This is a genomic window from Pseudomonas batumici (assembly GCF_000820515.1).
Lineage (GTDB): Bacteria > Pseudomonadota > Gammaproteobacteria > Pseudomonadales > Pseudomonadaceae > Aquipseudomonas > Aquipseudomonas batumici.
This window is the reverse complement of record NZ_JXDG01000068.1, coordinates 1-111,475: the sequence shown is the minus strand read 5'-3', so window position 1 is coordinate 111,475 and position 111,475 is coordinate 1. Positions and strand designations below refer to the sequence as shown.

The window sequence follows — 111,475 nt, the reverse complement described above, 5'->3', positions numbered from 1 at the left end:
CTTCTTCTTCCTTGCCGGCGATCACCCGGGCACTGAGGGTGGCTTCCTGCTTGAGGTAGTTGCGCAGCTTGTCCAGCAGGCCGGCGTCTTCGGCGAAGCGCTCCATCAGGATGTACTTGGCGCCTTCCAGCGCCGCCTTCACGTCCGCCACGCCTTTTTCGCCGTCGACGAAGCGTGCCGCTTCGCTTTCCGGGGTCAGCGACGGATCGTTGAACAGGCCGTCCGCCAGTTCGCCGAGGCCGGCTTCGAGGGCGATCTGGCCCTTGGTGCGGCGCTTCTGCTTGTACGGCAGGTAAAGGTCTTCGAGACGGGTCTTGGTGTCGGCCAGCTTGATCTCACGGGCCAGTTCCGGGGTCAGCTTGCCTTGCTCCTCGATGCTGGCGAGGATGCTGATACGCCGTTCGTCGAGTTCCCGCAGGTAACGCAGGCGTTCTTCCAGATGACGCAGCTGGGTGTCATCCAGGCTGCCGGTGACTTCCTTGCGGTAGCGCGCGATGAAGGGCACGGTGGAGCCTTCATCGAGTAGAGCGACGGCCGCTTCGACCTGTTGTGGGCGGACGCCGAGTTCTTCGGCGATGCGGCTGTTGATGCTGTCCATAAAACCACCTGACAAAGTGTGAAAGCAGATGCGTCGGGGCTCTCAAGCCATGGGGACGCATCTGGTTTGGGATCAAAAGGCAGCCTTGAGACCCATGAAATCAGCACATTGCTGTGTGCCTTGGAAAATAAAGAGCGGCACCGCACAGCAATGATCAGACGTTGCCTGAGACAAGAGGCGGCGCATTATAACCGGCGTTCCGGGCTTGCGGGGATTGTGCGCCCGCGCGGGTCTTTAGAGCGTTTACTGGTAGTTGAGGAAAAATCTGCTAACAATGCACCGGATACGGATAAGGGCCGCAGACCCCATAATGCGTGCCGAGATCAAAGGAGCATCCAATGAGCAGCACTGCAAACACTGCTGAAGGCGAAAAAATTCTCATCGTTGATGACGATCCGGGGCTGAGCAGCCTGCTGGAACGGTTTTTCACCAGCAAGGGCTATCGGGCCCGCGCAGTGGCCAATACAGAACAGATGGACCGCCTGCTGTCACGCGAAGTGTTCAACCTGGTGGTCCTGGACCTGATGCTGCCCGGCGAAGACGGCCTGACCGCCTGTCGCCGCCTGCGCGCGGCGAACAACCAGGTGCCGATCATCATGCTCACCGCCAAGGGCGACGAGCTGAGCCGGATCAAGGGTCTGGAGCTGGGGGCCGACGACTACCTGGCCAAACCCTTCAACCCCGATGAACTGATGGCCCGGGTCAAGGCCGTGTTGCGCCGCCAGTCGGCACCGGTGCCGGGCGCACCGGGCAGCGAAGACGAAAGCGTGACCTTCGGTGACTACGAACTGTCCCTCGCCACCCGCGAACTCAAGCGCGGCGAGGAAGTGCACATGCTCACCACCGGTGAGTTCGCCGTGCTCAAGGCGCTGGTCATGCATGCCCGCGAGCCGCTGACCCGCGACAAACTGATGAACCTGGCCCGTGGTCGTGAATGGGATGCTCTGGAGCGTTCCATCGACGTGCAGATTTCCCGTCTGCGTCGCATGATCGAACCGGACCCGTCCAAGCCGCGCTACATCCAGACCGTCTGGGGCGTGGGTTATGTGTTCGTGCCGGACGGCACCGCGACCAAGTGACGATGCCGGGTGCCTCTTGGCTGGCACCGGTTGATTGGTAGGAACGATTCGCCCGGGTGTGCGCAAGCCCCCGGGCGAGTCGCAATCCGCAATATGCGAGCCCGCCCGCTCGCTTCTGCAAAGTGTCCAGCGGCTGCCCATGAAAACCCCTCTCTGGTTCCCCCAAAGTTTCTTCGCCCGCACCCTCTGGCTGGTGCTGATCGTCGTGCTGTTCTCCAAGGCGCTGACCCTGGTGTACCTGCTGATGAACGAAGACGTGCTGGTGGACCGTCAGTACAGTCACGGCGTGGCCCTGACCTTGCGCGCCTATTGGGCGGCGGACGAGGATGATCGCGACAAGATCGCCGATGCAGCCGGCCTGATCCGGGTGGTCAGTGGCGGGGTGCCGGAAGGCGAGCAGCACTGGCCCTACAGTGAGATCTACCAACGCCAGATGCAGGCCGAGCTGGGAGCCGACACCGAGGTGCGGCTGCGCATGCATTCGCCACCGGCCCTGTGGGTGCGGGCGCCGAGCCTGGGCGCGGGTTGGTTGAAAGTGCCGCTGTACCCGCATCCGTTGCGCGGGCAGAAGATCTGGAGCGTGCTGGGCTGGTTCCTGGCGATCGGGCTGCTCTCCACCGCATCGGCCTGGATCTTCGTCAGCCAGCTCAACCAGCCGTTGAAGCGCCTGGTGGACGCGGCGCGGCAGCTGGGCCAGGGACGTAGCGTACGGCTGCCGATCAGTGATACCCCGAGCGAAATGACCGAGGTGTACCGGGCCTTCAACCAGATGGCCGAGGACGTCGAACAGGCGGGGCGAGAGCGGGAACTGATGCTGGCGGGGGTGTCCCATGACTTGCGCACGCCGTTGACGCGGTTGCGCCTGTCGCTGGAGCTGATGGGCCGCCACGATGATCTCAGCGATGAAATGGTGCGGGATATCGAGGACATGGACGCCATTCTCGACCAGTTCCTCGCCTTTATCCGCGACGGTCGTGACGAATCGGTGGAAGAGGTCGACCTGAGCGAACTGGTGCGCGAGGTGGTGGTGCCCTACAACCAGACCGAAGAGCGGGTGCGCACACGGCTGCAACCGATCCAGCCGTTTCCGTTGCGCCGGGTGTCGATGAAGCGGCTGTTGAACAACCTGATCGGCAACGCCTTGCACCATGCCGGCGAAGGCGTGGAAGTGGCGGCCTATGTCTCGGGCGACAGCAGCGCACCTTATGTGGTGCTGAGCGTCATGGACCGGGGCACGGGGATCGATCCGGCGGAACTGGAAGGCATCTTCAACCCCTTCACCCGGGGCGACAAGGCCCGTGGCGGCAAGGGCACGGGCTTGGGGCTGGCGATCGTCAAGCGGATCGCCGCGATGCATGGCGGCAATGTCGAACTGCGCAACCGCACCGGTGGTGGTCTGGAAGCGCGGGTTCGCCTGCCGTTGGGGCTGATGCTGCCCCGCGACGCCGTCTAGGGCTCAGCCTCAGCCTTTGCCCTTGGTCCGGGTCATGTTCGGGCCGCCATTCTTCTCGATGTGCTCGATGATGATCCCGGCCACATCCTTGCCGGTGGTCACCTCGATCCCTTCCAGGCCCGGCGAGGAGTTCACCTCCATCACCAGCGGCCCGTGATTGGAGCGCAGGATATCCACCCCGGCCACGCTCAGGCCCATCACCTTGGCGGCGCGAATGGCGGTCATGCGTTCTTCCGGGGTGATCTTGATCAGGCTGGCGCTGCCGCCGCGATGCAGGTTGGAGCGGAACTCCCCGGGCTTGGCCTGGCGCTTCATCGCCGCGATCACCTTGTCGCCCACCACGAAGCAGCGGATATCGGCGCCACCGGCTTCCTTGATGTATTCCTGGACCATGATGTCCTGCTTCAGGCCCATGAACGCCTCGATCACCGACTCCGCCGCCGTCGCCGTTTCGCACAGCACCACGCCGATGCCCTGGGTGCCTTCGAGCACCTTGATCACCAGCGGCGCGCCGTTGACCATCGCGATCAGGTCGGGGATATCGTCCGGCGAGTGGGCAAAACCGGTCACCGGCAAGCCGATCCCGCGCCGCGACAGCAATTGCAGCGAGCGCAGCTTGTCCCGTGAACGGGCGATGGCCACCGACTCGTTGAGGGGAAACACCCCCATCATTTCGAACTGGCGCAGTACCGCGCAGCCATAAAAGGTCACCGACGCGCCGATCCGCGGGATCACCGCATCGAAACCCTCCAGGGGTTTGCCGCGATAGTGGATCTGCGGCTTGTGGCTGGCGATGTTCATATAGGCGCGCAAGGTGTCGACCACCACCATCTCATGGCCGCGGGCGACGCCGGCCTCTACCAGGCGACGAGTGGAATACAGACGCGGGTTACGCGACAGCACAGCGATCTTCATGCAACACCTGTGGCAGAGGTAGTAGTGACCGGGAAAACCGGTTTGTCTTGAACGTATTTGTGCTCTGGATTGACCACCAGTTGGCCATCGATCAGGGCTTTGGAACCGAGCAACAGGCGATAGCGCATGGCCTTGCGGCAGGCGAGGGTGAATTGCACCGGCCAGACCCGGTCGCCCAGGGCCAGGGTGGTGGCGATCACGTAACGCACCTGGGCCTGGCCGTTGGAGCTCTTGATGGTCTTCATCGTCAGCAGCGGCGCTTCGCAGCGCCGGTGACGCAGTTGCACCACGCTGCCCAGATGGGCGGTAAAACGTACCCACGGCTTCCCGTCGCGCTCGAACGGCTCGATATCGGTGGCGTGCAGGCTGGAGGTGCTGGCGCCGGTGTCGATCTTTGCCCGCAGGCCGGCGACTCCCAGATCCGGAAGCGCCACCCACTCGCGCAGACCCACTACAGTCAAATGGTCAAATGTCTTCAAAATGCTCAACCGATGAGAAAGGCGCTCTGGCTGCCCGGCAGCCGTAATCGCGGTATTCACGCAGAATATCGGGTAAATGGCGACAGTTATCTCTGCGACCTGTTTCAGGTCGTGAAATTACCCCTTGGATCAGCTGGCATTCTAGACTGACCAGGGCCGTTCAGCTTCGACGGCAACGGTAGTACAGTTCGACAATATTTCAGTTTGAGGAAGGGCAGTGGCGCAAAAGGCGGAAGAGGACGACAAGGTTCGGCTGGACAAATGGTTGTGGGCGGCGCGCTTCTATAAAACCCGTGCCCTGGCCAAGGCGGCGATTGAAAGCGGCAAGGTGCATTGTCGCGGCGAGCGCTGCAAGCCGGGCAAGGAGCCGCGGGTGGGCGACGAAATACAGATTCGCACCGGTTTCGACGAACGGACGGTGGTGGTGCAGGCGCTGTCACTGGTCCGCCGCGGCGCTCCCGAAGCGCAGACGCTCTATGCTGAAACCGAGGAAAGCTTGGCCAGGCGCGAGGCCGCCGCGGCGCAACGCAAGGCCGGTGCTCTGGGCCTGACCACCGATGGCAAGCCGAGCAAGAAACAGCGACGAGATTTGTTCAAGTTCCGTGACAGTGGCGTGTAGGAGCCGGCTTGCTGGCGATTGCGATGCGGGATTCACCGCTGCCCTCACTGGCCGCGCACGGTTTAAAGGATCTTATGTCCTTGACTGGCCGACATTCGCCCCCATGTTGCTTGGTACAGATCCCGTTTGTTCATAAAATGCTCATCTTTCCTGGGCCGAACACCCCTATTCCTACTTTCAGAATCGATACCTATGTCAGATCTACCGGACACCGACTACACCCAGCGCTTCATCTTCGATGACAGCGACACCCGCGGCGAACTGGTGTCGCTGGAGCACAGCTACGCCGAAGTGCTGGCCAAGCACACTTACCCTGAGCCTGTCGCGCAACTGCTCGGCGAACTGATGGCCGCCGCGTCGTTGTTGGTTGGTACCCTGAAATTCGACGGCCTGCTGATTCTCCAGGCGCGTTCCGAAGGCCCGGTGCCGCTGTTGATGATCGAATGCTCCAGCGAGCGCGAAATCCGTGGCCTGGCCCGCTACGACGCGGAGCAGATCGGCGCCGACGCGACCCTGGCCGACCTGATGCCCAACGGTGTCCTCGCCCTGACCGTCGATCCGACCCAGGGCCAGCGCTACCAGGGCATCGTCGATCTCGATGGCGAAACCCTGTCGGACTGTTTCACCAACTACTTCGTCATGTCCCAGCAGGTCGGCACACGCTTCTGGCTCCATGCCGACGGCCGTCGTGCCCGTGGCATGCTGCTGCAGCAACTGCCTGCCGACCGCCTGCGCGACCAGGACGAGCGCGACGCCAGCTGGCAGCACCTGACGGCCTTGGGCAGCACCCTGACCGCCGACGAACTGCTGGGCCTGGACAACGAAACCGTCCTGCACCGTCTCTACCACGAAGAGGCCGTGCGCCTGTTCGACCTCCAGCCGCTGCGTTTCCACTGCAGCTGTTCGCGGGAGCGTTCGGGCAATGCCTTGGTCAGCCTGGGGCAGGAAGATGCCCAGCAGCTGGCGGTCGAGCACGGTGGCAACATCGAGGTCGATTGCCAGTTCTGCAACCAGCGTTACCTGTTCGACGCCGCCGATATTGCGCAATTGTTCGCGGGCGCCGGCGTCGACACCCCGTCAGATACTCGTCACTAAAACGGTTCAGCGCAGGTAAATCTCCTGTCAAATGACAGAAAACGGGCGTTCTGACAGGAGGACCCTACTCTTTTTGGGCTTTTCTGGCATAATCCGGCCCACTTTTTTCGCGGTAGTAGTGCACGACTTTCTACTACAAAACGTTTGGAGCACTCGGCCAGTGGCCGACGGGGAATCTCATGACGCAAGCAATCAATGCCGTGTACACCGATCTGAGTGTCGACGATCTGGTAAAAGAAGCCCTGGCTCGTGGTGAAGGCGAACTCGCCGACACCGGCGCGCTGGTCGTTCGCACCGGTCACCGTACCGGTCGTTCGCCGGTCGACCGTTTCATCGTCGAAGAGCCTTCCACCCAGGCCGCCATTGCCTGGGGCCCGATCAACCGCAAGTTCCCGGCCGACAAGTTCGATGCCCTGTGGAACCGCGTCGAAGCCTTCGTCGGCGAGCGCGAGCGTTTTGTTTCCCACGTGCATGTCGGTTCCGACCCGGCGCACTACCTGCCGGTCAAGATGACCACCGGTACTGCCTGGCACAACCTGTTCGGCCGTTGCCTGTTCATCAACCCGGAAGCCGGCCAGTACAACGCCGGTGGCAAGGACGAGTGGCAGGTCCTCAACGTGCCGGAGTTCGAGTGCGTGCCAGAGCGTGACGGCACCAACTCCGACGGCACCGTGATCATCAACTTCGCGGCCAAGAAAGTCCTGCTCGCCGGCATGCGTTACGCCGGTGAAATGAAGAAGGCCATGTTCTCGGTACAGAACTTCCTGCTGCCTGCGGCTGACGTGCTGCCGATGCACTGTGCCGCCAACATGGGCGAAGCCGGTGACGTGACCCTGTTCTTCGGCCTGTCGGGCACTGGCAAGACCACCCTGTCCGCCGACGAAAGCCGCTACCTGATCGGCGACGACGAGCACGGTTGGGGCGAAGGCGTGGTGTTCAACATCGAAGGCGGTTGCTATGCCAAGTGCATCGACCTGTCCGAGAAGAACGAGCCGGTGATCTGGAAAGCCATCCAGCACGGCGCCGTGCTGGAAAACGTCGTGCTCGACGCCAACAAAAAGGCCGACTACGCCGACAGCAGCCTGACCCAGAACAGCCGTGCGGCCTACCCGCGCGAACTGATCGAAAAACGCGCACCGAAAAACCTCGGTGGCGAGCCAAACGCCGTGATCTTCCTGACCTGCGACCTGACCGGCGTACTGCCACCAGTGTCGATCCTCAGCGAAGAACAGGCCGCTTACCACTTCCTGTCCGGCTACACCGCACTGGTGGGCTCGACCGAAATGGGTTCGGGTTCCGGCATCAAGTCGACCTTCTCCACCTGCTTCGGCGCGCCATTCTTCCCGCGTCCGGCTGGCGAATACGCTGAACTGCTGATCAAGCGTATCCGTGGTTTCGGCTCGAAGGTCTACCTGGTCAACACCGGCTGGACCGGCGGCGGCTACGGCGTAGGCAAGCGCTTCAACATCCCGACCACCCGTGGCGTGATTGCAGCGATCCAGAGCGGCGCGTTAGTTGGCGCTGAGACCGAGCACCTGGACACCATCAACCTGGACGTGCCATTGGCCGTACCGGGCGTCGAGACTGGCCTGTTGAACCCACGCAACACCTGGGCTGACAAGGCTGCCTACGACGAAGCGGCGAAAGCGCTGGCGGGTCTGTTCATCGAGAACTTCAAGAAGTTCGACGTGAGCGACGCGATCAAGGCAGCTGGGCCGAAGTTGTAATCAGGTCTGGTTATCCGCTTCAAGAAAACCGCCCTTAGGGGCGGTTTTTTATTGTCTGGCGGTCATGCCGTCGATAACCAAAAAGCGGCTACAGGAGTGAGTCCGTGTCGCTGGTGTTCTGGTGGGGCGTCCCGCACACAGCCGCCATAGCAATACGCGGCAATGGCTGAGATGCCCGCAGTGCGTGAAATTGTTTGTAGGGTGACCAAACCCTATCGCTGAGTTGGCAGCGACGGCGTGCTATTTACCCCGCCGCACTATACGTCTTCGTCGCCGTGCAATAGCGCTCCCGCATTCCTTTGCTTTTCTCATCCTGATCGCGGTCCCAGCGCTTGCCCCATTCGCCGCATTGCTCCTTGAAAAACACCTCCGCCGATTTGCGGCATTCGCGGTGCTCGGTGCTGCTGGCCAGGAAGTTGCTGCAGACGCTGGCGTTGTCGATGACGTTGTTGAAGATCCGCCATTTCGCCTGATAACGGTCGCGCCCGTCCCATTCGCGAATGCTGACCGTGGCGATTTCGAACGGGCGCGTCTGCCGGGCTTCAGGCGCATTCAATTCGGCGTGGTAGCCGGCCAGGTAGCTGGCCGACACCAGGCCCTGGGCCTTCGGAGTGGGAGCGGGTACAGCCGCCGGGGCCTGGGTCTGCACCACGACAACCACCTGCTGCGGAGTAGGCGCGATCTTGGCGCTGGGTGCGGCAGGCGGTTGCACCGGCTCCACGTGCTCTACCGGCGCTTCGGGCTGCACGGTTGCTTCTATCGGCACCGGCTCGGCCGCCGGCGGTGGTGCGATGGGAATTGGGTGGCTGTTGTTACGGTTGACTGTCATGTAACCGAGCATGCCCACCAGTATCAGTACCAGTATCCACAGGCCGTAGGACCTCGGTTGTACAGGGCGCGGCACTTTCTGTTTCGTCGGATGCGATCCCAGCACTACGTCGAAATGTTCGGGGTGCAGGCGCTTGAAACGGATGACGCCATCGTCATCTTCTTGCTCGGGGTGGTGCATGTCGCCGCTACCTTCCTTGGTGAGCTGCCAATAGTGGCGCGTTCTCACGGGCTTTGGGGGCGGAGATCAAACCGTGAAACGGCTGTGCGCCAGTAACGACGGGTTCACAGAAATGCCATTTTCCCGAAAAGCCGGGTTGTACGGTCAAAGTCTGCAAGCCCTGCGGTCGACTCCGTAGGGCTTGTATCGGCGTGCGGGACTTGAACTTGAAGTCAGCCGGCGGTCTGTTTTCTCGCGCGTTCGGTGGCCAGTCGCGCCGCGGCCTCCAGATCCATCAGGCCGCGCCCATAAGCCTCGCCCTTGGCAAAAAGCCCGCTGTTGTTGGCGCTATCGAGCAATACATCGCGCAGTTGCTGAGGGGTGAGTTCGGGAAAGCGGCTGTGCAGGGCGGCGAGCGCACCACTGACCAGCGCCACGGCGGGCGAGGTGCCGGCGGTTTCCTTGTAGCCGCCCTTGGCACTGGTGGTGAGCAGACCTTTGCCGAGGCCGCCATCTCCGCCCGGGACCGCGATGCACCAGCGTTCGGCCACGCCGCAGTAGTTGGATTTCCGGTTGATGGCCGTACCGTCATTCTTCAGCGCGACCACTGCGATCCAGCCTTTTTCCAGCTCCGGCAACGCCATGGGCAGGCCAGGTTCGGCCAGGGGTTCGCGGCGTAGCTCATTGCCGGTGGGAAAAATAAACACGGTACCGTCGGCCACCAACTGGCGAGCGACTGGCAAGGAGTCGCCCATCACTTGTTTGTAACGCGCTTCAGTGATTTCGGTGGCGGGAATGTCATTGGCCCAGGAGTTACTCAGGATTCGGGCCCCGGCCGCGAAGCTGTCTCGCCAGGCGCGGGCGATCTGGTCGTCGAAAAAGAACGGCTCGTTGTCGTCGCCGATGCGCATGGCAATCAGTTTGGCGTCAAAGGCGATGCCGTGCATGCCTTCGCCGTCGCGGTTGGCGGCGATAATACCGGCCATCTGGGTGCCATGGCCGTGGGGGTCGATCAGTTCGGGCACATTACGCACATAGTCGTGGCCGGGCGTGGTGAGGCGATCCTTGAATTCGGGCAGGTCGGTATTGAGGCCCGAGTCGATGACGGCCACGTTGATGCCTTTGCCGGTGCCACCCTGTGCATAAAGTGCCGACGCCTTGACCACGGCCAGCGCGCGTTGAGCGTTGTATTCCGGGGTTTCGAAGACGCTGGAGAGCGGTTCGATCCCGGTCTTGCCCGGCTGGCTGAGTTGGCTGAAGTCCAGGTCGTACAGGCAGCCCCCCAGCAGGAGTGGGGTCAGCAGCAGGCCGCGAGGCAGCGATAAGAGGCGATGAAGTACAGCGTCCATGTGAAGCTCCTGTGCAAACGACAACCCTTGAACTGTCCGTTTCAAGGGCGGGGTGATCGGGTACTGAATGTCAGTCACCCAAGTCGCTTCGATGTAATCGACATTTCCACCGTGGCGCACCTGGGGATTTGTATCCGGGTATTGGTCGCCATCGCGCAACCGCGGCCTGCTTTGCGCTAGTCTGGCGTGCCGTAGCAGTTTGTAATGCTTGCCTCGGACCTTTTCTCGCCCGACCGCCTAGGGTTTGTTTATCCACAGCGGTCAACGGAGTGACAGCTTATGCACGACACCCTCCAGCGGGTTTTTGGTTATCCACAGTTTCGCGACGGCCAGGAAGCCGCGATCGGCGCGGTATTGGCCGGGCGTTCGGCGGCGGCGATCTTTCCCACCGGGTCCGGCAAGTCCCTGTGTTATCAACTGCCGGCGCTGCTGCTGCCGCACCTGACGCTGGTGGTGTCACCACTGCTGGCGCTGATGCAGGACCAGCTGGCCTTTCTGCAGCGCCACGGCATCGCGGCGGCAAGCATCGATTCGGCCCAGAGCCGCGACGAGGTCAATGCGGTGATGGCCCGTGCCCGCGCCGGTGAGCTGAAGATCCTGATGATTTCCGTGGAGCGCCTGAAGAACGAGCGCTTCCGCAACTTTCTCCAGCAGGTGCGGATTTCCCTGCTGGTGGTGGACGAGGCGCACTGTATCTCCGAATGGGGCCACAATTTCCGTCCCGATTACCTGAAGCTGCCGGAGTATCAGCGCCAGTTCCGCATTCCCCAGGCCTTGCTGTTGACCGCCACCGCCACGCCGAAGGTGATCGCCGACATGCAGGCCAAGTTCGCCATCGCGCCGGGCGATGTGGTCACCACCGGTTTCTATCGTCCGAACCTGAACCTGTTGGTGGAACCCGTCGGCAGCCAGGATAAGCAGCGCCGGCTGGTGGAGTGGCTGGGCGGGCGTGTCGGACAGCCGAGCATCGTCTACGTGACCCTGCAGAAGACCGCCGAGCAGATCGCCCAGCACCTGAGCCGCAACGCGATCCCGGCCACGGCCTATCACGCCGGCTTGCCCAATGAGCAGCGCGAGGCGATCCAGAAGCAGTTCATGGCCGGGCAGTTGAACTGCATCGTCGCCACCATCGCTTTCGGCATGGGCATCGACAAGGCCGATATCCGCAACGTGGTGCATTTCGACCTGCCCAAGTCCATCGAGAACTACAGCCAGGAAATCGGTCGCGCCGGACGCGACGGCCAGCCTTCCGATTGCCTGGTGCTGGCCAATCGCGACAGTCTCAACGTGCTGGAGAACTTCGTCTACGGCGATACGCCGGAGCTGGAGGGGATTCGGCGCGTGCTGGATGAACTCAAGGGCGCGCTCCCGGACGGACAGTGGGAGTTCCTGCTCGGCCCCTTGGCGGATCAGAGCAATATTCGCCAGTTGCCGCTCAAGACACTCCTGGTCCAGTTGGAGTTGCGTGGCTTGATCGCGCCGCGTTATGCGTACTTTGCCGAATACCGGTTCAAGTTCCTGGTGGAGCCCGAGGTGTTGCTGGCGAAGTTCGAGGGCGAGCGGCGCGACTTTGTCTCGGCGATCATCCAGACCTCCAGCCGCGCCCGGACCTGGGCCACGGTGAATTTCGACGCGCTGTATCAGCAGCATCGGGCCGAGCGCGGCCGGGTGGTGAAGGCCCTGGACTTTTTCCAGGAGCGGCGTTGGATCGAGCTGGAAAGCAAGCAGATGACCGAGGTCTACAGCCTGTTGGTCAGCGACTTCGATCCCCATGCCCTGAGCCTGGAGCTGTATGCCTGTTTCGCCCAGCATGAGGTCAGCGAGATTGCGCGGATTCACGCGATGCTGGCGCTGTTTGCGAGCGAGCAATGCCTGGGCCATCGGCTGGCCCGCTATTTCGGCGATGAGCAGGCGCCCGAGCGCTGCGGGCATTGTTCGGTGTGTCACGGGCAGGTGGCGTGCCTGCCGGAGCCGCCGGCCTTGCCTGCGCTCGAGCAGCGGGACTTCCCGGGGCTGTGCAGTGGCTTTATCCACAGGCACCAGGAGCACAACGGGCATTCACCGAGTGCGGAGTGCCTGACGCGCTTCCTCTGCGGTATCAGCGTACCGTTGTTTACGAAGTTGAAGGCGAGGGCGTTGCCGGGTTTTTCTGCGTTGGAGGCGTATCCCTACGCCGATGTGCGGGAGTGGGTTGCGGCGTGGTCCCTTGAGGGGCAGGCACAGACCGCATAGGTACTGGCGAGGAGGTTTGTTGCTCAGCTCCCGGGCTGCGGCGCCGGCGCCAGGTTCTGGCCCACCGCCAGCCCCGCGCGGATCGCTGCCAGCGCGGCCTGATAGTAGGCCTTGCCCTCCGGCGATTCGGCAAAGGTGGTGAACTCTTCCAGCTCCGGGTCGGACAGGCCGCGGTAGACGTAGAGCAAGGTGTTATCCAGGTCTTTGCCGATCTGTTGCATCAAGCGCTCGCGCTGGCCGTTCAGCATGCCTTGTGTCGCGCCGCTGCCCAGCAGCCCGGGGAGCATCGAGCTCAGGCTGTCGGCGGCCACGCCGGCGATGGCCAGGGTGACTTCGGCCCCGGCCTCGCGCGCCGGCAGGGCCCGGCCCAGGTGGTTGATCAGCAGGCGCCGGGTGGCACTGGCTTCGATATGCGGCAGACCCTGGGCGTTCTTGGCCAATTGGTCGCGGCGGGTGGCGAGCAGTTCGGCGGAGACGATCTTGCGCCCCAGCGGCGACTGGAAGAACGTCAGTGCCGGTTTCGGGTTGTCGAGGTGCTGGCGCAACTGGGCCTCCGCCCGCTGGTCCATGGCCTGGGGCGCGAAACGCTGGTTGCTGTTGCTCACCAGCGCGTCATAGACCGCCGGCGGCAGGCTGTTGCGATACTTCTGCTGGGCAGCGCTCAGGGCATCGTTGAAATGCGCGCGCTGTTCCGGCCAACCGGCGACCCGGTACAACTGGTCGTGGCTGTCTGCCCAGGCGGGCAAGGTGCAGAACAACAACAGCGAAAAAAGCAAACGGCGCATAGGGACTCCTGTCTACAGCCGGCTATTGTCCCGGCGAGCGCCGTACTTGTCGAGAATTCCTGTAAGTCGTTCAGGCGGCTCTGTCGGATTTTCGGGCATCTGGATACTATGCGCGGCATGCACATACCCTCTGATCATCCGCTGCTGTTACGTATCGTCGACGACCTGGCCGAGCGCGGCTGGTCGCAGCAGAACATCTTCCTGCCGCAGGTGCTGACCGTGGCCCTGGCCGCCGAGTGCCGCCGACGCGCCGCCGAAGGCGAGCTGGCGCCTGCCGGGGTGGGGCGCGGGCCGGCCCAGGAAGTGCGCGAGGGGATTCGCGGCGACCATATCCAGTGGCTGGAACCGGGCCAGGCCGAGGCCTGCGATGAATACCTGGGGCTGATGGACAGCCTGCGCGAGGCCCTCAACCGTGGGTTGTTCCTGGGGCTCGAGGATTTCGAAAGCCATTTCGCGCTCTACCCGCCAGGGGCCTTCTACAAAACGCATCTGGATCGCTTTCACGACGATGACCGACGAATGGTCTCGGCGGTGATCTATCTGAACGACGCCTGGTTGCCGGAGCATGGCGGCCAGCTACGGATGTATCTGGACGACGGCGTGGAACATGACGTGGTTCCGACCGGCGGTTGCCTGGTGGTGTTCCTCTCGGGCGATGTACCCCATGAAGTGTTGCCGGCGACCCGCGAGCGCCTGTCCTTGACCGGCTGGTTTCGTCGGCGCGGCAATGGGCCGTTTCCATGAAGCAGAAGATTCTGGTCAGTCGCTGCCTGCTGGGGCATCTCGTCCGTTATGACGGCGGGGCCAGCGGGCCTTATGAGCAACTGTCCCGTTGGCAGGCTGAGGGGCGGGTGGTGCCTTTGTGCCCGGAAGTGGCCGGCGGCTTGCCGACGCCCCGTGCGGCAGCGGAAATTCCCGGCGGGCAGGGCGCGCAGGTGCTGGAGGGGCTGGCCCGAGTCATTACCACCGAGGGCGAGGACGTCAGCGAGGCCTTTCTCTCTGGCGCGCGCCAGGCGCTGGCGTTGGTGCAGCAGCATGGCATTCGTCTCGCGGTGCTCAAGGCCAACAGCCCGTCCTGTGGCAACCGGCTGACCTACGACGGGAGCTTCAGCGGGGTGAAGGTTCGCGGCGAAGGGGTGACGGCGGCGTTGTTGAAACAGGCCGGGGTGCAGGTGTTCAGTGAGTTGGAACTGGCTGAAGCGGTGGTCGCCCTGCGGAACCTGGAGCATCGCGCAAAACCCTAGAACACCTGCCCCCCCCTGTCGGCTCACTGCTGCGGCGGCTGGGTGGCATCCATCCCGAACCATTTCTGCGAGAGCGCCGCGAGGCGTCCGTCCGCCTTCAAGCGCTGCAGCGCCTTGTCGAGACTGGCCTGGAACGCCGGATTACCTTTCTGGAACGGAATCGCCAGGGTCACGGTTGGTGCCCCGGACGCGTCCTGTGTGACCGCCAGCGAGTTTTCCTGCATGGCGAACGGGATCTGTGTCGGCGGCGCTTCCTTGTGCGCGAGCCATTGCGCACTGGCGTAACCATAAGGTTCGCTGAAGTCATAACGTTTGCGCAGTTCCGCGGTCATAGCCATGTGGTTGAGGGCGACATCGTATTTGCCACTCTCGACGCCTTGCAGCAGATCGGCGGCGTCGGTGGGGACGAACGAGGCTTGAACGTCCAGTTCCCGGGCCAGTTGTTCGCCCAGTTCGACCTCGAAGCCGGTCAGACGACCGGACTCGGTGAAGCCGAAGGGGCGCATGTCCCCTTCCAGGGCAATGCGCAATTCGCCCCGGTCGTTGACGTCATCAATCAGTTCAGCCTGGACGAAAGGGCTGGCAAGGGGCAGTAGAAGTAATAGGCCAGGCAAAACGCGCATGGTCGCTCCCGAAATGAAATACAAATATGTACCGCGCCGTTTCGGCACGCTTTGCTATGTTGTTGAGTGCCTTGGACAACAAATCACTACGAAGTTGTCATCACCGTACTGAAATTGCGGAAAACTGGAGAAGTTAATGAAAACCTTAGTATCTCGTGTCGCGTTGGCTACTGTTTTGCTGGGTTCTTCGATGCTGGCGCTCGCCGCGGATGGCCTCCCACGTCCTGCGGCGCCGAAAGACGCCAAGGTGTTTATCGTTTCGCCGAAAAACGGCGCCACGGTCGACAAGACCTTCACGGTCAAGTTCGGCATGAAGGGCATGGACCTCAAGCCGGCCGGCGACCCTGCGCCGAACTCCGGTCACCATCACCTGCTGGTCGACCAGAAAGCCCTGCCGGATCCGACCCTGCCGATCCCGGCGAGCGACACCGTGATCCACTACGGCAAGGCCCAGACCGAAACCCAGCTGACCTTGTCCCCAGGCAAGCACACCTTGCAACTGGTGGCGGGTGACAAGGGGCACATGCAGTTCGATCCGACCGTCGCTTCGAAAGTCATCACCATCAATGTGAAGTAAGTTTGCACAAACAAAAAAGGGAGGCCCTCGCAGGCCTCCCTTTTTTCGTCCGGCGCTTGAAGCTTAGAACAATACGCGGGACCGGATGGTGCCCTTGATGTGTTGCAGCTTCTCTTGCGCCAGGTCCGAGTACTCGGCGTCGACGTCGATCACCACGTAACCGACTTTCTCGTTGGTCTGCAGGAACTGACCGGAGATGTTAATGCCGTTTTCCGCGAAGACCTTGTTGATTTCGCTCATCACACCCGGGATGTTGGCGTGGATGTGCAGCAGGCGATGCTTGCCAGGGTGAGCCGGCAGGGCCACTTCGGGGAAGTTCACCGACGATACCGAAGTACCGTTGTCGCTGTACTTGACCAGTTTTTCCGCCACTTCCAGGCCGATGTTGGCCTGGGCTTCGGCTGTCGAGCCACCGATGTGCGGGGTCAGGATCACGTTGTCCAGGCCACGCAGCGGGCTTTCGAAGACGTCGTCGTTGGAGCGTGGCTCCACCGGGAAGACGTCGATGGCCGCGCCGATCAGGTGCTGGTCCTTGATCGCGCTCGCCAGGGCGTCCAACTCGACCACGGTGCCGCGTGCGGCGTTGATCAGGATGCCGCCTGGCTTGATCGCGCGGATTTCCTTCTCGCCGATCATCCACTGGGTCTCAGCGGTTTCCGGAACGTGCAGGGTGACGATATCGGACATGCCCAGCAGGTCGGTCAGGTTCGCAACCTGGGTGGCGTTGCCCAGCGGCAGCTTGGTCAGGGTGTCGTAGAAGAACACCTGCATGCCCAGGCCTTCGGCCAGGACCGACAACTGCGTACCGATCGAGCCGTAACCGATGATCCCCAGCTTCTTGCCGCGGATTTCAAAGGAATTGGCCGCGCTCTTGATCCAGCCACCGCGATGGCAGGAAGCGTTCTTCTCGGGAATACCGCGCAGCAACAGGATCGCCTCGGCCAGCACCAGCTCGGCAACGGAGCGGGTGTTGGAGTACGGGGCGTTGAACACGGCGATGCCGCGCTGGCGAGCCGCGTCGAGGTCGACCTGGTTGGTGCCGATACAGAAACAGCCCACGGCGACGAGTTTCTTCGCGTGATCGAAGATTTCCTCGGTCAGTTGGGTGCGCGAGCGAATGCCGATGAAGTGGGCATCGGCGATCTTTTCCTTCAGTTCGGCGTCCGGCAGGGATTTGGTGTGGTACTCGATGTTGACGTACCCGGCGGCCTTGAGGACGTCGACTGCGGATTGGTGGACGCCTTCGAGAAGAAGGAACTTGATCTTGCTCTTATCGAGAGAAGTCTTGCTCATCTGCGTAAACCTGTGTCCCGGAGAAAAATGGCAGGGAAATGGACAGCTTGAGCTGACCGCGCGGCGTGATCGCCGGCACCGCAGATCGGCCTGATAGCACGCTTCTGCGGGGGGCGTATGCTAGCATATGCGACCCGCAAACACTCATTCTGCGACATGAAGTGTCCGCAGGATGACCATGAATTGTTTGAGAGTTCTGCCGATGACTCAGTCTGCCCTGATTGATGAGCTGAAGACCTTGGTCGAGCCCGGCAAGGTCTTGACCGATGCCGACTCCCTGAACGCTTACGGGAAGGATTGGACCAAGCATTTCGCGCCCGCGCCGACGGCCATCGTGTTCCCGAAAACCACCGAGCAGGTCCAGGCCATCGTGCGCTGGGCCAACCAGCACAAGGTCGCGCTGGTGCCCTCGGGCGGTCGTACCGGGCTGTCCGCCGCGGCTGTCGCGGCCAACGGTGAAGTGGTGGTCTCCTTCGACTACATGAACCAGGTGCTGGACATCAACCTCACCGACCGTACCGCGGTCTGCCAGCCGGGCGTGGTCACCGAGCAGTTGCAGAACCTGGCCGAAGAAAAGGGCCTGTACTACCCGGTGGACTTCGCGTCGGCCGGTTCCAGCCAGATTGGCGGCAATATCGGCACCAATGCCGGCGGGATCAAGGTGATTCGCTACGGCATGACCCGTAACTGGGTGGCTGGCATGAAGGTGGTGACCGGCAAGGGCGATGTGCTGGAACTGAACAAGGACCTGATCAAGAACGCCACCGGTTACGACCTGCGGCAGCTGTTCATCGGCGCCGAGGGCACCCTGGGCTTTGTGGTCGAGGCCACCATGCGCCTGGACCGGGCGCCGAAGAACTTGACCTGCATGGTCCTCGGCACCGCGGATTTCGACTCGATCATGCCGGTGCTGCATGCGTTCCAGGGCAAGCTGGACCTGACCGCCTTCGAATTTTTCTCCGACAAGGCCCTGGCCAAGGTCCTCGGCCGTGGCGACGTGCCGGCGCCGTTCGAAACCGACTGCCCGTTCTACGTGTTGCTGGAATTCGAGGCGACCACTATCGATGTGGCCAACCTCGCCCTGGAAACCTTCGAGCACTGTGTCGAGCAGGGCTGGGTGCTGGACGGCGTGATGAGCCAGAGCGAGACCCAGTTGCAGAACCTCTGGAAGCTGCGCGAGTACATCTCCGAAACCATTTCCCACTGGACGCCGTACAAGAACGACATCTCGGTCACCGTGTCGAAAGTGCCGGCTTTCCTTAGGGAAATTGACGCGATCGTCGGTGAATACTACCCGGACTTCGAAGTCGTCTGGTACGGCCACATCGGTGATGGCAACCTGCACCTGAACATCCTCAAGCCGGAAAACCTGAGCAAGGACGAGTTCTTCGCCAAATGCGCCACCGTCAACAAGCGGGTGTTCGAAACCGTCGAGAAGTACAACGGTTCGATCTCCGCCGAGCACGGCGTGGGCATGACCAAGCGCGATTACCTGACCTACAGCCGTTCCCCGGCGGAAATTGAATACATGAAGGCGATCAAGGCGGTGTTCGATCCGAACGGGATCATGAACCCGGGCAAGATCTTCGCGGTTTGAACCTGAAGTCACTGATGACAACGACCAGGAGTCGGTAATGAGCTATCAGCACCAGTATGTCGACGGTACCCGCATTCACTTTCCTATCGGCAAGGTGGTGTGCATCGGGCGCAATTACGCCGAGCACGCCCATGAGCTGAACAATCCGGTGCCGACCGAGCCGTTGCTGTTCATCAAGCCGGGCAGTTGCGTGGTGCCGGTCGAGGGTGGTTTCAGCATCCCGGCGGACCGGGGTTCGGTGCATTACGAGGCCGAGATTGCCGTGTTGATCGGCAAGCCGTTGTCCACCAAGCCCAGTGTCGAAGAGGTGCTGGATGCCATTTCCGGTTTTGCCCCGGCCCTGGACCTGACCTTGCGTGACAAGCAGTCGGAGTTGAAGAGCAAGGGCTTGCCCTGGGAAGTCGCCAAGTCGTTCGACGGTGCCTGCGTGCTGGCGCCGTTCGTGGTGGGCAGCACCTTCCCGGACCTGACCCGGATCGGCATTCGCCTGACCATCAACGGCCAGGTTCGCCAGGATGGCATCAGCAGCGACATGCTCAACCCTATCGTGCCGATGATCCAGTACATGGCGGCATGCTTCTCATTGCAGGCCGGCGATGTGATCCTGACTGGCACGCCGGTGGGTGTCGGTCCGTTGAATGCAGGGGATGAGTTGGTGCTGGAATTGCCGGGCGCCAGCAGCTTCGACAGCAGCGTCCGTTAATCAAGACCGCCTCCCCCGATAGGGGGAGGCGGCGTTTGCATCAGGCCTTCAGGGTTTTCACGCCTTCGCTGGTGCCCAGCAGCAGCAGGTCCGCCGGACGCGCCGCGAACAGGCCGTTGGTGACCACGCCGACAATCGCATTGATCTGGCTTTCCAGCTCCACCGGGTGGGTGATCTGCAGGTTGTGCACATCCAGAATGATGTTGCCGTTATCGGTCAACACGCCTTCGCGGTACACCGGATCGCCCCCCAGTTTCACCAGCTGCCGCGCCACATGGCTGCGGGCCATCGGGATCACTTCCACCGGCAGCGGGAAGGCGCCGAGCACCGGGACCAGCTTGCTGCCGTCGGCGATGCAGATAAAGGTCTTGGCCACGGCCGCGACGATCTTCTCGCGGGTCAGGGCCGCGCCGCCGCCCTTGATCAGGTTCAGCTGTGCGTCGCTTTCGTCGGCGCCGTCGATGTAGAACTCCAGGTCGCTGACGGTGTTCAGCTCATAGACCGGGATCCCGTGGCCCTTGAGGCGCGCGGCGGTGGCTTCGGAGCTGGCGACCGCGCCGTCGAAGGCGCCCTTGTGTTGGGCCAGGGCATCGATGAAGCAGTTGGCGGTGGAGCCGGTGCCCACGCCGATGATGCTTTTGTCATCGAGCTTGGGAAGGATGAAGTCGACAGCGGCTTGGGCCACGGCCTGTTTGAGTTGATCCTGGGTCATGCGGGCTCCGGAAGCGGGCAGGGGATGTACGGAAGGCCGGCATTATAAGCGCCAGGGCCGGGAAGGTCATTGCCCGTTTGGCCGCAGGCGGCGCCCCGTGGCAAACCGCTGGCACGGGCAACAAAACCTCAGGCACCCTGTGGTCGTTGCCGCAAGCGCTGGGTTAGACTCGTCGGTCCCTGTCCACACCCGCCAGCGATGCCTTCCGATGCTTGAACAGTACGTCAAGAAGATCCTCAACTCGCGCGTCTACGACGTTGCCGTGGAAACCCCGTTGCAGACCGCTCGCCAGCTCTCCGAGCGGCTGGGCAACCAGGTCTGGCTCAAGCGTGAAGACTTGCAGCCGGTGTTCTCCTTCAAGATTCGCGGTGCCTACAACAAGCTGAACCAGCTCAGCGACGCCGAGCGCGCGCGTGGCGTGGTCACGGCGTCGGCGGGCAACCATGCCCAGGGCCTGGCCCTGGCGGCCAAGGTGCTGGGGGTCAAGGCCACCATCGTGATGCCCAAGACCACCCCTGAAATCAAGGTCGAAGGCGTACGCTCCCGGGGCGGCAAAGTGGTGCTGCACGGTGACACTTTCCCCGAAGCCCTGGCGTATTCGCTGAAGCTGGTCGAGGAAAAAGGCTACGTCTACATCCACCCCTACGATGATCCGCACACCATTGCCGGGCAGGGCACCGTGGCGATGGAGATTCTGCGTCAGCATCCGGCCCCGCTGGATGCGATCTTCGTTCCGGTCGGCGGTGGCGGGTTGATTGCCGGTATCGCGGCCTATGTGAAGTACCTGCGGCCGGACATCAAGGTGATCGGTGTCGAGCCGGATGATTCCAACTGCCTGCAGCAGGCCATGGCCGCCGGTGAGCGGGTGGTATTGCCTTCCGTGGGCCTGTTCGCCGACGGCGTGGCCGTGGCCCAGATCGGCCAGCACACCTTCGATATCTGCAAGGACTATGTCGACGAGGTGATCACCGTCAGCACCGACGAGATCTGCGCCGCCATCAAGGATATCTACGACGATACCCGCTCGATCACCGAACCGGCCGGCGCCCTCGGTGTGGCGGGGATCAAGAAGTACGTCGAATCGCGCAAGATCAGCGGGCAGACCCTGGTGGCCATCGACTCCGGTGCCAACGTCAACTTCGACCGCCTGCGCCATGTGGCCGAGCGCGCCGAACTGGGCGAAGGGCGCGAAGCGATCATCGCCGTGACCATTCCGGAGCAGCCGGGCAGTTTCAAGGCGTTCTGCGAGGCCATCGGCAAGCGTCAGATCACCGAGTTCAACTACCGCTATCACACCGGTCATGAAGCGCATATTTTCGTCGGCGTTCAGACCCATCCCGACAGCGACCCGCGCAGTGTCCTGATCGACAGCCTGACCCGCCAGGGTTTCCCGGTGCTCGACCTGACCGACAACGAATTGGCCAAGTTGCATATCCGCCATATGGTCGGTGGCCACGCGGCCCGTGTCAGCGACGAGATGGTGCTGCGCTTCGAGTTTCCGGAGCGTCCGGGGGCGTTGTTCAACTTCCTCAACAAGCTGGGCGGGCGCTGGAATATCTCGATGTTCCATTACCGCAACCATGGCGCCGCGGATGGCCGGGTGGTCGCGGGCCTGCAGGTGCCGGAGGAAGAGCGTCACCAGGTACCGGCCGCCCTCGCGGAAATCGGCTACCCGTATTGGGATGAAAGCGATAACCCGGCGTATCAGCTGTTCCTCGGCTGAAACGAGGCGGATGGCTGCTAAGCTGATGGGCAGGGCGCTTGCCTGGCGGCGCCACGCAACCCTGTAGGAGCCGGCTTGCCGGCGATGAGGCCAGTAGGCCTTGTGTTGTCCTCGAGGACGCCATCGCCGGCAAGCCGGCTCCTACAGGGGGCTGTGTTCGGCTCTGCTGCCCAATTGCTGCTCTAAGTTGATCGTAAAACCAGGGAAACGATGAAATGGAAACCTTCACTGCCTTGAAACTGCTACATGCCGTGGCACCGGTACTTTTGCTGGGCAGCGCGCTGGCGGTGGCGATCAGGCTTTGGCGCGGCCGCCGTGCCGGCGATCTGACTGTTCAGAATCACACCCTGCAGCGCCCCTGGTTTTTCGTCTGGGCACTGATGGCGCTGTGCCTGGCCGTGCTACCGGTCAGCGGCTGGTGGCTGGTGCACCTGGCCGGCTGGCCATTGGGCCAGACCTGGCTGCTGGGTTCGAGTGTGCTCTATACCCTCTGTACCTTGAGCTGGCTGTGGCTGGTGGTCCGTCTCAATCGCCTGCGCCGTGGCGTGACGGCGCGGCATCCGGGGTTCACGCTGGCCCTGGCCATTTTTACGGTTGTCGGTTTTGTCGCCATTGCGGGCCTGATGGGCGCGAAGCCGGTTTAAACCGCCAGGCCGGGGAATTGCCATGAAGGTGCTTCTGGTGGGGGCCACGGGGTTCGTCGGTCGCCATTTGCTGGTTGCGTTGAACGCCGCGGGTCATGAAGTGATCGCCACCAGCCGTGGCCACCACGTCCGCTCGATGCCGGGTGTCGAATGGCAGATGCTCGATCTTGATCGGCTGGCCACTGACGCCAAGCATTTCATCCTGCCCCACGGTATCGACCTGCTGATCAATGCCGCCGGGTTGCTGAGTGTCGACGAGCAGGCGTTGCGCCTGACCCAGGACCTGGGCACCCGGGCGCTGTTCGACCTGGCGGCGCGCCAGGGCGTGCGGGTGCTGCACATTTCCGCGCTGGGCGCCGGCGAGCAGCCGGATGTGCCGTTCCTGGCGAGCAAGGCGGCGGCGGATGACTACCTGATGGCGCTCGGCGTGCCGGCCGTGGTGCTGCGGCCCTCGTTGCTGGTGGGGGCGGGCGGGGCCAGCAGTGCCTGGCTGGCGCGCCTGTCGCCATGGCCGCTGATTCCGCTGCTGGACCTGCATGCCCGCTTGCAGCCGCTGCATATCGACGATCTGTCCGCCGCCGTGCTGGCCTTGCTGCGTCATTGGCCGGCACAGTCCCAAATATTGCCTCTGGTGGGGCCGCAGGCGCTGACCTTGGCGCAGGTGCTCGATCAGCTGCGCGCTGCCCAGGGCTGGGCGCCGGCGCGCTATGTGAGCGTACCGGGAATCCTCTCGCGGGCCGCTGCCTGGCTGGGCGAGCGTCTGGGCTGGCGGGCCTTGAATCAGCAGAGCCTGCGCATGGCCCGGCGCGACAATGTCGCGGACCCCGAGGCGCTGGCCGCGGTCTGCGGTTACCGGGTCGCACCGCTGTCGACCCGCCTGGTGGACTGGCCGAACGCCGGCCAGAGCGCCCAATGGGCGCTGCGTCCGTTGCTGCTGGCGGTGATGCTGTTGATCTGGCTGGGCACGGCGGCGGTGTGCCTGGGGCCGGGTTATGACTGGAGCCTGCGGATCATGGCCGAGGCCGGTGTGAGCGGCACGCCTGCAGTGTTCGCGGTCTACGCCGGGGCGCTGTGCGACGGGTTGCTGGGCCTGGGGATGCTGTTCAAGCGCTGGCGCAGGCGGGCGTTCCAGGCCCAGTTGCTGCTGATGAGTGGCTACACCCTGATCATCAGCTTCGTGCTGCCGCACTACTGGCTTGACCCTTATGCCGCCGTCGCCAAGAACCTGGTGCTGATGGTGGCGACCCTCTGGCTGCTTTGGACTGAACCGCGTCGATGAGTGCTTATCTACTGCTCAAAACCCTGCATATCCTGTCTTCCACCATTCTCTTCGGCCTGGGCGCCGGTTCCGCGTACTACGCCTTGCGCGCCTGGCGCACGGGCCAGGTCGAGGTGATCGCGGTGACCTTCAAGCACCTGGTGTTCGCCGATTGGGCCTTTACCACGACCACGGCGGTGTTCCAGCCGCTGAGCGGGCTGGGGCTGATGTATCTGGCGGGGTGGCCGATCCAGCAAAACTGGCTGACGTGGAGCCTGGGGTTGTTCGTGTTGGCGGGGATCTGCTGGTTGCCAGTGGTATGGCTGCAGATCCGGGTGCACAAGATGGCCGGGCAGGCCCTGCGCGAGGGGACGCCGATGCCGATCCGGGCTGAGACCTATATGCGCTGGTGGTTTGCCCTGGGTTGGCCGGCGTTTCTGTCCTTCATGGCGATTTTCTACCTGATGGTCGCCAAACCGGCCTGAGTACCGGTTTGGTTGCGAAGGTGTGGTCAGTCGCGCAGGCTGATCACCGGCCAGCCACGCTTCTCGGCTTCGGCCCGCAGGTTCGGGTCCGGGTCCACCGCCACGGGATTGGCCACCTGCTCCAGCAACGGCAGGTCGTTCATCGAATCGCTGTAGAAATAGCTGTCTTCCAGGCCAAGGCCGGTCTCTTCCAGCCAACGGTTCAGGCGCGTCACCTTGCCTTCGCGAAAGCACGGTACATCGGTGCTGCGCCCGCTGTAGCGGCCGTCGATCATCTCGCACTCGGTGGCGATCAGGGTCTCGACCCCCAGCCGCGCGGCAATCGGTGCCGTCACGAAGCGGTTGGTGGCGGTGATGATCACCAGCTTGTCGCCGGCGTCCCGGTGCTGGGCCAGCAGCTCCAGGCCCTTGGGCAGCACGATGGGCTCGATGCAGTCGCGCATGTAGTCGCGATGCCACTCGTCCAGCTGGGCCATTTCGCTGCGACCGAGAATCTCCAGGCAGAAATTCAGGTACGCGGCGTTGTCCAGGCGGCCCGCCAGGTAGTCCTGGTAGAACTCGTCGTTACGGTTTTTGTAGGCCACCGGATCGAGAATGCCCCGTTCGCAGAGGTAATCGCCCCAGGCGTGATCGCTGTCGCCGCCCAAAAGTGTGTTGTCCAAGTCGAATATAGCCAGACGCATTGCGGTTACTCGCTGAAAAGCCTGTAAAAAGGCCACCAGAATACGGTCTTTTCACAAGAGTGCACATAAGGTAGGCAGGCTCGTTGCTGCTTTCACAACCTTTGTGGAACAATGCGGCGACATGCGTTTGCGAGGTGGTTGCCGTGATCGACCCCGATGGTTTCCGTCCTAATGTCGGGATAATTCTGACGAATGATGCCGGTCAGGTCCTATGGGCGCGCCGGATCAATCAAGATGCATGGCAGTTTCCGCAAGGCGGGATCAATCCTGACGAAACGCCTGAAGACGCTTTGTACCGCGAATTGAACGAAGAAGTCGGCCTGGAACGTGAAGATGTGCAAATTCTGGCCTGTACCCGGGGCTGGTTGCGCTATCGTTTGCCGCAACGTCTGGTGCGTACCCACAGCCAACCGCTGTGCATCGGCCAGAAACAGAAATGGTTTCTCCTGCGCCTGCTCTCCAACGAGCAGCGGGTGCGGATGGATTTGACCGGTAAACCGGAGTTCGATGGCTGGCGCTGGGTCAGCTATTGGTACCCGTTGGGCCAGGTGGTGACATTCAAGCGCGAGGTCTACCGTCGCGCGCTCAAAGAGCTTGCCCCGCGCCTGTTGGCGCGCGACTGACACGGAGTTCGACCCCGAGCCATGCTCAATACGCTGCGCAAGATCGTCCAGGAAGTTAACGCCGCCAAGGATCTCAAGGCGGCGTTGGGCATTATTGTATTGCGCGTCAAGGAGGCCATGGGCAGCCAGGTCTGCTCGGTCTACTTGCTGGACCCAGAGACCAACCGCTTTGTCCTGATGGCCACCGAGGGCTTGAACAAGCGCTCGATCGGCAAGGTCAGCATGGCGCCGAACGAAGGCCTGGTCGGTCTGGTGGGTACGCGCGAAGAACCGCTGAACCTGGAAAACGCCGCCGATCACCCGCGTTATCGCTACTTTGCCGAAACCGGCGAGGAGCGTTATGCCTCCTTCCTCGGTGCACCGATCATTCACCACCGCCGGGTGGTCGGCGTGTTGGTGATCCAGCAGAAGGAGCGTCGCCAGTTCGACGAAGGCGAAGAAGCCTTCCTGGTGACCATGAGCGCCCAGCTCGCCGGCGTTATCGCCCATGCCGAAGCCACCGGTTCGATCCGCGGGCTGGGGCGTGAAGGCAAGGGCATCCAGGAAGCCAAGTTCATCGGTGTGCCGGGCTCGCCGGGCGCGGCCGTGGGTACGGCGGTGGTCATGCTGCCGCCGGCGGACCTGGATGTGGTGCCGGACAAGGCGATCGCCGATATCGATGCCGAACTGGCCCTGTTCAAGACCGCTATCGAAGGCGTACGCGCCGACATGCGCACGCTCTCGGCCAAGCTCGCGACCCAGTTGCGTCCTGAAGAGCGGGCGCTGTTCGACGTCTACCTGATGATGCTCGACGATGCCTCCCTCGGCAGCGAAATCACCAATGTGATCAAGACCGGCCAATGGGCCCAGGGTGCCTTGCGCCAGGTGGTGACCGATCACGTCAACCGTTTTGAACTGATGGACGACGCCTACCTGCGCGAGCGCGCGTCGGACGTCAAGGACCTTGGGCGTCGGCTGCTGGCCTACCTGCAATCCGAGCGCCAGCAGGCCATGGTCTACCCGGACAACACCATCATGGTCAGCGAAGAGCTGACCGCGGCCATGCTGGGCGAGGTGCCGGAAGGCAAGCTCAAGGGCCTGGTGTCGGTACTGGGTTCGGGTAACTCCCACGTGGCGATCCTGGCGCGGGCCATGGGTATTCCGACGGTCATGGGCCTGGTGGACCTGCCGTATTCGAAGGTCGACGGCATCGAGATGATCGTCGACGGCGCGCGCGGCGAGGTGTTTACCAACCCTGGCGAAGTCTTGCGCCGGCAATATGTCAGTGTGGTGGAAGAAGAACGCCAGCTGTCCGAAGGCCTGGATGCCTTGCGCGAACTGCCCTGCGTGACCCCTGATGGTCACCGCATGCCGCTGTGGGTCAACACCGGCCTGCTGGCGGATGTGGCCCGGGCGCAGCAGCGCGGAGCCGAGGGTGTCGGCCTGTACCGCACCGAAGTGCCCTTCATGATCAACCAGCGTTTCCCGAGCGAGAAGGAACAGCTGGCGATCTACCGCGAGCAGTTGTCGGCGTTCCATCCGCAGCCGGTGACCATGCGCAGCCTGGACATCGGCGGCGACAAGTCGCTGCCGTATTTCCCGATCGAAGAAGACAACCCGTTCCTCGGCTGGCGCGGTATCCGCGTGACCCTCGACCACCCGGAAATCTTCCTGGTGCAGGCGCGGGCCATGCTCAAGGCCAGTGAAAGCCTGAACAACCTGCGGATCCTGCTGCCGATGATCTCGGGTATCCACGAGATGGAAGAGGCGCTGCACCTGATCCACCGCGCCTGGGGCGAAGTGCGCGACGAAGGCACCGACGTGCCGATGCCGCCGGTGGGGGTGATGATCGAGATTCCCGCGGCGGTGTACCAGACCCGCGAGCTGGCGCGGCAGGTGGACTTCCTTTCGGTGGGCTCCAACGACCTGACCCAGTACCTGCTGGCGGTGGACCGCAACAACCCTCGGGTGGCGGACCTTTACGACTACCTGCACCCGGCGGTGCTGCAAGCCCTGCAGAACGTGGTGCGCGATGCCCATGCCGAAGGCAAGCCGGTGAGTATCTGCGGCGAGATGGCCGGTGATCCGATGGCGGCGGTGCTGTTGATGGCGATGGGTTTTGACAGCCTGTCGATGAACGCCACCAACCTGCCGAAGGTGAAGTGGATGTTGCGCCAGGTCAGCCTGAGCAAGGCCCGGGAGCTGCTGGCCCAGGTGATGACCATCGACAACCCGCAGGTGATTCGCAGTACTTTGCAGTTGGCGCTGAAGAACCTCGGGTTGTCACGGATGGTGGCGCCGACGGTCACGCATTGAGGGGAGCTAGACCTTCAGCTCCACCTCCCCCAAATGCCCGCCATAAGGTCCGAAACTGCGTTCGAACAGATGGCGCCGGCCATCGGCGTGGACGATCAGCACCGTGCTGGCCCGTGTGCCGTAGCTGGGGCTGGCGATAAAGATGCTGGACAACAGACTCTCGGTTGCAACGCCCACCCCGGTGTCCGGCAGCTCGGCAAGCGGTGCGCTCGTCGGATCGCCGAGCAACGCCAGCAAGGCTTCCGGCTGGGGATCGCGCAATTCCCAGGACAGCGCCGCCCGGGCCTTGAGCAGTTTCGGCCAAGGCGTATCGAGCCCGGCATTCGACAGCCCGTACACACCTTCCATCAGTTGGCGCGGCTCACCCTCGTGAGAGTTGAAATGCCACAAGGTGTCTGCGGTGCCCAGCAGCAGGTTGAAACCGCCATATTCCATTGATCTTGCGCGAACTTCGGCTAAATAGTCCTCAGCCGGTTGATCCTCGGTAAGAAAGCGTGCCACCAGCTCCCCGCGCGAACGGCGGCCCACTGGCTGGTTCGGGTTGCGGATATTGGTCAAGGCCGCAAAGCGCCCCCCGGCGCCGATCCCGAGCCAGGTGCCGCCCGCCTCCAGATCCCGTCCGGCATAGACCTGCGGCGCTTCCGGCCACTGCGCCAGCGGCAGGCTCGGCCGGGCGTAGAACTCGTCGCGGTTGGCCGCGACGATCAGCGGCTGGGCGTGGCCCGGGCGCCAGGCAAAGACAATCAGACACATCAGGTTGTCCCTCGATGTTTTTTGCCCACTCTACGCAGGGTATCCATCGTCATCCAGTAGAGCCGTGTCCGTCCTTCCGTTACCATGCCGGACTTGTTTCGTGGGGGCGCACATGGAATTTCTGCTCTATCTGCTGTTGGGGGCCTGTGCCGGCGTACTGGCCGGGCTGTTCGGCGTGGGCGGGGGAATCATTATCGTCCCCGTGCTGGTGTTCAGTTTCACCCTGCAAGGCTTCGATCCGCTGATCCTCACGCACCTGGCGGTGGGCACCTCCCTGGCGACGATCATTTTCACCTCGTTCAACACCATTCGCGGGCACCACAAGCGCGGTGCGGTGCAGTGGTCGATCTTTGTCTGGATGGCCCTGGGCATCCTCGCGGGCTCGGGCCTCGGCGCGCTGACCGCCAAGGCCATCGCCGGCCCGAATCTGCAGAAGATCATCGGCGTGTTCGCCCTGGTGGTGGCGGCGCAGATGGCGCTGAACCTCAAGCCCAAGGCCAGCCACACCGTGCCCGGCAAGTTCGGCCTGGGTCTGGCGGGGGCGGTGATCGGCTGGGCTTCGGCGATTTTCGGGATCGGCGGCGGTTCCTTGACCGTGCCGTTCCTGACCTGGCGCAGCGTGTCGATGCAGCAGGCGGTGGGGACGTCCTCGGCCTGTGGCTTGCCGATTGCCCTGGCCAGCACCTTGAGTTTCATGATCCTGGGTTGGCACGATCCGTTGTTGCCGGCCTACAGCCTGGGTTTCATCTATTTGCCGGCCTTGCTCGGGATTGCCCTGACCAGTATGTTTTTTGCCCGTTTCGGCGTGCAATTGGCGCACAAGTTGTCGCCGTTGCTGCTCAAGCGGCTGTTTGCCGGCCTGTTGTTTATTGTCGGCATGAAGTTCCTGCTCTGAGCCACAGGCACGGTTCAGTCACGCTGACGCAATATTGGCTTAATGGCGGAGTTGCAACATGACCCGCCGGCCTCGCGATCCCTGACCCGCCGGGTCCTGAATTTTTACTCTATCGAGGAGTTGCAATGCTGCCTTACCCGCAGATCGACCCGGTGGCCGTGGCCATCGGTCCGCTGAAAATCCACTGGTACGGCCTGATGTACCTGGTCGGCATTGGCGGTGCGTGGCTGCTGGCCTCCCGGCGCCTGAACCGTTTCGACCCGACCTGGACCAAGGAAAAGCTCTCCGACCTGATCTTCTGGTTGGCCATGGGCGTGATCGTCGGCGGGCGCCTGGGTTATGTGCTGTTCTACGACCTGAGCGCCTACCTGGCCAACCCGACGCTGATCTTCGAGGTCTGGAAGGGCGGCATGGCGTTCCATGGCGGTTTCATCGGGGTGATGCTGGCGGCCTGGTGGTTCGGCCGGCGCAACGGCAAGTCGTTCTTCGAACTGATGGACTTTGTCGCGCCGATGGTACCGATCGGCCTGGGTGCCGGGCGGATCGGCAACTTCATCAACGCCGAGTTGTGGGGCAAACCGACCGATTTGCCGTGGGCGATGGTCTTCCCGCCGTTCAGCGATCCGGCCCAGTTGCCGCGTCACCCGTCGCAGCTGTACCAGTTCGCCCTGGAAGGCGTGGCGCTGTTCGTCATTCTCTGGTTGTTCTCGCGCAAGCCGCGGCCGACCATGGCGATCTCGGGCATGTTCGCGTTGTTCTACGGGATCTTCCGTTTTGTCGTCGAGTTCGTCCGGGTGCCGGATGCGCAGCTCGGCTATCTGGCGTTCGGCTGGGTGACCATGGGGCAGATTCTCAGTCTGCCGATGATCATCGGCGGCCTGGGCTTGCTGTGGTTCGCCTATCACCGCACGCCGACGGCGAAAGACGCCGCGCTTTAAATTCGAATCGGGGCCCGCGGGCCCCGTATTCAAGGATGCAGGTAACTCATGAAGCAATATCTCGAACTGGTCGCCCACGTCATCAAGAACGGCACCAAGCAGGCCAACCGTACCGGCGTGAACACCATCAGCTTTCCCGGGGCGATGCTGCGCTATGACCTCAAGGAAGGCTTTCCGGCGATCACCACCCGCAAGATGGCCTTCAAGTCCGCCATCGGCGAGATGTGCGGTTTTCTCCGTGGGGTGAACAACGCCGCCGAGTTCCGGGCGCTGGGCTGCAAGGTCTGGGACCAGAACGCCAACGAAAACGCGCAATGGCTGGCCAATCCGTTCCGCCAGGGCGATGACGACCTGGGCGAGATCTACGGGGTGCAATGGCGCAAATGGCCGGCGTACAAGCAGATTGCCAAGAGCAACGTGGCCGCCATCGAGCAGACCCTGGGCCAGGGCTACCGGCAGATTGCCGAGGGCGAGGAAAACGGCCAAGCCTATGTGGTGCTGTACAAGGCCATCGACCAGGTGCGCCAGTGCGTCGACACCATCACCAAGGACCCGGGCAGCCGGCGGATCCTGTTCCACGGCTGGAACTGCGCGCAGCTGGATGAAATGGCCCTGCCGCCCTGTCATTTGCTCTACCAGTTTCACCCGAATGTGGAGACGAAGGAGATTTCCCTGACCCTCTACATCCGTTCGAACGACCTGGGCCTGGGCACGCCGTTCAACCTGACCGAAGGGGCGGCGCTGCTGAGCCTGATCGGGCGGCTGACCGGTTACACGCCGCGCTGGTTCACCTATTTCATCGGCGATGCCCATGTGTATGAAAACCACCTGGACATGCTCAATGAACAACTGACGCGCGAGCCGTTCCCGATGCCGAAACTGGTGATTTCCGAGCGGGTGCCGGAGTTTGCCAAGACCGGGGTGTACCAGCCGGAGTGGCTGGAGTTGGTCGAGCCGGGCGATTTCTCGCTGGAAGGCTACCAGCACCATGCGCCGATGACGGCGCCGATGGCGGTCTGAGTCCGACTCCGGACCGCGTTATCGTTCTTCGCGGGCAAGCTCCGCTCCCACAGTAGGTTTGTGTCGTACACAGAAGGTGCGTACGACTCGGAATCTGTGGGAGCGGAGCTTGTCGGGTCGCCGCATCGCCGCGAAGAGGCCGTCAATGCCCGTGACTTCTCCCAACATGTGAATGCTCTTCCGTCGGCACCACGCTGCCGCTGACTTCCAGCCGCTGCAAGATCCCGCACTGATCCAGGTCCGGCCCGCCGCCACAGCGCTGGCGCAAGTCCAGCAACTGCACCTGCAACGCCAGCAACCCGTCGATCCGCGCCTTGACGTGGTGGATGTGCTCGTCGATCAGCGCATTCACGCTTTCGCACTGATCCTGCGGGCTGTCGCGCAGGTCCAGCAAACTGCGAATCTCCTCCAGCGTCATGTCCAGGCTGCGACAGTTGCGGATAAAGGTCAGGCGTTCCACGTGCGCCTGGGTGTACAGGCGATAGTTGCCCTCGCTGCGCGCCGGTTCCGGCAGCAGGTTTTCCTTTTCGTAATAGCGGATGGTTTCCACCTGGCAGTCGGTGAGTTTCGCCAGTTCGCCAATCTTCATCGTTCGATCTCCCAAAAGGGTGCTTGACCCTATAGTGGCTACAGGGTGTTCACTTGGCAACAAGCACCTTCAGGGACGCACCCATGAGCGACTCCATCCATACTTCGCACAAGCCCGGCAGCGATCATGCGCACGCTGATCACGATCACGATCACGATCACGATCACGATCACGATCACGATCACGGCCATGACCACAGCCATGCCGATAAACACGCTCTCCAGCCTTTTCGTGTCCTCCAGCCGGTGAAGGCTTCCCACTCCCATGGGAAGGCCGGTCATGCGCACAGCAGCTGCTGTTCGAGCGCCGAGGCCTCCGCGTTGGTCAAGCTCAGCGCCACCACCAGCGCCGACGCACGGTTGAGCCGCTTCCGCATCGAAGCCATGGACTGCCCCACCGAGCAGACGCTGATCCAGAACAAGCTCGGCAAGCTCTCGGGTGTGCAGCAGCTTGAGTTCAACCTGATCAACCGGATCCTCGGCGTGACCCACGACCTGTCGTCGACCGCGCCGATCGTCGACGCCATCAAGTCCCTGGGCATGCAGGCCGAGCCGCTGGAAGAGGGGGCGAACGCCGACACCCCGAGCCAGCCGCCAGTGAAGAAGCCCTGGTGGCCCCTGGCGCTGTCCGGCGTCGGGGCGTTGGCCGCCGAAGTGATTCACTTCACCGGCGTGGCGCCGACCTGGGTGGTGGCAATCGTCGCGCTGATCTCCATCCTCAGCGGCGGCCTGACCACCTATAAAAAGGGCTGGATCGCCCTGAAGAACCGCAACCTGAACATCAACGCGCTGATGAGCATCGCCGTGACCGGTGCCGTGCTGATCGGCCAGTGGCCGGAAGCGGCGATGGTGATGTTCCTCTTCACCATCGCCGAGCTGATCGAAGCCAGGTCGCTGGACCGGGCGCGCAACGCCATCAGCGGCCTGATGCAGATGACGCCGGAGAAGGCCACGGTGCGCCAGGATGACGGTGACTGGGTCGAACGCGAGGTCAAAAGCATCGAACTGGACGCGCTGGTACGGGTACGACCCGGTGAGCGCATTGCGCTTGATGGCGAAGTGGTCTATGGCAGTTCAAGCGTCGATCAGGCGCCGATCACCGGCGAAAGCCTGCCTATCGAGAAAAACCCTGGCGACAAGCTCTTCGCCGGTACCGTCAACCAGGCGGGCTCACTGGACTATCGGGTGACAGCGACCGCGGGACACTCGACCCTGGCGCGGATCATCCATGCCGTCGAGCAGGCCCAGGGTGCGCGGGCACCGACCCAGCGTTTCGTCGACACCTTCTCGAAAATCTACACCCCGGCGGTATTCGCCTTGGCCCTGGTGGTGGCGGTGTTGCCGCCGCTGTTGATGAACGGCCTGTGGTTCGACTGGATCTACCGGGCGCTGGTCCTGCTGGTGGTCGCCTGTCCGTGCGCGCTGGTGATCTCGACCCCGGTGACCATCGTCAGCGGCCTGGCCGCCGCCGCGCGCAAGGGCATCCTGATCAAGGGCGGGGTCTATCTGGAAAGCGGGCACAAGCTCGATTACCTGGCCCTGGACAAGACCGGCACCATCACCCATGGCAAGCCGGTGCTGACCGACTACCTGTCCCTCGAGCCGCTGGCCCTGGAAACCGCGCCGCTGATCGCCGCCAGCCTCGCGTCCCGTTCCGATCACCCGGTATCCCTGGCGATCGCCAAGGATGCGCAGGACAAACAGTGGGCTCTGCAGGACGTCGAGGCATTCGAAGCCTTGAGCGGACGCGGCGTGCGCGGCGAGATCGACGGCAAGGGTTATTACCTGGGCAATCATCGCCTGGTGGAAGACCTCGGACTCTGCTCGCCGGCCCTGGAAGAAAAACTCTTCGCCCTGGAAAAACAAGGCAAGACCGTGGTGCTGTTGCTCGATGCGTCCGGCCCGCTGGCGTTGTTCGCCGTGGCCGATACGGTCAAGGCCTCCAGCCGCGAGGCGATCCGCGAGTTGCACGCGTTGGGTATCCGGACCCAGATGCTCACCGGTGACAATGTCCACACCGCCTCCGCCATTGCGGCCCAGGTCGGGATCGACGAAGCACGTGGCGACCTGCTGCCCACCGACAAACTGCAGGCCATCGAAACGCTGTATGCCCAAGGCCATCAGGTCGGCATGGTCGGCGACGGCATCAACGACGCCCCCGCCCTGGCCCGTGCCGAGATCGGCTTCGCCATGGCCGCCGCCGGTACCGACACCGCCATCGAGACCGCCGATGTCGCCCTGATGGACGACGATCTGCGCAAGATTCCCGCGTTCATTCGCCTTTCGCGCCAGACCGCGAGTATCCTCAGGCAGAATATCGCCCTGGCGCTGGTGATCAAGGCGATCTTCCTGGCGGTGACCTTCCTCGGTTTCGCGACCATGTGGATGGCGGTGTTCGCCGACATGGGCGTCAGCCTGCTGGTGGTGTTCAATGGGTTGCGCCTGTTGCGCAAGTAAACGAATGAGAGGGTGATGTGCTGAGTGCCGAGCTGAAGGCGTTTTACATGGTCGCCCGCCTGGGCAGCATCACCCAGGCGGCGAAAAGGCTCGGGCTCAGCCAGCCCACGGTGACCACCCAGATCCGCCATCTGGAAAGCCAGTACTCGGTCGAGCTCTTCTATCGCGGCGGTCGGCGGCTGAGCCTCAGCGAGGAGGGCGCGCGCTTGCTGCCGATGGTCAAGGCGCTGTTGCAGCAGGAATCTGATATCGAGTTTTTCCTGCGCAACAGCGGGCAGGTGCAGGGCACCTTGCGCATTGCCGCGACGGCGCCGTATTACATCCTGGATCTGGTGAAGGCCTTTCGCGAGCGCTTGCCGCAGGTGGAGGTGTCGGTGGAAATCGGCAACTCCCAGCAGGTGCTGGAGGCGCTGGAGGAGTATCGGGTCGATGTCGCGGCCTCGTCGCAACTGCTGGAGGACCCGCGCTTGATCCGCCGGGTGCTGGGCAGCGATCCGCTGGTGTTGGCGGTGCATCGCAATCATCCACTGGCGATTCATGAGCATGTGCCGCTGTCGGCGCTGGCCGGGCATTGCCTGCTGATGCGCGAGGCGGGTTCGACCACCCGGCAGCTGACGGAAGCGTTATTGTGCAATGCGCAGGTCAGTTATGGCCCGCTGCTGGAAATCGGCAGCCGGGAGTCGATTCGTGAGGCGGTGCTGCGCAATATCGGCATCAGCATCATTGCCCGGCAGGAAGTGCCCCACGACCCGCAACTGCGGGTGTTGACCATCGAAAATGCTCCGCAGATTCCCGAGTACCTGTATTGCCTCAAGGAGCGCAAGTCGGCGCGCCTGCCGGCGGCATTTCTCGGGTTGGCCCAGGAGATGGCGCCGGCCTGACCCAAATCCACCAATACCACTATCGGCAGCTTTTGCCTTATTGCCACATAGCCTACGCATTCGCTCCCTAGCATGACCCTCATCCGCTTGATGAGGTCCGTCCATGAACAACTCGATCGCCAATGCCCTGGCCAACCCCGGCGCGCCGATGAAGGTGCGCGGTGTGCGCAAGCGCTTCGGCGCCTTCACCGCGCTGGACAACGTCTCCCTGGACGTGGCCGCCGGTGAGCTGGTCTGCCTGCTCGGCCCGTCCGGTTGCGGCAAGACCACCTTGCTGCGCTGCATCGCCGGCCTGGAACGTCAGGACGACGGCGAACTGTTCCTCGGCGAGCGCAATGTCTCCGAGCTGCCACCGCAGGCCCGTGACTACGGCATCCTGTTCCAGTCCTACGCGTTGTTCCCCAATCTGACGGTGGAGGCGAATATCGCCTACGGTCTCGCCGGCAGTGGCCGTGACGAAACCCGCAAGCGCGTCGCTCAGATGCTGGAACTGGTGGGCCTGCTCGGCAGCGAAAGGAAATACCCCGGCCAACTCTCCGGCGGCCAGCAGCAACGTGTTGCCCTGGCCCGCGCCCTGGCACCGGCGCCTTCACTGTTGCTGCTCGACGAACCCATGTCGGCCCTCGACGCCCGGGTCCGCGAGCATCTGTGCACCGAGCTGCGCCAGTTGCAGCGCAACCTCGGCGTGACCACCCTGATGGTCACCCACAACCAGGACGAGGCCATGCTGATGGCCGACCGCATTGCCGTGATGAACAACGGCAAGGTCGAGCAGTACGCCACGCCCCAGGAAATCTACGACAGGCCGGCCACGCCGTTCGTCGCCGAGTTCGTCGGCCAGGGCAACTGGCTGCCGTTCCAGCGCAGCAGCGACAGCCATGCGCGGGTCGGCGGCATGGATGTACGCCTGGCCGATGGCACGGCCCGCGCCGCCTCCGGCCGGTTGTTCTGCCGTCCCGAAGCGATCAGCGTCAACCCGCCGATCCACGAGGAAAACCTGTTCCCGGCGCGGGTGCGCGAAATCACCTTCCTCGGCAATCGCTGCCGCATGCGTTTCGAACTCAATCATTTGCCCGGGCACCCCCTGTTGGCCGAAGTCGGCCCGCAGGACATGCCGCGCCTGGGCGCGCCGGATATCTGGGTGGCGCTGCCGCCTCGCAGCCTCCAGGTGTTTGCCTGAGATGGCCGTTGAAATCAGCCTGCCCTTGTCCCGGCAGTCGACCCTGAAGCCCGTGCGGGTCGGCCTCGGCGACCGTCTGTTCGTCGTCGGTGGCAAGTTGCTCTGGCTTTGCCTGCTGGGCGTGGCGGTATTGCTACCGCTGCTGGCGATCTTCTGGCGGGGTTTCAGCAGTGAAGCCGGGCAGGGCGGTGGCTGGCTGGCTGCCCAGGAACTGGTGAGCAGCGACAACTTTCACTGGCTGCTGGGCAATAGCCTGAAAGTTTCCCTCAGCGTTGCGGCCATCGTCGTACCGCTGGCCTATCTGTTTGCCTACGCCCTGCAACGCACGCTGATCCCCGCCAAGCCGCTGTGGCGGGCGCTGTCCCTGTTGCCGCTGATGGCACCGTCGATGCTGCCGGGTATCGCGCTGGTCTACCTGTTCGGCAACCAGGGCCTGCTGCGTGGCCTGTTGTCGGAGAATATCTACGGTTTCTGGGGCATGGTCCTCGGCGAGGTCATCTACACCTTTCCCCATGCCCTGATGATCCTGATCTCGGCCTTGTCCCTGGCTGATGCGCGCTTGTTCGACGCCGCGTCGAGCATGGGCGCCGGGCCCTGGAAGGCGTTCCGCAGCATCACCTGGCCGGCCAGCCGCCAGGCGCTGTTCGCCGCCTTCTGCCTGGTGTTCACCCTGACCATCACCGACTTCGGCGTGCCGGTGGTGGTGGGCGGCGACTATCAGGTGCTGGCGCTCGAAGCCTACAAGGCGGTGGTCGGCCAGCAGCAGTTTGGCCGCGGTGCCCTGATCGGCATGATCCTGCTGCTGCCGGCGCTGTTCAGCTTTGCCGTCGATGCCTGGCTGCGCCGCCGTCACGGCGAGGCCATGAGCGGGCGCGCCCAGGTGTTCAAGCCGGTGCGGTCCTGGCGACGTGACGCCTGCTACCTGGCGTTTGTGCTGCTGGTCTGCGCGGGCCTGCTGCTGGTGTTCGGCATGGCGGTGTATTCGTCGCTGGTGAAGTTCTGGCCTTACAACCTGTCGCTGTCGTTCAGTCACTACGCCTTCAACGCGACCACCGGCAGCGGCTGGCTGGCCTACCGCAACAGCCTGACCCTGGCGCTGTGCACGGCGCTGATCGGCAGCGGGCTGATTTTCACCGGTGCCTACCTGATGGAGAAAACCCGTGGCCAGCGTGGCCTGAACCTGGCCCTGCGGATCCTCGGCTTTGTACCGATGGCGGTCCCGGGCCTGGTCCTGGGCCTGGGCTACGTGTTCTTCTTCAACCTCAACGGCAACCCGCTGCATGTGTTCTACGGGACCACGACCCTGCTGGTGGTCTGCACCATCGCCCATTACCTGACCACCGCGCAGATGACCGCCACCACGGCGCTGCGCCAGCTCGACAACGAGTTCGAGGCCGCCGCCCTGTCGCTCAAGGCGCCGCTCTATCGGCATTACCTGCGGGTCACGCTGCCGATCTGCCTGCCGGCGTTGCTGGACATCGTGCGCTACCTGTTCGTTTCGGCGATGACCACGGTGTCGGCGGCGATCTTTCTCTACAGCCCCGACACGATCCTGGCGGCGGTGGCGGTGCTGAACATGGACGACGCCGGCAACGTCGGCGGTGCTGCGGCCATGTCGACCCTGATCCTGTTTACCTCGATCGCCGTATCGCTGCTGCTGGCCTGGGCTTCGCGCGGGGTACTGCGCCGCTCCCAGGCCTGGCGGCAGACCGTGCCCGGCCATTGATCCGACGACAACGCTTTGCCCAACCCCAACCGCACTCAACAAGGAACCGCACCATGTTCAAGCCCCTGGCTCTTGCCGCTGCTGTCCTCACTGCTTTCAGCCTGAATGCCTATGCCGCGAAAACCGAACTGACCGTGTACACGGCCCTCGAGTCCGAGCAGTTGACCGCCTACAAGAAAGCCTTCGAGGCGACCTACCCGGACGTGGAAATCAAATGGGTACGGGACTCCACCGGCATCATCACCGCCAAGCTGCTGGCCGAGAAGGCGCGTCCGCAGGCCGATGCGGTCTGGGGCCTGGCGGCTTCCAGCCTGGCGATCCTCGACCAGCAGGGCATGCTGCAAAGCTACGCCCCCAAGGACCTGGGCAAGATCGGCGGCAACTATCGCGATGCGGCGAACCCGCCGGCCTGGGTCGGCATGGACGTCTGGGCGGCGACCATCTGCTTCAACACCGTCGAAGCCGAGAAGCAGCACCTGAGCAAGCCGGTGAGCTGGCAGGACCTGACCAAGCCTGAGTACAAGGGCAAGATCGTGATGCCGAACCCGGCTTCGTCCGGCACCGGCTTCCTGGATGTCAGCGCCTGGTTGCAGACCTTCGGCCAGCAGCAGGGCTGGACGTATATGGATGAGCTGCACCAGAACATCGGCCAGTACGTTCACTCCGGTTCCAAGCCGTGCAAGCTGGCGGCTTCGGGCGAGTTCCCGATCGGTATTTCGTTCGAATACCCGGCGGTGCAACTGAAGCGCCAGGGCGCGCCGCTGGACATCATCCTGCCGAAGGAAGGCCTGGGCTGGGAAATCGAGGCCACGGCGGTGATCAAGGGTACGCCCCATGAGGCGGCGGCGAAGAAGTTGGCGGATTTCTCGGCAAGTCCCGCGGCCATGGAGCTGTACAAGGAAAACTTCGCTGTATTGGCACAGCCGGGTATTGCCAAGCCGCAGACCGAATTGCCGGCGGACTACGAGCAGCGCCTGATCAAGAACGACTTCGCCTGGGCTTCGAAGAGCCGCGACGAGATTCTTACCGAATGGCGCAAGCGTTATGACGGCAAGTCGGAGAAGGTCGCTCAGTAGGGTCGTTGTTTGAGCACAGTCACTCAAGGCTGAACGCGATCCCTTGTAGGAGCCGGCTTGCCGGCGATGAGGCCGGCCAGTGCTGCATCGACCGTTCGGCCGCCATCGCCAGCAAGCCGGCTCCTACAGAATTGGCATCGTACGCAAATGATTTGCCCGCCGCAGAACTGTAGGAGCCGAGCTTGCTCGCGATCCGCGCAGCGGCCATTCCCCTAAGGACCCCCCTCCATGACCAATCACAGCGACATCCTCATTGTCGGCGCCGGCATCCTTGGCCTGTCCCATGCCTATGCTGCCGCCCGCCGCGGCCTCAAAGTCAGCGTCTTCGAGCGCAGCGCCACGCCCCTGGGCGCTTCGGTGCGCAACTTCGGCCAGGCCCTGGTCACCGGCCAACCGCCGGGAATCATGTCCGAGCTGGCCCGCGCCAGCCGTGAAATCTGGGCCAACTGGGCGCAGCAGGCGGGCTTCGCGCTCAAGCGCAACGGCTCGTACCTGTTCGCCCGTACCGAAGCCGAAGAACAGCTGCTGGACGCATTCTGTGCCGGACGCGCCCGGGAACAGGGCTACCGCGTCGAGCTGCTGCGCGGCGCCGCGTTGAACGATCTCTACAGCGGTCAATTCAGCCATCACCGCGCCGCCTTGCACGGTCTCGACGACCAGCAGCTCTACTCCCGCGAGGCAATCCCGACGCTGATCGAATACCTGCATCGCGAACTGGGCGTGACGTTCCACTTCTCGACCCTGGTGCGCGAGGTGGAACCCGGCCAACTGCACAGCACCGCCGGCACCTTCCACGCTGAACAGATCATCGTCTGTTCCGGCCACGACTATCAGACCCTGCTGGCCGAACCCATCAGCCAGCTGCAACCGTCCATCTGCCGCCTGCAAATGCTCCGCGCCCGGCCCCAGGTCGAGTTCAACCTGCAACACGCGCTGCTCACGGGCCTGAGCTGCGTGCACTACGGCGCTTTTTCCGACCTGCCGGAAGCGGCGGCGATCCAGGCGCAGATCCTGCGGGAAAGCCCGCACCTGCACGAACACGGCATCCACCTGCTGATCAGCCCAACCCCTTATGGCGAACTGATCATCGGCGACTCCCACCACTACGGCAGCGATGCGTCGCCGTTCAATGCCGAACAGGTGGATACCTGGATGCTGGAACTGGCCGAGCACACCCTGGGCTGCAAGGTGCAGGTGGTGGAGCGTTGGCAGGGCGTCTACGGCGCCAAGGGGCCGGGGCCGTTTTCGCTGCTCCAGGCCGCGCCGGGCGTGAGCGCCGCGCTGATGCACACGGGGGTGGGCATGAGCGTTGGCCCGGCCCTGGGCGAAGGTCATATCGCCCGTTTGCTGGGGGAGTCGGCATGAAGTCCGTCGAGCAGGTACTGGACGAAGTCTTCGGCCTGTACCTGCAGTTCGGTGACGCCGACTACATTGGGGAGCCGGTGTCACAGCTCGAGCATATGTCCCAGGCCGCGCAGCTGGCGCTGGCCGAGGGCTTCGACGATGAGGTGGTGCTGGCGGCGTTCTTCCACGACATCGGGCATATCTGCCCGCCTGGAGAGCAACCGGTGGGGGACATGGGCGGTTATGGCGTGGTCAGTCATGAGCGCCTCGGTGCCGACTACCTGCGTCGGGCCGGCTTCGGCGAGCGGCTGGCGCGGCTGGTGGAGTATCACGTCCAGGCCAAGCGTTTTCTGACATTGCGTGAACCCGGGTACTACGAACGATTGAGCGAAGCGAGTCGCCGTACCCTGGCGTACCAGGGCGGTGTCATGAGCGAAGAGGAGGCCCGGGCGTTCGAGCAGGACCCGCTATGCGCGGTGAGTCTGCGGATGCGTCATTGGGACGAACAGGCCAAGTGCGAGGAAGTCCCTGTGCTCGACCTGCGGCTGTTGCGCGACAAGGCGGCGCAGTTCCTACGTGAACAAGGGATGAGTGACCACGCATCCGTACGGCTTTAACACAGGACTCCAGAGACTATTCGGATATAAATAAATACGACCTTGGCCGAAGATGGCACTCGCAGTTCAAGCACGGCGCGTCGTTCAGGAGCTGTCTGAAAGTTCGATTCGACGGTGATCTCGCCGGACGATTCGATGCTGTCTTCATCCAATAATAATGCCGAGGTTTACACGTATGCTGGAAGCAACCCAACAAGAAAACACCCTTCAGGAAATGACCCTCGAAGAGACCCAGGACGTTCGTGGTTCCGGGTTTTTCACCGACTTCGGTCCGCTCCTCGACAAAGCCGTCGACTGGATCTCCGAAGGCCTGAAGAAAGCCAGCTGATCCCGCTGCCAGGGCGATAGCCATCGCCCATTGTAGGAGCCGGCTTGCCGGCGATGAGGCCCGCACGTCCTGCATCGACTGTCCGGCCGCCATCGCCGGCAAGCCGGCTCCTACAGGGTCCTCAAGACTGTATTCCTTCATCGGCGCGCGCCCTGTCGCGTCGGTTGTCATGCACGAGTTCACCTATGCTTGAGTTGGGCAAGGTCGCGCCGCGAGCGGCGTTGGCACCCGTGGTCTTCGCCTGGTTCGTCTGCCTGTTTTTCGCCGGTGGCCTGGTCTTGCTGTTCATCGGCAACTACGCGAAAAAAGAAGATGTTCAGGGCCGGATCCTTACCCGCGATGTGGTCCGCATCACCAGTGAACGCCCCGCCCATATTCGCGAAGTACTGGTCGAGGCCGGCGAGTCGGTGAGCAAGGACCAGCCCTTGGTGCGTATCCGCACCCTGGAACCGGAAAGCTTCAACGAAGGCAGCGACAAACCCCTTTCCGCCCAAAGCGCCGAGCGCCTGGGCAGCCTGCTCGACGATGCCACTGGCGATGAAACCCAGGCCCGCTCGGCCCACGAAACCCAGAAGAAACTCCTGCAATTGCAGATCGAGCAGTTGCACAAGGACCTGCAACTCACCGCGACCATCAAGCGCTCGATCCAGCGCCGAGCCGCGATTGCCCTGGAAAACCGCCAGCGTCACGAGCGCCTGGCCGCCGAAGGCGCGGTGTCCGTGGCGGCGCTGAACGAAGCGATCGTCAAGCACGAGGCGGTGCTCCAGGACCTGGCGAACAACGACCTCGCCCAGGCCAGCGCCCAGCAACGGATTCTCGAACTGGAGCAGCGCGGCAGCGAAGCCGATCACACCCTCACCAGCCGCCTCAGCGGCCTCGCCCGGCAACGGCATGACCTGCGCGAGCGCCTCGAAAACCTCAACAAGAGCCAGGAATATGTCCTGCTGTCACCCGTCGAGGGGGTGGTCGACGCCGTTTCGGTGTTTCCCGGGGCCCGGGCCCAGGGCGGCCAGCCGATGATGTTGTTGCGCATCAGCCGGGCCCTGCACGAAGCACCGGTGGTGGTCCTCGACGTCAGTCCGGCGGCCATCGGTTTCGCCAGCGCCGGTACCGAAGTCATCGTGCGGGTCGATGCGTTTCCCTATGAACGCTACGGCGTGATCAAGGGGCAGATCGTCCGCAGCACCGCCAGCACCTACCTCGAAGCCCCACCCGGTGCCAGGACCGATGGCGAGGAGCCGGGGCCGACCTATCGGGCCGAGGTGAAGCTCGATTTTTCCGACTCGCGGACCAAGATCCGCCAGGACTGGCTCAAGGATGGCATGACCCTCAGCGGTTCGTTGCGCCTGGAACGCCTGAACCTGATGGAATGGCTGTTCCTGCCGGTGCTCCGTGGGCTGGCGGGTAATCCGGACTATCTGCCGACGCTGGGCACCCCGGCGCGGCCTGTGGACAAGTCGGCATGAGCCGGCTCAAGCAATCGCTGCGCGAGGCCTTGGCCCGTTCGCGGCAGCTGTTCCAGCGCACGGTCCCGGTGATTCTCCAGGACGAGATGTCCGAATGCGGCATGGCCTCGATTGCCATGGTCGCCGGCTATCACGGCAAGGCCCTGAGCTTGCGCGAGATGCGCCAGCGCTACCGGGTAGCGCGGGACGGTATGTCGTTGTTCCAGGTGATCAAGGTCAGCGAGGAACTGGGCTTCAGCTGCCGCCCGCTGCGCTTGCAACTGCACGACTTGCGGCAACTGCGCACGCCGTCGATCCTGTTCTGGAACAACATGCACTTCGTCGTGCTGCAATCCACCAACCGTCGGGGGCTGCATATCGTCGACCCGGCGGTGGGACGGCGCTTCCATACCTGGGAAGAAGCGCTGTCGATGTTCAGCGGCGCGGCGCTGGAAATGCTCCCGGGGCTGGGTTTCACCACCCAGGTCCATCGGCGCGTTCCCGGCACCTTCGGCCCGCTCGGCGTCCTGCGCAAGAACACCTGGCTGTTGCGTTACCTGGTGCCCATGGGCCTGCTGTCGGTGGTCGGCTACTTCGGCGCCATCGCAGCGCCCAAGCTGTTTTCCCTGACCATCGATGAAGTCGTGGCGAAGAACGACGAGGATTTCCTCTTTCTGATCCTCTATGTCTTTGGCGGGATCTTCCTGTTCAAGAGTCTCGCCGCCTGGCTACGGGCGGTCCTCGATATGCGCCTGCGCATCGCCCTGAGCCAGGATCTGTCCACTGGCGTCATCGCCTGGCTGCTGCGGCTGCCGGTGAGTTACTTCGAACGCCGGGCCCCCGGCGATATCCTGCGGCGGACCCAGGCCACCGACAAAGCCTTCGTGCAGTTCACCGCCGGCTGGATGGACATCGCCATCGACCTGGCTTTCGGTGTGGCGTTCCTCGCCCTCATGGCCTTGATCAATGCCAAGCTGGCGGCCTTGTCGCTGCTGCTGTGCCTGTTGTTCTTTCTGTTTCGCGGCCTGACCTTGCCGGTGATGGAAAAGCATCACAAGGCCTCGATCGAAGCTGAGACGGCGCGCAACGTGACCTTGCTCGGCACCCTGGGCCATGTCGAGTCGATGAAGCTCTACAACTACGAAGCGGCCAAGCTGGCGAACTGGAGCAACCAGCACACCGACACCGAAATGGCCCGCGCCGGCGTCCAGCGTTTGCAGGCAATGAACCAGGTGGTGCACGAAGGGCTGTCCCACGGCCATTCGCTGCTGGTCAGCGCCCTCGGCGCGCTGGCCGTGCTCCATGGCGAGAACAGCGTCGGCGACCTGTTCGCCTTCGTCCTTTACAAGGACATGTTCATGGGCTGCGCGCTGAAGGTGGTCGACAGCTATATGAACCTGCGGCTGGTGAAGGTCGAGCTCAAGCGGGTCGAGGAAATCGTCGATGAGCCGGTCGAGCCGGTGGAGTCGAGCGTGTACAGCGCCGATCCCCTCGGCGAGCAGCAACCCTTGCGTTCGATCCAGATCGAAGGCGCGCGTTTTCGCTACAGCTCGTTCGACCGGCCGACCTTCGAGGATCTGAGTTTCAGCCTGGAAGGCCCGTGCCGACGCATCGCGATATTCGGCCCTTCGGGCTGCGGCAAGAGCACTTTCCTGAAAGTGCTCGCCGGCTTCTATGCCCTGGACACGGGGCGCTTCAGGATCAACGGCCTGGCGATGCGGCATTTCGGTTTGCGCCGCTACCGCCAGAGCGTGGCCTATGTCACGGCCCACGACGAGATCATTGCCGGTACGGTGATCGAGAACATCCTGATGGACAGCGACCCGCTGGACGGCATCCGTTTGCAGAGCTGTGTCGAGCAGGCCGGGCTGCTGGAAAGCATCCTGAAGCTGAGCAACGGCTTCAACACCTTGCTTGGGTCCATGGGCGTGCAATTGTCTTCGGGGCAGAAGCAGCGCTTGCTGATCGCCCGGGCGCTGTATCGGCGCCCGGAGTTGTTGTTGCTCGATGAACCGACTTCCCATCTGGACCCCAGTGCCCGCGACGTGATCATCGAGACCGTGCGCCAGTTGCCCATGCTGTGTGTGATCGTGACCCACGACAAGGCCGTGGCCCAGGCCTGCGACACCGTGCTGCTGATGCACCAGGGGCGTTTGCGGCCCCTGGCTGGCGCGGCACGATGACGCCGTTTCGACCGGGTTGGCCGATCCGCCGCTGGTTGCTGTGGATGCGCTTCAAGGCTGGGTTGCGCGGTCGTCTGGTGAAAGGGCTGGCGCTGATCTTTCGGTTGAAAATCGCCCATCGCGGTTTGCCGCTGTTGCCGGCCCTCCTGCTGCGACTACCGTCCGCATGGCGCGGTCCGGACTACAACGCCTGTCGGCAGAATCTCGAGCTGTTTGGACTGGCCCCCCGGAGCTGTCGCCTGCTGGCCTGCCGCTACAGTGCAATCCAGTTGCAGTGCGCGATCTACCAGGTGCTTTACCCGCGCAGTCATCCCGAGCGGTTACGCGCCTGGATTCGTGCGATTGCCTGGCACGACCCGGAGCGACACTGGCCGCGTACGCGGGTGCGCTCGACGATCATCGTACTGGCGCACACGGGGGAATACTGGATGGCAGTGGCCTGCATGATCGAGCGCTGCCCGGCGCCGAAGCGTTTCATCATTCCGATCTGGAACTTCAACGATGCCCTGACCCGACGCTCCCTGAAGAGCCTGGAGGCTTTCGGGCACCGCGTGGATATTCTCGACAGCAACGATCCGAAAACCGCGCTGGCGATTGCCCGGGCGCTCAAGCGCGGCGACCAGGTGATCATCTTTGCCGACCTGCCGGTGAGTTTCGGCGGGGTGCGTTCCGGCGAGCCGGTGGATGGCCGCCTGTTTGGCCGCGCCGCGCAATTCGTCAAAGGGCCGATGTTCCTGGCGGCGAAAATGAAGTGCGACGTGTTGCTGGCGGGGCATCGTGCCCGGCTCGGCGGCTGCGGTGAGCTGCATGTGATCCGGTGGATCACCCGCGCCGCTGTACCGGAGATGCAGGCGCAATGGGCCGTGGCGATGGAGTCGTTCATTGCCGAGGCGCCCGAGCACTGGTTCTACCTGTCACGATTGGAAGCCTTCTATCAGCGGCAAAAGACTTCGGACGAGAAAACCTCGGGATTGCCGGGTCTGCTGCAACGGCGGAGGGTCGGATGAGGGGGCGTTATCTGGGACTGGTTGCCTTGCTGTTGACGGGGTGTTCGTTTATTCCCGACTACCAGCGGCCGTCGCCGACAGTGGCCGAACATTGGCGTGAGCCGGGCTCGCAGGATGATGCCGCGCCGTTACCGGACTGGCGCGAGGTTTTTCTCGATCCCGAGCTGCAAGCACTGATCGAACTGGCGCGGATACATAACCATGATCTGCAGGTGGCTGTCCTGCGCATCGACGAGGCGCGGGCGCTGTATGGAATTTCCGCTGCCGAGCAATGGCCTGGCGGCGGGATCGACGGTTCGGTGCAACGGCAGAAGATTTCCGCCGCGGACTCGCCCATCGGCAAGGCGGTGATTCGTGAGCAGGGGCAGTTCAGGCTGGGGATCACCGCCTTTGAGCTGGATCTCTGGGGCCGGGTCCGGGCGCTGAAGGCTGAAGCCGGGCAACGCCTGGTGGCCCGTGAGGAAGACGCCCTGAGTGTGCAGATCGGTTTGGTCGGCGAGGTCGCGACGGCTTACTACGAGCATCGTGCCTATCTCGAGCTGCACCGGCAGAACCGCCAGTTGCTGGAGCGGGCCGGCGAATCGAAACGCCTGATCGGACGTCGTCAGGCGCTGGGGTTGGCGAGCGAGTTGGAGCTGCGCCAGGCCGATGCACTGGCGTTGACGCTGGAGGCCGAAGTGGCCGATGCGGACCGTCAGCAGCGCTTGGCCCTGAACCGGCTGGAGCTGTTGGTGGGGAGGACTCTGGAGCCTTCGCGGTTTTCCTCCGTCTCCTGGGGCGACGGGCCGCAACTGCCGGAGATCGCCCCGGGCCTGCCCTCCGAGTTGCTGGTGCGACGCCCGGATATCCGGGCCGCCGAGGCCCGGCTCAAGGCCTTCAATGCCAATATCGGCGCCGCCCGAGCGGCCTTTCTGCCGAGTATTTCCCTGACCGGGTTCTTCGGCGCCAGCAGCCCGCAGTTGAGCGAACTGTTTTCCGGGGAGGCCAAGGGTTGGTCATTTACTCCCGCCGTGACCTTGCCGCTGTTCGATATGGGCAGGCGCTTTACGCAGCTTGAGCTGTCGAAGGTGCAACGTGAGATTGCCGTGGTCGAGTACCAGCGTTCGATCCAGCAAGCCTTTCGTGAAGTGGCCGACGCATTGGGCTCGAACGAACCGCTCAATCGACAACTCGATACGCAGCAGCGGCTGGTGCTGAACGAGTCGCGCCGCGTCGAGTTGGCGCAACTGCTCTATCAGGATGGCTTGAACAGCTACCTCGAAGTGCTCGATGCCCAACGCGGCCTGAGCACGGCACAACAAGCGCTGATCAGGACCCGCTTGTTGCAGGTGAGCAACCGTATCGCCCTGTACAAGAGCCTGGGCGGTGGCTGATCGGCTCCGAGGTTGAAGGGTTCGCAGCTTTCAGAGCCGGGTGAGGTTTCGTACGCAAGGTCAGGAATCCCGGTCTGGTGACTGATCGTCGCGGCGAATTAAGGTGAGGGCTCACATGGAAAGGAGTCTTTTATGCGTTATTTGAGAATGACCGCCCAGGATCGCAGCGGCAATGGCCGGGCTGATACGGTATTGCTGCGCTTTTATGAGGAAGTGCCTGGCAAGCCCGACAAGCTGGTGCTCAAGGCCGCGGCGGTCGACATGACCGCCGATGGAGTGACGGACTTGCAGTTCGGTGGTGACGTCAACCGTGATGGCAAGGACAACGCCAAGGATGAAAAACTGATCCGGGCGTTTGCCAATGCGTTCCTGAAGTTCGGCTGGTTCAACCAGGGGAAAAGCTGGCAGCGCTATATCAAGGTGTTTGCCGAGAACTATCACAACGACAAGTCACCGAATGTGGTGAGGCTGCATCTTCATGAGGGGACGGGGACGCCCAGGAACCAGACCCTGCTCTATAAGGCCTCGGCCCATGACACCGACAATAATGGGACCTTGGATTCGGTGGTTTACTTCGACATCGACGGCGAGGACATTTTCAGTCGGGCCGAAGAGGAATGGATCAAGTATATGGGTCGGACCTTTCTGAAGTTCAGGTGGTATAGCTGACAGGTCCGTTTCAGGTCTCAGTCAGACGCTGCAGCAACAGGTCGATCTGTTCCTGGCGTTCTGGCTGGTTCAACCGGGCTGGAGCGTTGAGCGACGACCACTGCGGATATGCCCGGGCCTTGTGCAAGGCCTCGGGCAGTTTGCCCTCACGCCAGGTGGTGTCCGCCGGCAGGCTCATCTGAATACGCTCCATCGCTGCATGCCCACGCGCCTCCAGGGCTTGCAGCAGTTGCCGTTGGCGCAGCGCCAACAGGCGCAGCACGTTGTCGTCGACGGTCAGTTCCCGTTGCCCCTTGAGTTTGCCCAGCAGGCGGCTGCCATAGCCGCGGGCGGTTTGCAGGGCACCGCCGGCGATGGCGCCGACCAGGGCAGCCGCGCCGAGGGTCAGGCCACCCACCAGCAGGTCGATACCGGCACCCGCCGCCGCACCCGCGGCAATCCCGCCACCGACCTTCACCCCCAGTTGCTTGAGGGTTTCCGGGTTGAACAGATCGTCGCCCCAGCGCCCGTCCAACAGCGGCAGGTCGCTGGCCGCCGCATCGCCGGGGCGGAACGCATAGAGCTTGAGCAAGGCATCGACGCAACGCTGCTCCCGTTGACGTACGGCCTGGCGCAATTCGCCGATGGCCCGGGTCTGCGCGTCGGTGTCGCTGACCACGCTGCGCCGACAGGCCGCACAGTCGATCAGCAGTTCGGCGATCAGTCGGTTGGCGCTTTGCCGTCGAGCCCGTCGCTGTGCCTCCAGGTCGAGGACCAGGCGCTCCAGTTGCGGGCGCGCCCCTTCCAGCAACAGCGCCAGGCTTTCATACAGGCGCCGCTCACCGTCCTCCGGCGGGGCCACGCTGTCGAACCGCACCAGCGCGTGCAGTCCCAGGCGGGCCAAGGCTTCACGCCATTGCGGCTCGCGCTGTTCGGCACTGCTGACAAAATTGAGCACCGGCAACAGCGGCTTGCCACAACTGGCGAGCACGCTCAGTTCGTCGCGGTATTTAGCCAGCACCGGCTCGCGGGCATCGATCACATAGAGCCCGGCGTCCGAAGCCAGCAACTGGCGCAGCACCTTGGCTTCCTGTTCGAAACGCTGGCGGGCTTCGCTGCCGTCGAGAAAGCGCGCGACGCGGGCCGGACCGTCGAGACGTTCGCCGGGTCGATCCAGGCGTTCGAGGTAGTCGAGCAGGGCGATGGCGTCTTCCAGGCCCGGGGTGTCGTAGAGTTCGAGCAGGGCTTCACCCTCCACCGACAGCCGCGCGCCCTCCACATGCCGGGTGGTGCTGGGGCGGTGGGAGACTTCGCCGAAGCCGACATCCCGGGTGAGGGTGCGCAACAGTGAGGTCTTGCCGACATTGGTGTGGCCGACCACAGCCAGTTTCAGCGCTTTAGTCATGACCCGTCTCCAGCCAGTTCAGCGGGGCGCTGTCGGCGAAGGGCAGTTCCAGCCGTTGCAGGGCGCTGTGCCAGTCGCCGAGGCGGTCGGCATCCAGCGCCTGGCCGGGCGGCGCCTGCAGCAGCCAGACGCGGGTCGCGCCGGCGCTGCGGGCCAGTTCGGCGATCAGCCCGAGGCTGCCACGGTCCGGCGAGCGTCGCGGGTCGCAGGCGATCGCCAGGCGCGCCGGTGGGAAGCGGGTCAATTGTTCGAGGAGCTTGTGCCGCGACTCGCGGCTGTCGAGGATGCCGGCGTCGCGTACGGTGTTCGGCAAGGTCGGCGGCCAGGGGCGCTGGTTGTCCAGTTCGATGGCCACCAGCAAGGCGCCTTCGCTCTCCAGGGCGGTGGCACCGGCTTCGGCGCTGTGCAACGTGTCGGGCGCCAGGTCGCTGACCCCCAGGCGTTCGCTGCTGGGCATCAGACGTTCGCGCAGTTGCGCATAGCCGGGCAGGTTGAGGTCCAGGCTCAGGGCGCGGCTGCCGTGCCGCCAGCGCCACAGGCAAAACACCGCCAGCAGCAGGCGCGGCAACACGCCATAGACCACCAGCACCCCCACCAGCCAGGAGGCCCAGGCGTGCCGGGCATTCTCCAGGTTCAGCGCGGTATCGCCGCTGGCGCGGATCATTTCCGTGTCGGGCAGGCCGAAGCCCAGCAGGGCGGGCAAGGCGCCCAGGGCCTGGGTCACCGCGACAAAGGTGTCGCTGTGCAGCAGGGTGGTTTCCCAGACGAAGCCGTAGCGCCGGGTCGACATCAGCATCAACAACAGGGCCAGGGCGCTGAGCATGGCCAGCAGCCAGAGGCCGTGAATCACGGTGCCGATGGCCCAGCGATTGAGGCGCCGACGCTGCAGCATCAGCAGCAGGGCGGGTGCCAGTTGCGCGGCCTGGGCATCGCGGGCGAGCTTTTCGCTGAGCCACAGCCAGAGGCGCCCGAAGCTGGCCGCGTGTTCGCCGGCGAAGGCCAGGCCCAGGGCCCAGCTCAGCAGCAACAGCAGGTTCAGGCCGAGCAGGCTGCCCAGGGCCCAGAACACATTGACTGCTGCCTGGCCGTTGCCCAGGGCGGCGAAGGCCATGCCGGCACCACTGACGATCACCACCAGCGCCAGGACCAGCAGCGCCAACCGCGCGCCTTGCAGCCAATGACGCAAGGCGTTGAGCAGGCCATCGCGTTCGGCCAGCCAGAGTGCGCGGTGCTGGATGCGTGTCGGCAGGTCGCCCCCCGCGGCGCGGGCACGGCGATTGGCTTCGAGGTCTTCCAGCGGGCCTGCCTGTTCTTCGCGCAGGCGCACCGTCTCGGTCAGCCAGAGGCGGTGCAGGGGAGTCGGTTCAGTCACGCGGCGTCCTGGGCTCAAGTGAGTTGGAAGCATAACCGCTGTGGCGGGTACCTGCATCCCGGTGTCCGCCGTCGCCAGGGTGAGTTAATTTTGTCGGCGTATGTCCGAGTTGGCTTACGGGCTCTGGTATCCTCGCGGCATGAACAGAACTCTCCCTTTAAGCCTGATCGCGGCCCTCGGTGAAAACCGCGTGATCGGCGTCGACAACAGCATGCCCTGGCATTTGCCGGCGGACTTCAAGTACTTCAAGGCCACGACCCTCGGCAAGCCGATCATCATGGGGCGCAAGACCTGGGATTCGCTGGGACGGCCGTTGCCGGGCCGGTTGAATCTGGTGGTCAGTCGCCAGGTGGGGTTGCAGCTGGAAGGCGCAGAGGTTTTTCCGTCGCTGGAGGCGGCGCTGGTGCGCGCTGAACAGTGGGCGCTGGAGCAGGGCGCGAGTGAACTGATGCTGATCGGTGGGGCGCAGCTTTATACCCAGGGCCTGGAGCAGGCGGATCGGCTGTACCTGACCCGCGTGGCGTTGAGCCCGGAAGGCGATGCCTGGTTTCCGCAGGTCGATGAAGGTCAGTGGAAGTTGGTGTCGGATGAGCCGCACCCGGCAGCGGAGGGCAAGCCTGCGTTCAGTTTCGAAATCTGGGAAAAACGTTAAAAGCTTTGTAGGCAAGCTCGCCCCATGTAGGAGCGAGCTTGCTCGCGATAGCGGTCTATCAGCCGCCGCCGAACTCAGGCCTGTGCCAACTCCCCATGCTCTTCAGCCTCCAGCAACGCCTTGTCGGTCTGCTGCATCACCTGGCTGGCAATCGCCCCGGCGGTGATCGAACCGCTCACGTTCAACGCCGTGCGGCCCATGTCGATCAACGGCTCCACGGAAATCAGCAGCGCCACCAGTGACACCGGCAGACCCATTGCCGGCAGCACGATCAGCGCGGCAAACGTCGCCCCGCCACCGACCCCGGCCACCCCGGCTGAACTCAAGGTCACGATGGCCACCAACGTCGCGATCCACAGCGGATCCAGCGGGTTGATCCCCACCGTTGGTGCGACCATCACCGCCAGCATCGCCGGATACAGCCCGGCACAACCGTTCTGGCCGATGGTCGCGCCGAACGATGCGGCAAAGCTGGCAATCGATTGTGGAATCCCCAGCCGGCGGGTCTGGGCCTCGATGCTCAGCGGAATGCTCGCTGCGCTGGAGCGGCTGGTGAAGGCAAAGGTCAGCACCGGCCAGATCTTGCGGAAGAAGCGCAGCGGGTTGATCCCGGCCAGCGACACCAGCAGCCCGTGAACCACGAACATCAAGCCCAGGCCGATATACGAGACCACCACGAAACTGCCCAGCTTGATGATGTCCTGCAGGTTGGAACCGGCGACCACCTTGGTCATCAGCGCCAGCACGCCGTAGGGCGTGAGTTTCATCACCAGGCGCACCAGGCGCGTGACCCAGGCTTGCAGGGTGTCGATGGCATTGACCACCTTCTGACCCTTCTCGGCATCATCCTTGAGCAGTTGCAGCGCGGCCACGCCCATGAACGCGGCAAAGATCACCACGCTGATGATCGAGGTCGGCTTGGCCCGGGCCAGGTCGGCGAAGGGGTTCTGCGGGATGAACGAGAGCAGCAGTTGCGGCACATTCAGGTCGGCGACCTTGCCCGCGTAGTCGCTCTGGATCACTTGCAGGCGCGCCAGTTCCTGGGTGCCGGCCACCAGGCCTTCGGCGGTCAGGCCGAACAGGTTGGTCAGGCCGATACCGATCAGCGCGGCGATGGCCGTGGTGAACAGCAGCGTGCCGATGGTCAGGAAGCTGATCTTGCCCAGGGACGTGGCGTTGTGCAGGCGGGCCACGGCGCTGAGGATCGAGGCGAACACCAGCGGGATCACGATCATCTGCAGCAATTGCACGTAGCCGTTGCCGACCAGGTCGAACCAGCCGATGGAGGCCTTGAGGACCGGGTTGCCGGTACCGTAGATACCGTGCAGGGCAACACCGAAGATCACCCCCAGGACCAGGGCGAGCAGCACTTTTTTCGCCAGGCTGAAGGTAGTGTGGCGGGTTTGGGCCAGACCCAGCAGCAGGGTGAGGAACACCAGCAGGTTGAGAATCAGCGGCAGATTCATTGAAGCTCCGAAAACGATAGGTGCCAATTACCTTGGTCGGCAATTGTGAACCGGCAAGCCTAACAGCTTGATATATATGGATTTAATATCGATATGGAATGGCGACCGTCGTTTTTGGAATAAGTCGGTGGCGGTTGCGCATGCGATGGTGATGGAAGCGGAGCACAAAGGGGGGGAGCCGGTGGATGAGGACTGTTGCATGCCTGTAGCTTGAATCACCTTCATGGGCGAGCGTGTCATAGTTAAATGTGAAACTTTGATTTGCCGTGGGCGTTAATTTATAGAGGTGCATTTTATTGACTCATTATAATTCCGGTGATGTTTATACAGGGAGTTGTGATGAGCATTTTTGCAAGGTATGCGAAGTTCTTCGAAGGGATTTGTGGCAAGCTCAGGCAACGCGATTACGTCAATCGTTACAATCTCCAGAATAAACGGGGCGTCTGTCACGCGCTGTGTTTTATCTACCTTGAAACGCGCCGAAACAGTGAGAAGTTTCAAGTGGCCAAGGAGCACGAGCCCCTGTGGCACCGCGCTGACGCGCTGCAAAGCATGCTGGTGCACGGTAATGTACCTGGTGCCTTTCCAATGGTTTCTAGCGGAGTTGAATGGGTTGCCTTGAACACGGGCTGGAAAATAGCGGGATGGAGTTCCAGTGTCGCGCCTTATATAAACTTGGCGAGTCACATCATGAACGCTCCGGGGAAGGCATTTATTTTACATGTGGGTCATCACGCGTGCGCAGTTTTCAAAGAGAAAAATCAAAGCAGGATACGTTTTTTTGATCCGAATTATGGGCAGGCGGTGTTCAATTCCGCGGATAAGTTCTCTTCATTTATAAATGCTTTTCTTCAGGATTGCAGCATTCAGAAAAAATACGATATACCGTTTGGGGCGACGGTTCTGGCGATGCACTTGCGGTAGGAAGGCTTGGCGGTGGCGGCGGACACGTGCTGGTTGAGCGTTAGTTTATAGCGGGTGTGTAGAGGCTTTATTCATAATTATGTTTGAGTCTGGCGCCTTATTTGGCAAGGTGAGCGCTTGGTGGCGTGGTTTTTGAATTTCTATGGACAGTGAGCTTTATTTCATATGAATCCGGTTTTGAAATATGCAAAACGATTTGGCGGAAAGTGCGGAACGCTGAAGCAGGATGATTTTATAAGCAAATACGCTCTTGATAATCGGGAGGGGGTTTGTTATGCCCTCAGTCTCTTGTATATTTCATTACATGCAAAAGGGATCGATTTTGGCTCGATCAGAAAGGATGAATCGACCTGGAAGCTTGTTGACGGTCTGCATAGCGTATGCCGTAACTTTCATGACAAAGTGAGCTGGTCTTCGAGGTTTGTCCCCGAGTGGGTCAGGGCATCTGCTCCGCTAGTGGGCCTGCGTGTTCTGGTGGGGGACCTGTGCGTTAGTCCTTTCTATTTTGAGATCAGTAGCGCCCTTGAGACACATCGGGGTGGGGCGTTATTACACATCGGCGGGCATGCTTGCGCTGTGTTCAAGGAGAAGGACGGTCGGGTGCGTTTTTTTGAGCCCAATTATGGTCAGGCTACGTTCGTGCTGTGGGAAAACTTTGTTGCGTTCCTGTATTTCTATCTTCGTAACCGTAAGATCGAGAGGGAATATAATTTTGCAGTAAGTGGAATATACGTGTACCGCTTTGAGCTCGCCTGAGTGGCCGCTCTGGCGGATAAATGAAAAGCCCGACCATTCAGTCGGGCTTTTTGCTGTGCCGGGTAGTCAGGGTACCAGCTTGTCCAACATCGCCTTGTCGCGTACCGCACCTTTATCGGCACTGGTGGCGAGCAACGCGTAAGCCTTCAAGGCCGTGGTCACTTTACGTGGACGCACTTCCACCGGCTTCCAGCCTTTCTTGTCCTGCTCGACACGGCGTGCCGCCAGTTCCTCATCGCTGATCAACAGGTTGATCGAGCGATTTGGAATGTCGATCAGCACCTTGTCGCCGTCCTGGACCAGGCCAATCGCGCCGCCCGCGGCCGCTTCCGGAGAAGCATGGCCGATGGACAGGCCCGAGGTGCCGCCGGAGAAACGTCCGTCGGTCAGCAGGGCGCAGGCTTTGCCCAGGCCCTTGGACTTCAGGTAGGACGTCGGGTAGAGCATTTCCTGCATGCCCGGGCCGCCTTTCGGACCTTCGTAGCGGATGATCACGATGTCGCCGGCCTGCACTTCGTCGGCGAGGATGCCGCGCACGGCGCTGTCCTGGCTTTCGAAGATCTTCGCGTTGCCTTCGAACACGTGGATCGACTCGTCGACACCGGCGGTTTTCACCACGCAGCCGTCCAGGGCGATGTTGCCGTACAGCACGGCCAGGCCGCCTTCTTTCGAGTAGGCGTGCTCGACGCTGCGGATGCAGCCGTTTTCACGGTCGTCGTCGAGGGTTTCCCAACGGGTCGACTGGCTGAACGCGGTCTGGGTCGGGATACCGGCCGGGCCGGCCTTGAAGAAGGTGTGCACCGCTTCGTCGTCGGTCTGGGTGATGTCCCACTGGGCGATACCCTCGGCCAGGGTCCTGCTGTGCACGGTCGGCAGGTCGGTGTGCAGCAGGCCGCCACGGGCCAGTTCGCCGAGGATGCTGAAGATCCCGCCGGCGCGGTGCACGTCTTCCATGTGGTACTTCTGGATGTTCGGCGCGACCTTGCACAGCTGCGGTACGTGACGGGACAGGCGGTCGATGTCGCGCAGGTCGAAATCGATCTCGGCTTCCTGGGCGGCGGCCAGCAGGTGCAGGATGGTGTTGGTGGAACCGCCCATGGCGATGTCCAGGGTCATGGCGTTTTCGAACGCCTTGATGTTGGCGATGCTGCGCGGCAGAACCGAGTCATCGTTGTCGCCGTAGTAACGCTGGCACAGTTCGACGATGGTGCGGCCGGCCTGGAGGAACAGCTGTTCGCGGTCGGCGTGGGTCGCCAGGGTCGAACCGTTGCCCGGCAGGGCCAGGCCCAGGGCTTCGGTGAGGCAGTTCATCGAGTTGGCGGTGAACATGCCGGAGCACGAACCGCAGGTCGGGCAGGCGCTGCGCTCGTACTCGGCGACCTTCTCGTCAGAGGCGCTGGAGTCGGCGGCGATGACCATGGCGTCCACCAGGTCGAGGCCGTGGGAGGCCAGTTTGGTCTTGCCGGCTTCCATCGGGCCGCCGGAGACGAAGATCACCGGGATGTTCAGGCGCAGGGCGGCCATCAGCATGCCGGGGGTGATCTTGTCGCAGTTGGAGATGCAGACGATGGCGTCGGCGCAGTGGGCGTTGACCATGTATTCGACGGAGTCGGCGATGATCTCGCGGCTCGGCAGCGAATAGAGCATGCCGTCGTGGCCCATGGCGATGCCGTCATCCACGGCGATGGTGTTGAATTCCTTGGCCACGCCGCCGGCGCGTTCGATCTCGCGGGCGACCAGTTGGCCCATGTCCTTGAGGTGGACGTGGCCGGGGACGAACTGGGTGAAGGAGTTGGCGACGGCGATGATCGGTTTCTTGAAGTCGGCGTCTTTCATCCCCGTGGCGCGCCACAGGGCGCGAGCACCGGCCATGTTGCGGCCGTGGGTGGATGTTTTCGAGCGGTAATCAGGCATGGAGCACTCCGGGCGGCTAATCAGGTACACAAAGGGAAGTGAGCTTCTATGGGCCTCTGGCGCACACCGAAAATAGCCGGGTGCCCGAAAGCTGCCGTTGGCCTCGCGGGATCGCCGCGCGCCTGGGCCTGAGCTCATAAACCCGCCGGGGGATGACTGGCGATGAATAAGCTGATTCTACACGGGTCGTGGGCGGAAGGAATGGCGGCAAGCGTTGTGTCAGGGGGGACGAGACGTGTGGTGTGACGACTTGCACTTGTAGGAGCGAGCTTGCTCGCGATGGTCGCTCAGGTGCCGCGGGGTATCAGGCGCCCCGCGTTATCGTTGACGTCCATCGCGAGCAAGCTCGCTCCTACAGGGGCTGATGCCTTCGCCGTTTGTTCGCGGTGGTCGCCCTGACCTCGCAGGGTATCAGGTGCCCCGCGTTATTGTTGATGTCCGGGGGAGGGACGGGGCGGCTGGGAGTTTCACAGCCATATAGCATCCCAAAGCGGATAATCACCGATATGTTCGACCATCCCTGCTCGTAGCGGGTTGGCGACGATGTAGCGAGCCATGGTTTTCAAGTCTTCTTCACGGCGCAGGGCCCGGTCGAAATAGCCCTTTTGCCACAGCGGCGCCTGAATCCCCCTGATTTTGTTGACGGTTCGGGCGCTGCGGGATTTTGTGCCCTGCATCAGTCTGGGCAGGTCGCCGTTGTGCAGTTCAAGCAGCCAGTGAAAATGATCCGGCATCACGACCCAGGCCAGCGATTGCGCCGCACCGGTCTGCTCGGCCTGTCTGAACTCATTTACGACCAGACGGCCCAAGTGCCAGTCCTTAAAGGCCGGCTGGCGATTCAGGGTGACTGCGGTCAGAAGGTAGATGCGCCCCGGTTCCGAAAAGCGGCCGACGCGTAGTCGATGGGCGTGAGGGAAGCTGGACATTCCGTTGTCCTCTGCGCGAATGGAGGAACAACGTTAATGGAGGGAGGTTCGGATTGTCTTGTTGGCAGTGGGTCAGGATGTGTCCGTCGGGACGCATCGCGAGCAAGCTCGCTCCTACAGGGGAGCGAGCCCGGTTCGGGGGTTAGCTGTTCGGCAACAACCGGCAAATAATGCTCTTGATATAGCGCGTCTCCGGAATCGTTGGGTGTTCCGGATGATCCGGGCCCTGGCCACCGCGCTCCAGCAACCGGAAATGGGTGCAGCTGCTGAGGCTGGGATTATGGAGTGTGAAGGATAACGAGCGGGATTGTGTCACTCGAAAACCGGTCGTTGGTTACGTCGCTGGATTAGCGTGTTCAGACCAAGTCCGGTCGTGCTCAGTAGCAGAAAGGACAAGGCGAGTGTCGTTTCGAGTGCCACTGGGCTGAGATTGACTAGCGCACTGATCAGTCCGCCGCAAACGAAAATCAACGTGTTGCCAGCAGAGGCGCTGGCGCCCGCTTGGTCTGGGAAACACTCCATGGCTTTTGAGGTCGCAGCAGGACGAGTGATAGTGGTGCCCGCAGTACAAATGACCATCGGTATCAGCATCGTTATTGTCGACAAGCCGAAGTGATGTGACAGGTAAAATAGCATCACTCCAGCGCAGAAAATAAAGCATAGGCCCACAGTGATTTGGGTGTTGGTGGTTATTTTTGTGCTTAGAAGTCCAGCGGCTACACCACCGATGACATAAGCAGCGCCGTAGAGCAAAAGAGTTAGTGAGAACTCGTATTCGGAAAGTTGCAAGTGCTCCATGAATATCAATGGTGAAACGACGATGAACGAAAAGTGACAAGTAAAAACCAGTGCAGCGATCAGCCAATAGCCAAGGAACCTCATGTCAGTGCAAATATGGCGATAGGATTGGAAAATTGAGCGGTGAGAGGTTCGCTCCATTATGGAGTTCTCTAGGAGCAGGCAGGCTTTGATGAATACCACAGTGGCGACTATGGCAAATATATAGAAACTGCCTGGCCAATCAAGCCAATTCTGCAATGAGGCTCCGGCCAAGGGTGATAGCGATATGAAAATACCGCTGGCAGTAACAATGAGAATGCGTAACCGATCTCGCTCTTTGCCCTCGAATAGATCTTGGACGAGGGCTTGTGACAGCACAAAACAGCCGCACCCGAGTGCCTGGATCAGACGAAAAAGTAAAAACAGACTGTATTCGTTGGCTAGCGCACACCCCAGCGCCCCCAGCATGGATATCGCCATACCGGTCAGAAGGAGGCTTTTTCGGCCTATTTTGTCTGATAATGGACCAATGAATAATTGGGAGATGGATATGCCGATGGCGAACAAGCTGATGGATAGGGCAATGTCGGCTGGGGAGCGATTGAAGTGAGAGGACAGTGAAGGAACAGACGGGAGCAGCACATCGATTGGGAATACTCCTAGCAACACCATGGATAGTAAAAGCGCAATAGCCGAGATTTTTTTGTTTTTCTCTTTGGCATGATTTAACTCAATCATCGATCAGTCCCGCTTCCTTGAAAGAAAGCCTGTTATTTTTGTTGTCGAAAACACCAGCTTTTTTCATAGCAAGGAGAGTAGGTGTGGCACCGACTCGGATGCGTTGGATAGCGGTAGACTTATTCAAGAGTGGGTAGATGATAGTACGGATCTGAGAGGTGGGGAAACCTGTGCTGCGCAGACTTTCTGTCAGCCATGGCTCATCAAGTTCTGAAAAAATTAGAATGATGTTTTTCAGCAATTCTACTGTGAGTAACTGTTGGTTGGCTTCAAGGTGCTGCCAAAAATAGTAGAAAGCATCTGCGAAAAATCGACTATGTCGGGCTTCGTCTTCCAGATGCTGTCGTAGAATCTGGTATACGCTGGAAATTATGGTGTTACAGGTGATGTTGAGTAGCTCTTTGGCAATGATTGTCTCGGACACAAAGCCAATCAGGAACCATGCCAATGGTTTGTGTTCTGTCTCAATTTTGTCGATAAGGTCGAGCAAGAGAGTGATTCGTAGTGGCCTAGGGCTTTGGCTCTGAATACCATAGTATTCTGAAACCTGCTTGGCAATTTCATAAGAAAAATATGCGTGGTAGCCCTCATCGGTATAGAGTTGCAGGGCGGCGGATTTCATCGACTCAGGTATATAACTTTGCAGCTCCTCATGGATAATAGTTTCCACGGAACGGTTGACGATTTTGTGTTCTAGTACGGTAGTGTAGTTGAGAAAATGAATCAGGTGGTTGGCTGTTAGTCTTTGCTTGATTTTCTTATCTGTGTTAGCGGCTAATGGGTGTTGTAGATAGGGCATGAAGGTTGGAGGAAACCAGTATTTACTTTCTAGTTCAAGCTCCAGCTCTCGCTTGGAAGGAAAAAGAAAATTGCTTTTTTTTGTTCTTACACAGGCTTTGTTATCCCAGTCTCCCAAAGTAAAGAAGGGCGAGTGGGCCATGGAGCTGGAAAGTGTCATTGTTGAGCACTCCGTTCCTGGATCAGCGTGCGGAGTTCTTTGCACTGGGCTTCTGAGTCGCCCTTTCCGCATCCCACGAAAAACAGGACTTGTTCAGGACTGTTTTCCAAATTCAGTAAGTTTTCGATTCGTTCGTCAGCCATAGCGCCGGTCAGCCAGGTTTTTAGCCCGAGTGCAGTGGCGATCAGTTGGAGCGTTTGGGAGATGTGACCCGTTTCGACGTAGGCCATCCGATAGGCTCGTGAGTGCTCATATTTCCACCACAATTTGTCAAAGCGGCAGGTGAGAAATACACCGAAAGGCAACGCGTTGATGAAATGCTGACCAGCCAGTAATAGACCCAGAGGTTTGGCAGGCAACGGGCTTGTGAAGCTCAATGCATGGTGGTTTGGATGATAGCGATAAATTCCGGGATCTATCCCCTTGATCCTACGAGCATAGATAAAGCCATCGCAGGCGTTCAACCCACCCCCGGAAGGGCTGCTGCGTCGTGATCGTAACGTCTCGGGAATGGACTCATCGATATCCTGCTCGCGTTCCTTCAGATAACCGAGCGAGAGATAGAGCAAGGTGCTGGCGTGGCTGAGAGATATTTCATCCTCGCTGAACGATCGGCAGGTTTTTCTACTGATCAGGCTTTGGGTCAGCGACATCTTTAATGACTCTGCCGACAATGGGGGTGGCAGGGGGATTAGAGGGGATATGGGGTGTTTCTTTGAAAGGAAGTCAGGCGCCGGCTTTTTCAATACCTCATCACAATGTGCTAGATAGTGTACTGACCATTCTTGAACGTCTTGAGGCTCATGCTCGTAAGGAATATCCTTGGTGCCGATATGGAATATCTTCGACAGCTCGTCCCATTTCCAGTCAGGGGGAGTGTATTTTGTTGCGCTAATAATTCCGGATGCGAGAAATTCTGCGTCCATCGAAGCATGGGCGTCAAATGAGTTTGGATTATCTATGAGTTCGGTCAGACGCTTTGCATAATGAGCGTTTAGTTCGTATTGCGTGTGTGTTTTGTAGTTCCATACGATCTGGTGTGGTGGTCGCGCAATAATAAATAGGTTCGGATTTATATGCATGGTGTGCCACCTTGTTGGGAAATGCTAGCAAGAGGGAGTCGGGCCGCCGGCACTGCCCGATCCCTCATTGATATTAGCGCTGCTTGGTTGCTACCAGGCAGTGAAGGTTGGCGATCTTTTTGGCTTCCAGATTGATTTTTTTCATGAGTGTTACTCCATTGAGTTGAATAGCTGATGCTGCTGGTTTTAGTCATTTGTGAAATGACTAACTCAATAGTAGTTTGGTTGTGGTTGTTGGCAAGGGAAAAGTAAGTAGGAAACATCCAGTAATTTTGTAAGGGGGATCTTTGTCGCGTAGGACGCTTTATGTGTTTTTGTTGTTATGAGTGTAAGTTTGACGCATGTGTGTTGTAAGAGGTGTGGTTGAGTGGGGACGTGTTTGAATGAGGAGTGGGGGTGGGTATTTAATTATCCGCAAGGCGCGGAGCAGGGCTGCTCCGCGCCGCAGAAAGTTAGCTGTTAGGCAACAACCGGCAAATAATGCTCTTGATATAGCGTGTTTCCGGGATCGCCGGGTGTACCGGATGGTCCGGGCCCTGGCCGCCGCGTTCCAGCAATTGGATATTGCGGTCCAGGTGACGGGCGCTGGTGAGCAGGATGTTCTGCAGGTCATCTTCCGGCAGATGCATCGAGCACGAGGCGCTGACCAGGATGCCGTCCTTGCTCAACAGGCGCATGGCCTGCTCGTTCAGGCGGCGGTAGGCGCCTTCGCCGTTCTTCAGGTCTTTCTTGCGCTTGATGAAGGCGGGCGGGTCGGCCACGATCACGTCGAAACGCTCTTCGGAGGCCTTCAGTTCCTTCAAGGCTTCGAACACGTCACCTTCGATGCAGGTCATCTTCTCGGCAAAACCGTTCAACGCCGCGTTACGTTCCACACCGTCCAGGGCAAAGCCCGAGGCATCGACGCAGAACACTTCGCTGGCACCGAAAGCCGCCGCCTGCACGCCCCAGCCGCCGATATAACTGAACAGGTCCAGCACCCGCTTGCCCTTGGCATACGGCGCCAGGCGCGCACGGTTCATGCGGTGATCGTAGAACCAGCCGGTCTTCTGGCCTTCCATCACCGGCGCTTCGAACTTCACGCCGTTCTCTTCCAGGGCTACCCACTCCGGCACCAGGCCGAATACGGTCTCGACATAACGCTCAAGACCTTCGGCGTCGCGGGCCGCGGAGTCGTTCTTGAACAGGATGCCGCTCGGTTTCAGGACTTGGACCAGCGCCGCGATCACTTCGTCCTTGTGCTGTTCCATGGCCGCCGAGGCGAGCTGGACCACCAGAATATCGCCGAAACGATCCACCACCAGCCCCGGCAGCAGGTCGGAATCGCCATAGACCAGGCGATAGAACGGCTTGTCGAACAGCCGCTCGCGCAGCGACAGGGCCACGTTGAGGCGGTGCACCAGCAGGGACTTGTCCAGCGGCAACTTGCTGTCGCGTGACAGCAGGCGGGCGCAGATCAGGTTGTTCGGGCTCATGGCGACGATGCCCAGCGGCTTGCCGCCGGCGGCTTCCAGCACGGCCTGGTCGCCGGCCTTGAAGCCATGGAGCGGGGTGGCCGCCACGTCGATTTCGTTGCTGTAGACCCACAGGTGACCGGCGCGCAGGCGTCGGTCGGCGTTGGCTTTAAGGCGTAGGCTAGGCAGGGACATGACGTCGCTCCGGGAAAAAAGAGCGGAATTATAGCGGGAGTTCGGTGTTCCCGGCGTGGGATGTTTCATGTAAGCGTTTGTACACTCGGCCCATGCCGTACAGGTTTTCCGCTAGAATCGTCCGCTCGCCCGGAGTTTGTACTCATGTCCCAAGAACTTTCACCCGAACAGATCCAGCAGGCCCTGCAAGGCATCAGCGTGCCGCCTCAACCGCAAATCATGGTGGATTTGCAGATGGAGCAGTACATGCCGGACCCGGATCTGGAGGTGATCGCCCGGTTGATCAGTCAGGATCCCGGCCTCTCCGGTGCATTGCTGAAACTCGTCAACTCGCCCTATTACGGCCTGTCGAACAAGATCGCTTCGATCCAGCGCGCGGTGAATCTGCTGGGCAGCCGTTCGATCATCAACCTGATCAACGCGCAGTCGATCAAGGGCGAGATGGCCGACGAAACCATCGTGACTCTCAATCGTTTCTGGGACACCGCCCAGGATGTGGCCATGACCAGCCTGACCCTGGCCAAGCGTACCGGCGGCCAGGCGGTCGATGAGTCCTATGCCCTGGGGCTGTTCCACGATTGCGGCATTCCGCTGATGATCAAGCGCTTCCCCGACTATATGTCGGTGCTGGAGCGGGCCTACGCCAATGCCGGCCCGGAACAGCGCGTGGTGGACACGGAAAACGCCGAGTTGAATACCAACCACGCAGTGGTCGGCTACTACACCGCCAAGTCCTGGCGCCTGCCGGAGCATGTGACCAACGCCATCGCCAATCACCACAACGCCCTGGCGATCTTCAGCGACGAGTCGACCCGCAACAGCCAGTTGAAGAACCTGCTGGCAATCCTGAAAATGGCCGAACACATCTGCGCGTCCCATCGGGTGCTGGGCAACCAGACCGAAGACCACGAGTGGAACACCATCGGCCCTCTGGTGCTCGATTATGTCGGCCTGTCCGACTACGACTTCGAGAACCTCAGGGAAAACATCCGCGAGCTCGGCACTCACTAAGCGTTCGAGCACCGTCGCCGAGCCCGTTATCGCCTGACCTGGGGCCAGCATGCCTGAATTACCTGAAGTCGAAACCACCCGGCGCGGTATCGCGCCCCATCTGGAAGGCCAGCGGGTCAGTCGGGTGATCGTGCGCGACCGCCGGCTGCGCTGGCCGATCCCGGAGGACCTCGATGCGCGCCTGTCCGGGCAACGCATCGTGCAAGTGGAGCGGCGGGCCAAGTACCTGCTGATCAATGCCGAGGTGGGTACGTTGATCAGTCATCTGGGGATGTCGGGCAATCTGCGACTGGTGGAAGCCGGCCTGCCGGCGCTCAAGCATGAGCATGTGGATATCGAGCTGGAGTCCGGGCTGGCACTGCGCTACACCGATCCGCGGCGCTTCGGGGCGATGCTCTGGAGCCTCGATCCACTCCATCACGAGTTGCTGGTGCACCTGGGGCCGGAGCCGCTGACCGATCTGTTCGATGGCGAGCGGCTGTTCCAGCTGTCGCGCAAGCGTTCCATGGCGGTGAAGCCGTTCATCATGGATAACGCGGTGGTGGTGGGGGTCGGCAATATCTACGCGACCGAGGCCCTGTTCGCTGCCGGCATCGACCCGCGTCGCGAGGCCGGGAGCATCTCGCGGGGGCGTTACCTGGCGCTGGCGATCGAAATCAAGCGCATCCTGGCTGCGGCCATCGAGCGTGGCGGCACCACGTTGCGCGACTTTATCGGCGGCGACGGCCAGCCCGGCTACTTCCAGCAGGAACTGTTCGTCTACGGGCGTGGCGGCGAGCACTGCAAGGTCTGTGGCAGCGGTTTGCGCGAGATTCGCCTGGGGCAACGGGCCAGCGTGTATTGCCCGCGCTGCCAGAGCTGACCTGACAAGCGTGCGGACGCTGTTATAGTTAAGACTTTGCCATCCATTGCCTTGTTGAAGGATAGTGCCATGAACCCGTTTCGCATCCTGGCCCTGGTTGTGGCCCTGAGTTTCGGCCTGCAAGCGTTGCCGGTTCTGGCGGACGATGGCAGCAGCGGCGATCCGACCTACAAGATCCAGAATCCGCCGGCCTATGCGATGATCGGCGACCTGTTGGTGGCCCGCCCCTTGCTGGTGGGCGCGACCCTGATCGGCACGGCGGTGTTCGTGGTGTCGTTGCCGTTTACCGTGTTCGGCGGTGTCGATGGGGTAGGCAACGCGGGCAAGGCGCTGGTGCTCGCCCCCGGGAAGGCGGCCTTTGCCCGTTGCCTGGGCTGCACAGCCGAAGGCTTCGACGGCGACCACTGATCTGCGTTTGTAGGCGCTAACTCGCTCCTACAATGGTGGATCAGGCCTTACCGGTGATCCTGCGGTACTTGGCCATCAACTCGGCTTCGGTTTCCGGATGGGCTTCATCCAGTGGGATGCAGTCCACCGGACAGACCTGCTGGCATTGCGGCTCGTCGTAGTGGCCCACGCACTGGGTGCACAGGTTCGGGTCGATCACGTAGATCTCTTCGCCTTGGGAAATGGCCGCGTTCGGGCACTCGGGTTCGCAGACGTCGCAGTTGATGCAGTCGTCGGTGATGATCAGGGACATGGGCACTCCGGCCCGGACGACAGGCCCGGGCGACATGAAAACTAATGTACCAATTGTGCCGCATTGGCGCGCGCAGTGCACGCGCGCACGTCGGGGCGACCGTCATGGCCGCCGTCGACAAGGCTTGCGCGGGACGTTATTTCTTGAAGCGCAGGGTCAGCGCGTCGGCCACCGCCGGGTGGACGAACTTGGTGATATCGCCACCCAGGGCCGCGATTTCACGGACCAATGTCGACGAAATGAACGAATAACGCTCCGACGGCGTCAGGAACAGGCTTTCGACGTCCGGGGCCAGTTGGCGGTTCATGTTCGCCAGCTGGAACTCGTATTCGAAGTCCGACACGGCGCGCAGGCCGCGCAGGAAGACGTTGGCGTTCTGTTCCTTGGCGAAATGCGCCAGCAGGGTGGAAAAGCCCACCACTTCCACGTTGGGCAGGTGCTTGGTGACCTCGCGGGCCAGTTCCACACGTTGCTCCAGAGGAAACAGCGGGTTTTTCTTCGGGCTGGCGGCCACGGCGATGATCACGTGGTCGAACAGGCGCGCGGCGCGCTCGACCAAGTCGCCATGACCCTTGGTAATCGGGTCGAAGGTACCTGGGTACAACACTCGGTTCATCGCGTCGTCCTGGCGGGTGTCCGTTTGCGGGAGTCGGATGGTAGCGCAGCCTTTCCGGTCGGCCAAGTCAGGATTCCGGGAAGAAAGCACTATAGACGCAGCGAATAGTCCTCTTTTTCACGGGTTTTTCAAGCGCCGCGCGAGGGCGCTCGCCAACTGCGCCGTCAGTCCGTAGATCGAAAGCTGTGGGTTGGCGCCTATGCTGGTGGGGAACAGCGAGCCGTCGTGGATCGACAGGTTGCGCAGTTGATGATGACGGCCCAGGCTGTCGGCGACGGCGCTTTTCGGGTCTTCGCCCATGGCGCAACCGCCCATGACGTGGGCGCTGCCGAGGCGCGTGCGGTACAGCTCCAGGCTCAACCCATCGATCTGTTCCCGGGCCTTGGCCAGGGTGTTGGCGTAGTCGGCATCGGCGTGCAGCGGCAGCACCGACTTGGCGCCCGCCGCGAATTGGATCTCGGCCATGCTGTGGTACGCCCGGCGCAGGCCCTCCCAGGCATAGGTGGAAACCGGGTAGTCGAGCGCCGGCGTGCCGTCGCCGTGCAATTCCACGCTGCCGCCGGGGCTGTCCGGGTGGAAGCCGTCGCGCATCAGCGCCAGCATCATGTGGGTGTGGGGCAGTTGCTCCATGCGCAGGGCGCTTTGCGTGCCGAAGCCACCCAGCAGGGTGCTGGCCAGCGCCGGTTGCAGGGGCGGGACTTCGAGTTTGTAGGACATGGGCCCGGTGACACCGGCTTTCCACTGGAAGTGGTCGCAATAGATCGATTGGGGGGCGCCGTAAAACGGATTGATGACCTCGGAAAACTGCCCGGCGGAGAAACTCACCAGGTGCAGGAAGGTACGTTTGCCCAGTCGGCCACCGGGATCCGGTGCCCTGGAGCGCAACAGCAGTCCCGGGCTGTTGATCCCGCCCCCCGCCAGCACGTAGTGCCGGGCCTTGACCTTGATGGTCCGGCCATTGGGGGCCACACAGCGTTCGTCCATTCCTGTACAGAGCAGGCCGGTGACCTGGTCGCCTTCGATCTGCAGGCGCTCGGCCCGCGCCAGATAGAGGAGTTCGCCACCTTTCTCCAGGGTCGCGGGAATGCTGGTGACCAGCATCGACTGCTTGGCATTGGTCGGGCAGCCCATGCCGCAGTAACCCAGGTTCCAGCAGCCGCGGACGTTGCGCGGGATGACTTTCCAGCTGTAGCCGAGGGCTTCGCAGCCCTTGCGGATCACGTCGTTGTTGGCATTGGGCGGTATGATCCAGGGGGCGACGCCCAGGCGTTGCTCCATTTGCTCGAACCAGGGCGCCATCTCGGCGCTGCTGTGGCCTATGACGTTGTGCTCCCTGGCCCAGTGTTCGAGGGTCTGTTCCGGGGTGCGAAAGCTGGAGGTCCAGTTGATCAGCGTGCCGCCGCCGACTGCGCGGCCCTGGAGGATGGTGATGGCGCCGTCCTTGCTCATGCGCCCGATGCCTTCCTGGTAGAGGCTGGTGTAGGCCTCGTCCTCGAGCATCTTGAAGTCGCTGCTGGTTTTCAGCGGGCCTTCCTCGATCAGCAGGACCTTGTAGCCGGCGGCACTGAGGATTTCGGCGGTGGTGCCGCCGCCCGCGCCGCTGCCGATGATGGCGACATCGGCCTCCAGCGTCAGGTCCTGATCCAGGCGGGCACCGTTGTAGGTTTTCCAGCCTCGGGCCAGGCCTTCGCGAAACAGATCGGGTACAGGCATGCACAGCCTCTTTTCTTGTTGTTTTCGGGATGTTCGGGGCGCTGAATGGGGGGGCATCCAGCCGAGGGGTCAGATTTTCGGCGGTCCGGGATAACCGCAGTGCACCCAGGCTTCGGCGCGGTTGTACCAGGCCATCATCACCAACTGCAGCAGGGACGCGTGGCCCATGCGCAGCAGGCTCAGGTAACTGTTTTCCCAGCGTTCGAGAAAGGCGTGGATCTGGGTGTCGGTGGCATTTTCCCAGCGTCCCCAGATGCCGGTCAGCGGCCCACGGGTGATGCCCATGGCGAGTACGTCGAACAGTTGCCGGGTCAGCTTGAGCATTTCCGGCGACAGGTGATTGAGGCTGTGGTCCAGGCTCGCCAGGGTCTGTTCGCTGGCGGCGGGCATTTTCTCGGCGCTGACGGCACCTTCGAGCATTACCGGGATCAGGGCGCGCAAGAACGGCAGGTCATTGTCCTGCAGCACGGCAAAACCGCTGGCCGGGTGGCCTGCGGAGCAGCCGCTGAGGCTGGCGGCAAGCCCGGCGGTGCTGAGGAAGGCGCCGGCGCACAGGCCGATTTTCAGCAGGCCGCGGCGGCTCAGTTCGGGGGATTCGGACAGGCTTGGCATTCTTGTTATTCACCTGGGCAGTGGAAGATCAACGGACGAACAGCTTCTGGATCAGTTTCTGGATCGATTTGCCGTAAGGCGGATAGATCAGCCGTGTCGCGTTGAAGCGCTGCTTGGTCAGCACCCCCTTGGCCTTGCTGAAGGTCAGGAAACCTTCGTGGCCGTGGTAATGCCCCATGCCCGAGGGACCGATGCCGCCGAAGGGCAGGTCTTCCTGGGGGACATGGAGCAGGGTGTCGTTCAGGCAGACGCCGCCGGAATGGGTTTCATCGAGCACCCGTTGCTGTTCGGCCTTGTTGTAGCCGAAGTAGTAGAGCGCCAATGGACGAGGCCGGCGGTTGATGTAGGCAAAGGCTTCATCCAGGCCCTTGTAGGGCACGATGGGCAGCAGCGGGCCGAAGATCTCGTCCTGCATCAGCGTCATCTCATCGCTGACGTTCAGCAGCAGGCTGTGACCCATGCGCCGCTCCTGGCCCTGGTCGAACAGCGGAATCAGCAGCGCGCCCTTGCTGGTGGCGTCGCTGAGGTAGCCGTTGAGCCGGGCCAGTTGGCGGTCGTTGATAATGCTGGTGTAGTCCGGGTTGTCGATCAGTGTCGGATAGAACCCGCGCACGGCCTGGCGGTAGGCTTCGACGAAGGCGCCGACCCGATCTTCCGGTACCAGCACGTAGTCCGGTGCCACGCAGGTCTGGCCGGCGTTGAGGGTCTTGCCGAAGGCGATGCGTTCGGCGGCGTCCTTGAGGGGGACGTCCTGGGAGACGATGGCCGGCGACTTGCCGCCCAGTTCCAGGGTCACCGGGGTCAGGTTTTCCGCTGCCGCGCGCATCACGTGCCGGCCGATGCTGGTGGCGCCGGTGAACAGCAGGTGATCGAACGGCAGCCTGGAGAACGCCATGCCGATCTCGGCTTCGCCGAGCACCACGCACACCTGATCCTCCGGGAATACCCGGCCCAGCAGTTCCTTGAGCAGAAGGCCGGTGGCCGGGGTCGACTCGCTGAGCTTGAGCATCACCCGGTTGCCCGCCGCCAAGGCCCCCACCAGCGGGCCGATGCACAGGAACAGCGGGTAGTTCCAGGGCACGATCACCCCGACCACGCCCAGTGGCTGGTAGACGACCTTGGCCGAGGCCGGCTGGAAGGCCAGGCCGACGCGCCGACGTGACGGTTTCATCCAGCGCTTGAGGTGTTGGCGGGCGTGGTGGATGCCCTGCAGGCTGGGCATGAGTTCACCCAGCAGGGTTTCATCGGCACTGCGGTTGCCGAAGTCCTGGCTGATGGCGTCGATCAGGGCCTGCCGTTCGTCACTGAGCATCCGCTGCAGGCTGGCGAGCCATTGGCGGCGTTGCTCGACGGGAGGCATGGGGTGAGCGGCGTAGGCCTGGCGCTGCGCTTGAAACAGGCGCTGGAGCTGGTCCAGTTGCGGCTGCAATTCCTGCAGGTAGGCGATTTCAGCGGACATGGCGCGCTCCTGGTGTGTGATTGTATTTTTCAAACAAGTGTTTAGAGTTTTTACTCCAAAAAGTCAACAAGCCGATCCTGCACTTTCTTATAGCAGCTGAGAATCAGGGCGATTTATCCGCGGCCGGATAGGCCGTAAGATGCCCGGTACCGTCTTCTGGAAGTAAAGCTGAAGTCATGGCCTCTCGAATAAAAACCAGCGAGCGCATCGTCCAGAACAGCCTGGACCTGTTCAACCAGCAGGGCGAGCGCAGCGTCAGCACCAACCATATCGCGGCGCACATGGACATTTCGCCGGGTAATCTCTATTACCACTTCCCCAACAAGCAGGCGATCATCGCCGTGCTGTTCGCCGAGTACGAAGCCCTGGTCGACAGCTTCCTACGCCCGCCCCAGGATCGCGCCGCGACCATCGACGACAAGCGTTACTATCTCAAGGCGCTGCTGGCGGCGATGTGGCGTTATCGCTTCCTGCACCGCGATCTCGAACACCTGTTGGAGAGCGATGCCGAACTGGCCGCCCGTTACCGACGTTTTTCCCAGCGTTGCCTGATCCAGGCCCAGGCGATCTACGCCGGTTTTGTCGAGGCCGGCATCCTGGACATGGATGCGGTGCAGATCGAGTCGCTGACCCTGAATGCCTGGATCATCCTGACCTCCTGGGTGCGCTTCCTGAGCACCACCCGCGAGAATGCCCATCACCTGAGTGAAGAGTCGATCAAGCGTGGGGTCTATCAGGTGCTGGTGCTGGAATCGGGTTTCGTCACCGCGCAGTCGCGGGTGGCGGTGGACAAGTTGCTCAATGAATTTTACGTGCCGTTGGCACAGGCCCTGGATGAAGTGTAAGAGCGAGCTTGCTCGCGATGGGCGTCAACGATAACGCGGGGTATCTGAAACCATGCGGCGCCCTTGAGTTCATCGCGAGCAAGCTCGCTCCTACGGTTGTCGTTTATCCACTTTACTTAGGAGGAGTTCGTCATGTCCCTTGCGCAACTGATCAGCCCCCAGCAACTGGCCGAACGCCAGGCTCGGCCCGGGTTGGTGATCCTGGATTGCCGTTTTGCCCTCGAAGACCCGGATTACGGGCAGCGCAGCTATGCCCTGGGGCATATTGAAGGTGCGCACCACGCCGATCTGGAGCGTGACCTGAGCGGCCCGGTGACCAAGGGCGTGACTGGTCGTCATCCGCTGCCGGCGCCGGCGGCCTTGATCGAGCGCTTGCAGGCCTGGGGCATCAATGCCGACAGCGAGGTCGTGCTCTATGACGACGGCCCCGGCATGTACGCCGCCCGCGCCTGGTGGCTGCTGGCCTGGTTGGGCAAGCGTGACGGGGTGTTCGTGCTCGATGGCGGGCTGAAAGCCTGGCATGCGGCCGGGCAGCCGCTGAGCCTGGATCCGCCGGACACGGGGCGTGGAACCTTTGACGGGACGCCGGACGCTTCGTTGCAGATCAGCGCCGAAGAGTTGCTGCAGCGTCTCGGGCAGCCTTCCATGACGCTGCTGGACGCCCGGGCCTTGCCGCGTTTTCGCGGTGAGGTGGAGCCGATCGATCCGGTGGCCGGGCATATTCCTGGCGCGCAATGTGCGGCCTTCAGCGAAAACCTGGACGCCGATGGACGGTTTCTGCCGGCGGATCAACTCAAGCAGCGTTTCGCCGCCAAGCTCGGGGGGCGTTCTGCGCAGGAACTGGTGGCGTATTGCGGTTCTGGGGTAACGGCATGTCACAACCTGTTTGCCCTGTGCCTGGCGGGTTATCCGTTGGGAACCTTGTATGCCGGCTCGTGGAGCGAGTGGATTACCGATCCGCAGCGCGGGATTGCGACGGGCGATTGAGCCTGGTGAGGTCCTGAACTGTAGGAGCCGGCTTGCTGGCGATGGCGTCCGCATGGGCGATGCAAGACTCTAGGGCCCCATCGCTGGCAAGCCAGCTCCTACAGGGGGGGCGTTCGTAAGAATGTATGTGGTCAAGTCGAGGTGCGCGCAGCTGCCGGGGTGGTTCCGATATCGGCCAGCCATTGCGGAATCCGGCGCTCCAGGTAATAACCGGGCTTGCCCAGGGTGCCGTCGACGAACCCCACATGCCCGCCCTTTGCCTGCAACTCGAACTGGGTGTCCACCGCCAGCTCGCCCGGCTCCGGCAGGCTGTGGGGAAACACGAATGGGTCGTCCTTGGCCTGGATAATCAGCGTCGGAGTACGAATCGCGCCAAGGAAATAGCGGCTGGAGGCGCGGCGATAATAATCCTGTGCATCGGCAAAACCGTGCAGCGGTGCCGTTACCCGGCCATCGAAATCCCAGAAGGTGCGCAGGCCCGTCAGCGGCCCCAGGTCGCTCAGGGTCGCCAGGCCCTCGAGCCGTCCGTCGTACTGGAACTGGCGCTGCTTGTTCTTGATATAAGCCAGCATCTCGCGCATGAAGTGCGCCTGGTAGATCCGCGAAAAGCCCTGGCCGATGCGGTCGGCGCACTGGTCCAGGCGAAACGGCACCGACACCGCGACGGCGCCTTGCAGGCCGCTGTCCTGGCCACTTTCCCCCAGATGCTTGAGCAGCACGTTGCCGCCCAGGGAGTAGCCGACGGCATAGAGTGGCGCCAGCGGGCGCTGGGCCTTGAGGTGGGCGACAGTCGCCGCCAGGTCCTCGCTGGCACCGGAGTGATAACTGCGCGCCAGCAGATTGGGTTCCCCCGAACAGCCCCGCCAGTTCAGCGCCACGCTGGCCCAGCCCTGGTTACCCAGCGCCTGTTGCAGGCCGGCGACATAAGGCGAGTTCGATGAGCCGGTCAGCCCGTGCAGGACCAACACCAGCGGCGTCTCGGCGGCATGCGGGCCGTGCCAGTCGAGGTCGAGGAAATCGCCGTCGTCGAGCCACAGGCGTTCACGCTGGCGCTCGAGGTGGACGGTCTTGCGCCAAAGCGGTCCCCACAAGGTTTGCAGGTGTGGATTGCCCAAGCCCGGAGCGGGGGTGAAACGCGGGGGGAATGTCAGCACTGTCGTTCTCGTCGCTTCAGGTGCGTACGGCGGGTACGCACCTTTTTACAGGTCGCTTAACCATCGACCCCGGCACTGCGTTGCCATAATGCATAGTAGACCCGCCCGGACTTCTGCTCGCGATGCAGGCGCCAGTTGCCCGGCATGCCAAGGCCCGAGGGCGCGGCTTCGCTTTCGGTGTAGACCCAGGCGTCGTCGGCCAGCCACCGGCGCTCTTCCAGCAGGGCGCAGACCCCGGGCAGCAGGTTCTGGTTGAACGGTGGGTCGAGGAACACCAGGTCGAAGGCCGTGGCTGTCTGGGTCTCCAGGTAGCGCAGGGCGTCGGCGGTCTGCACCTGGCCAACGCTGCAGCGCAGGGTGCCGAGGTGCTCGCGCAGGCTGGACACGGCCACGTTGCTGGCATCCAGCGCCTGGCCCATGGCCGCGCCACGGGACAGGGCCTCGAGGAACAGGGCGCCGCTGCCGGCGAACGGATCGAGCACCTTGGCCCCGGCGACGTAGGGCGCCAGCCAGTTGAACAGGGTTTCGCGCACGCGGTCCGGCGTCGGGCGCAGCCCCGGGACATCGGGGAAGCTCAGGCGCCGGCTGCGCCATTCGCCGCCGATGATGCGCAGTTGATTCACGCCGTTATGCGGGTGAGCGGGTTTCTTGCTGGGACGCGATGGGCTGGCCATTAATGCTCCGGAACCCCGAGCGGCTGCTCGGTGGGTTTGTCAGTCGGCGGCGGCAGGGGCTTTTGCGGCACCGTGGGACCTGCGGTGACGACGATCATCCTGTCGACACTCAGGTGTTTGTTCATGGCGGACTTGACCTGGTCGACGGTCAAGGCCTGGGTCTGTTGCACGAAATTTTCCAGGTAATCGAGCGGCAGGTCGTAGAAACCCATGACGCCCAACTGGCCGACGATGCTGCTGTTGCTCGCATTGGAGAGCGGGAAGCTGCCGGTCATTTCGCGCTTGGCGTCGTCGAGCTCCTTCTGGGTCGGACCGTTTTTCAGGTAGTCGGCGACCACGTCGTCCACCAGCTTGAGGGTCCCTTCGCTCATTTCGGCGCGGGTTTGCAGGTTGATCTGGAACGGACCGCGGGCCTGCATCGGCGAGAATCCCGAATAGACACCATAGGTCAGTCCGCGTTTTTCGCGTACTTCGCTCATCAGGCGGGTACCGAAGCCGCCACCACCGAGGATCTGGTTACCCAGGGACAGGGCCGCGTAGTCCGGGTCGGTGCGGTCGATGCCTTGCTGGGCCATCAGGATGGTGGTCTGCTTGGACGGGAACTCGATATGCCCGAGGCTGGCTTTCGGCTCCTCCGGCTGGGCGATCTTCGGCAAGGCCGGGCCCTTGGGCAGGGCGGCGGAGACCTGGGCGGCGATGCCTTCGGCTTCATTGCGCGACAGGTCGCCGACCAGCGCGATCACCACGTTGCCGGCGGCGTAGGCCTTGGCATGGAAGGCGCGCAGCTGTTCGAGGGTGATCGGCGGGATGCTCTGCGCGGTGCCTTCGCTGGAGTGGGCATAAGGGTGATCGCCATACAGGCGCTTGGACAATTCCAGGCTCGCCAGCTTGCCGGGGTTCTGCTTCTGGTATTCGAAGCCGGCCAGCAACTGGTTCTTGATCCGCGCCAGGGAGTCGGCGGGGAAGGTCGGCCTGCCCACCACTTCGGCGAACAGCTTCAACGCCGGTCCACGCTTGTCCGGGGCGCTGAGGCTGCGCAGCGAAGCAATGGCCATGTCCTTGTAGGAACCGTTGCCGAAGTCGGCCCCCAGTCCTTCAAAGCCCTGGGCGATGGCGCCGACGTCCTTGCCGGCCACGCCCTCGTTGAGCATCGCGTTGGTCAGTGCGGCCAGGCCGGCCGCCTTGCCGTCCTGGCTGCTGCCGGCGGCGAAGGTCAGGTTCAGGTTGAACATCGGCAGTTCATGGGCTTCGACGAACAGCACCTTGGCGCCTTCGGCGGTTTTCCAGGTCTGCACGTTCAAGGTGCGGCGTGCCGGCGCCTTGCTGTCCAGCTCCGCCAGCGATTGCAGCTTGTTGCCGGCCTTGGCCGCGTCCAGGGCCTGGCTGGCCTGGGAGTTGCGCAAATCGAACAGATAGAAGCCGATACCGCCCGCCGCCACGGCGAGGGTCAGGGCGAGCAAGGCGAAACGTGGCCCCTTGGACTGACTCATTGGGCGTTCTCCTCGGGCAATACATGGGCGACGCTGAGACGCTCGCGGGTGAAATAGGTGCGGGCGGCTTTCTGGATATCCTGCGGCGTGACGCTTTGCAGGTCGGACAGCTCGGTGTCCATCATTTTCCAGGACAGGCCGACGGTTTCCAGCATGCCGATGGCGCTGGCCTGGCTGGTGATGGAGTCGCGTTCGTAGACCAGGCCGGCAATCACCTGGGCGCGTACGCGCTCAAGCTCTTCGGCACTCGGGGCCTGGGTCTTCAACTGCTCCAGCAGGCGCCAGAGGCCGGCCTCGGTGTCGGCCAGGGTCTTTTTCTTCTGGCTGTTGGGGGTGGCCGAGAGCTGGAACAGGGTGTCGCCACGGGTGTAGGCGTCGTAGCTCGACGAGCCGCCGGAGATCAGCTCTTCGCCGCGCTCCAGTTGCGACGGCAGGCGGGCGCTGTAGCCGCCGTCGAGCAGGGCGGCGATCAGCCGCAGGGCGTTGACCGAGCGCTTGTCTTCGGCGGTGGCGAAGCTTGGCACGTTGAAGGCGAGCATCAGGCTCGGCAACTGGGTCTTCACCCGCAGGGTGATCTGGCGTTCACCCGGCTCGTCGAGTTCCCGGGGGATCTTCGCCGGCGGCGTGTCACGCCGGGGGATGGCGCCGAAATAGCGCTGGGCCAGGGTTTTGACTTCGTCCGGGGTGACGTCGCCCACCACCACCAGGGTGGCGTTGTTCGGCACATACCAGGACTGGTACCAGTGGCGCAGTTCCTCGATCTTCATTCGATCCAGGTCCGCCATCCAACCGATCGTCGGCGTGTGGTAGCCACTGGCCGGGTAGGCCATCGCCTTGAAGCGCTCGAAGGCCTTGCCCATGGGCTTGTCGTCGGTGCGCAGGCGGCGCTCTTCCTTGATCACTTCGATTTCACGGCTGAACTCGTCGGCCGGCAGGCGCAGGCTGGCCATGCGGTCGGCCTCCAGTTCCAGGGCCACGCCCAGGCGGTCGCGGGCCAGGACCTGGTAATACGCGGTGTAGTCGTCGCTGGTGAAGGCGTTTTCCTCGGCGCCCAGGTCGCGCAGGATCAGCGAAGCCTCGCCCGGGCCGACCTTGGCGCTGCCCTTGAACATCATGTGCTCCAGGGCGTGGGACAAGCCGGTCTGGCCCGGGGTCTCGTAGCTCGAACCGACCTTGTACCAGATCTGCGAGACCACCACGGGAGCGCGGTGATCCTCGCGGACCACGACCTTCAGGCCGTTGTCGAGGGTGAATTCGTGGGTCGGTTGCGGGTCGGCGGCCAAGGCGGCCAGGGGCAGACACAGCGTGCTGAGCAACAGGCCAGCGGCACGGCGGGCTAGAGCATTCATTCGTTTTCAAACCTGTAGTACGGCCCGCGTGATCTTAGCGTCGGCAGGCGAGGAGGTGCTAGGATACTGCGTTGCGCGCGAACAATCTGGTCAAAAGGCAGTCTGTTACGCATCAGAATATTATTTGCCGAAGCGCCACCTTGGCGCGTCGCTACCGTGAGATAGCCGTCCTCCATGTTTGGTTCCAACGACGACAAGAAGACCCCAGCCCCGGCTGGCGAGAAAAAAAGCCTGTTCGGCTGGCTGCGCAAGAAACCGCAGGAAGCCGTCGTCGAACAGCCACAGCCGACCCCTGAGGCCGCGCCTGCGCCTGCGCCGGTGAGCGAGGCTTTGCCGGTCGCCGCCGAGCCGTTGCCGGTCAGCGCACCGGTGCTTGAAACGCCAGCGGTCGCACCGGTTTCCCCGGTGCATGAGCCCTGGCCGAGCTTGCCGGTGGCCGAAGAGCCGGTTGCCCTGGTCGCGGATGTCCAGGCGCCTCATATCACCCCACCGATCCCGGCGCCCGTCGTTGCGCCTGTCGCTGAAGTGGCAGCGCCCGCGCCGTTCGTCGCCGAACCGGTACAACCGCCGGTCATTGCGCCGATTGTCGAGACTCCAGCTCCAGCTCCAGCTCCAGCTCCAGCTCCAGCTCCAGCTCCAGCTCCAGCTCCCGCACCGGTCGTGGTACCTGTGGTTGCGCCGGCCCCGGTCGTCGTGGCCGAACCCGTGGCCGTCGAACCGGTCAAGCCTGCCCCTGAGGAAAACAAGGTCGGCTTCTTCGCCCGCCTCAAGCAGGGCCTGTCCAAGACCAGCGCCAGCATCGGCGAAGGCATGGCCAGCCTGTTCCTGGGCAAGAAGGCCATCGACGACGACCTGCTGGAAGAGCTTGAAACCCGCCTGCTGACCGCCGACGTGGGCGTCGAAGCGACTTCGGTGATCATCCAGAGCCTGACCCAGAAGGTTGCCCGCAAGCAACTGACCGACAGCGACGCGCTCTACGCCTCGCTGCAGGCCGAGCTGGCGGCGATGCTCAAGCCGGTGGAGCAGCCGCTGGCCATCGCTTCGCAGCAGAAACCTTTCGTGATCCTGGTGGTGGGCGTCAATGGCGCCGGCAAGACCACCACCATCGGCAAGCTGGCGAAGAAGCTCCAGCTCGAAGGCAAGAAAGTCATGCTGGCGGCGGGCGATACCTTCCGCGCGGCGGCCGTGGAGCAACTGCAGGTGTGGGGCGAGCGCAACCAGATCCCGGTGATCGCCCAGCACACCGGTGCCGATTCGGCCTCGGTGATCTTCGACGCGGTCCAGGCGGCCAAGGCTCGCGGTATCGACGTGCTGATCGCCGACACCGCCGGGCGCCTGCACACCAAGGACAACCTGATGGAAGAGCTGAAGAAGGTCCGTCGGGTCATCGGCAAGCTCGATACCGAGGCGCCCCACGAAGTGCTGCTGGTGCTCGACGCCGGTACTGGGCAGAACGCCATCAACCAGGCCAAGCAATTCAACCAGACGGTCCAACTGAGCGGCCTGGCCTTGACCAAGCTCGATGGAACCGCCAAGGGCGGGGTGATCTTTGCCCTGGCCAAGCAGTTTGGCCTGCCGATTCGCTACATCGGCGTCGGCGAAGGGATCGACGATCTGCGTACCTTCGAAGCCGAGCCCTTTGTCCAGGCCCTTTTCGCCGAGCGGGAGCGTTCATGATTCGTTTCGAACAGGTCGGTAAACGCTATCCGAACGGTCACGTCGGCTTGCATGAGCTGAGCTTTCGGGTGCGTCGTGGTGAATTCCTGTTCGTGACCGGGCATTCCGGCGCGGGCAAAAGTACCCTGTTGCGGCTGCTGCTGGCGATGGAACGTCCGACCACCGGCAAACTGCTGCTGGCCGGGCAGGACCTGGGCCAGATCAGCAACGCGCAGATCCCGTTCCTGCGCCGGCAGATCGGCGTGGTGTTCCAGAACCACCAGTTGCTGTTCGATCGCACGGTGTTCAACAACGTCGCCCTGCCGCTGCAGATCCTCGGCCTGTCCAAGGCCGAGATCGTCAAGCGCGTGGATTCGGCCCTGGAGCGCGTGGCGCTGTCGGACAAGACCGACCTCTATCCCGGCGACCTCTCCACCGGCCAGCAACAGCGTGTGGGCATTGCCCGCGCCATCGTCCACCGTCCGGCCCTGCTGCTGGCGGACGAACCCACCGGTAACCTCGACCCGCGCCTGGCGGCGGAGATCATGGGCGTGTTCGAGGACATCAACCGCCTGGGCACCAGCGTGCTGATCGCCAGCCACGACCTGGCCCTGATCGCTCGCATGCGCCACCGCATGCTGACCCTGCAACGCGGCCGATTGATCGGCGACGGGGAGGCCGGCGTATGAGTGCGACCCGCAGCCCGAAAGTGGCCGAACGCGTGGCCCCGAAAGCCTCCGACCCGCAGCCGCCGAAGAAGAAACGCAACGAAGACGACGGTCCGGACTTCGGCACCCTGCTGCACGCCTGGATCGAAAGCCACCGCGCCAGCCTGGTGGACAGCCTGCGCCGCCTGGGCAAGCAGCCGATCGGCAGCTTCTTTACCTGCCTGGTGATGGCGGTGGCCCTGAGCCTGCCCATGGGCTTGTCGCTGCTGCTGAGCAATGTCGAGCGGTTGGGCGGCTCCTGGCAGCGCGCGGCGCAGATTTCCCTGTACCTGCAACTGGATGCCAGCCCGACCGAAGGCGAGCACCTCAGCGAGCAGATCAAGGCCATGCCCGGTGTGGCGGATGCCGAGTTCATCAGCAAGGAAAAGGCCCTGGACGAGTTCCAGCAACAGTCGGGCCTGGGCGAAGCGCTCAAGGAGCTGCCGCAGAACCCCTTGCCGGGGGTGGTGCTGGTGACGCCGAACGAAGTCGACAAGCCGACCCTGGAGGCATTGCGCCAGCGCCTGGCCGAGTTGCCCAAGGTGCAACAGGCCCAGTTGGACCTGGTGTGGGTCGAGCGCCTGGCGGCGATTCTCAAGCTGGGCGACCGGTTCGTCTTCGGCCTGACGGTGCTGCTGGTGTCTGCATTACTTTTGGTGATAGGCAATACCATTCGTCTTCATATTGAAAACCGCCGCACCGAGATCGAAGTGATTAAACTGGTCGGCGGCACTGATAGCTATGTGCGTAGGCCTTTTCTGTACATGGGCGCGCTTTATGGTTTCGGTGCCGGGTTTTTGTCCTGGGGCGTACTGGCTTATGGCCTTAACTGGCTGAATGACGCGGTGGTCGGGCTGGCCGGTCTCTACGGCAGTGATTTCGCCCTGGCCGGCGTACCGGTGGCCGATGGTCTGTCCCTGTTGCTTGGGGCGGTGCTCTTGGGGTATATCGGTGCTTGGATTGCGGTCGCACGGCATTTACGCGAGCTGGCGCCGAAGTAGTTAATGTCAGATTAATGTGGTTTCGCTTGTATTGGCCGTGTCAGTGGTTTAGGGAACTTGTCCTGCGGTTCCCGGTCAATTTTCGCAGTGCATCACTGCACGAGTTATGTGAGTCGGAGGTTTTTTCGTATGACCACTTCTTTGCAACCTGCTTACGCGTTGGTCCCGGGTGCGAACCTGGAGGCCTACGTGAACACGGTGAACAGCATTCCCTTGCTGACGCCGGAGCAGGAGCGTGAACTGGCCGAGAGTCTCTACTATGAGCAGGATCTGGAGGCGGCTCGGCAGATGGTGCTTGCCCACCTGCGGTTTGTCGTCCATATCGCCCGTAGCTATTCCGGCTACGGTCTGGCGCAGGCTGACCTGATCCAGGAAGGCAACGTCGGCCTGATGAAGGCCGTGAAGCGCTTCAACCCGGAAATGGGCGTGCGCCTGGTGTCGTTCGCCGTGCACTGGATCAAGGCGGAAATCCACGAATTCATCCTGCGCAACTGGCGCATCGTGAAGGTGGCGACCACCAAGGCCCAGCGCAAGCTGTTCTTCAACCTGCGCAGCCAGAAGAAGCGTCTGGCCTGGCTGAACAACGAGGAAGTCCACCGCGTGGCGGAAAGCCTGGGGGTGGAGCCGCGTGAAGTGCGCGAGATGGAAAGTCGGCTGACCGGCCAGGACATGGCCTTCGACCCGGCGGCGGAAGCCGACGACGACAGCGCGTTCCAGTCTCCGGCCAATTACCTGGAAGACCACCGGTATGACCCGGCGCGTCAGCTGGAAGATGCCGATTGGAGCGAAAACTCCAACAGCAACCTGCATGAAGCCCTGGAAGTGCTGGACGAGCGCAGCCGTGACATTCTCTACCAGCGCTGGCTGGCGGAGGAGAAGGCCACGCTGCACGACCTGGCGCAGAAGTACAACGTTTCGGCCGAGCGTATTCGCCAGCTGGAAAAGAGTGCGATGAACAAGCTGAAGCTGTCGATTGCCGCTTAAGCGCTGACGCAATGAAAAACGCCCCGAGTTGATCGGGGCGTTTTTGTTTTGAAGTTCGGAATTTGCAGTGCCTGGGCGGGCGTCTCGCGAGCAAGCTTGCTCCTACAGTGTCGGCGGCGTGCCGAAGTTTTGTGAACGACGCTGGCCCTGTAGGAGCAGCCGGTCGACGCTCGATTGCTCGCGATGAGGCCCCGGAGATCACATCGCCCAGGGCGCCCTGCGCGAGCTGTTCAGCCCCACCAGGTACTCATCCCCACCCAACTGGTTCATCTGCTGGCGAATCCAGCCCGCCCGGCGCGCCACATAGGTGTTCGGATGGCTGGCGCTCCACTCCCGCGGATTGGGCAGTACGGCCGCCAGCAAACTGGCCTGCTGGCGCGACAAGCCCGCCGCGCTGACGCCAAAGTGATGCCGCGCCGCCGCTTCCGCGCCGAACACGCCGTCGTCCCACTCGACGCTGTTCAGGTACACCTCGAGAATCCGCTGCTTGGGCCAGGTCAGTTCGATCAGCGCAGTAAACCAGGCCTCCAGCCCCTTACGGAAATAACTGCGGCCCGACCACAGAAACAGGTTCTTCGACACCTGCTGGCTCAAGGTGCTGGCGCCGCGAATCGAACCGCCGCGCTCGTTGTGCTCGAAGGCGGCTTGGATCGCATCGAAGTCGAAACCCCAGTGTTCAGGGAATTTCTGGTCCTCGCCGGCCATCACCGCGACTTTCAGCTCGTCGGAGATCTCGCTCCACGGGCGCCAGCTGCGTTGCAGGTCGATGGGCTGGCCATCGCTCCACGACTCGATCTTGCGCTCGACCATCAGCGCGGTCCCGGGCGGCGGTACCCAACGAAACAGCAGCACCAGCAGCACGCTGCCGATGGCGAACCATTTCAGGACGGTGATCAGGCGACGAAACAGGAATTGCAACATAGAGATGGCTTGGCCGGGGCGTGGGAGCGGGCCATTATACAGACCCTGTGCCCCCTGGATGGAGTTCGTCATGTTGCGTGGTTTTTTGCTGCTGGCCGCCTTTTTCGGTTTTACCGGCGTGGCCCTGGGGGCCTTTGCCGCCCACGGCCTGAAAGACCGCCTGAGCGCGGAGTACCTGGCGATCTTCCACACCGGCGTGACCTATCAGTTGGTGCATGCCCTGGCGCTGTTCGGTGTCGCGCTGCTGGCGGCGCATATTCCGGGGCGCCTGGTCACCTGGGCCGGCGTTTCCTTCGCCGTCGGGATTATGCTGTTCTCCGGCAGCCTGTATCTGTTGACCCTCACCGGCATCGGCAAGCTGGGCATCATCACCCCGTTCGGCGGCCTGGGCTTCCTGGTCGGCTGGTTCTGCCTCGGTCTGGCCGCCTGGCGCCTGCAAGCGGCGGCGTGAGCTGACCCTCAGGTCGACGAATGGCTTGGGTCGCCCGGACTGATCGGGCTAGAATGCTGGCCCCTAAAAATGATGGCAGCCCGGCGCATGCGCATTCAATTGAACGGCGAATCCTTTGAACTGCCCGATGGCGAGACCGTCGCGGCGTTGCTGGCCCGGCTCGACCTGGTCGGGCGGCGGGTGGCGGTGGAGCTGAACCTGGATATCGTTCCGCGCAGCCAACATGGCGAAACCGCCCTGCGTGAAGGCGATCAGGTCGAAGTGGTGCACGCTATCGGTGGCGGTTGATCCCGCCGCGGTCCCACGCCCTGATCCCCCCTGCAAGCCCTCAACCTTTCAAGAGGATTTCCGAATGAGCACTGTTCGCAGCGACAAGCCCTTCGTGTTGGCCGGCCGTACCTATCAGTCCCGCCTGCTGGTGGGCACCGGCAAATACCGTGACATGGAAGAAACCCGTCTGGCCATCGAAGCCTCGGGTGCCGAGATCGTCACCGTGGCCGTGCGTCGGACCAATCTCGGCCAGAACCCGGGTGAACCGAACCTGCTGGATGTCCTGCCGCCGGATCGCTACACCATCCTGCCGAACACCGCCGGTTGCTATGACGCCATCGAGGCCGTGCGCACCTGCCGCCTGGCCCGTGAGCTGCTGGACGGCCACAACCTGGTGAAGCTGGAAGTCCTGGCCGACCAGAAAACCCTGTTCCCGAACGTGATCGAAACCCTCAAGGCCGCCGAAGTGCTGGTCAAGGAAGGCTTCGACGTGATGGTCTACACCAGCGATGACCCGATCATCGCCCGGCAACTGGCGGAAATCGGCTGCATCGCGGTCATGCCGCTGGCCGGCCTGATCGGCACCGGCCTGGGGATCTGCAACCCGTACAACCTGCAGATCATCCTCGAAGAAGCGAAGATCCCCGTGCTGGTAGACGCCGGTGTCGGTACCGCGTCCGACGCCACCATCGCCATGGAACTGGGTTGCGAAGCGGTGCTGATGAACTCGGCCATCGCCCACGCCCAGCAACCGATCCTGATGGCCGAAGCCATGAAACACGCCATCGTTGCCGGCCGCCTGGCCTACCTCGCCGGGCGCATGCCGAAAAAACTCTATGCCAGCGCTTCCTCGCCGCTGGATGGTCTGATCAAGTAAGAGCCTTTGATGACTGAATCGAACGACACGCCAATCCAGACGGAAGAAGGCGAAGAGCGCCAACACCGCCGTATCAAGAGTTTCGTGATGCGCGCCGGGCGCATGACTGAAGGCCAGCAGAAGGGCCTGGAGCAGGGCGCGCCGCTGTTCGTCCTGCCGCTGGCCGATGCGCCGGTGGATTTCGACCAGGTGTTCGGCCGTTCGGCGCCGCGCTCGCTGGAAATCGGCTTCGGCATGGGCCATTCCCTGCTGGAGATGGCGGCGGCCGCGCCGGAGCAGGACTTTATCGGTGTCGAAGTGCACCGTCCGGGTGTCGGTGCGCTGCTCAATGGCGTGCTGACCCAGGGCCTGAAAAACCTGCGGGTCTACGACTGCGACGCCATTGAAGTGCTCAACCGCTGCGTGGCGGACAACAGCCTGGATCGGCTGATGCTGTTTTTCCCCGATCCTTGGCACAAGAGCCGCCATCACAAGCGGCGTATCGTCCAGGCGTCCTTTGCCGAGCTGGTGCGCAGCAAGCTGAAGGTCGGCGGGATTTTGCACATGGCCACCGACTGGGAGCCGTATGCCGAGTACATGCTGGAAGTGATGAATGTCGCGCCGGGTTACCGCAACCTGGCGGAAGACGGCAAGTGCGTGCCGCGTCCGGCCGAGCGCCCGATCACCAAGTTCGAACGCCGCGGCGAGCGGCTGGGGCATGGGGTCTGGGACTTGAAGTTCGAGAAGCTGGCCTGAGGCCTGAGGCCTGTGGCGGTGAGGTGAACCCACTCACACCGCAACCCCTGTAGGAGCCGGCTTGCCGGCGATGACGTCCGCAAGATCGATGCAAGACTTGCTGGCCTCATCGCCGGCAAGCCGGCTCCTACATTGACCGCGTTAACCTTCTGAGTCAGCGCCGATCCGCCACCACCCCGATCAACACCAGTACCACCAACAGCACGGGCGCCAGGCTGTAGTTGTTGAACTGGCTCAAGCCCCGCACCACCCAGGGCGTGGCGTAGATCAGTGCCGCGCCACTGCCGATCATGCACAGCAGGGCCAGCAGCGGCACGCGCAAGGCGCCGGCGATGCTGCCCAGGCGTTGATCGATCCAACTCTTGATGTCCGCGCCAAACAGCACCAGCAGGCAGCCCACCAGCGCCAGGGCGATTTCCGACAGGTTGCTGCGGCTCCAGCGTGACACCGTGGCGAGCAGGTCGAGTACCAGGTCCATGGGGTTTCCTTAGGTCAAAAAGTAGTGCAGCAGGTCGTTGAGAAACAGCTGTCCGCGGGTGGTGGCCGCCAGGCGTGACGGTTCGACCTGTAACAGGCCACTTTGTTCTGCTTCGGCGCGTGCTTCGTTCAAGCTGTCGAGACTAAGCCCGGTACGTTGCGGGAACAAGACGGCGTCGACGCCCTCGGTCAGGCGCAGGGCGTTCATCAGGAACTCGAACGGCAGCTCATCGTTGGGCAGGGCTTTTTCCCCGGCCTGGAAGGCCTTGGCCGGATTCAGGTAGTCCTTGGGCAGGCGGGTTTTCCAGGTGCGCACGATGCGCCCGTCCGGGTGGCTGAGCTTGCCATGGGCGCCGGCGCCGATACCGATGAAATCGCCGAAGCTCCAGTAATTGAGGTTGTGTCGCGCCGTCCGCCCGGGCTGGGCATAGGCCGAGACTTCGTACTGGGCGTAACCGTGCTCGGCCAGCAGGGCCTGGCCGGCTTCCTGGATATCCCACAGGGTATCGTCTTCCGGCAGCACCGGCGGCTGGTTCCAGAACACGGTGTTCGGCTCGAGGGTGAGCTGGTACCAGGACAGATGCGTGGGCTTCAGGGCAATGGCCTGGCGCAGGTCGGCCAGGGCATCCTCCAGGGACTGGTCCGGCAGGCCGTGCATCAGGTCCAGGTTGAAGTTGTCGAACCCGGCTTGGCGCGCCATATCCGCTGCCCGCACGGCTTCGCCGCCGGTATGGATGCGGCCCAGGGCCTTGAGCTTGTCTTCCTGGAAGCTCTGGATGCCGATGGACAGTCGATTGATGCCCAGTTGGCGATAGGCGATGAATTTTTCCTGCTCGAACGTCCCGGGGTTGGCTTCCAGGGTGATTTCGATATCGCCGGCGAACGGGATACGCGCTTCGACGCCCTTGAGCAGTCGCCCCAGCGCCTGGGCGCTGAACAGGCTGGGCGTGCCGCCACCGAAGAAGATCGAGCTCAATTCACGGCCATACACCGCGTGCAGGTCCTGGTCGAGATCGGCCAGCAGCGCGTCGACATACTCCTCTTCCGGCAGCACGGGGCTCGCGGCATGGGAGTTGAAGTCGCAATACGGGCATTTGCGCACGCACCAGGGGATATGGATGTACAGCGCCAGGGGCGGCAGCGGTGACAGGGCCGCCCGAGGGCTGGGGGCGCTGCCGTGGATCAGCGGCGGCGCGGAGTCGGTCCGGGTCATTTCAGGCCCAGGCGCTGGCGCAACAGGGCCATGGCGCGGGCGCGGTGGCTGAGCTGGTTCTTCTCCACGGGGCCCAGTTCGGCACTGGAGCAGTCACGTTCCGGCACCCAGAACAGCGGATCGTAGCCGAAACCGTGCTCGCCGCTGGCGGCGGTCAGGATACGACCATGCCACAGGCCTTCGCAGAGGATCGGCAGCGGATCGTCGGCATGCCGGACCAGCGCCAGCACGCAGACGAACTGCGCGCCGCGCTCGGCGGTGGGGACGTCCTTCAAGGCGTCGAGCAGCTTGGCGTTGTTCGCCGCATCGCCCTGGCCATCGGCATAGCGGGCCGAGTAGATGCCCGGCGCGCCGCCGAGAAAGTCCACCGCCAGCCCCGAATCGTCGGCCAGCGCCGGCAGGCCGGAAATACGTGAGGCATTGCGGGCCTTCAGGATGGCGTTTTCGACGAACGACAAGCCGGTTTCTTCCGGTTCGACGCTGCTGAACTCACCGATCGAGCGCAGGTGCACCGACCCGCCCAGCATGGCCTGGAGTTCCTTGAGTTTGCCGGCGTTGTGGCTGGCCAGTACCAGTTGGCTGAAATTCATCATTCGGCTGGGAAAAGTTCCTGATTGAAGCTGAAATTGTGGGCATCGCCGCCGATGGTGACGGTAATGTCGAAGGTGCGGCTTTCCACCTGCGGTACCGGGTACTGCGCCAGGTAGTAGACGGCGCCCTGTTCGGTGATCTGCTTGAAGTGCAGCGGGACGTTCATGCCGGTCAGGTCCTTCACGTTGCCGCTGACCTGGGCGACCAGCGGTTTGCCGGCCTTGAGCACCGAGACGTTGATCACGCCCTCGGTCTTGCTGCGTACCAGCTCCTTGTCCCGGGCAATGTCCGGTTGAAGGTAGGTGGAATTGAAGGTGTTGTAGTGCACGGTGAGATCACCGAACACTTCCTGGCGCTCGCTCTTGATGGGATCGGCGGCCATGGCCGTGACGCCGAGGCAGGCCGCCACCAGGAAAACAGCTGAACGAAGCATGATCATTCTCCTCGACACAGTGCGGTTTTACACCGCGAGCTGATGATCGGCGAGGCCCGGACTGCTGACACGATAGATGCCGATCTCCCCTAATAGATTAGGCCATAGCTTGCTGGCCCACCCATGACGGTGCTGTTGATCCACGGCAAGTCGGTTGATTACCTTGGCGGAGCGTTCGCTGCACAGGGCCTCGAAGTCTTCGAAGGTGCAGAAGTGGATGTTCGGCGTGTTGTACCAGGTGTACGGCAGGAAATCGGACACCGGCATCCGCCCCTTGCTCGCCAGGTACCAGCGGCAGCGCCAGTGACCGAAGTTGGGGAAGGTGATGATGCACTGGCGACCGACCCTGAGCATTTCGTCGAGGATCTTGTCCGGGTAGTGCACGGCCTGCAGGGCCTGGGTCATGACCACGATATCGAAGCTGTTGCTGGCGAAGTTGCCCAGGCCCTTGTCCAGGTCCTGCTCGATGACGTTGATGCCCTTGGCCACGCAGGTGGCGATGTTGTCCGGATCGTTTTCCAGGCCGTAGCCGGTGACCTGCTTGTGGTCGCGCAGCCAGCTCAGCAGTTCGCCGTCGCCGCAGCCGAGGTCGAGCACGCGGCTGCCGGCGGGGATCCAGTCTTGGATGATTTCCAGGTCGGCTCTCATGGCGTCCTCACAGGGCTATTCGGTTCATGTAGTTGCCGAACGCCTGCAAGTAACGCGGGATCGGAATCAGGAAGGCATCGTGGCCTTGCGGTGCATCGATTTCCAGGTAGCAGACGTCCTTGCGGGCCGCCATCAGCGCATCCACCACTTCCCGCGAGCGGGCCGGGGAGAAGCGCCAGTCCGTGGTGAAGGACATCACGCAGAAGCTGGCCTTGGCGCCGGCGAAGGTTTTCGCCAGGTCGTCGTCGAAGTTGGCCGCCGGGTCGAAGTAGTCCAGGGCCTTGGTCATCAACAGGTAGGTGTTGGCGTCGAAACGCCCGGAAAACTCCTCGCCCTGGTAGCGCAGGTAGCTCTCGACCTGGAATTCCACGCTGTGGAAGTCGTAGTTGAGCTTTTCGCTCTTGAGGCCGCGGCCGAATTTCTCGCCCATGGAGTCATCGGACAGGTAGGTGATGTGCCCGACCATCCGCGCCAGCATCAAGCCGCGCTTGGGGATTACGCCCTGTTCCTGGAAGAAGCCGCCGTGGAACTCTGGATCGGTGAGGATCGCCTGGCGCGCCACTTCGTTGAAGGCGATGTTCTGCGCCGACAACTTGGGGGCCGAGGCGATGGCGACGCAATGGCGCACGCGATCGGGGTAGGTGATGGTCCATTGCATGGCCTGCATGCCGCCCAGGCTGCCGCCGATGACCGCGGCCCATTGCGTGATGCCCAGGCGGTCGGCGAGGCGGGCCTGGCTGTGGACCCAGTCTTCCACGGTCAGCACCGGGAAGTCGGCGCCGAAGGGCTTGCCGGTCTCGGGGTTGATGCTGCTCGGGCCGGTGGAACCGTTGCAGCCGCCGAGGTTGTTCAGGCTGACGACGAAGAATTTGTTGGTGTCGATGGGCTTGCCGGGGCCGATGCAGCTGTCCCACCAGCCGGGCTTGCGCTCGTCGACGCTGTGAAAGCCGGCGGCGTGGTGGTGGCCGGAGAGGGCATGGCAGATCAGCACGGCGTTGCTCGCCGTGGCGTTGAGGGTGCCGTAGGTTTCGTAGATCAGGTCGTAGGCCGGCAGGGAACGGCCACAGGCCAGGGCCAGGGGCTCGCTGAAGTGTGCCGTTTGCGGCACGACCAGCCCGACGGAATCGTGGGGAAAGACAGTGGACATCGACCCTGCTCACGCTTGAATGAGGCGTAAGTCTAATGAGCGGGGGGATCAGCGGCAAGCAGGGCGACCGCGGTGCCTGCATCGCCAGCAAGCCGGCTCCCACGGTATCCGGTCGTATACAACATCAAGGTTCGACACGGACACTGTAGGAGCCAGCTTGCTGGCGATGAACGAGCCCGGATCAGATCAGGCGGAACAGCACCTGCGGCATGCCGCTCATGGCCGCCAGCGGCGGAATCACATAGCTCTGGATCAACTGGATGACCAGGAACGCGAAGATCGGCGAGATATCCAGGCCGCCCAGGTTCGGCACGATCTTGCGGAACGGCGCCAGGGCCGGTTCGCTGATCTGGTACACCAGCTCGGCCGCCGGGCTATGGCTGCCGGGTGCGACCCACGAAAGGATCACGCTGATGATCATGGCGAAGAAGAACACCTTGAGGAACAGCGAGGTGACGCCGATGACCGACCAGATCAGCAGGAAGGCGATGTTGCCGGTCACGCCGTAGCTGAGCAGCAGGACCACCGCCATCAACAGCATCTGCACGGCAATCGCCAGCACCAGCGAGGACATGTCGAGCCCGAACAGGCTCGGAATGATCCGGCGCAGCGGCTTGAGCAGCGGCTGGGTGGCCTTGACGGTGAACTGGCAGAGCGGGTTGTAGAAGTTGGCCCGGACCAGTTGCAGGATGAAGCGCAACAGAACCACCAGCAGGTACAGGCTGCCCAGGGTTTGAATGACAAAAATGGCAGCGCTATTGAGTGCAAGCATTAAGTGTTCCCTCGAGGATTACTGACCGAGTTGCTCGGCCATTTCGGCCGAACGATGGGCGGCGGCGCCGAGCGCCTTTTCTACCAGGGCTTCGAAGCCACCGGCCTGGAAGGTCTTGATCGCCGCTTCCGTGGTACCGGCGGGCGAGGTGACGCGACGGCGCAGCTCGGCGGCCTCAACGTCGCTGGAGACGGCCATATGGGCGGCGCCCAGGGCGGTCTGCAGGGTCAGCTGGCTGGCGATGTCACGCGGCAGGCCGAGTTTCTCGCCGGCGGCGGTCATGGCTTCGATCAGCAGGAAGAAATACGCCGGGCCGCTGCCGGACACCGCGGTGACCGCATCCAGTTGCTGCTCTTCGTCCAGCCACAGGGCTTTGCCCACGGCCGACAGCAAGGTCTGCGCCTGTTGGCGTTGTTCGGCGGACACCTGCGGGGTGGCGAACAAGCCGCTCACGCCCTGGCGCAGCAACGCCGGGGTGTTCGGCATGCAGCGCACGATCGGCTGCTCGCCCAGCCAATTGTTCAGGCTGGCGCAGGTGATGCCGGCGGCAATCGAGACCACCAGCTGATTGGGTTTCAGGCTTGGGCGCAAGGCTTCGCACACGGCTTTCATGGCCTGCGGCTTGACCGCCAGCACCACCACGTCAGCCCCTTGGACGGCCTCGGCGTTGTCGGCGAACACTTCGATGCCGTGTTCGGCCTGGACCCGCGCACGGGTCTCGGCGCCTGGATCGCTGGCGCGAATCAGCGCGGCGTCCAGGCCCTCGGCGCGCAGGCCGCCGATCAGGCTGGCCGCCATGTTGCCGGCGCCGATAAAGGTGATTCGATTCTTGCTCTTGCTCATGACGGATCCTTGAAACCAGTGTGTGAGGCCATTTCAGGCCTGGCCATAGTCGCGGGCCCCGAACAGCGCGGTACCGATCCGCACCCAGGTGGCGCCCTGGGCAATGGCCGACTCCAGGTCGTGGCTCATGCCCATGGAAAGTGTGTCGAGCGGCAGGTTGAGGCTGTCTTGCAAGGTACGGACGGCGGCAAAGGCCGCGTCCTGGGCGGCACGATCTTCTGTCGGCTCGGGAATGGCCATCAGTCCGCGCAAACGAAGGTTTGGCAGGTCGGCGATGGCGGTGGCCAGGGCCGGCAGGTCGGCCGGGGTGCAGCCGGACTTGCTGGCCTCGCCACTGACATTGACCTGGATGCAGATATTCAGCGGCGGCAGGTTGGCCGGGCGTTGTTCGGACAGGCGTTGGGCGATTTTCAGGCGATCCACGGAGTGCACCCAGTCGAAATGCTCGGCGATGGCACGAGTCTTGTTCGATTGAATGGGGCCGATGAAGTGCCAGCACAAGGGCAGGTCGGTCAATTCCGCCTGTTTGCCCAGGGCTTCCTGCAGGTAATTTTCGCCGAAGTCGCGCAGGCCGGCGGCATAGGCCTCGCGCACGGCGGCGGCGGGCTTGGTCTTGCTCACGGCGAGCAAGCCGATGGCGGCGCTGTCGCGCCCGGCGGCCTGTGCCGCCGCCGCGATGCGGGCTGCAACGGCGGTTATGTTGTCTGCTATCGTGGTCATTCAAATTCGCCAGCAGGTCAAAAGTCTGCGGCATTCTACCTGTATTGGGGAGCCTCATGGATATCACCGAGCTGCTGGCCTTTAGCGCCAAACAGGGCGCGTCGGACTTGCACCTCTCGGCGGGCCTGCCGCCGATGATCCGGGTTGACGGCGATGTGCGGCGGATCAACCTGCCGGCGCTGGACCACAAGCAAGTCCACGACCTGATCTACGACATCATGAACGACCGTCAGCGCAAGGACTACGAGGAGTTCCTGGAAACCGACTTCTCCTTCGAGGTGCCGGGCGTGGCGCGCTTCCGGGTCAACGCCTTCAACCACAACCGCGGTTCGGGCGCGGTGTTCCGCACCATCCCCTCGAAAGTCCTGACCATGAGCGACCTGGGCATGGGCGAGGTGTTCCGCAAGATCACCGAGGTGCCGCGCGGGCTGGTGCTGGTGACCGGGCCGACCGGTTCGGGCAAGTCCACCACCCTGGCGGCGATGATCGACCACCTGAACAACAACAAGCATCACCATATCCTGACCATCGAGGACCCGATCGAGTTCGTTCACGAATCGAAGAAGTGCCTGGTCAACCAGCGTGAAGTGCACCGCGACACCCAGAGTTTCGCCGCTGCCCTGCGTTCGGCCCTGCGTGAGGACCCGGACGTGATCCTGGTGGGTGAGATGCGCGACCTGGAAACCATCCGCCTGGCCCTCACCGCCGCCGAAACCGGCCACCTGGTGTTCGGCACGCTGCACACCACCTCGGCGGCCAAGACCATCGACCGGGTGGTGGACGTGTTTCCAGCGCAAGAGAAGTCCATGGTCCGCTCGATGCTCTCCGAATCCCTGCAGGCGGTGATTTCCCAGAGCCTGCTGAAGAAAGTCGGCGGCGGGCGCATCGCGGCCCACGAGATCATGCTCGGCACGCCGGCGATCCGTAACCTGATCCGCGAGGACAAGGTGGCGCAGATGTATTCCTCGATCCAGACCGGTGGCTCGCTGGGCATGCAGACCCTGGACATGTGCCTCAAGGACCTGCTGACCAAGGGCCTGATCACCCGCGACAACGCCCGGGAGAAGGCGAAGATCCCGGACAACTTCTAACACGAACCCCATGAGCTTCTACGCTGTCACTCAGACGTGTGCCTGATTCGACGCGGAGAAGCTCATGGAATTCGAGAAACTGCTGCGCCTGATGGTGGAGAAGGGCGGTTCCGACCTGTTCATCACCCCGGGTCTGCCGCCGTCGCTGAAGGTCAACGGCCAGATCCTGCCGGTGACCCGTACGCCGCTGACCCACGAGCAGACCCAGGACGCGGTGTTCGGGCTGATGAACGAGCGTCAGAAGCTGGACTTCGCCCATCTGCACGAATGCAATTTCGCCATCCATCCCAAGGGCATCGGCCGCTTTCGGGTCAGCGCCTTCTACCAGCGCAGCCAACCGGGCATGGTGCTGCGGCGCATCGAGACACGGATTCCCGGGCTGGCCGAACTGAAACTGCCGCCGATCCTCGAGCAACTGGCGCTGCTCAAGCGCGGGCTGGTGATGCTCGTCGGGGCGACCGGGGCCGGCAAGTCGACCTCCCTGGCGGCGATGATCGGTCACCGCAACCAGCAGGGCAGCGGTCATATCGTCACGGTCGAGGACCCCATCGAGTTCGTCCACGAACACCAGAACTGCATCGTGACCCAGCGGGAAGTGGGGATCGATACCGACTCCTACGAGATCGCGCTGAAAAACACCCTGCGCCAGGCCCCGGACCTGATCATGATCGGCGAAATACGTACCCGGGAAATCATGGGCCACGCCCTGGCCTTCGCGGAAACCGGGCACCTGTGCCTGGCGACCCTGCATGCGCCGAATGCCGACCAGGCGCTGGAGCGGATCATCAACTTCTTTCCCGTGGATCTGCATCCGCAGATCTGGATGGAGCTGTCACTCAACCTGCGGGCGATTGTCGCCCAGCAACTGATTCCGACCCAGGATGGCCAGGGGCGGCGAGCGGTGGTGGAAGTGTTGCTGAATACGCCACTGATGGCCGACCTGATTCGCAAGGGCGAGATCAAGGAGCTCAAGGCGCTGATGAAGCGCTCGACCGAACAGGGGATGCAGACGTTGGATCAGGCGCTGTATGCGTTGCATCAGGAAGGGGCGATCAGCTACGACGACGCCCTGGCGTACGCGGACTCGGCCAATGACTTGCGGTTGATGATCAAGCTGGAGAAGGGCGCGAGAGGCAAGGGGGCGGATAATTTGAGCCTGGGGCCGGCGTGAGCGGGCAGGAGGGTTTTATGGTGAGCGGGCAAGCCCGCTCACCATAAGGGATCAGCGCTGAACGACCCGCATCTGCTCTTTCGGGATCACGCGCTTGGCAATCACGTAGTGGCTGTCCCAGTACGGCTTTTGCAGCGTATCGATGGTCACCGACTTGCCGCGGCGCGGCGCATGGATGAAGCGGTCGTTGCCCAGGTAGATGGCCACGTGGTTGACCTTGCGGCTCTTGATCGTGAAGAACAACAGGTCGCCGGGCTTGAGATCCTTGCGCGCGACTTTCTGCCCGTGGCCGGCGGCCATGGCATTGGAGGTGCGCGGCAGATCACCGGGTGCTACACCGTTGAAGGCATACTTGACCAGGCCGCTGCAATCGAAGCCCTTGCTCGGGCTGCTGCCGCCCCAGCGATACGGTGTACCCAGCACGTTCACGGCGCGGCTGAGCACGGTGCTGCTCTGCTTGGCGTTCGGCGCCGCCGGATTGACGGCAACGACGCTATGATGAGCTTTACCGTGGCTGCCGTGCTTGCCAGGGCGTTTGACGACAGGGGCGTCCAGATCGGTAGCATGGGCAACGGAAACCGGTGATTTGGCAGTGTGACCGTTGACAGAAGGAAGACGTTGCTCACGGTTGGTGGCGTGGGCGGCCAGTGGCAGTAATAGGCAAATGGTTAGCCATGTCTTTAAAAATGGTCGCATCAGGCAGGGCTCTGTAGGTAATCGCGCAACTTTATAACAGCTTTTTGGTCACTTTCGGGCCCGTTTGTCGATTCAATACAGGGGGTTAAAGTGGCAAACGGCTGCGAAATTCGACCCATGGGTCACGTGAAAGTCAGGCCCCACAAGGCTTTCAGCGATTTTTGGCAAGGGTTTGTTACATGTTTTGAGACAGTAAAAAAGTCACACGAAATTACGAAAAATTTATCTATCGGGCTCGGAGAAGGCGTTGATGAACACCTATCGGCAAGACGGCACCCCGGTTAATACTCACAACGTTTTACTCGGGTATTTGCTGTGGATTTTTGGTTTTACCGGTTCGCACCGTTTCTATTACGGCAAGCCGATCACCGGGACGATCTGGTTTTTTACCTTCGGGGTGTTCGGGATCGGCTGGTTGATCGACGTGTTCCTGATTCCGGGCATGGATCGGGAAGCCGACCTTCGATTCACGGCGGGGCCGCTGGACTACAACGTCGCCTGGTTGCTGCTGACGTTCCTGGGCTTGCTGGGCGTGCACCGGATGTACATGGGCAAATGGCTGACCGGCTTGCTCTACCTGGTGACGGGCGGGTTGTTGGGGCTGGGGGTGCTGTATGACTTCTGGACGCTGAATGACCAGGTGTCGCTGAAGAACAGCGGGCGGGGCTGAACCCGCTCCCCCTCTGTAGGAGCTGGCTTGCCGGCGATGGCGTCCGCATGGGCACCGCCAGACTCAAGGACCTCATCGCTGGCAAGCCAGCTCCTACAGGGACCGTGTTCGGTCTTAAGTGAAAACAGTGCCCTGTAGGGGAGGGGGATCAGGCCTGGTGGGTGATCCGCCCATCCATCAGCGTATAACGCACCGCCCCCGGCAACGCATGGCCGATGAACGGGCAGTTCTCGCCCTTGGACAGCCAGCGTTCGCCGGCCACGGTCGAGGTGCCCGGATCGAATAGCACCAGATCCGCCGCTGCACCGACCGCCAGCTTGCCCGCTGGCAGGCGCAGGGCCTCGGCGGGGCCTGCGCTCAGGCGCGCCAACAGGGTCGGCAGGTCCAGCAGGCCATCTTCCACCAGGCTCAAGGCCAGCGGCAGCAGCAGTTCGACGCTGCTGATGCCCGGCTCGGTCTCGCCGAACGGCGCCAGCTTGGCATCCCGCTCATGGGGTTGATGATGGCTGGAGATGGCACTCACCACCCCGGACTTCACCGCCGCGCGCAGACCGTCGCGGTCGGCGCGGGTGCGCAGCGGCGGTTGCACGTGATAGAGGCTGGAGAAGTCGATCAGCGCTTCGTCGGTCAGGATCAGCTGGTACAGCGCGACATCGGCGGTCACCGGCAGGCCACGGGCCTGGGCCTGGGCGATCAGGGCGACACCGCGGGCGCTGGTCAACTGGCTGAAGTGCGCGCGCACGCCACTCTGCTCCACCAGCAGCAGGTCCCGGGCCAGGGCCACGGTCTCGGCGGTTTCCGGAATCCCCGGCAAGCCGAGGAAGCTGGCGGTCGCCCCTTCATGGGCCAGGCCGCCCTGGGCCAGGTCATGGTCCTGGGAGTGGAAAATCACCGTCAGGTCGAACGTCGCGGCATATTCCAGCGCCCGGCACAGGGTGCGGGTGTTGCGGAAACTCTCCAGGCCGTTGCCGAACGCCACGCAACCGGCATCGCGCAAGGCCACCAGTTCGGCCAGTTGCTCGCCTTCCAGGGCCTTGCTCAGGGCGCCGATGGGGAACACCTTGGTGTTACCGGCCTCGCGGGCGCGGTCGAGGATCAGCTCGGCCACCGCCGAGGTGTCCAGCACCGGCTTGGTCCGTGGTGGGCAGCACAGGCTGGTGACGCCGCCGGCCGCCGCCGCGCGGGTTTCGCTGGCGATACTGCCCTTGCGGCTGTAGCCCGGCTCGCGCAGGGATACGTTCAGGTCCACCAGGCCGGGCGCGGCCACCAGGCCCTTGGCGTCGATGACGTCAACGGCGGCGAAACCCGTCGGGGCGGCGCCGATGGCAACGAGCTTGCCGGCTTCGAGGTGCAGATCGGTCACTTGATCCAGGCCGCTGCTCGGATCGATGACGCGGGCGCCAAGTATGCTGAGTTTCACTGGGCGTTCTCCTGCTCGAATTGGCGCTGGGCGGTTTGCCCGCTCATGGCCATGGACAGCACGGCCATGCGTACGGCGATGCCGTAGGTCACTTGGTTGAGGATGACCGAGCGAGGACCGTCGGCCACCGCCGATTCGATCTCCACGCCACGGTTGATCGGGCCCGGGTGCATGACGATGGCATCCGGCTTGGCGCCGGCCAGGCGGGCGGTGGTCAGGCCGAACAGGCGATAGAACTCGCCTTCGCTGGGCAGCAGGCCGCCGGTCATGCGTTCACGCTGCAGGCGCAGCATGATCACCACGTCGACGTCCTTCAGGCCTTCGGCCAGGTCGGTGTAGACCTTCACCCCGTATTGCTCGATGCCGATCGGCAACAAGGTCTTCGGCGCGATCACGCGGATGTCCGGGCAGCCGAGGGTCTTGAGCGCCAGCATGTTCGAGCGCGCCACCCGCGAATGCAGGATGTCGCCGACGATGGCCACCGAGAGGTTCTCGAAACCGCCCTTGTGCCGGCGGATGGTCAGCATGTCGAGCATGCCCTGGGTCGGGTGCGCGTGGCGGCCGTCGCCGCCGTTGATGATCGCCACCTGCGGGCAGACGTGTTCGGCGATGAAGTGCGCGGCGCCGGAGTCGCCGTGACGCACGACGAACATGTCGGCGGCCATGGCCTCGAGGTTGCGCAGGGTGTCGAGCAGGGTTTCACCCTTGCTCGCCGAGGAGGTGGACACGTTCAACGTGATCACGTCCGCCGACAGCCGTTGGGCGGCCATCTCGAAGGTGGTGCGAGTACGGGTGGAGTTCTCGAAGAACACGTTGCACACGGTCTTGCCGCGCAGCAACGGGACTTTCTTCACGGCCCGGGCGCCGACTTCGAGGAACGAGTCGGCGGTGTCGAGGATTTCGGTCAGCAGCTCGCGGCGCAGGCCGTCGAGGGACAGGAAGTGGCGTAGCTGGCCCTGATCATTGAGCTGCAGCGGGCGCTTGGCGTCTAGAGGCGTCATCGCAAGGGACTCTTAAAGGGCGAGGTCTTGAAGTTCGAGTTGGAGCGGCGCGGGGCCGGACAATTTTACCCGTTCCGAGGGAGCCAGCGACAGTGTTGCGCCGACCACATCGGGACGGATCGGCAATTCGGCGGCATCGAGGTCCAGCAGGCTGACCAGCGTCACGCTGGCCGGGCGGCCGTAGTCGAAGAGTTCGTTGAGGGCGGCGCGGACGGTCCGGCCGCTCATCAGCACGTCGTCGATCAGGACCAGGTGCTGGCCTTCGATCTCGAACGGCAGCTCGGACGGGCGCACCTGCGGGTGCAGGCCGTTCTGGCTGAAGTCGTCGCGGTAGAAGGAGACATCCAGGGTCCCCAGGGGCGCGGCGCTGCCCAGGGCCTTGAGCAGCGCCTGGGCCACCCACACACCGCCGGTACGGATGCCGATGAAGCGTGGCTCGGCAATGGCGCGCTTGCTCAGGTGGGCGTTGAGATCGACGGCCATCTGGCTGATCAGGTCGGCGGGATTGGGCAGGCTCATGGTTGCTCCTTCAAGGGCCCTTGCGGGGAATCAAGGCGAGGGCGAAACGTTCGGGCACCGCCGGTTTTCAGGCTTCGGCGGGCATCGGGTGTTCTTCGATCCAGCTTTGCAGCAGCAGCTTGGCGGCGATGGCGTCCACCGGGTTGTCGCGATAGGTGCCTTTCTGCCCGCCGCGGGCCATGCGTTCGCCCTTGGCTTCGAAGGTGGTCAGGCGTTCGTCCTGGGTGAAGAACGGCAGGTTGTAGCGACCGTTGAGCCGGCGGGCGAACTTCTCCGCCCGGGCGCACATGTCGCTGGGCGTGCCGTCCATGTTCAACGGCAGGCCGACCACCACGGCGTCGGGTTTCCACTCCTTGATCAGGGCTTCGACCTGGTTCCAGTCGGGGATGCCGTTCTGCGCCTTGAGGGTACACAGCTCGCGGGCCTGGCCGGTGATCATCTGGCCGACGGCGACGCCGATCTGTTTGGTGCCGTAGTCGAAACCCAGCAGCAGGCGGATGGCGGCCATCAGGCGTGACCCGCCTGGCTGGTGAGCAGGCTGAGGTTGATGCCCAGGTGCGCGGCGGCGGCGGCCAGGCGTGCGTCGCTGTCGGTTTCGAAGAGGATGTCCGCGGAGAACGGGCAGGTCAGCCAGGCATTGTCGGCCAGTTCCGCTTCCAGTTGGCCGGCTTCCCAGCCGGCGTAGCCCAGGGCGATCAGGCTGCGGGACGGACCGTCGCCGTCGGCAATGGCGAACAGCACGTCCTGGGAGGTGGACAGCGCCACGCCTTCCAGTTCGACGGTGGCCTGGTAGGTCTTGCCGATGGGGTGCAGGACAAAGCCGCGGTCGGTCTGCACCGGGCCGCCGGCATAGATCGGCACATGTTGGCAGAGGGCCGGCGACTCGATGTCCGGGCGCAGTTGCTCGAGGATATCAGCCAGGTTCAGCGATTGCGGGCGGTTGATCACCAGCCCCATGGCACCGTTCGCGCTGTGTTCGACTATATAAGTGACGGTCTGCGCGAAGTTCGGGTCGGCCATGTGCGGCATGGCGATCAGGAAGTGATGCTTGAGGTACGTCGGGGTGAGGTTTTTCATGAGCCCTAGTGTGGCCGTGGGCGGGCGAGCTGACAAGCGTTGTAGGTGCTATTCAATTGCTGGAAAGCTTGTCGCCCCGGGCAAAGCGCCAGGTGCGGATGATCTCCAGGCGGTCGATGTCCGACAGATCTCCGGTAAAGGGCGCGAACGGTGCCGCCAGCCGGACGATCCGCTGTGCCGCCTGGTCCAGCAGCGGTTGTCCGGAGGACTCCAGCACCAGCACTTCATACAGCGAGCCGTCGCGGTTGATCGAGACCATCAGGCGCAAATTGCCGTAGATCTGCTGGCGACGGGCTTCCTCGGGATAATTGAGGTTGCCGATGCGCTCGACCTTCTTGCGCCATTCATCCTTGTACCAGGCGCCCTTGTCGCGCATGGTCGAGGCGGCGTTCAAGCGATGAATACGCGGCCGCTTGGCGTACAGCTGCTGTTCCTTGGCCAGTTCCGCTTCCAGGCTGGCGATGTCGCTGGACAGCTGCGAGCTGTCGAACGTCGGCGCCGGCTCCTGAGGGGGCGCCTCGGTCTTGACCTGTTCATGCTTGATCACGGCTTTCTTCGGTTTCGGCGCCACGGTGGTGACCACCGCCTTCGGTGCCGCTTCCTTCACTTCCTGCTTCGCCGGTGGCGGCGGGGTGACCTGGTTGATGGTGTTGTCCTGGAACGGCGCGACCTCGGTGGTCTTGGGAATCGCCTTTTTATCCAGGGTGCCGCTGCCTTGCTGGTTGTCCTGGGCGAGGAAGTCGGCCTTCTCGGGAGGCTTCGGGCTCTTGAAGGTGGACAGGGTGATTTCCAGGGTCTTGCTGATCTGCTTGGGCTCGACGAAGGTGAACCCGACGCCGAGGAGCAGCGCCAGGTGGATCAGCGCCGCCAGGAAAAGCGTGAAGCCGAGCCGATCCGCCGGGCGTACGCCGGCGCGGGAGAGTTCGGGAGGCAGATCGACGGGAAGCGTCATGACCGGAAAACCAACATCGCATGTATCGTGAGCCCGGCATGATAACGCAATGTTGGTTTTTTCTCGGCTGTTCTACATCAACGGGCTTGCAGCTTGCGCTCAATGGCATCCATCAGCAGGCCTGCGATGTTGGTGCCAAAGGCGTTGTCGATCTCGCGGATGCAGGTCGGGCTGGTGACGTTGATTTCCGTCAGGTGCTCGCCGATCACGTCCAGGCCGACGAACAGCAGGCCTTTCTCGCGCAAGGTCGGGCCGACCTGGGCGGCGATCCAGCGGTCGCGCTCGGTCAGCGGACGGGCTTCGCCACGCCCACCGGCCGCCAGGTTGCCGCGGGTTTCACCGACGGCCGGGATCCGCGCCAGGCAATACGGCACCGGCTCGCCGTCGACCATCAGGATGCGCTTGTCGCCGTCCTTGATGCCCGGCAGGTAGGCCTGGGCCATGATCTGCTGGCTGCCCAGGGCGGTCAGGGTCTCGAGGATCACCGACAGGTTCGGATCGCCGACCCGGTGACGGAAGATCGAGGTCCCGCCCATGCCGTCCAGCGGCTTGAGGATCACGTCACCGTGCTTGGCGGCAAATTCGCGCAACACATCGGCGCGACGGCTGACCAGGGTGGCCGGCGTGCACTGCGGGAACTGGGTAGCGAACAGCTTTTCGTTGCAGTCGCGCAGGCTCTGCGGCTTGTTGACCACCAGCACCCCGGCGCGCTCGGCCTGTTCCAGCAGGTAGGTGGAGTAGACGAATTCCATGTCGAAGGGCGGATCCTTGCGCATCAGGATCACGTCCAGGTCACTCAGGACCGTGTCGGTCTCGGCTTCCAGTTCGAACCAGTGCTCGGGGTTGGCGAACACTTTCAGCGGACGCATGCGCGCCCGCGCCACGCCGGCATCCTGGTACAGGTCCTGCTGTTCCATGTAGAACAGGGTCCAGCCGCGTGCCTGGGCGGCCAGCAGCATCGCCAGGGAGCTGTCCTTCTTATAGGAAATGTTGGCGATGGGGTCCATGACAATCCCGAGACGAACGCTCATGGGCTATATCCTCTATGGGCCTTGATGGCCGCAATGGCTTGAAAAAGTGGCGTCAGAGTGGCGCTACACCGATTCGCGGTCAAGGAAAAACCGACTGTCCGGACGGGGCTGGGGGCGCTTGATAGATTGCATCCCGAGACTGTGCTAAAAAGGCTCGCATGCCGCTTGAAGCGCTTACACATCAAGGGCTTCGCGCCCGAAAACCGCTCCGGTGCGGTCAATCGAGTCGCTGTGGCGATGGTAGAGCAGATATGGAACAGCATTCCACAGCCTTGAAAGTGATGGTCATCGACGACTCCAAGACGATTCGTCGAACCGCCGAGACGCTGCTGAAACACGTGGGTTGCGAGGTGATCACGGCCATCGACGGCTTCGATGCGCTGGCCAAGATCGCCGATCATCATCCGGGTATCATCTTCGTCGATATCATGATGCCGCGCCTGGATGGCTACCAGACCTGCGCCCTGATCAAGAACCATCGTGCGTTCAAGTCCACGCCGGTGATCATGCTGTCCTCCAAGGACGGCCTGTTCGACAAGGCCAAGGGCCGTATCGTCGGTTCCGATCAATTTTTGACCAAACCGTTCAGCAAGGAAGAACTGCTGGCCGCGATCAAGGCCCATGTGCCGGGGTTCGCGGCGGTAGAACAAGCACATTGACGGGGGGCCGGTTGGCCGCCCGCCTTATAAGCAGTGGGGAACACCATGGCACGTATCCTGATCGTCGATGATTCGCCGACTGAAATGTACAAACTGACCGGCATGCTGGAAAAGCACGGTCACGAGGTGCTCAAGGCCGAGAACGGTGCCGATGGCGTGGCCCTGGCCCGCCAGGAAAAGCCCGACGCGGTGTTGATGGACATCGTCATGCCGGGCCTCAATGGCTTCCAGGCCACCCGGCAATTGACCAAGGACAGTGAAACCAGCCACATCCCGGTGATCATCATCACCACCAAGGACCAGGAGACCGACAAGGTCTGGGGCACGCGCCAGGGCGCCCGCGACTACCTGACCAAGCCGGTGGAGGAAGACACCCTGATCAAGATCCTGAACAGCGTCCTCGCCGGCTGACGGCCCGCGCCCATGAGCCCGTCGCAGACCGCCTTCCAGCTGCTGCTGGAAATCGACCAGCGCTGTCGCTTGCTGGCGGCCGACCTGCCGTCCCAACAGGCGCGCCAGGACACCTGGAGCGGTATCGGCTTTCGCCTCGGCGAGCACTGGTACGTGGCGCCCATGGGGGAAGTCGGCGAAGTCCTGCACGAGCCGCGCTACACCCTGTTGCCGGGGGTCAAGCCCTGGGTCAAGGGGGTCGCCAACCTGCGCGGACGCTTGCTGCCGATCATGGACCTGTGCGGTTTTTTCGGGCAGGAACTCTCGGCCTTGCGCAAGCAGCGGCGGGTGTTGGTGGTGGAGTACAAGGACGTGTTCGCCGGCCTGATGGTGGACGAAGTGGCCGGCCTGCAGCACTTTCCCCTGGGCGGGCAGCAGGGGCTTGCGTTGCCACCGCCGGATGCGACCGTGGCGCCCTTCGTCCAGGGCCGTTTCGAGCGTGAACGCAGTTGGTGGATGTTCAGCCCGTTTGCCCTGGCGCAGGCGCCGGGGTTTCTGGATGTGGCCTTACAGGCAGGGGCCTGATCGATGACAAACGCTAAAACCGGCAAACCGTTGGAGGCTTCGCGCAGTCGTTCGCAGATCATCGTGCTGTTTATCGCCCTGATCGTGTTCATCATGCTGCTGTTCGCCAACTTCGCCTACCTGAACACCCAGGCCACCTACGACAAGCAATACATCAGTCATGCCGGCGAGTTGCGGGTGCTGTCCCAGCGCATCGCCAAGAACGCCACGGAAGCGGCTTCCGGCAAGGCCGCGGCCTTCAAGTTGTTGAGCGATGCGCGCAACGATTTCGCCCAACGCTGGGGTTACCTGAAGAAAGGCGATCCGGCCACCGGCCTGCCCGCCGCGCCGGCCACCGTGCGCACGGAAATGCATGCGGTGCAGCAGGACTGGGAAAACCTGCTGAGGAACACCGACGCCATCCTCGCCAGCGAACAGACCGTGCTGTCGTTGCACCAGGTGGCCGCGACCCTGGCCGAAACCGTGCCGCAGTTGCAGGTCGAATACGAAAAAGTCGTGGAGATTCTCCTCCAGCGCGGCGCCCCGGCGGCGCAGGTGGCCATGGCCCAGCGCCAGTCGCTGCTCGCCGAGCGCATCCTCGGCGCGGTGAACACGGTGCTGGCCGGCGACGAAACCTCGTCCCAGGCCGCCGATGCCTTCGGCCGCGACGCCGCCCGTTTCGGCCAGGTCCTCAACGGCATGCTGCAGGGCAATGCGGCGCTGAAAATCACCCAGGTCGAAGACAAGGACGCCCGTGCCCGCCTGGGGGATATCGCCGAACTCTTCGAATTCGTCTCGGGTTCGGTGGATGAAATCCTCGAAACCTCGCCGCAGCTGTTCCAGGTCCGCGAATCCGCCGGAAATATCTTCAGCCTCTCGCAAACCCTGCTGGACGAGGCCTCGCACCTGGCCAACGGGTTTGAAAACCTCGCCGGCGAGCGCTCCCTGGACACCATTGGCGGTTATGTCCTGGGCCTGCTGGCCCTGGCCTCGATCATCCTGATCGGCCTGGTCATGGTTCGCGAGACCAATCGGCAGTTGCACGAGACCGCCGAGAAGAACGAGCGCAACCAGCACGCGATCATGCGCCTGCTGGATGAAATCGAGGACCTGGCCGACGGCGACCTGACCGTGACCGCTTCGGTCACCGAGGACTTCACCGGCACCATTGCCGACTCCATCAACTATTCCGTCGACCAGTTGCGTGATCTGGTGGCCACCATCAACCTCACCGCCGGCCAGGTCGCCGCCGCCGTGCAGGAAACCCAGGCCACCGCCATGCAACTGGCCGAGGCCTCCGAGCACCAGGCCCAGCAGATTTCCGAGGCGTCCACCGCCATCAGCGACATGGCCGAGTCCATCGACCAGGTGTCGGCCAACGCCGCCGAGTCGTCGGCGGTGGCCGAGCGCTCGGTGGAGATCGCCAACAAGGGCAACGAGGTGGTGCACAACACCATCCACGGTATGGACAACATTCGCGAACAGATCCAGGACACCGCCAAGCGGATCAAGCGTCTCGGCGAGTCTTCCCAGGAAATCGGCGACATCGTCAGCCTGATCGACGACATTGCCGACCAGACCAACATCCTGGCCCTCAACGCGGCGATCCAGGCGTCCATGGCCGGCGATGCCGGACGCGGTTTCGCGGTGGTGGCCGACGAGGTCCAGCGCCTGGCGGAGCGTTCGTCGGCGGCGACCCGGCAGATCGAAACCCTGGTGCGGGCGATCCAGACCGACACCAACGAGGCGGTGATCTCCATGGAGCAGACCACCACCGAAGTGGTGCGCGGCGCCCGCCTGGCCCAGGACGCCGGGGTGGCCCTGGAAGAGATCGAAGGGGTGTCCAAGACCCTGGCGGCGCTGATCCAGAGCATTTCCAACGCGGCCCAGCAACAGACCTCGTCGGCGGGACAGATTTCGCTGACCATGAACGTGATCCAGCAGATCACCACCCAGACCTCGTCCGGCTCGACCGCCACCGCCGAAAGCATCGGCAACCTGGCGAAAATGGCCAGCCAGCTGCGGCGTTCGGTCTCCGGCTTTACCTTGCCCGCGGCACCCGATGCGCGTGAAACCCGTTAGTGGAGTCGTCATGAGCGATCAGCACGACTATGTGGCCCTCGAATGGGTCAAGGGCGAAATCGCCGACACCCTGAAACAGGCGCGCCAGGCCCTGGATGCCTTCGATGAATCGACGCATTCGGCCCAGGACATCGCCGAATGCCTGGAGTGCATTCACCAGGTCCATGGCAGCCTGCAGATGGTCGAGTTCTACGGCGCGGCCCTGCTCGCCGAAGAAACCGAAGCCCTGGCCCTGGCCGTGCAACAGGAGCGGGTGGTCGATCTGCCGGAAGCGCTGAAACTGTTGCGCCAGGCCCTCGGCCAGATGCCGCTGTACCTGGACCGGGTCCACAGTGCGCGGCGGGACCTGCCGCTGGTGGTGCTGCCGCTGCTCAATGACCTGCGCAGCGCCCGGGGTGAAAGCCTGCTGTCGGAAACCAGCCTGTTCAGCCCGACCCTGCCGGAGCTGCCGCCACTGGACGAGGCGAGCCTTGCCCAATTGACCCCGGCGGAACTGCCGGCCCTGTTGCGCAAGCTGCGGCAAATGCTGCAGACCGCGCTGGTCGGTCTGTTGCGCGAACAGGACGACGAGACCAACCTCGGCTACATGGCCAAGGTCTTCGCCCGCCTGGAAAGCCTGTGCCTGGAGGCGCCGTTGGGGGCGCTCTGGCAAGTCGCTTCGGCGCTGGTCGAGGGCATGCTGGCCGGGGCCATCGCCAACAGCCCGGCCCTGCGCAGCCTGCTCAAGGACTCCGACAAGGAACTCAAGCGCCTGCTGGAGCAGGGCATCGTCGGGATCAACCAGCCGGCGCCGGAAGAATTGCTCAAGAGCCTGCTGTTCTATATCGCCAAGGCGCGGCAGCCGACGGCGCAGATGCTCGTCCTGAAAGAGCGCTATGGCCTGGATGAGGCCCTGCCCGACACCGCCGTGGTCGACGAGGAACGGGCGCGCCTGGCCGGCCCGGGCCGCGATGCCATGCGTTCGGTGGTCGCGGCGCTGTGCGAGGAGCTGGTGCGGGTCAAGGAGCGGCTGGACCTGTTCGTGCGCGGCGACCGCCAGCACACCGACGAGTTGTCCAGCCTGCTGGCGCCCTTGCGGCAGATCGCCGATACCCTGGCGGTGCTCGGCTTCGGCCAGCCGCGCAAGGTCATCATCGACCAGACGGCGGTGGTCCTGGGCCTGGTCCAGGGCCAGCGCGAACCGAATGACGCGGTGTTGATGGACGTGGCCGGGGCCTTGCTCTATGTCGAGGCGACCCTGGCCGGGATGATCGGCACCGTGGAACCGGAAAGCCGCGAAGAAAGCCGCCTGCCCACCACCGACCTGACCCAGATCCACCAGTTGGTGGTCAAGGAGTCGCGGATCTGCCTGCAACAGGCCAAGGACCTGATCATCGAGTACATCGATGCCGACTGGGACCGCGAGCGCCTGCAGCCCTTGCCCGAGTTGCTGACCCAGGTCCGTGGCGCCTTGTCGATGATTCCCCTCGGCCGGGCCGCGGGTCTGCTGGAAACCTGCAATCGCTATATTCACGATCATCTGCTGCAAGACCCGCAACCGCCTTCCTGGCAGCAGCTCGACCGCCTGGCCGATGCCCTGACCAGTATCGAGTACTACCTCGAACGCCTCGGCGAGGACCACGAGGCCCCGGGGGAACGGGTGCTGGACATGGCCGAGGAAAGCCTCGATGCCCTCGGCTACACGCCCGCCGAACAGGATGTGCCGGTACTCGACGAGGTCCTGAGCCCCAACGAAGCCCTGGTGATGCAGGGCTTGCAGGCCCTGGACAATCCGCAGGTGGCGCAGTCCCTGGCCGATGTCCTGGCCAATCCCGTGTCCGTCCTCAATCCGCCGGCCCGCCAGGTCCCGGGCAGCCTGCTGCCGCCACCGGGCGACGAGGCTCCGGTGGACGAAGAATTGCGCGAAGTCTTCCTCGAAGAATGCGCGGAAGTGCTCGATGTGTTGGGCGACTACCTGCCGCGCTGGGTGGCGGATGCCGCGAGCAAATCGGCCCTGACCGAGTTGCGTCGCGCTTTCCACACGCTCAAGGGCAGCGGGCGGATGGTGCGGGCCCTGGTGCTGGGCGAACTGGCCTGGGCCGTGGAGAACCTGCTCAACCGCGTGCTCGAACACAGCGTCGAGGCCGGCGAGCCGGTCCAGCGCTTGCTTGACGATGTGCTGCAGGTGTTGCCGGAGCTGGTCAGCGAGTTCGCCGAACATGCCCAGCGCCAGCGCGACGATGTCGACCTGTTGGCCGCCCGCGCCCATGAGCTGGCGAGTGCGGGCGAGGCCGGGAGCGGGGCGCAGGGCGAAACCGAGGACGAGTCCATCGACCGGCAGTTGCTGGAGATTTTCCGCAACGAGGCCGAGACGCACCTGGACAGCCTCAATCACTTCCTCACAGAGGCCACCGAACACCTGCCGCTGGCCGCCAGCGACGAACTGCAAAGGGCCTTGCACACCCTCAAGGGCAGCGCCTACGTGGCGGGCGTGCTGCCGATCGCCGAGCTGGTGGCGCCGTTTTACCACCTGGTGCGTGAATTCAAGGCCCACCTGTTGCCGCTGGACCTGGACGAGGTGGAGTTGCTGCTGGAAGCCGAGGTCCTGTTGCACCAGGGGTTGAAGCAACTGGCGGACGACCCGCTGGCGGCCATCGACGGCGCCGCGCAACTGATCTCGCGTGCCGAGGCCCTGCTCGCGGCCCGGCTGGAGTCCCTGCTCAGCGTGGCCAGCAGCACCAAGCGTGACCCGCAACTGATCAACGACTTCCTGGCCCAGGGCATGGATATCCTGCTGGACGCGGAGAACCTGCTGCGCCGTTGGCAGCAGCACCCCGGCGAGCGCCAGGAGCTCAACGACCTGCTGGACGAACTGACCACCCTCGGCCAGGGCGCCCACAGTGCCGACCTGCATCCGCTGGACGAACTCTGCGAAGCCTTGCTCGACCTGTACGGCGCCGTCGAAGAAAGCAGCCTGGCGGTCAGCGAGCGGTTTTTCCATGAGGCGCAGAACGCCCATGAAGCCTTGCTCAACATGTTCGACGAGCTGGCCGCCGGCCAGGAGATCAAGGCGCAGCCGGCGCGGGTCCAGGCGCTGCGCGAACTGCTGGACGAGGCCCTCGACCCGTCTGCCACCGGCCTGATCAAGACCGACGGCAGCCGTGCCCTGAGCATCGCCGAACTGGGTGCCGCCACCGCCGAAGCCAGTCAGTTGCTGGAGGACGTGGAGCTGGACGATGAAATCGTCGTGATCTTCCTCGAAGAGGCGGCGGATATCCTCGACAGTGCCGGGCTGGCCCTGCAGCGCTGGCTCGACGAGCCGGACAACGCCGCGCCGCTGCTGTCCCTGCAACGGGACTTGCACACCCTCAAGGGCGGCGCGCGGATGGCCGAGATCGGCCCGGTGGGCGATCTGGCCCACGAACTGGAAAATCTTTATGAAGGGCTGGTGGACCGGCGCTTCAGCCATTCTCCCGAGTTGGCGCTGCTGCTGCAGAAGAGCCATGACCGCCTGGCCGTCCTGCTGGACCAGCTCCAGGAGCATCAACCCCTGGGCGATCCGAGCGCGCTGATCGAGAGCCTGCGCCTGTTCCGCCAGGGCAGCAGCGCGCCGCTGGAGGCGAGCGAAGCGGTCGAGGCAGCCGTCGCCGGCAGCGACCCGGAACTGCTGGACATCTTCCTTGAAGAAGGTTTCGACATCCTCGAAAGCTCCGGCGCGGCCTTGCTGCGCTGGCAGGCCGAGCCTGCGAATCGCCAGGAAGTGGAAACCCTGCTGCGTGACCTGCACACCCTCAAGGGCAGCGCGCGCATGGTGGAAATCGTGCCGATCGGCGACCTGGCCCATGAGCTGGAGTTTCTCTACGAAGGGCTGTCGGCGGGCCGGCTGCAACCGGGGCCTGAACTGTTCGAATTGTTGCAGGCCGGCCACGATCGCCTGGCGCAGATGCTCGATGCGGTGCGTGCCGAACAGCCGGTGCTGCCCGCCGATGCACTGATCCAGGATATCCAGGCATTTGGCCGACAGTCGCCGGTCAAGCTGCCGGACACGACCCCGGCGGTCCCGCCCAGACCCGAGGCGCCGGCGGTCGCGGAAGCCGATCGGGCGGCCCAGGACATGATCAAGGTCTCGGCGGACGTGCTCGAAGAGCTGGTCAACCTGGCGGGCGAAACCTCGATCTTCCGCGGCCGTATCGAGCAGCAGGTCAATGACGCCAGGGTCGCGCTCAATGAAATGGAGACCACCATCGAGCGTATGCGCGACCAGTTGCGCCGCCTCGACACCGAGACCCAGGGCCGTATCCTCAGCCGTCAGCAGGTGGAGGCCGAGCGCCTGGGTTATGAGGAATTCGACCCGCTGGAAATGGACCGGCATTCCCAGTTGCAGCAATTGTCACGGGCCTTGTTCGAGTCCGCCTCCGACCTGCTGGACCTCAAGGAGACCCTGGCCGGGCGCAACCAGGATGCGGAAAACCTGCTGGTGCAGCAGGCGCGGGTCAACACCCAGTTGCAGGAAGGCCTGATGCGCACGCGCATGGTGCCGTTCGAGCGTCTGGTGCCGCGTCTCAAGCGCGTCGTGCGGCAGGTGGCGGGGGAGTTGGGCAAGGAGGTCGATTTCGTGGTCGGCAATGCCGAGGGCGAGATGGATCGCAATGTGCTGGAGCGCATGGTCGCACCCCTGGAGCACATGTTGCGCAACGCCGTCGACCACGGCCTGGAAAATGCCGAAGGCCGTCGCGCCGCCGGCAAGCCGGAGCAGGGGCTGATCACCCTGGACCTGTCCCACGAAGGTGGCGACATCGTCTTCGACATTCGCGACGACGGCGCCGGGGTACCGCTCGAAGCGGTGCGGCGCAAGGCGATCAAGCGCGGGCTGCTGGAGCCGGACATGCCGATCAGTGATCGCGACGTGCTGCAGTTCATCCTGCAACCGGGCTTTTCCACCGCGGAAAAGATTACCCAGATTTCCGGGCGCGGCGTGGGCATGGACGTGGTTCACGAAGAGGTGCGGCAACTGGGCGGCACCATGCGTATCGACTCCATTCCCGGGCAGGGCGTGCATTTCCAGATCCGCCTGCCGTTCAGTGTTTCGGTGAACCGCGCGCTGATGGTGCAATGTGCCGACGAACAATACGCGGTGCCGCTGAACACCGTCGAAGGGCTGGTGCGGGTGTTGCCGGGCGAACTGGAAAGTTATTACCAACTCGATCCGCCGCGCTACGAGTACGCCGGGCAGACCTACGAACTGCGCTATCTCGGTGAGTTGCTGCAAACCGTGGGCAAGCCGAAACTGCTCGGCCAGAGCCTGCCGCTGCCGGTCTTGCTGGTGCACTGCAACGACCAGCGGGTGGCGCTGCAAGTGGATGCCCTGGCGGGCTCGCGGGAAATCGTGGTCAAGAGCCTGGGGCCGCAGTTCGCCTCGGTGCCGGGGCTGTCGGGGGCGACCATCCTCGGCGACGGTCGCGTGGTACTGATTCTCGACTTGCTGGCCCATCTGCGCGGTGCCTTGGCGCGGGCACCGGTGCAGTCGGTGTCCAGTGCTGTCGGCGTGGACGCCACGCCGTTGCGCCCGACCCTGGTCATGGTGGTGGACGACTCGGTCACGGTGCGCAAGGTCACCAGCCGCCTGCTGGAGCGCAACGGCATGAACGTGCTGACGGCCAAGGATGGGGTGGATGCCATGACGTTGCTGGAGGAGCACACCCCGGACCTGATGCTGCTGGATATCGAAATGCCGCGCATGGACGGTTTCGAAGTGGCGACACGGATCCGCAACGACGAGCGTCTCAAGGACTTGCCGATCATCATGATCACCTCCCGTACCGGTCAGAAACACCGCGACCGGGCCATGGCCATTGGTGTCAACGAGTACCTGGGCAAGCCGTACCAGGAGTCGGCGCTGCTGGAAAGCATCGCCCATTGGAGTCAGCCTCATGCATGAGCACAGCACCAGCAGCCTGACGGGATTGATGCTGCCGTTGGCGGACCGTTACCTGCTGTTGCCCAATGTCGCGGTGGCGGAGTTGATCGACTACCAGCGCGGCGAGCCGGCGAGCGATGCGCCGCCGTGGTACCTGCGGCAGGTGACCTGGCGCGATCGGCAATTGCCGCTGATCAGCTTCGAAGCGGCGTGCGGCTGTCCGCTGGCGGTGGGGGATCGGGCGCGGATCGTGGTGCTCAATGCCCTGGGTGGGCGGCCGGAATTGAAGTTTATCGCGCTGGTGATCCAGGGGATCCCGCGTTCGTACAAGCTCGACAGCCAGCTGAGTTTTGTCGATGTGCCGTTGTGCCGGTTGGAGAAGGCGGCGGTGCAGGTCGGCGACCAGATGGCGAAGGTGCCGGATCTGCTGGGGTTGGAGCAGCTGGTGCTGGAGTCCGGGTTGGCCTGACAACCCGGACTCTGGCGCAACTTTCTATTGATTGGGAACTTGCACAACCTTGATGTCATCGATGTCTATCTTGCGGGACACAGCGGTCCCATCCACGCCACGCGTACCGATCAAGACATGGGCCCTGGTACCGGAGTAGGGAAATGTGATCGTACTACTTTGGAGCCACTTGCCGTGTGGAGTACGCTTATCTATAAAAAAACTGTTATGGCCCAGCGATACGTTATCTGTAACCGTGACCGAAATCTCTGTTGCTTCCCCCGGCTCCGGCGGGTGAACGCGGTATTTGAAGGATGTCTCAAGATTCCCTTTCCCCTGCTCTCCGCCAGGCAGGGTAAACATCTTGGCGAGAGAGGGCATAAACGTGTGTGTGGGTCTCCATTCCAGCTTGCCCGACCAGAAAGTATTCGGGCCTTCTTCCGTTTTGAGTATCCCATCTAGAGATCCAATATCATTTTCCCACCCGTTCCTTTCTCTATTTTCGAAATCGGTAAAGTCATCCAGATTCTTCATCTTTGTTTCTCCGGTCACTGGCGCTTTTGACCCTGCCCGTGGAGCCGGACATTGGAGATCACAGCGCGGTTTTTAGTAGGCGCTGGAGACGGTTGTTTGGGTACTGTCAGAACTGACAGGGTGAAGCGATTAACCGACAAACGGTTTGCATTGGGGGAGGCTGGCTTGAGGGCTGCTTCGCGCCCCAGCGGGGATAAATCCCTCACCACATAATTCGAATCCACCACACAAAAGAACCATTAACCTGAGCGTAATGATCCGCCGGTGGGCTTGATTGATGCTTTGCCGATTCACTTCTACTGTCTACTCCACGAAAGCGAACCCGTGGAGTGGTCATGACAACAACAATATCCCCCGATTCGCGCTGGACGCGGCGGCGCGGCGAAAAGCAGCGGCGTCTCGATCAGGTGCGCGCCCTTGCCGATGGTGTGGTGCTGCCGACCGACAAGATCGTCGCCGCCCTCGAAGCCCTGATCATGCCGGGCGACCGGGTGGT

108 protein-coding genes and 1 pseudogene (1 of these 109 cut by a window edge) are annotated in these 111,475 nt (G+C 62.9%); 59 read left to right on the top strand and 50 right to left on the bottom strand.

Going from position 1 to position 111,475, the window contains the following annotated elements; translation table 11 throughout:
• A protein-coding gene (locus UCMB321_RS26115) for a Tex family protein (protein ID WP_040071577.1) crosses the window boundary here: on the bottom strand, window positions 1-598 show its start. It extends 1,727 nt beyond the left edge of the window; the window shows 598 of its 2,325 coding nt (coding positions 1-598); the start codon lies at window positions 596-598; the stop codon falls past the left edge of the window.
• Window positions 599-936: 338 nt separating this feature from the next.
• Here UCMB321_RS26115 and ompR point away from each other — a divergent pair, with 338 nt between their 5' ends.
• Together ompR and UCMB321_RS26105 are read left to right on the top strand one after the other, a co-directional pair.
• Window positions 937-1,677, top strand: a complete 741-nt coding sequence (gene ompR, locus UCMB321_RS26110; protein ID WP_040071576.1) for an osmolarity response regulator transcription factor OmpR — start codon at window positions 937-939, stop codon at window positions 1,675-1,677.
• Between the two features lie 139 nt (window positions 1,678-1,816).
• Window positions 1,817-3,130 carry an ATP-binding protein gene (locus tag UCMB321_RS26105; RefSeq protein WP_040071575.1) on the top strand — a complete coding sequence of 438 codons (1,314 nt, stop codon included), beginning with the start codon at window positions 1,817-1,819 and terminating at the stop codon, window positions 3,128-3,130.
• A gap of 9 nt (window positions 3,131-3,139) precedes the next feature.
• Here the strand turns inward: UCMB321_RS26105 and rimK are convergent, their stop codons facing one another.
• Together rimK and rimB are read right to left on the bottom strand one after the other, a co-directional pair.
• Complete coding sequence (rimK, locus tag UCMB321_RS26100) at window positions 3,140-4,045, bottom strand: 30S ribosomal protein S6--L-glutamate ligase (RefSeq protein ID WP_040071574.1); 906 nt, start codon at window positions 4,043-4,045, stop codon at window positions 3,140-3,142.
• Window positions 4,042-4,524, bottom strand: coding sequence for a retropepsin-like aspartic endopeptidase RimB (gene rimB / locus UCMB321_RS26095; RefSeq protein WP_040071747.1), 483 nt, complete (start codon window positions 4,522-4,524; stop codon window positions 4,042-4,044). The genes rimK and rimB overlap by 4 nt, the downstream gene beginning before the upstream one ends.
• Window positions 4,525-4,741: 217 nt before the next feature.
• Between rimB and UCMB321_RS26090 the strand changes: the two genes are divergently transcribed.
• The 3 genes from UCMB321_RS26090 (at window position 4,742) to UCMB321_RS26080 (ending at window position 7,965) form a co-directional block, all read left to right on the top strand.
• On the top strand, window positions 4,742-5,143 hold the full coding sequence (locus tag UCMB321_RS26090; protein WP_040071573.1) for an RNA-binding S4 domain-containing protein: 402 nt from the start codon (window positions 4,742-4,744) through the stop codon (window positions 5,141-5,143).
• Between the two features lie 192 nt (window positions 5,144-5,335).
• Window positions 5,336-6,238 (top strand): Hsp33 family molecular chaperone HslO, encoded by a 903-nt coding sequence (hslO, locus tag UCMB321_RS26085; RefSeq protein ID WP_040071572.1) that lies wholly within the window; start codon window positions 5,336-5,338, stop codon window positions 6,236-6,238.
• Between the two features lie 179 nt (window positions 6,239-6,417).
• Entirely contained in the window at window positions 6,418-7,965 is a 1,548-nt protein-coding gene (locus UCMB321_RS26080) for a phosphoenolpyruvate carboxykinase (RefSeq protein WP_040071571.1), read from the top strand.
• A gap of 244 nt (window positions 7,966-8,209) precedes the next feature.
• Here the strand turns inward: UCMB321_RS26080 and UCMB321_RS26075 are convergent, their stop codons facing one another.
• Entirely contained in the window at window positions 8,210-8,974 is a 765-nt protein-coding gene (locus tag UCMB321_RS26075) for a hypothetical protein (protein ID WP_040071570.1), read from the bottom strand.
• Between the two features lie 212 nt (window positions 8,975-9,186).
• Window positions 9,187-10,302 carry a S8 family peptidase gene (locus tag UCMB321_RS26070; RefSeq protein ID WP_040071569.1) on the bottom strand — a complete coding sequence of 372 codons (1,116 nt, stop codon included), beginning with the start codon at window positions 10,300-10,302 and terminating at the stop codon, window positions 9,187-9,189.
• A 279-nt stretch (window positions 10,303-10,581) separates the two neighbouring features.
• Here UCMB321_RS26070 and UCMB321_RS26065 point away from each other — a divergent pair, with 279 nt between their 5' ends.
• The gene (locus UCMB321_RS26065; protein ID WP_040071568.1) at window positions 10,582-12,534 is read left to right on the top strand and encodes a RecQ family ATP-dependent DNA helicase; all 1,953 of its coding nucleotides are present in this window, start codon (window positions 10,582-10,584) and stop codon (window positions 12,532-12,534) included.
• Window positions 12,535-12,557: 23 nt separating this feature from the next.
• On the opposite strand, the gene UCMB321_RS26060 is transcribed toward UCMB321_RS26065, so the two are convergent.
• Window positions 12,558-13,319: a DUF2059 domain-containing protein gene (locus tag UCMB321_RS26060; protein ID WP_040071566.1), complete on the bottom strand. Its 762-nt coding sequence runs from the start codon at window positions 13,317-13,319 to the stop codon at window positions 12,558-12,560.
• A 108-nt stretch (window positions 13,320-13,427) separates the two neighbouring features.
• Here UCMB321_RS26060 and UCMB321_RS26055 point away from each other — a divergent pair, with 108 nt between their 5' ends.
• On the top strand, window positions 13,428-14,063 hold the full coding sequence (locus UCMB321_RS26055) for a 2OG-Fe(II) oxygenase (RefSeq protein ID WP_040071565.1): 636 nt from the start codon (window positions 13,428-13,430) through the stop codon (window positions 14,061-14,063).
• Entirely contained in the window at window positions 14,060-14,563 is a 504-nt protein-coding gene (locus tag UCMB321_RS26050) for a 2-thiouracil desulfurase family protein (protein ID WP_040071564.1), read from the top strand. Before UCMB321_RS26055 ends, UCMB321_RS26050 begins: the two co-directional genes overlap by 4 nt.
• A 23-nt stretch (window positions 14,564-14,586) precedes the next feature.
• Here UCMB321_RS26050 and UCMB321_RS26045 read toward each other — a convergent pair whose 3' ends face one another.
• A complete protein-coding gene (locus tag UCMB321_RS26045) occupies window positions 14,587-15,186 on the bottom strand; it encodes a transporter substrate-binding domain-containing protein (RefSeq protein WP_040071563.1) in 600 nt (199 codons plus the stop codon).
• Window positions 15,187-15,322: 136 nt separating this feature from the next.
• On the opposite strand from UCMB321_RS26045, the gene UCMB321_RS26040 reads away from it, so the two are divergent.
• Window positions 15,323-15,763, top strand: a complete 441-nt coding sequence (locus tag UCMB321_RS26040) for a DUF4399 domain-containing protein (RefSeq protein WP_040071562.1) — start codon at window positions 15,323-15,325, stop codon at window positions 15,761-15,763.
• Window positions 15,764-15,826: 63 nt separating this feature from the next.
• Here UCMB321_RS26040 and serA read toward each other — a convergent pair whose 3' ends face one another.
• Window positions 15,827-17,056: a phosphoglycerate dehydrogenase gene (serA, locus tag UCMB321_RS26035; RefSeq protein WP_040071561.1), complete on the bottom strand. Its 1,230-nt coding sequence runs from the start codon at window positions 17,054-17,056 to the stop codon at window positions 15,827-15,829.
• A gap of 202 nt (window positions 17,057-17,258) precedes the next feature.
• Between serA and UCMB321_RS26030 the strand changes: the two genes are divergently transcribed.
• Together UCMB321_RS26030 and UCMB321_RS26025 are read left to right on the top strand one after the other, a co-directional pair.
• Complete coding sequence (locus UCMB321_RS26030; protein WP_040071560.1) at window positions 17,259-18,653, top strand: FAD-binding oxidoreductase; 1,395 nt, start codon at window positions 17,259-17,261, stop codon at window positions 18,651-18,653.
• Between the two features lie 37 nt (window positions 18,654-18,690).
• The gene (locus tag UCMB321_RS26025; RefSeq protein WP_040071559.1) at window positions 18,691-19,356 is read left to right on the top strand and encodes a fumarylacetoacetate hydrolase family protein; all 666 of its coding nucleotides are present in this window, start codon (window positions 18,691-18,693) and stop codon (window positions 19,354-19,356) included.
• Window positions 19,357-19,396: 40 nt separating this feature from the next.
• On the opposite strand, the gene rpiA is transcribed toward UCMB321_RS26025, so the two are convergent.
• Complete coding sequence (gene rpiA, locus UCMB321_RS26020) at window positions 19,397-20,068, bottom strand: ribose-5-phosphate isomerase RpiA (protein WP_040071558.1); 672 nt, start codon at window positions 20,066-20,068, stop codon at window positions 19,397-19,399.
• Window positions 20,069-20,276: 208 nt separating this feature from the next.
• On the opposite strand from rpiA, the gene ilvA reads away from it, so the two are divergent.
• The 4 genes from ilvA (at window position 20,277) to UCMB321_RS26000 (ending at window position 24,178) form a co-directional block, all read left to right on the top strand.
• Entirely contained in the window at window positions 20,277-21,791 is a 1,515-nt protein-coding gene (gene ilvA, locus UCMB321_RS26015; protein ID WP_040071557.1) for a threonine ammonia-lyase, biosynthetic, read from the top strand.
• Window positions 21,792-22,006: 215 nt separating this feature from the next.
• Window positions 22,007-22,435 (top strand): DUF2269 family protein, encoded by a 429-nt coding sequence (locus tag UCMB321_RS26010; RefSeq protein WP_040071556.1) that lies wholly within the window; start codon window positions 22,007-22,009, stop codon window positions 22,433-22,435.
• A 22-nt stretch (window positions 22,436-22,457) separates the two neighbouring features.
• Complete coding sequence (locus tag UCMB321_RS26005; protein WP_040071555.1) at window positions 22,458-23,714, top strand: SDR family oxidoreductase; 1,257 nt, start codon at window positions 22,458-22,460, stop codon at window positions 23,712-23,714.
• A complete protein-coding gene (locus UCMB321_RS26000; RefSeq protein ID WP_040071554.1) occupies window positions 23,711-24,178 on the top strand; it encodes a DUF2269 family protein in 468 nt (155 codons plus the stop codon). Before UCMB321_RS26005 ends, UCMB321_RS26000 begins: the two co-directional genes overlap by 4 nt.
• A 26-nt stretch (window positions 24,179-24,204) precedes the next feature.
• Here the strand turns inward: UCMB321_RS26000 and UCMB321_RS25995 are convergent, their stop codons facing one another.
• The gene (locus UCMB321_RS25995) at window positions 24,205-24,861 is read right to left on the bottom strand and encodes a histidinol-phosphatase (RefSeq protein WP_040071553.1); all 657 of its coding nucleotides are present in this window, start codon (window positions 24,859-24,861) and stop codon (window positions 24,205-24,207) included.
• Window positions 24,862-25,004: 143 nt separating this feature from the next.
• Here UCMB321_RS25995 and UCMB321_RS25990 point away from each other — a divergent pair, with 143 nt between their 5' ends.
• Entirely contained in the window at window positions 25,005-25,484 is a 480-nt protein-coding gene (locus UCMB321_RS25990) for an RNA pyrophosphohydrolase (protein ID WP_040071746.1), read from the top strand.
• A 21-nt stretch (window positions 25,485-25,505) separates the two neighbouring features.
• Window positions 25,506-27,779 (top strand): phosphoenolpyruvate--protein phosphotransferase, encoded by a 2,274-nt coding sequence (ptsP, locus tag UCMB321_RS25985; protein WP_040071552.1) that lies wholly within the window; start codon window positions 25,506-25,508, stop codon window positions 27,777-27,779.
• Between the two features lie 6 nt (window positions 27,780-27,785).
• Here ptsP and UCMB321_RS25980 read toward each other — a convergent pair whose 3' ends face one another.
• The gene (locus UCMB321_RS25980) at window positions 27,786-28,532 is read right to left on the bottom strand and encodes an NRDE family protein (RefSeq protein ID WP_040071551.1); all 747 of its coding nucleotides are present in this window, start codon (window positions 28,530-28,532) and stop codon (window positions 27,786-27,788) included.
• Between the two features lie 112 nt (window positions 28,533-28,644).
• Between UCMB321_RS25980 and UCMB321_RS25975 the strand changes: the two genes are divergently transcribed.
• The 3 genes from UCMB321_RS25975 (at window position 28,645) to UCMB321_RS25965 (ending at window position 31,385) form a co-directional block, all read left to right on the top strand.
• On the top strand, window positions 28,645-29,427 hold the full coding sequence (locus tag UCMB321_RS25975) for a sulfite exporter TauE/SafE family protein (RefSeq protein WP_040071550.1): 783 nt from the start codon (window positions 28,645-28,647) through the stop codon (window positions 29,425-29,427).
• Window positions 29,428-29,552: 125 nt separating this feature from the next.
• Window positions 29,553-30,365 (top strand): prolipoprotein diacylglyceryl transferase, encoded by an 813-nt coding sequence (gene lgt / locus UCMB321_RS25970; RefSeq protein WP_040071549.1) that lies wholly within the window; start codon window positions 29,553-29,555, stop codon window positions 30,363-30,365.
• Between the two features lie 48 nt (window positions 30,366-30,413).
• On the top strand, window positions 30,414-31,385 hold the full coding sequence (locus tag UCMB321_RS25965) for a thymidylate synthase (RefSeq protein ID WP_040071547.1): 972 nt from the start codon (window positions 30,414-30,416) through the stop codon (window positions 31,383-31,385).
• A gap of 142 nt (window positions 31,386-31,527) precedes the next feature.
• On the opposite strand, the gene cadR is transcribed toward UCMB321_RS25965, so the two are convergent.
• Window positions 31,528-31,974: a Cd(II)/Pb(II)-responsive transcriptional regulator gene (gene cadR, locus UCMB321_RS25960; RefSeq protein WP_040071545.1), complete on the bottom strand. Its 447-nt coding sequence runs from the start codon at window positions 31,972-31,974 to the stop codon at window positions 31,528-31,530.
• Window positions 31,975-32,057: 83 nt separating this feature from the next.
• Here cadR and UCMB321_RS25950 point away from each other — a divergent pair, with 83 nt between their 5' ends.
• From UCMB321_RS25950 to UCMB321_RS25890, 13 genes are all read left to right on the top strand, one after another.
• Window positions 32,058-34,430 (top strand): heavy metal translocating P-type ATPase, encoded by a 2,373-nt coding sequence (locus UCMB321_RS25950; protein WP_084615159.1) that lies wholly within the window; start codon window positions 32,058-32,060, stop codon window positions 34,428-34,430.
• Window positions 34,431-34,447: 17 nt separating this feature from the next.
• Window positions 34,448-35,311 (top strand): LysR family transcriptional regulator, encoded by an 864-nt coding sequence (locus UCMB321_RS25945; protein ID WP_040071541.1) that lies wholly within the window; start codon window positions 34,448-34,450, stop codon window positions 35,309-35,311.
• Window positions 35,312-35,414: 103 nt separating this feature from the next.
• On the top strand, window positions 35,415-36,491 hold the full coding sequence (locus UCMB321_RS25940; protein ID WP_040071540.1) for a putative 2-aminoethylphosphonate ABC transporter ATP-binding protein: 1,077 nt from the start codon (window positions 35,415-35,417) through the stop codon (window positions 36,489-36,491).
• Between the two features lies 1 nt (window position 36,492).
• Window positions 36,493-38,217, top strand: coding sequence for a putative 2-aminoethylphosphonate ABC transporter permease subunit (locus tag UCMB321_RS25935; RefSeq protein ID WP_040071539.1), 1,725 nt, complete (start codon window positions 36,493-36,495; stop codon window positions 38,215-38,217).
• Window positions 38,218-38,270: 53 nt separating this feature from the next.
• A complete protein-coding gene (locus UCMB321_RS25930; protein ID WP_040071538.1) occupies window positions 38,271-39,293 on the top strand; it encodes a putative 2-aminoethylphosphonate ABC transporter substrate-binding protein in 1,023 nt (340 codons plus the stop codon).
• A 228-nt stretch (window positions 39,294-39,521) separates the two neighbouring features.
• Window positions 39,522-40,658 carry a TIGR03364 family FAD-dependent oxidoreductase gene (locus UCMB321_RS25920; RefSeq protein ID WP_040071535.1) on the top strand — a complete coding sequence of 379 codons (1,137 nt, stop codon included), beginning with the start codon at window positions 39,522-39,524 and terminating at the stop codon, window positions 40,656-40,658.
• Window positions 40,655-41,254 carry a phosphonate degradation HD-domain oxygenase gene (locus UCMB321_RS25915; protein WP_052451360.1) on the top strand — a complete coding sequence of 200 codons (600 nt, stop codon included), beginning with the start codon at window positions 40,655-40,657 and terminating at the stop codon, window positions 41,252-41,254. The genes UCMB321_RS25920 and UCMB321_RS25915 overlap by 4 nt, the downstream gene beginning before the upstream one ends.
• 175 nt (window positions 41,255-41,429) lie before the next feature.
• Window positions 41,430-41,582, top strand: a complete 153-nt coding sequence (locus UCMB321_RS31110; protein ID WP_167337464.1) for a hypothetical protein — start codon at window positions 41,430-41,432, stop codon at window positions 41,580-41,582.
• Window positions 41,583-41,767: 185 nt separating this feature from the next.
• The gene (locus UCMB321_RS25910) at window positions 41,768-43,048 is read left to right on the top strand and encodes an HlyD family secretion protein (RefSeq protein WP_245220851.1); all 1,281 of its coding nucleotides are present in this window, start codon (window positions 41,768-41,770) and stop codon (window positions 43,046-43,048) included.
• Entirely contained in the window at window positions 43,045-45,210 is a 2,166-nt protein-coding gene (locus UCMB321_RS25905; RefSeq protein ID WP_040071533.1) for a peptidase domain-containing ABC transporter, read from the top strand. Before UCMB321_RS25910 ends, UCMB321_RS25905 begins: the two co-directional genes overlap by 4 nt.
• Window positions 45,207-46,217, top strand: coding sequence for a lysophospholipid acyltransferase family protein (locus UCMB321_RS25900; RefSeq protein WP_040071532.1), 1,011 nt, complete (start codon window positions 45,207-45,209; stop codon window positions 46,215-46,217). The genes UCMB321_RS25905 and UCMB321_RS25900 overlap by 4 nt, the downstream gene beginning before the upstream one ends.
• Window positions 46,214-47,590 carry an efflux transporter outer membrane subunit gene (locus tag UCMB321_RS25895; protein WP_040071530.1) on the top strand — a complete coding sequence of 459 codons (1,377 nt, stop codon included), beginning with the start codon at window positions 46,214-46,216 and terminating at the stop codon, window positions 47,588-47,590. The genes UCMB321_RS25900 and UCMB321_RS25895 overlap by 4 nt, the downstream gene beginning before the upstream one ends.
• Before the next feature lie 132 nt (window positions 47,591-47,722).
• Window positions 47,723-48,259 (top strand): hypothetical protein, encoded by a 537-nt coding sequence (locus UCMB321_RS25890; RefSeq protein WP_040071528.1) that lies wholly within the window; start codon window positions 47,723-47,725, stop codon window positions 48,257-48,259.
• Between the two features lie 10 nt (window positions 48,260-48,269).
• Here the strand turns inward: UCMB321_RS25890 and UCMB321_RS25885 are convergent, their stop codons facing one another.
• Entirely contained in the window at window positions 48,270-49,643 is a 1,374-nt protein-coding gene (locus UCMB321_RS25885; protein WP_040071527.1) for a DUF3482 domain-containing protein, read from the bottom strand.
• A complete protein-coding gene (locus UCMB321_RS25880; RefSeq protein WP_040071526.1) occupies window positions 49,636-51,015 on the bottom strand; it encodes a DUF2868 domain-containing protein in 1,380 nt (459 codons plus the stop codon). Before UCMB321_RS25880 ends, UCMB321_RS25885 begins: the two co-directional genes overlap by 8 nt.
• Window positions 51,016-51,154: 139 nt before the next feature.
• Between UCMB321_RS25880 and UCMB321_RS25875 the strand changes: the two genes are divergently transcribed.
• The gene (locus UCMB321_RS25875; protein ID WP_040071525.1) at window positions 51,155-51,667 is read left to right on the top strand and encodes a dihydrofolate reductase; all 513 of its coding nucleotides are present in this window, start codon (window positions 51,155-51,157) and stop codon (window positions 51,665-51,667) included.
• Window positions 51,668-51,741: 74 nt separating this feature from the next.
• Here UCMB321_RS25875 and UCMB321_RS25870 read toward each other — a convergent pair whose 3' ends face one another.
• Window positions 51,742-53,133: an L-cystine transporter gene (locus UCMB321_RS25870; protein WP_040071524.1), complete on the bottom strand. Its 1,392-nt coding sequence runs from the start codon at window positions 53,131-53,133 to the stop codon at window positions 51,742-51,744.
• A gap of 339 nt (window positions 53,134-53,472) precedes the next feature.
• Between UCMB321_RS25870 and UCMB321_RS25865 the strand changes: the two genes are divergently transcribed.
• Window positions 53,473-54,057 carry a YopT-type cysteine protease domain-containing protein gene (locus UCMB321_RS25865; RefSeq protein WP_167337463.1) on the top strand — a complete coding sequence of 195 codons (585 nt, stop codon included), beginning with the start codon at window positions 53,473-53,475 and terminating at the stop codon, window positions 54,055-54,057.
• Window positions 54,058-54,222: 165 nt separating this feature from the next.
• Window positions 54,223-54,813 (top strand): YopT-type cysteine protease domain-containing protein, encoded by a 591-nt coding sequence (locus tag UCMB321_RS25860; RefSeq protein WP_040071522.1) that lies wholly within the window; start codon window positions 54,223-54,225, stop codon window positions 54,811-54,813.
• Between the two features lie 66 nt (window positions 54,814-54,879).
• Here the strand turns inward: UCMB321_RS25860 and ilvD are convergent, their stop codons facing one another.
• The 7 genes and pseudogenes from ilvD to UCMB321_RS25830 form a co-directional block, all read right to left on the bottom strand.
• Window positions 54,880-56,727, bottom strand: coding sequence for a dihydroxy-acid dehydratase (gene ilvD, locus UCMB321_RS25855; RefSeq protein WP_040071521.1), 1,848 nt, complete (start codon window positions 56,725-56,727; stop codon window positions 54,880-54,882).
• Between the two features lie 467 nt (window positions 56,728-57,194).
• Entirely contained in the window at window positions 57,195-57,653 is a 459-nt protein-coding gene (locus tag UCMB321_RS25850; RefSeq protein ID WP_040071520.1) for an REP-associated tyrosine transposase, read from the bottom strand.
• Window positions 57,654-57,795: 142 nt separating this feature from the next.
• Window positions 57,796-57,903, bottom strand: a pseudogene (locus UCMB321_RS30855) (RlmI/RlmK family 23S rRNA methyltransferase); the annotation flags it as partial.
• 62 nt (window positions 57,904-57,965) lie between these two features.
• Window positions 57,966-59,171: a multidrug effflux MFS transporter gene (locus tag UCMB321_RS25845; RefSeq protein ID WP_040071519.1), complete on the bottom strand. Its 1,206-nt coding sequence runs from the start codon at window positions 59,169-59,171 to the stop codon at window positions 57,966-57,968.
• Window positions 59,164-60,129 carry a diiron oxygenase gene (locus tag UCMB321_RS25840; protein ID WP_040071517.1) on the bottom strand — a complete coding sequence of 322 codons (966 nt, stop codon included), beginning with the start codon at window positions 60,127-60,129 and terminating at the stop codon, window positions 59,164-59,166. Before UCMB321_RS25840 ends, UCMB321_RS25845 begins: the two co-directional genes overlap by 8 nt.
• Complete coding sequence (locus UCMB321_RS25835; protein WP_040071516.1) at window positions 60,126-61,211, bottom strand: SagB family peptide dehydrogenase; 1,086 nt, start codon at window positions 61,209-61,211, stop codon at window positions 60,126-60,128. Before UCMB321_RS25835 ends, UCMB321_RS25840 begins: the two co-directional genes overlap by 4 nt.
• Before the next feature lie 452 nt (window positions 61,212-61,663).
• A complete protein-coding gene (locus UCMB321_RS25830) occupies window positions 61,664-62,860 on the bottom strand; it encodes a class I SAM-dependent rRNA methyltransferase (RefSeq protein ID WP_040071515.1) in 1,197 nt (398 codons plus the stop codon).
• A gap of 198 nt (window positions 62,861-63,058) precedes the next feature.
• Between UCMB321_RS25830 and UCMB321_RS25825 the strand changes: the two genes are divergently transcribed.
• From UCMB321_RS25825 to UCMB321_RS25815, 3 genes are all read left to right on the top strand, one after another.
• Window positions 63,059-63,871 (top strand): HDOD domain-containing protein, encoded by an 813-nt coding sequence (locus UCMB321_RS25825; RefSeq protein WP_209437211.1) that lies wholly within the window; start codon window positions 63,059-63,061, stop codon window positions 63,869-63,871.
• Between the two features lie 49 nt (window positions 63,872-63,920).
• Complete coding sequence (gene mutM, locus UCMB321_RS25820; protein WP_040071513.1) at window positions 63,921-64,733, top strand: bifunctional DNA-formamidopyrimidine glycosylase/DNA-(apurinic or apyrimidinic site) lyase; 813 nt, start codon at window positions 63,921-63,923, stop codon at window positions 64,731-64,733.
• Window positions 64,734-64,802: 69 nt separating this feature from the next.
• Window positions 64,803-65,141: a hypothetical protein gene (locus UCMB321_RS25815; RefSeq protein ID WP_040071512.1), complete on the top strand. Its 339-nt coding sequence runs from the start codon at window positions 64,803-64,805 to the stop codon at window positions 65,139-65,141.
• 40 nt (window positions 65,142-65,181) lie between these two features.
• Here UCMB321_RS25815 and UCMB321_RS25810 read toward each other — a convergent pair whose 3' ends face one another.
• From UCMB321_RS25810 to UCMB321_RS25790, 5 genes are all read right to left on the bottom strand, one after another.
• A complete protein-coding gene (locus UCMB321_RS25810; RefSeq protein WP_040071511.1) occupies window positions 65,182-65,433 on the bottom strand; it encodes a YfhL family 4Fe-4S dicluster ferredoxin in 252 nt (83 codons plus the stop codon).
• 136 nt (window positions 65,434-65,569) lie between these two features.
• Window positions 65,570-66,049: a pantetheine-phosphate adenylyltransferase gene (gene coaD / locus UCMB321_RS25805; RefSeq protein WP_040071510.1), complete on the bottom strand. Its 480-nt coding sequence runs from the start codon at window positions 66,047-66,049 to the stop codon at window positions 65,570-65,572.
• 117 nt (window positions 66,050-66,166) lie between these two features.
• Window positions 66,167-67,762: a GMC family oxidoreductase gene (locus UCMB321_RS25800; protein ID WP_040071509.1), complete on the bottom strand. Its 1,596-nt coding sequence runs from the start codon at window positions 67,760-67,762 to the stop codon at window positions 66,167-66,169.
• 69 nt (window positions 67,763-67,831) lie between these two features.
• Window positions 67,832-68,374, bottom strand: coding sequence for a hypothetical protein (locus UCMB321_RS25795; protein ID WP_040071508.1), 543 nt, complete (start codon window positions 68,372-68,374; stop codon window positions 67,832-67,834).
• A 28-nt stretch (window positions 68,375-68,402) separates the two neighbouring features.
• Window positions 68,403-69,833, bottom strand: a complete 1,431-nt coding sequence (locus UCMB321_RS25790) for a coniferyl aldehyde dehydrogenase (RefSeq protein ID WP_040071507.1) — start codon at window positions 69,831-69,833, stop codon at window positions 68,403-68,405.
• Between the two features lie 176 nt (window positions 69,834-70,009).
• Here UCMB321_RS25790 and UCMB321_RS25785 point away from each other — a divergent pair, with 176 nt between their 5' ends.
• Together UCMB321_RS25785 and UCMB321_RS25780 are read left to right on the top strand one after the other, a co-directional pair.
• Complete coding sequence (locus tag UCMB321_RS25785; RefSeq protein ID WP_040071506.1) at window positions 70,010-70,678, top strand: TetR/AcrR family transcriptional regulator; 669 nt, start codon at window positions 70,010-70,012, stop codon at window positions 70,676-70,678.
• 132 nt (window positions 70,679-70,810) lie between these two features.
• Window positions 70,811-71,665: a sulfurtransferase gene (locus UCMB321_RS25780; RefSeq protein WP_040071505.1), complete on the top strand. Its 855-nt coding sequence runs from the start codon at window positions 70,811-70,813 to the stop codon at window positions 71,663-71,665.
• Window positions 71,666-71,796: 131 nt separating this feature from the next.
• Here UCMB321_RS25780 and UCMB321_RS25775 read toward each other — a convergent pair whose 3' ends face one another.
• Genes UCMB321_RS25775 through UCMB321_RS25760 form a run of 4 tightly spaced genes read right to left on the bottom strand, consistent with a single transcriptional unit; the run spans window position 71,797 to window position 76,332 of the window.
• Entirely contained in the window at window positions 71,797-72,816 is a 1,020-nt protein-coding gene (locus tag UCMB321_RS25775) for a hydrolase (protein WP_040071743.1), read from the bottom strand.
• Between the two features lie 59 nt (window positions 72,817-72,875).
• A complete protein-coding gene (gene rsmD, locus UCMB321_RS25770) occupies window positions 72,876-73,493 on the bottom strand; it encodes a 16S rRNA (guanine(966)-N(2))-methyltransferase RsmD (protein ID WP_040071504.1) in 618 nt (205 codons plus the stop codon).
• Entirely contained in the window at window positions 73,493-74,983 is a 1,491-nt protein-coding gene (locus tag UCMB321_RS25765; RefSeq protein ID WP_040071503.1) for a M16 family metallopeptidase, read from the bottom strand. Before UCMB321_RS25765 ends, rsmD begins: the two co-directional genes overlap by 1 nt.
• Entirely contained in the window at window positions 74,980-76,332 is a 1,353-nt protein-coding gene (locus UCMB321_RS25760; RefSeq protein ID WP_040071502.1) for a M16 family metallopeptidase, read from the bottom strand. Before UCMB321_RS25760 ends, UCMB321_RS25765 begins: the two co-directional genes overlap by 4 nt.
• Window positions 76,333-76,506: 174 nt before the next feature.
• Between UCMB321_RS25760 and ftsY the strand changes: the two genes are divergently transcribed.
• The 4 genes from ftsY to rpoH all read left to right on the top strand — a co-directional run bounded on the left by ftsY (window position 76,507) and on the right by rpoH (window position 80,680).
• Window positions 76,507-78,009 carry a signal recognition particle-docking protein FtsY gene (ftsY, locus tag UCMB321_RS25755; protein WP_040071501.1) on the top strand — a complete coding sequence of 501 codons (1,503 nt, stop codon included), beginning with the start codon at window positions 76,507-76,509 and terminating at the stop codon, window positions 78,007-78,009.
• Window positions 78,006-78,677, top strand: coding sequence for a cell division ATP-binding protein FtsE (ftsE, locus tag UCMB321_RS25750; RefSeq protein WP_040071500.1), 672 nt, complete (start codon window positions 78,006-78,008; stop codon window positions 78,675-78,677). The genes ftsY and ftsE overlap by 4 nt, the downstream gene beginning before the upstream one ends.
• Entirely contained in the window at window positions 78,674-79,696 is a 1,023-nt protein-coding gene (ftsX, locus tag UCMB321_RS25745) for a permease-like cell division protein FtsX (RefSeq protein ID WP_040071499.1), read from the top strand. The genes ftsE and ftsX overlap by 4 nt, the downstream gene beginning before the upstream one ends.
• 129 nt (window positions 79,697-79,825) lie before the next feature.
• The gene (gene rpoH, locus UCMB321_RS25740) at window positions 79,826-80,680 is read left to right on the top strand and encodes an RNA polymerase sigma factor RpoH (protein ID WP_040071498.1); all 855 of its coding nucleotides are present in this window, start codon (window positions 79,826-79,828) and stop codon (window positions 80,678-80,680) included.
• Between the two features lie 198 nt (window positions 80,681-80,878).
• Here the strand turns inward: rpoH and mtgA are convergent, their stop codons facing one another.
• Complete coding sequence (gene mtgA / locus UCMB321_RS25735; protein ID WP_040071497.1) at window positions 80,879-81,601, bottom strand: monofunctional biosynthetic peptidoglycan transglycosylase; 723 nt, start codon at window positions 81,599-81,601, stop codon at window positions 80,879-80,881.
• A gap of 70 nt (window positions 81,602-81,671) precedes the next feature.
• Here mtgA and UCMB321_RS25730 point away from each other — a divergent pair, with 70 nt between their 5' ends.
• From UCMB321_RS25730 to trmB, 4 genes are all read left to right on the top strand, one after another.
• A complete protein-coding gene (locus UCMB321_RS25730) occupies window positions 81,672-82,052 on the top strand; it encodes a DUF423 domain-containing protein (RefSeq protein WP_040071496.1) in 381 nt (126 codons plus the stop codon).
• Window positions 82,053-82,139: 87 nt separating this feature from the next.
• Complete coding sequence (gene thiS / locus UCMB321_RS25725) at window positions 82,140-82,340, top strand: sulfur carrier protein ThiS (RefSeq protein WP_040071495.1); 201 nt, start codon at window positions 82,140-82,142, stop codon at window positions 82,338-82,340.
• Window positions 82,341-82,404: 64 nt separating this feature from the next.
• Complete coding sequence (locus UCMB321_RS25720; RefSeq protein ID WP_017903470.1) at window positions 82,405-83,199, top strand: thiazole synthase; 795 nt, start codon at window positions 82,405-82,407, stop codon at window positions 83,197-83,199.
• A 9-nt stretch (window positions 83,200-83,208) separates the two neighbouring features.
• On the top strand, window positions 83,209-83,934 hold the full coding sequence (gene trmB / locus UCMB321_RS25715) for a tRNA (guanosine(46)-N7)-methyltransferase TrmB (RefSeq protein WP_040071494.1): 726 nt from the start codon (window positions 83,209-83,211) through the stop codon (window positions 83,932-83,934).
• 154 nt (window positions 83,935-84,088) lie between these two features.
• Here the strand turns inward: trmB and UCMB321_RS25710 are convergent, their stop codons facing one another.
• The 9 genes from UCMB321_RS25710 to UCMB321_RS25670 form a co-directional block, all read right to left on the bottom strand.
• Window positions 84,089-84,412, bottom strand: a complete 324-nt coding sequence (locus UCMB321_RS25710; RefSeq protein WP_040071493.1) for a DUF3392 domain-containing protein — start codon at window positions 84,410-84,412, stop codon at window positions 84,089-84,091.
• 9 nt (window positions 84,413-84,421) lie between these two features.
• Window positions 84,422-85,624, bottom strand: a complete 1,203-nt coding sequence (hemW, locus tag UCMB321_RS25705; RefSeq protein ID WP_040071492.1) for a radical SAM family heme chaperone HemW — start codon at window positions 85,622-85,624, stop codon at window positions 84,422-84,424.
• Complete coding sequence (rdgB, locus tag UCMB321_RS25700; RefSeq protein WP_040071491.1) at window positions 85,621-86,217, bottom strand: RdgB/HAM1 family non-canonical purine NTP pyrophosphatase; 597 nt, start codon at window positions 86,215-86,217, stop codon at window positions 85,621-85,623. The genes hemW and rdgB overlap by 4 nt, the downstream gene beginning before the upstream one ends.
• Window positions 86,214-86,648 carry a DUF4426 domain-containing protein gene (locus UCMB321_RS25695; RefSeq protein ID WP_040071490.1) on the bottom strand — a complete coding sequence of 145 codons (435 nt, stop codon included), beginning with the start codon at window positions 86,646-86,648 and terminating at the stop codon, window positions 86,214-86,216. Before UCMB321_RS25695 ends, rdgB begins: the two co-directional genes overlap by 4 nt.
• A 27-nt stretch (window positions 86,649-86,675) precedes the next feature.
• Window positions 86,676-87,296 (bottom strand): methionine biosynthesis protein MetW, encoded by a 621-nt coding sequence (gene metW / locus UCMB321_RS25690; protein WP_040071489.1) that lies wholly within the window; start codon window positions 87,294-87,296, stop codon window positions 86,676-86,678.
• 7 nt (window positions 87,297-87,303) lie between these two features.
• On the bottom strand, window positions 87,304-88,443 hold the full coding sequence (gene metX, locus UCMB321_RS25685) for a homoserine O-succinyltransferase MetX (RefSeq protein WP_040071488.1): 1,140 nt from the start codon (window positions 88,441-88,443) through the stop codon (window positions 87,304-87,306).
• Window positions 88,444-88,624: 181 nt separating this feature from the next.
• Window positions 88,625-89,215 (bottom strand): YggT family protein, encoded by a 591-nt coding sequence (locus tag UCMB321_RS25680; protein WP_040071487.1) that lies wholly within the window; start codon window positions 89,213-89,215, stop codon window positions 88,625-88,627.
• Window positions 89,216-89,233: 18 nt separating this feature from the next.
• Window positions 89,234-90,058 carry a pyrroline-5-carboxylate reductase gene (gene proC / locus UCMB321_RS25675; RefSeq protein WP_040071486.1) on the bottom strand — a complete coding sequence of 275 codons (825 nt, stop codon included), beginning with the start codon at window positions 90,056-90,058 and terminating at the stop codon, window positions 89,234-89,236.
• A 33-nt stretch (window positions 90,059-90,091) separates the two neighbouring features.
• On the bottom strand, window positions 90,092-90,778 hold the full coding sequence (locus UCMB321_RS25670) for a YggS family pyridoxal phosphate-dependent enzyme (RefSeq protein ID WP_040071485.1): 687 nt from the start codon (window positions 90,776-90,778) through the stop codon (window positions 90,092-90,094).
• Window positions 90,779-90,834: 56 nt separating this feature from the next.
• Here UCMB321_RS25670 and UCMB321_RS25665 point away from each other — a divergent pair, with 56 nt between their 5' ends.
• Window positions 90,835-91,869 (top strand): type IV pilus twitching motility protein PilT, encoded by a 1,035-nt coding sequence (locus UCMB321_RS25665; protein WP_040071484.1) that lies wholly within the window; start codon window positions 90,835-90,837, stop codon window positions 91,867-91,869.
• Window positions 91,870-91,933: 64 nt separating this feature from the next.
• Window positions 91,934-93,040 carry a PilT/PilU family type 4a pilus ATPase gene (locus UCMB321_RS25660; protein ID WP_040071483.1) on the top strand — a complete coding sequence of 369 codons (1,107 nt, stop codon included), beginning with the start codon at window positions 91,934-91,936 and terminating at the stop codon, window positions 93,038-93,040.
• 51 nt (window positions 93,041-93,091) lie between these two features.
• On the opposite strand, the gene UCMB321_RS25655 is transcribed toward UCMB321_RS25660, so the two are convergent.
• Complete coding sequence (locus UCMB321_RS25655) at window positions 93,092-93,736, bottom strand: C40 family peptidase (protein ID WP_040071482.1); 645 nt, start codon at window positions 93,734-93,736, stop codon at window positions 93,092-93,094.
• A gap of 250 nt (window positions 93,737-93,986) precedes the next feature.
• On the opposite strand from UCMB321_RS25655, the gene UCMB321_RS25650 reads away from it, so the two are divergent.
• The gene (locus tag UCMB321_RS25650; protein ID WP_040071481.1) at window positions 93,987-94,406 is read left to right on the top strand and encodes a TM2 domain-containing protein; all 420 of its coding nucleotides are present in this window, start codon (window positions 93,987-93,989) and stop codon (window positions 94,404-94,406) included.
• A gap of 148 nt (window positions 94,407-94,554) precedes the next feature.
• Here the strand turns inward: UCMB321_RS25650 and UCMB321_RS25645 are convergent, their stop codons facing one another.
• The 7 genes from UCMB321_RS25645 to gshB all read right to left on the bottom strand — a co-directional run bounded on the left by UCMB321_RS25645 (window position 94,555) and on the right by gshB (window position 100,406).
• Window positions 94,555-95,826: a dihydroorotase gene (locus tag UCMB321_RS25645; RefSeq protein WP_040071480.1), complete on the bottom strand. Its 1,272-nt coding sequence runs from the start codon at window positions 95,824-95,826 to the stop codon at window positions 94,555-94,557.
• On the bottom strand, window positions 95,823-96,827 hold the full coding sequence (locus UCMB321_RS25640) for an aspartate carbamoyltransferase catalytic subunit (RefSeq protein WP_040071479.1): 1,005 nt from the start codon (window positions 96,825-96,827) through the stop codon (window positions 95,823-95,825). The genes UCMB321_RS25645 and UCMB321_RS25640 overlap by 4 nt, the downstream gene beginning before the upstream one ends.
• A 12-nt stretch (window positions 96,828-96,839) precedes the next feature.
• Window positions 96,840-97,346: a bifunctional pyr operon transcriptional regulator/uracil phosphoribosyltransferase PyrR gene (pyrR, locus tag UCMB321_RS25635; RefSeq protein WP_040071478.1), complete on the bottom strand. Its 507-nt coding sequence runs from the start codon at window positions 97,344-97,346 to the stop codon at window positions 96,840-96,842.
• 67 nt (window positions 97,347-97,413) lie between these two features.
• Complete coding sequence (gene ruvX, locus UCMB321_RS25630) at window positions 97,414-97,854, bottom strand: Holliday junction resolvase RuvX (RefSeq protein WP_040071477.1); 441 nt, start codon at window positions 97,852-97,854, stop codon at window positions 97,414-97,416.
• On the bottom strand, window positions 97,854-98,423 hold the full coding sequence (locus tag UCMB321_RS25625) for a YqgE/AlgH family protein (protein WP_040071475.1): 570 nt from the start codon (window positions 98,421-98,423) through the stop codon (window positions 97,854-97,856). Before UCMB321_RS25625 ends, ruvX begins: the two co-directional genes overlap by 1 nt.
• 52 nt (window positions 98,424-98,475) lie before the next feature.
• Window positions 98,476-99,375, bottom strand: coding sequence for an energy transducer TonB (locus tag UCMB321_RS25620; RefSeq protein WP_040071474.1), 900 nt, complete (start codon window positions 99,373-99,375; stop codon window positions 98,476-98,478).
• 77 nt (window positions 99,376-99,452) lie between these two features.
• Window positions 99,453-100,406 carry a glutathione synthase gene (gene gshB / locus UCMB321_RS25615; protein WP_040071473.1) on the bottom strand — a complete coding sequence of 318 codons (954 nt, stop codon included), beginning with the start codon at window positions 100,404-100,406 and terminating at the stop codon, window positions 99,453-99,455.
• 251 nt (window positions 100,407-100,657) lie between these two features.
• Between gshB and pilG the strand changes: the two genes are divergently transcribed.
• Genes pilG through UCMB321_RS25585 form a run of 6 tightly spaced genes read left to right on the top strand, consistent with a single transcriptional unit; the run spans window position 100,658 to window position 110,466 of the window.
• Window positions 100,658-101,065, top strand: a complete 408-nt coding sequence (gene pilG / locus UCMB321_RS25610; protein WP_040071472.1) for a twitching motility response regulator PilG — start codon at window positions 100,658-100,660, stop codon at window positions 101,063-101,065.
• A 45-nt stretch (window positions 101,066-101,110) separates the two neighbouring features.
• Window positions 101,111-101,476 (top strand): twitching motility response regulator PilH, encoded by a 366-nt coding sequence (pilH, locus tag UCMB321_RS25605; protein ID WP_040071471.1) that lies wholly within the window; start codon window positions 101,111-101,113, stop codon window positions 101,474-101,476.
• A gap of 12 nt (window positions 101,477-101,488) precedes the next feature.
• The gene (locus UCMB321_RS25600; RefSeq protein ID WP_040071470.1) at window positions 101,489-102,040 is read left to right on the top strand and encodes a chemotaxis protein CheW; all 552 of its coding nucleotides are present in this window, start codon (window positions 101,489-101,491) and stop codon (window positions 102,038-102,040) included.
• Window positions 102,041-102,043: 3 nt separating this feature from the next.
• Window positions 102,044-104,101 (top strand): methyl-accepting chemotaxis protein, encoded by a 2,058-nt coding sequence (locus tag UCMB321_RS25595; RefSeq protein WP_040071469.1) that lies wholly within the window; start codon window positions 102,044-102,046, stop codon window positions 104,099-104,101.
• Between the two features lie 10 nt (window positions 104,102-104,111).
• A complete protein-coding gene (locus tag UCMB321_RS25590; protein ID WP_040071468.1) occupies window positions 104,112-110,018 on the top strand; it encodes a hybrid sensor histidine kinase/response regulator in 5,907 nt (1,968 codons plus the stop codon).
• Window positions 110,011-110,466, top strand: coding sequence for a chemotaxis protein CheW (locus UCMB321_RS25585; protein ID WP_040071467.1), 456 nt, complete (start codon window positions 110,011-110,013; stop codon window positions 110,464-110,466). The genes UCMB321_RS25590 and UCMB321_RS25585 overlap by 8 nt, the downstream gene beginning before the upstream one ends.
• Window positions 110,467-110,490: 24 nt before the next feature.
• Here the strand turns inward: UCMB321_RS25585 and UCMB321_RS25580 are convergent, their stop codons facing one another.
• Window positions 110,491-110,979, bottom strand: coding sequence for a hypothetical protein (locus UCMB321_RS25580; protein ID WP_040071466.1), 489 nt, complete (start codon window positions 110,977-110,979; stop codon window positions 110,491-110,493).
• 335 nt (window positions 110,980-111,314) lie between these two features.
• Here UCMB321_RS25580 and UCMB321_RS30850 point away from each other — a divergent pair.
• A partial coding sequence (locus tag UCMB321_RS30850) for a malonate decarboxylase subunit alpha (protein ID WP_157016067.1) occupies window positions 111,315-111,475 on the top strand: 161 nt, incomplete at its 3' end.

Bases quoted from the DNA above. Each gene is read 5' to 3' on its own strand.
- coaD (WP_040071510.1), bottom strand. From the start codon at position 66,049: ATGAACCGAGTGTTGTACCCAGGTACCTTCGACCCGATTACCAAGGGT.
- rdgB (WP_040071491.1), bottom strand. From the start codon at position 86,217: ATGATGAATTTCAGCCAACTGGTACTGGCCAGCCACAACGCCGGCAAA.
- UCMB321_RS26030 (WP_040071560.1), top strand. From the start codon at position 17,259: ATGACTCAGTCTGCCCTGATTGATGAGCTGAAGACCTTGGTCGAGCCC.
- UCMB321_RS25980 (WP_040071551.1), bottom strand. From the start codon at position 28,532: ATGTGTCTGATTGTCTTTGCCTGGCGCCCGGGCCACGCCCAGCCGCTG.
- UCMB321_RS25670 (WP_040071485.1), bottom strand. From the start codon at position 90,778: ATGACCACGATAGCAGACAACATAACCGCCGTTGCAGCCCGCATCGCG.
- UCMB321_RS25870 (WP_040071524.1), bottom strand. From the start codon at position 53,133: ATGAATCTGCCGCTGATTCTCAACCTGCTGGTGTTCCTCACCCTGCTG.
- UCMB321_RS26000 (WP_040071554.1), top strand. From the start codon at position 23,711: ATGAGTGCTTATCTACTGCTCAAAACCCTGCATATCCTGTCTTCCACC.
- UCMB321_RS25780 (WP_040071505.1), top strand. From the start codon at position 70,811: ATGTCCCTTGCGCAACTGATCAGCCCCCAGCAACTGGCCGAACGCCAG.
- metX (WP_040071488.1), bottom strand. From the start codon at position 88,443: ATGTCCACTGTCTTTCCCCACGATTCCGTCGGGCTGGTCGTGCCGCAA.
- ftsE (WP_040071500.1), top strand. From the start codon at position 78,006: ATGATTCGTTTCGAACAGGTCGGTAAACGCTATCCGAACGGTCACGTC.
- UCMB321_RS25910 (WP_245220851.1), top strand. From the start codon at position 41,768: ATGCTTGAGTTGGGCAAGGTCGCGCCGCGAGCGGCGTTGGCACCCGTG.
- UCMB321_RS25830 (WP_040071515.1), bottom strand. From the start codon at position 62,860: ATGTCCCTGCCTAGCCTACGCCTTAAAGCCAACGCCGACCGACGCCTG.
- metW (WP_040071489.1), bottom strand. From the start codon at position 87,296: ATGAGAGCCGACCTGGAAATCATCCAAGACTGGATCCCCGCCGGCAGC.
- UCMB321_RS25920 (WP_040071535.1), top strand. From the start codon at position 39,522: ATGACCAATCACAGCGACATCCTCATTGTCGGCGCCGGCATCCTTGGC.
- rimK (WP_040071574.1), bottom strand. From the start codon at position 4,045: ATGAAGATCGCTGTGCTGTCGCGTAACCCGCGTCTGTATTCCACTCGT.
- UCMB321_RS25590 (WP_040071468.1), top strand. From the start codon at position 104,112: ATGAGCGATCAGCACGACTATGTGGCCCTCGAATGGGTCAAGGGCGAA.
- UCMB321_RS25795 (WP_040071508.1), bottom strand. From the start codon at position 68,374: ATGCCAAGCCTGTCCGAATCCCCCGAACTGAGCCGCCGCGGCCTGCTG.
- UCMB321_RS26060 (WP_040071566.1), bottom strand. From the start codon at position 13,319: ATGCGCCGTTTGCTTTTTTCGCTGTTGTTGTTCTGCACCTTGCCCGCC.
- trmB (WP_040071494.1), top strand. From the start codon at position 83,209: ATGACTGAATCGAACGACACGCCAATCCAGACGGAAGAAGGCGAAGAG.
- UCMB321_RS26065 (WP_040071568.1), top strand. From the start codon at position 10,582: ATGCACGACACCCTCCAGCGGGTTTTTGGTTATCCACAGTTTCGCGAC.
- proC (WP_040071486.1), bottom strand. From the start codon at position 90,058: ATGAGCAAGAGCAAGAATCGAATCACCTTTATCGGCGCCGGCAACATG.
- cadR (WP_040071545.1), bottom strand. From the start codon at position 31,974: ATGAAGATTGGCGAACTGGCGAAACTCACCGACTGCCAGGTGGAAACC.
- UCMB321_RS26045 (WP_040071563.1), bottom strand. From the start codon at position 15,186: ATGCGCGTTTTGCCTGGCCTATTACTTCTACTGCCCCTTGCCAGCCCT.
- lgt (WP_040071549.1), top strand. From the start codon at position 29,553: ATGCTGCCTTACCCGCAGATCGACCCGGTGGCCGTGGCCATCGGTCCG.
- UCMB321_RS25995 (WP_040071553.1), bottom strand. From the start codon at position 24,861: ATGCGTCTGGCTATATTCGACTTGGACAACACACTTTTGGGCGGCGAC.
- ompR (WP_040071576.1), top strand. From the start codon at position 937: ATGAGCAGCACTGCAAACACTGCTGAAGGCGAAAAAATTCTCATCGTT.
- ruvX (WP_040071477.1), bottom strand. From the start codon at position 97,854: ATGGCCGCCATCCGCCTGCTGCTGGGTTTCGACTACGGCACCAAACAG.
- UCMB321_RS25860 (WP_040071522.1), top strand. From the start codon at position 54,223: ATGAATCCGGTTTTGAAATATGCAAAACGATTTGGCGGAAAGTGCGGA.
- UCMB321_RS25695 (WP_040071490.1), bottom strand. From the start codon at position 86,648: ATGCTTCGTTCAGCTGTTTTCCTGGTGGCGGCCTGCCTCGGCGTCACG.
- UCMB321_RS25585 (WP_040071467.1), top strand. From the start codon at position 110,011: ATGCATGAGCACAGCACCAGCAGCCTGACGGGATTGATGCTGCCGTTG.
- gshB (WP_040071473.1), bottom strand. From the start codon at position 100,406: ATGAGCGTTCGTCTCGGGATTGTCATGGACCCCATCGCCAACATTTCC.
- UCMB321_RS25620 (WP_040071474.1), bottom strand. From the start codon at position 99,375: ATGACGCTTCCCGTCGATCTGCCTCCCGAACTCTCCCGCGCCGGCGTA.
- UCMB321_RS25580 (WP_040071466.1), bottom strand. From the start codon at position 110,979: ATGAAGAATCTGGATGACTTTACCGATTTCGAAAATAGAGAAAGGAAC.
- UCMB321_RS25950 (WP_084615159.1), top strand. From the start codon at position 32,058: ATGAGCGACTCCATCCATACTTCGCACAAGCCCGGCAGCGATCATGCG.
- UCMB321_RS25650 (WP_040071481.1), top strand. From the start codon at position 93,987: ATGAACACCTATCGGCAAGACGGCACCCCGGTTAATACTCACAACGTT.
- UCMB321_RS25850 (WP_040071520.1), bottom strand. From the start codon at position 57,653: ATGTCCAGCTTCCCTCACGCCCATCGACTACGCGTCGGCCGCTTTTCG.
- UCMB321_RS26025 (WP_040071559.1), top strand. From the start codon at position 18,691: ATGAGCTATCAGCACCAGTATGTCGACGGTACCCGCATTCACTTTCCT.
- UCMB321_RS25655 (WP_040071482.1), bottom strand. From the start codon at position 93,736: ATGCGACCATTTTTAAAGACATGGCTAACCATTTGCCTATTACTGCCA.
- UCMB321_RS25765 (WP_040071503.1), bottom strand. From the start codon at position 74,983: ATGAGTCAGTCCAAGGGGCCACGTTTCGCCTTGCTCGCCCTGACCCTC.
- rpoH (WP_040071498.1), top strand. From the start codon at position 79,826: ATGACCACTTCTTTGCAACCTGCTTACGCGTTGGTCCCGGGTGCGAAC.
- UCMB321_RS31110 (WP_167337464.1), top strand. From the start codon at position 41,430: ATGCTGGAAGCAACCCAACAAGAAAACACCCTTCAGGAAATGACCCTC.
- UCMB321_RS25640 (WP_040071479.1), bottom strand. From the start codon at position 96,827: ATGACGCCTCTAGACGCCAAGCGCCCGCTGCAGCTCAATGATCAGGGC.
- UCMB321_RS25915 (WP_052451360.1), top strand. From the start codon at position 40,655: ATGAAGTCCGTCGAGCAGGTACTGGACGAAGTCTTCGGCCTGTACCTG.
- UCMB321_RS26005 (WP_040071555.1), top strand. From the start codon at position 22,458: ATGAAGGTGCTTCTGGTGGGGGCCACGGGGTTCGTCGGTCGCCATTTG.
- ftsY (WP_040071501.1), top strand. From the start codon at position 76,507: ATGTTTGGTTCCAACGACGACAAGAAGACCCCAGCCCCGGCTGGCGAG.
- UCMB321_RS25890 (WP_040071528.1), top strand. From the start codon at position 47,723: ATGCGTTATTTGAGAATGACCGCCCAGGATCGCAGCGGCAATGGCCGG.
- ptsP (WP_040071552.1), top strand. From the start codon at position 25,506: ATGCTCAATACGCTGCGCAAGATCGTCCAGGAAGTTAACGCCGCCAAG.
- rpiA (WP_040071558.1), bottom strand. From the start codon at position 20,068: ATGACCCAGGATCAACTCAAACAGGCCGTGGCCCAAGCCGCTGTCGAC.
- UCMB321_RS25935 (WP_040071539.1), top strand. From the start codon at position 36,493: ATGGCCGTTGAAATCAGCCTGCCCTTGTCCCGGCAGTCGACCCTGAAG.
- thiS (WP_040071495.1), top strand. From the start codon at position 82,140: ATGCGCATTCAATTGAACGGCGAATCCTTTGAACTGCCCGATGGCGAG.
- hslO (WP_040071572.1), top strand. From the start codon at position 5,336: ATGTCAGATCTACCGGACACCGACTACACCCAGCGCTTCATCTTCGAT.
- hemW (WP_040071492.1), bottom strand. From the start codon at position 85,624: ATGACCCGGACCGACTCCGCGCCGCCGCTGATCCACGGCAGCGCCCCC.
- UCMB321_RS25730 (WP_040071496.1), top strand. From the start codon at position 81,672: ATGTTGCGTGGTTTTTTGCTGCTGGCCGCCTTTTTCGGTTTTACCGGC.
- pyrR (WP_040071478.1), bottom strand. From the start codon at position 97,346: ATGAGCCTGCCCAATCCCGCCGACCTGATCAGCCAGATGGCCGTCGAT.
- UCMB321_RS25905 (WP_040071533.1), top strand. From the start codon at position 43,045: ATGAGCCGGCTCAAGCAATCGCTGCGCGAGGCCTTGGCCCGTTCGCGG.
- UCMB321_RS25940 (WP_040071540.1), top strand. From the start codon at position 35,415: ATGAACAACTCGATCGCCAATGCCCTGGCCAACCCCGGCGCGCCGATG.
- ilvA (WP_040071557.1), top strand. From the start codon at position 20,277: ATGCTTGAACAGTACGTCAAGAAGATCCTCAACTCGCGCGTCTACGAC.
- UCMB321_RS25965 (WP_040071547.1), top strand. From the start codon at position 30,414: ATGAAGCAATATCTCGAACTGGTCGCCCACGTCATCAAGAACGGCACC.
- pilH (WP_040071471.1), top strand. From the start codon at position 101,111: ATGGCACGTATCCTGATCGTCGATGATTCGCCGACTGAAATGTACAAA.
- UCMB321_RS25840 (WP_040071517.1), bottom strand. From the start codon at position 60,129: ATGACACTTTCCAGCTCCATGGCCCACTCGCCCTTCTTTACTTTGGGA.
- pilG (WP_040071472.1), top strand. From the start codon at position 100,658: ATGGAACAGCATTCCACAGCCTTGAAAGTGATGGTCATCGACGACTCC.
- UCMB321_RS25785 (WP_040071506.1), top strand. From the start codon at position 70,010: ATGGCCTCTCGAATAAAAACCAGCGAGCGCATCGTCCAGAACAGCCTG.
- UCMB321_RS26050 (WP_040071564.1), top strand. From the start codon at position 14,060: ATGAAGCAGAAGATTCTGGTCAGTCGCTGCCTGCTGGGGCATCTCGTC.
- mtgA (WP_040071497.1), bottom strand. From the start codon at position 81,601: ATGTTGCAATTCCTGTTTCGTCGCCTGATCACCGTCCTGAAATGGTTC.
- UCMB321_RS25790 (WP_040071507.1), bottom strand. From the start codon at position 69,833: ATGTCCGCTGAAATCGCCTACCTGCAGGAATTGCAGCCGCAACTGGAC.
- UCMB321_RS25875 (WP_040071525.1), top strand. From the start codon at position 51,155: ATGAACAGAACTCTCCCTTTAAGCCTGATCGCGGCCCTCGGTGAAAAC.
- UCMB321_RS25760 (WP_040071502.1), bottom strand. From the start codon at position 76,332: ATGAATGCTCTAGCCCGCCGTGCCGCTGGCCTGTTGCTCAGCACGCTG.
- UCMB321_RS26055 (WP_040071565.1), top strand. From the start codon at position 13,428: ATGCGCGGCATGCACATACCCTCTGATCATCCGCTGCTGTTACGTATC.
- UCMB321_RS25930 (WP_040071538.1), top strand. From the start codon at position 38,271: ATGTTCAAGCCCCTGGCTCTTGCCGCTGCTGTCCTCACTGCTTTCAGC.
- ilvD (WP_040071521.1), bottom strand. From the start codon at position 56,727: ATGCCTGATTACCGCTCGAAAACATCCACCCACGGCCGCAACATGGCC.
- mutM (WP_040071513.1), top strand. From the start codon at position 63,921: ATGCCTGAATTACCTGAAGTCGAAACCACCCGGCGCGGTATCGCGCCC.
- UCMB321_RS25625 (WP_040071475.1), bottom strand. From the start codon at position 98,423: ATGAAAAACCTCACCCCGACGTACCTCAAGCATCACTTCCTGATCGCC.
- UCMB321_RS25720 (WP_017903470.1), top strand. From the start codon at position 82,405: ATGAGCACTGTTCGCAGCGACAAGCCCTTCGTGTTGGCCGGCCGTACC.
- UCMB321_RS26080 (WP_040071571.1), top strand. From the start codon at position 6,418: ATGACGCAAGCAATCAATGCCGTGTACACCGATCTGAGTGTCGACGAT.
- UCMB321_RS25835 (WP_040071516.1), bottom strand. From the start codon at position 61,211: ATGCATATAAATCCGAACCTATTTATTATTGCGCGACCACCACACCAG.
- UCMB321_RS25665 (WP_040071484.1), top strand. From the start codon at position 90,835: ATGGATATCACCGAGCTGCTGGCCTTTAGCGCCAAACAGGGCGCGTCG.
- UCMB321_RS25810 (WP_040071511.1), bottom strand. From the start codon at position 65,433: ATGTCCCTGATCATCACCGACGACTGCATCAACTGCGACGTCTGCGAA.
- UCMB321_RS25600 (WP_040071470.1), top strand. From the start codon at position 101,489: ATGAGCCCGTCGCAGACCGCCTTCCAGCTGCTGCTGGAAATCGACCAG.
- UCMB321_RS25800 (WP_040071509.1), bottom strand. From the start codon at position 67,762: ATGCCTGTACCCGATCTGTTTCGCGAAGGCCTGGCCCGAGGCTGGAAA.
- UCMB321_RS25865 (WP_167337463.1), top strand. From the start codon at position 53,473: ATGAGCATTTTTGCAAGGTATGCGAAGTTCTTCGAAGGGATTTGTGGC.
- UCMB321_RS25710 (WP_040071493.1), bottom strand. From the start codon at position 84,412: ATGGACCTGGTACTCGACCTGCTCGCCACGGTGTCACGCTGGAGCCGC.
- rsmD (WP_040071504.1), bottom strand. From the start codon at position 73,493: ATGGCCAGCCCATCGCGTCCCAGCAAGAAACCCGCTCACCCGCATAAC.
- UCMB321_RS25660 (WP_040071483.1), top strand. From the start codon at position 91,934: ATGGAATTCGAGAAACTGCTGCGCCTGATGGTGGAGAAGGGCGGTTCC.
- UCMB321_RS26105 (WP_040071575.1), top strand. From the start codon at position 1,817: ATGAAAACCCCTCTCTGGTTCCCCCAAAGTTTCTTCGCCCGCACCCTC.
- UCMB321_RS25900 (WP_040071532.1), top strand. From the start codon at position 45,207: ATGACGCCGTTTCGACCGGGTTGGCCGATCCGCCGCTGGTTGCTGTGG.
- UCMB321_RS25815 (WP_040071512.1), top strand. From the start codon at position 64,803: ATGAACCCGTTTCGCATCCTGGCCCTGGTTGTGGCCCTGAGTTTCGGC.
- serA (WP_040071561.1), bottom strand. From the start codon at position 17,056: ATGAGCAAGACTTCTCTCGATAAGAGCAAGATCAAGTTCCTTCTTCTC.
- UCMB321_RS26075 (WP_040071570.1), bottom strand. From the start codon at position 8,974: ATGCACCACCCCGAGCAAGAAGATGACGATGGCGTCATCCGTTTCAAG.
- UCMB321_RS25975 (WP_040071550.1), top strand. From the start codon at position 28,645: ATGGAATTTCTGCTCTATCTGCTGTTGGGGGCCTGTGCCGGCGTACTG.
- UCMB321_RS25895 (WP_040071530.1), top strand. From the start codon at position 46,214: ATGAGGGGGCGTTATCTGGGACTGGTTGCCTTGCTGTTGACGGGGTGT.
- UCMB321_RS26010 (WP_040071556.1), top strand. From the start codon at position 22,007: ATGGAAACCTTCACTGCCTTGAAACTGCTACATGCCGTGGCACCGGTA.
- UCMB321_RS25885 (WP_040071527.1), bottom strand. From the start codon at position 49,643: ATGACTAAAGCGCTGAAACTGGCTGTGGTCGGCCACACCAATGTCGGC.
- ftsX (WP_040071499.1), top strand. From the start codon at position 78,674: ATGAGTGCGACCCGCAGCCCGAAAGTGGCCGAACGCGTGGCCCCGAAA.
- UCMB321_RS25595 (WP_040071469.1), top strand. From the start codon at position 102,044: ATGACAAACGCTAAAACCGGCAAACCGTTGGAGGCTTCGCGCAGTCGT.
- UCMB321_RS25680 (WP_040071487.1), bottom strand. From the start codon at position 89,215: ATGCTTGCACTCAATAGCGCTGCCATTTTTGTCATTCAAACCCTGGGC.
- UCMB321_RS25845 (WP_040071519.1), bottom strand. From the start codon at position 59,171: ATGATTGAGTTAAATCATGCCAAAGAGAAAAACAAAAAAATCTCGGCT.
- UCMB321_RS26040 (WP_040071562.1), top strand. From the start codon at position 15,323: ATGAAAACCTTAGTATCTCGTGTCGCGTTGGCTACTGTTTTGCTGGGT.
- UCMB321_RS26070 (WP_040071569.1), bottom strand. From the start codon at position 10,302: ATGGACGCTGTACTTCATCGCCTCTTATCGCTGCCTCGCGGCCTGCTG.